We start from the raw sequence: 115,343 nt of genomic DNA, 5'->3' as shown, positions 1-115,343 counted from the left end.
AACATTGGACGACTCGGAGGTAGATAAAGACGCTATAAATGAAAAAATACTTGACACAAAGCAAAAAATTAACGATTTTGTGCGAGAAATAGACAGATGTATAGGCTTATTGAAGTAGGAAGTAGAGTAAATATAGAAGCCTGTTACGTTATTTAAGCTCAAAAAACATGGGAGAAATTTCCATAAAAATAAATATCGCAGACCGTGTTTATCCGTTAAGGGTAGATACAGCAGAGGAGGAAGTGATTAGATACGCTGCGAAATTAATTAATGAAAAAATAAAGGAATTGCAGGAAAATTATGCAGTTCGTGATAAACAAGACTTGTTGTCTATGTGTGTCTTGCAGTACGCTACAGGAATGATTAAAGCAGAGCGCAACGCACAACAACATGAGGACGGATTGGAAGAGAAGGTTCACGAATTGGATGCTATATTAACGGATTTCTTTAGAAAATAAAAATATATCGTTCTTTATTTTAGAGCTTTATAACGACGAATTTGCCGCAATTAAATTCGGGTTGTCACTATTTTAAACTTAACGCTTCAATATCACGAGCGAAAACAAGATGTAGACCATTTTGCGAAAGCCATCTAGGTCATGATCAATTGCTCAAATCATGTGTAATCGAAGTTTAATAATACATGGGACCTGTTACATTTAATTGCGGTTTTTTTTTGAACAAACTAGAATAACATATATATAAACAATGGATTTAATTACTATTATTTCGATCATAGTTTCGCTTATTATAGGTGTTGTTATCGGTCGTTTTTTGTTGCAGGCAGTCTTCAAAAAACAAGAACAGACGGCACAGGAGAAAGCGGAGCGTATTATTAAAGAGGCTGAACAACAAGCCGAGCACCACAAAAAACAACGTAATTTAGAGGCAAAAGAGAAGTTTCTGCAACTAAAAGCGGAACACGAAAAAGAAGTTAGCCAACGTAATAGTGCCGTAGCACAAAAAGAAAATACGATTCGGCAGAAAGAGCAGTCGCTAAATCAAAAATTAGAAAGTCTTAATCGGGAAAAGCAAGAATTAGACAACAAAAGCAAGAAGCTTGACCATTTGATTGAACTCAACGAGAAAAAATCGGAAGAAGTAGATCAATTGAAGAACCAACACATCAAACAGTTGGAAACAATTGCTGGTTTGTCTGCCCAAGAAGCTCGGGAACAGTTGGTCAACTCGCTGCGTGAAGAAGCGCGTTCGCAAGCTATCATGCAAATCAAGGATATCGTAGATGAAGCGAAATTGACAGCTTCCAAAGAAGCGAAAAAAGTAGTCATCCAGACGATTCAACGAACAGCAACGGAATCTGCTATTGAAAATACGGTATCTATTTTCAACATAGAAAATGACGAAATAAAAGGCCGTATTATTGGTCGTGAAGGACGAAATATTCGTGCTTTGGAAGCGGCGACGGGTGTGGAAATCATTGTGGACGATACGCCGGAAGCGATTATATTGTCCGGATTCGATCCAGTGCGCCGTGAGATCGCTCGTTTGTCGTTACACAGATTAGTTACTGATGGACGTATTCACCCTGCTCGAATCGAAGAGGTTGTGGCGAAGACACGTACACAGATTGAAGATGAAATTGTTGAAATTGGCGAACGTACGGCAATCGATTTAGGTATACATGGTCTTCATCCGGAGTTGATAAGGATGGTTGGTCGAATGCGTTATCGTTCTTCTTACGGACAGAATCTGTTGCAACACTCGCGTGAAGTGGCCAACTTTGCGGCGACGATGGCGGCAGAACTTGGCTTAAACGTAAAACATGCTAAACGGGCAGGTCTTCTACACGATATCGGAAAAGTGCCTGACGACAATCCGGAATTGCCACACGCTATTTTAGGTATGCAATTGGCAGAAAAATACAAGGAACACCCGGATGTTTGTAATGCTATTGGCGCACACCACGATGAAATAGAGATGACTTCCTTGATTTCGCCTGTTGTCCAGGCATGTGATGCGATTTCGGGTGCGCGTCCTGGTGCACGTCGCGAAGTGGTAGAAAGCTATATTAAGCGTTTGAAAGAACTGGAAGAGCTTGCTCTTTCTTATCCTGGAGTGGAAAAGACGTTCGCTATTCAAGCGGGCCGCGAATTGCGCGTCGTCGTCGAATCAGAGAAAGTTTCTGATGCCCAGGCAGAGATTCTGGCAGCGGATATATCCAACCGTATCCAAACAGAGATGACGTATCCGGGCCAAGTCAAAGTAACGGTTATTCGCGAAACCAGGTCGGTTGCCTATGCGAAATAGTTAATTGTTAAATAGATCAAAAGTATAGCTGCCTCGAAAAGGCAGCTTTTTTTGTCTTCCCCCCAAATTCCTTATTTTTGGATAAATACCAGCTTATGCAAATTCTTGTAGTAGAAGACGATAATCGAATCAGTAATTTTCTGGTGAAAGGATTGGAAGAGTGCGGTTATCTGGTCACTTTATGTAAAAATGCGGAAGATGTATTAAAACAATACATCAATATCGAGTGGGATTTAATTATTTTGGATATTATGTTGGCCGATATGGATGGCGTACAGCTTTTACAAGCCTTGCGTTATAAAAAAGTATATACGCCTATCCTGATGCTAAGTGCGTTGAACAGCGTGCAGGACAAAATATCCGCATTGGACTATGGGGCTGACGATTACTTAACCAAACCTTTTCATTTTGATGAACTGATCTCCCGCGTTCGGGCGCTTACACGTAGGCGGCAATATGAGCAATTAGAAACACCGAAAGCCGAGTTGCAATTTGGGCAATTACAAATTAACCGGGAGCAATATAAAGTGACATTAGCAGGGCAGCACGTAGAGTTATCTCCTCGAGAATATAAGTTACTTATTTATCTGGTCGAAAACATAGGGAAGACCGTAAGTAGGGTACAGATATTAAATGCGGTGTGGGGTATTACGTTTGATAATCATACAAACGTTGTGGATGTATATATATCCTATCTACGGAGCAAAATTGAAAGGGAGGATATGAAATATATCTTTACAGTAAAAGGTGTAGGTTATATGTTTAAAGGTTAGTGATATGAAGTTAAAGCACAGGCTGTCTCTATATGCTGTTGTAATATTTGGTGTCATTATGCTGATTTTCTCCGTCGTGATCTACTTTTCGTACTATGCGCAGATGGAACGAAAAGAACGTCAATCGTTAGAAAGCAAATCACTATTGGCCGCGATTTACTACCTGGAACAGGATGAATTGTCATTTTTGGAGCATGCTAATGTAAAAAGCCAATTGCATCGGACGATTTCGAGACAGAATATTGTCGTATTTGACAGTCTAGATCAGGTGTTTAACGGGGACATGTCGACGACCGAACAGATTTCTCCTGATTTTTTAGCCGAGGTACGTCGTGTCGAAAATGGTTTTTTCAAGACGGACTCTTTTTTCTACAATGGCATTTTTTATCGGGACAATCAAGGGGATTTTGTTGTCGTCACCCGCGAGCCGAAAGACGCATTTAATGCGCAGATGCTCTCCCTCTTTCACATCCTTATTGCTGTTTTCCTATCCGGTGTAGCGTTCATCTTTCTATTCTCCAGGTATTTAAGTCATATTGCCTACCAGCCTATTATCAAGATTATAGATCAGATCCGGGAAAGGGATAGTAAAAACTTTAATAAACCGCTATCGCTGACTAAAACGTATGCTGAAATCGAAGATTTGGTAAAAACCTACAATCATTTTGTAAAGCGCATTGCGGAGACATTCAATGTACAGAAGAACTTCATCGACTATGTCTCGCATGAGTTGCGTACGCCTATAACTGCCTTGCTAGGTACCCTTGAAGTGACGGAGAGCAAGCCGCGCTCAGTCGAAGAATATAAAAATACTATTGCCCAATTAGAGCAATATACATTGGATTTGCAGGATACGCTCGAACAAATGATGCTCCTCTCCGGCGCGAAGACCAACTTCGAGTTACTATCCACTCGTGTGGACGAGGTGATGTGGCAGGTGATAGAGAATATGATACTTTATCACGAAGCACGTATTGAGGTGGATATCCAGGTGAAAAACAATAGCCTGCTAACGGTGGATGGGAACGATAAATTGTTGGAGCTTGCTTTCGGAAATATATTGGAAAATGCCATTAAATATTCGGATAACCAAGTGGTTCGTGTTCTTTTTCAGGAACAAGACGGTAAACTGGTTATGGCAATCATCGATCAAGGAATCGGCATTCCAGAAAATGATATACAGTATATTCTACAGAATTTCTATCGCGCGGACAATGCGCGAAAATATCAGGGAAAAGGTATAGGCTTATCGATGGCAAATATTATTTTTACATTGCATCATATCGAAATGAATATTCTATCGAGCGAGAAGGGGACGACCGTCCAATTGTATTTCTAATCAAACTCTAATCTACCTTAAAGTTTACCTTAATATTGTCCGCCTAACTTTGCCGGAAATAGATTTGAGGTGAGATTTTACATCGTTATTTTATTCTTTTTCGTTGCATCGCTTAGCAGGGCGCAATCCTATAGCCTGGCACAACTGGAGGCAAGCTTCTTGAAGGAAAACTACTTATTGTTGGCAGCGAAATTTGATGTCAGCAAGGCAGAAGCAGAGATTGTGCAGGAAAAGGTGTGGGCAAATCCTAGTTTAGCAGTTAGTGAGGTAAATCTTTGGGCGAATGCGGGTAGTGAAACGTTATCTCCTCTTTTTGGAAGTTACGGTAAAACCCAGCAAGTGTCTGTAGAATTGGAGCAATTAGTTGAAACAGCCGGTAAACGAAAGAAACGGGTTGCCATCAAACGATTGGAACATCGTATGGCCGTCTACGAATTTGAAGAACTCGTCCGGGAATTAAGAAAGGAGCTTCGCCAACATTTCCATCATCTGGCAACCCTAAAACATAGCCAAACCCAACTCGTCGATATGGTGAAGTTATTTCAGCAATTGGAAAAACAATACCAACGGCAGGTTCAGCAGGAAAATGTGTCCAAAGCAGACTATAATCGTGTACATAACGAATTGTTGCGTATGCAAAAAGATCTGGCAGAGCTAGAAGCAGATGCCGAAGCGGGTTTATCCACCTTGCGCGTGCTGACGGGGATAAACGATTTGGAAATAGAGAAGCTATCGGTGGCGGAGTCATTTGTAAGCCGCACCCTGTTGGTGCCTAAAGATATAACCAATTTGATTGCTGAGCAAAATATCGGTATTAAAAAGCAGTCCACGGCAATCGAAATGGCGAAACAGCACCTGGAACTTGAAAAAGCACAACGAACACCAGACGTAACGCTACAACTGGGATATGACCGTGGTGGGAATATTATGCAAGATTTTATTGGTTTGGGAGTACAAGTGGATTTGCCTGTTTTTAACAGAAACAAAGGAAATATACAGAAAGCTAAACACCAGATAGATCAAGAGCATCTCACGTATACGGCGTTGCAACGGGAGTTGGAACAAACGGTATTGCGCTGTAGAAATCAACTTTTGAAATACGAAAACGTATTAAATCAGTGGACTGACGGAATGGAAGAAGGACAGGATGGTATGATAGATAATTACCGTAAACATTTGGAGAACCGTCAAGTCACATTAATGGAATTTATGGATTATGTGCAATCTCACCGGGAAGCAAGAGCAGCATTTCTGGACTTGTGGCAAGATTACAACAACACGTTCGAGGAGCTACAATATCTAATCGGTAAGGATTTTTAAGAAGTTATGAGGAAGATAATTTATGGGCATATCATCGGGATATGTTGTGCATTAATCTCGTGTACGCCTAAAGCAGATGAGAAGCGGTCGGAAGTAGAAAAACCAGCAACGTTTTGTATGAATGCAGGTTTACGTCAATCGACAGAGATTATTGCTGTAGAAGAGCGTCCGGTTACAGAGCAGTTGACGTTATCGGGAAAGATAGAGTACAACGAAAATGATATGGTAGCGTTTCGTAGCCTACTATCGGGCGTGGTAGACAGGGTCGGTTTTGAGTTGGGCGACCAAGTGCACAAAGGACAAGTTTTGGCAACGATAAAATCTACCCAGATTCAGGAACTTTATCAACAACAGCGATATCAACAAAATCAAATTAGCTTGTTGGAAAAACAAGTTAAAAGTAAAAAGGAACTTGCTGCAGACGGACTGTTAGCGGCACCGGATGTCCTTGCTGCTGAACATGAATTGGAAAGTGCTGTGATAGAGCTCGATAGAGTTGCCGAAAGTTTATCGCTTTATAGAGCGGCAGGAAAAGATGCCTTTCATATTCTCGCACCAAAGGATGGTTACATTATTCAAAAATCGATCAGTCCGGGTCAAAATGTGACCGAGGACAGCGCACCCCTGTTTTCGATTTCCAATTTGAAAGAGGTATGGGTAATGGTGAATATATATGCTAGCAATTTACGTCATGTCGCACTAGGCAATCCTGTGAAAGTTCGTACGGTAGCCTATCCAGATAAGTTTTATACCGGAAAAATAGATAAAATATACAATGCCTTTGATGATAACGAACATGTGCTCAAAGCGCGGGTTGTATTGGCAAATCCCCAATTGGATTTAATGCCGGGGTTGAGTGCGGATATTATTATTGACTTAAAAAATAAGAAAGGAAACGCATTTGCGATTCCAAACACCGCGAAAGTATTTAGCAATAACAAAGAATATGTCGTCGTATATCGGGACAGTTGTGATATGGAAATAAGACCTATATCGACTGTGGGGCTTAACGAGGAGTATACCTTTATAAAGGAAAAATTAAAGCCAAATGAGCGGGTCGTCGGCTCAAACGCTTTGCTAATATTTGAGCAGCTGAATAAATAAAAAATGAAGAAGCTAGTACAAAGCATCGTTACTTTTTCGTTGCAGCATACCACGTTGGTCCTATTTGCTGTAATGGTATTGTTGTTTGGTGGTATTTATGCGCTGCGTCATACAGCGGTAGAGGCTTTTCCGGATGTCACCAATACACGCGCCCGTGTCATTACGCAATGGGCGGGACGTAGCGCGGAGGAAATGGAGAAGTTGATTACCTTGCCCATTACCAAGGAACTGAATAGTATTCCCCGCAAATCCAATGTACGGTCTATTTCACTGTTCGGGCTGTCGGTCGTCACCGTTCAGTTTGAAGATGGGGTTGACGATTTCTATGCGCAACAATACGTATCCAGCAAATTAGCAGGTGTGGATTTACCGGAAGGAACAAGTACCGAAATAGAACCACCCTCTGGAGCAACGGGGGAAATCTTTCGATATGTGATCAAAGGCGACTTGCCCATTAAAGAAATAACCGCTTTACAGGACTGGGTTATCGAACGCGAGCTGCTCAGTGTTCCCGGTGTCGCGGATATTGTCAGTTTCGGGGGAGAGGAGAAAATTTATGAAATCAAGATTCATCCTGCGGAACTGAAAAATTATGATTTATCGCCTTTGGATGTGTATGACGCCGTATCAAAATCCAATATCAACGTGGGAGGCGATGTCATCGAGCAAGGCGATCAAGCGTATGTGGTGCGTGGCGTAGGCTTATTGGATAAACTGGAAGATATTGGTAATATCACCATTAAGCTCAACGGCTCGACACCGATATTGATAAAACATGTAGCCGATGTGGATATTTCCCATAAGCCGCGTTTAGGACAGGTCGGACTCGGGGATGAAGATGATTTGGTACAAGGGATTGTGGTCATGCTTCGTGGCGAAAATCCATCGGAAGTTATTACCCATCTGAAGACTAAGATAGAAGAACTAAATCAACGGACATTACCGGAAGGCGTGCGGATCGAATCGGTAATCGATCGTACGCATTTGGTCGATAATACCGTCCGTACCGTTTCCCATAACCTAATAGAAGGTATTTTACTGGTTTCTTTAATTGTTTTTATCTTTCTGTACAATTGGAAATCAACCTTTATCGTAGCTTCTGTCATTCCTTTGTCTTTCCTCTTTGCCATCATTATGTTAAAGATTCAAGGGTTACCGGCAAACTTGATTTCCATGGGATCCCTGGATTTTGGTTTGTTGTTAGAAGGGACGTTAGTTATCGTAGAGACAGTATTCGTTGCCCTGGCGGGTTTATCACATCGTGTCGGACCGGAGCGTTTTGCGAAAATGAGTAAGCTCGGTGTCATCAAAAAAAGCGCGGGAAGCGTTGCATCGTATATCTTTTTTGCGCTCGTTATTCTGATTGTCGCATTGCTTCCGATTTTTTCCTTCCAAAAAGTGGAGGGGAAAATGTTTACGCCATTGGCATTTACATTGGCATATGCTTTATTGGGATCGTTGATTCTGAGCTTGACTTATGTACCCGCCATGTGTAAACTTTTGTTTACTAAACATATTGAAGAACGCGAGAATATCGTGACCCGATTTTTCCAACGAACCATTTTTGACTTGTTTAAAACGAGTTTTCGCTATAAAAAGACGACCATCGGTATTTTTCTAGGTATTTTGATCGTTTGTTTACTCAAATTTTTGCATTACGGCTCGGAGTTTCTACCTAAACTGAACGAGGGTGCAATCTATATTCGTGCAACATTACCTAATAGCGTCAACCTCCGCGAATCCACCAGACTAGCGAATGAAATGAAAGCGATCATGGAAAAGGGATGCGAGGAGATTGATTTTGTATTGACCCAAACTGGACGGCCAAATGATGGAACGGATCCAACGGGTTTCTTTAATATTGAGTTTAATGTGCAATTGAAAGATGAGAAGCAATGGGAACGGAAGGTGAAAAAAGACGATATTATACAGGAATTGCGGGAGAAGCTCGCACATTATCCGGGTATAAATTTCGGTTTCAGCCAACCAATACAAGATAATGTGGAGGAATTTGTCGCGGGCGTGAAAAGTTCATTGGTGATTAAAATATTTGGTGATGATTTGTATGATCTGGAAGACTATGCGGATCAAGTTGCTTCTGCTATCGGAAAAGTACATGGTATCACGGATATTAATGTTTATAAAAATATCGGATTGCCGGAATTGCGCATTCAGCTCCATGACTCGGAAATGGCAAAATATGGACTGTTTACTGCCGATGTACAAGCGGTCGTGGCGATGACGATAGGTGGACAGGCAGCCACGAAATTTTATGAAGGAGATAGACAGTTTGATATTGTGCTGCGTTTCGACGAACATTATCGTGATACGCCGGAAAAGATCAAGAACATTTTAATTCCGAGCAGTAATGGCCGTGGTATTCCTTTACAGGAGATTGCTACGATCAGTTATGAAACGGGCGCTGCTTTTATCTACCGCGAAGGGAATAGTCGGTATATTGGTATTGGGTTCAGTATCGACGGACGCGATTTGGGCAGCACAATTGCGGAAGCGAAACATGTCGTAGAACAGGAGATTTCTTTGCCTAAAGAAAATTACATGGAATGGGCGGGCGAGTTTGAAAGTAAGGAGCGGGCAGCAAAACAGCTATCACTGGTTGTCCCGATCAGCCTCGCGCTGATACTGTTGTTGCTCTATTTCAACTTTGGGAACTTCAAAGACACGTTGGTGTCTTCTTTAACGTTAGCGTTTGCATTTATTGGTGGATTTGTTTCATTATGGGTCACGGGCACTATCTTTGGTATCTCGGCAGGAATCGGTTTCATTATCTTATTTGGTGTTGCTACGATTGATGGTATTGTGTTAATCGGCGTGATACGAGATAATCTCCGTCAACGGATGGAACTTTTGCCGGCTATTTATGCCGGTGTTAAAAGTCGGATACGCCCGGTGGTTATGATTGCGCTAATGGGCTCGATGGGATTGTTACCGGCTGCCATGTCCACGGGTATGGGATCAGAAATCCAAAAACCACTCGCTATTATGATTGTAGGCGGATTGCTGATCTGTCTGCTCTTGAGTTTTACAGTGCTGCCGGTGATTTTTTATTGGATGAATAGGAAATGACAGGGCGTAAAAGAAATTCTGTACCTTTGGAGGCATGAACAAAAAACAGAAAAAGACCGTTGGAACACCAAAGTTTGAAAGACCGGTAGACCGTATTTTCTACGAAATGGATCAAACATTTGCAACGGGCAATAAAATCGTATACGCCGTATTTATTGCTTTAGCGTTCTTTGGTGTAATGGGGTTGATCTGGATGATTCCATTCCCTAAGCTGGGTTTCTTGGTTCGTATGAATATGGATACCTTCTTGAACTGGGGATCTTTCTATATCGCCGTTATTATCTATTTGTATTTGCGGCTGGCTCCTACGTTATCGTATGCTATGCTTTTCACCATAGGGGTGATGAGTTTCTGCATTGTTCAGTTGGAATATGTAGAACGCGATGGTGGCCCTGCGGTGTGGCTAGTTTGTACAGTGCTTACCCTTATTGGCATTGTAGGGGCTTCTCTTCAAGCGAAAAAAGAACCCACAGAGATTCCACCGATAGCTATTTGGCGCTTGTTAACGATTGGCCCGATTTGGCTTTGGTCTAAAATTTTCGCTTTGTTCAAAATAAAATACTAACAACATATTTTTCCATTATTTTTTTTGTTTTATCAGCTACGAGTCAATATATGTTTATATAAAAACATAATCCGTAAATTTGGCGTATTATAGAATAGGTAACTTTATCTCAAATTTAAAAGAGCACAGTTATGTTAAAAGGATTTTTTAATGTTCCTACGCCAGTTAATGAGCCCGTTAATTCGTATGCTCCTGGTACAAAGGAAAAAACTTTGTTGGAAGCAGCTATAAAAGAAGCAAGAGGACAAGAGAAGGATATTCCGATGTATATTGGAGGAGAAGAAGTGCGCACTGGAAATAAAGCGAAGTTGACACCTCCCCACGACCATCAACATGTTTTGGGATACTATCATGAAGGTACAAAAAATCATGTGGAAGATGCTATCGACGCGGCACTGGCTGCAAAAGAGAAATGGGAAAACCTTCCGTGGGAGCAACGTGCTGCTATCTTTTTAAAAGCGGCGGAATTGGTTTCTACTAAATATCGTTACAAAATTAATGCAGCCACGATGTTAGGGCAATCTAAAAATGCTTACCAAGCTGAAATTGATTCTGCCTGTGAACTGGCCGATTTCTTGCGTTTCAATGTGGCATATATGACCGAAATCTATAGCCAACAACCTCCTGCGAATGCAAAAGGTGTTTGGAATAGGGTCGAGCAACGTCCGTTGGAAGGATTTGTTTTTGCATTGACACCATTCAACTTCACAGCGATTGCCGGTAACTTACCTTCTTGTGTAGCGATGATGGGAAATGTGGTAGTATGGAAACCTTCCAATACACAGATTTATTCGGCAAATGTAATTATGGAGGTCTTTATCGAAGCAGGCCTTCCTAAAGGTGTGATAAATTTAGTATATGTTTCTGGTCCGGATGCAGGTGATGTTATCTTTAAACATCCGGATTTTGCAGGTATTCATTTCACCGGTTCGACGGGTGTTTTCCAAAATATATGGAAAACAATAGGAGAAAATATTCATCGTTATAAAACATATCCACGTATTGTAGGGGAGACAGGCGGTAAGGATTTTATCTTAGCACATCCATCGGCCGATATTGCGGTACTAAACACAGCATTAGTTCGTGGTGCATTTGAATTTCAAGGACAAAAATGTTCCGCTGCTTCGCGTGCTTATATTCCACAGTCGTTGTGGAGTGATCTCCGCACACGTATGGAGAAAGATATACAGTCCTTTAAAATTGGTGGAACAGAAGATTTTAGTAATTTTATCAATGCCGTTATTGATGAAAAAGCATTTGATAAGATTACATCTTATATAGACCGTGCAAAAAGCTCCGCTGATGCGGAAGTCGTTATCGGTGGACAGTATGATAAATCGAAAGGTTATTTTATCCATCCTACTGTAATTTTGGCTAAAAAAGCAGATTACGAGACAATGAGTGAAGAGTTGTTTGGTCCGGTATTGACAATTTATGTTTATGAAGATGATAAATGGGAAGAAACGCTGGAATTGGTCGATAAGACCTCTATTTATGCGTTGACCGGTTCCATTATTTCACAATGTCGTTATGCGATTGACGAGGCTACTTACGCATTGCGGAATGCGGCTGGCAATTTCTATATTAACGATAAATGTACAGGAGCAGTAGTTGGACAACAACCATTTGGTGGAGCAAGAGGTTCCGGCACAAACGACAAAGCAGGTTCGATGATCAACTTATTACGTTGGGTTTCTCCACGTACCATTAAGGAAACATTCCATCCGGAAACAGATTACCGTTATCCTTTCTTAGGTTAATTATTATATCGGGTGTGTTTAAAACGGTGTCAGGTTCGTTTTTAGGCACACCCTGTTTTATCATGAAGAGTTCCGAGCATAGAAAACCAATTGAATTTACGGTGCCTGTACGGGGTGACGAAGCTTTCTATGTCATGGATAACACCGGTACTAATTTCTACGAGTATTACCATCGGCATCGGGAGTTTCAAATCACTTATATTGTTGAAGGTGGAGGGGCTTTTATGTTGGGAAACTTGATACGTCCCTGTCTGGAAAATCAAATATTTCTTATCAAACCCAACGATCCTCATTTGTTTTTTAAAGATGATCGCATTACAACACCGTCCAAAATACATGTTATTCATCTTTTTTTCTCTTTAGAAAAGCTACGTCCGTTTTTTGACATGACGGAAATGCAGGCAATCAAATCTCTTTTTTATAATTTGGACGCCAGCAAACTTTTACCGGAGCAGTTTGCCGAATCTTTAAAAGAATTATTTTTAACACTGGATAGGGAAAGTGGTTCATCTAAACTAATTAATGTAATCCAAATATTTAGGGCATTGGTGGCTCGTGAAGATCATTTTATATCCATGTATTCCGGTTTGAGTAAGGTGAATTTTCAAGACGCGGACGGTCTTCGCATTAATACAGTCATTAAATATGCCATTGAAAATTATAAAAGAAATATATCTATCGAAGAAGTTTCAGCGCTCATCTACCTAACGCCTACTGCTTTTTGTAAGTTTTTTAAAAAGCATACCCAAAAAACATTTGTTTCTTTTCTCAACGAAATACGTATTGAAAGTGCCTGTCAGCTATTTGTTAATAATAAAGTAGAGGGCATTGCTGAAACCGCGTATCAATGTGGATTTAATACGGCTGTTCATTTCAATAGAGTATTTCTGCATGTCATGAAAGTTTCTCCTAAAGAGTTTATCGCGACGCACACCCGAAAAGGATAGTCACGGAATATAGTTTGTTTTAATAAAATGCATACCCAATTTTAGAAAATTGGATATGTATTTTTGGGAATATGTGTTAAGGTTTTTCCGATGACCCTGTTCGTTTAAGAATCATGACCGCTTCATATTGATTTGTATCATAATGAGGTGGTTCGATTGTTAAATTGGTAGGATAGGGTTTTGATTTATCGAAAAAATAAATTTTCGTCATGCTGCCGTAATCATTGGTGGGAAACATATCTGCGCAGGCGTCATATTTTGCGTTTGCCATATCGCCCACAGTCACCGCATAAACACGCATAATACCGCCTTTATTCTGTTCGTTTCGAACGAATGCTACTTCCTCAAAATCACCCGGTAAATCGTTAATGGATGGTTGGTTATAAGCCTCCCAGATTCCATATCCCAAAAGAACGATTAAACCGACAGCAATTATCCAGAATTTTCTTTTTCCTTTCATCTGTATTGTTGGGTTCGTTATAAGTTTATGGTAATACCCAATAATGTATAAAACTCTTTCAAAATAGCTTGATGTCCTGGCCAAGCCGGTGAAGTAACTAGGTTGCCATCTACAATGGCTTGGTCTGCCGGGATATTTTTCCATGTTCCGCCTGCCAGCTCAATATCAGGACCGACTGCGACATAAGCGGTGAGGGTTCTGCCTTCCAACACCCGAGCAGTTGTCAATACTTGAATACCATGACAGATCGCTGCCACCGGTTTATTTTGCTCGAAGAAATGTTTAGTGATTTCAATGACGCGATTGTTTAACCGGATATATTCTGCGGAGCGTCCACCTGCGATATATAATCCATCGTAATCCTCCACGTGGATACTATCAAAATCTTTGTTGATAGCAAAATTGTGTCCGCGTAATTCTTTATAGGTTTGGTCACCAGTGAAGTCATGGATGGCGGTTGGAACGGTATCACCACTTTTACGGTCGGGCGCGACAGCATCAACTTTTATCCCAACGGATTCCATTGCCTGGAAAGGAACCATGGCTTCATAATCCTCTACATAATCACCTACTAATAATAATACTTTCTTTGCCATAATAATATATTTTATAAGTTACCTGTTTTAATCAAGCTTTTGCTTTAGTATTCTTTTTGTTTTTCGGACTTTGGCCTCCAGCTGACTTCTGTATGTTACATTAGTAACGCCTTTACCATCTTCGAAGTTTTCGGAGAACTGAGGTAGGCTAAATATTTCCAAAATATCGGCTCCATCTTTTGCTAAACGATTTGCAGCGATATCTAATACGCTTTGTCCACCGCGTTTTCCGTTACTGGTTGCCATAATAAAAAGTGGTTTACCATTATAGATTTTGCGTCCGGGAATCCTGGACACCCAGTCGGTAATATTCTTATATGCAGCGCTGTAATTTCCGTTATGTTCTGCAAAGGAAACGAGAATAAAGTCTGCTTCGTCTATCTTTTTAGCCAAATCATAAGCTGTTGAAGGTATCCCATCTGTTTTTTCGCAATCCTCGGAAAAAAGAGGTGCCTCGAAATCATGAAGATCTATTATTTCTATAACGTCATTGGGCTCCTTGTAGTATTTGCTAACACTGGTTACAAACTTTTTATTAATTGATGTCGAGCTGTTGCTTGCAGCGAATGCTAAAATGTTCATTAAAATGAGATGTTTTAGAGCATAAATTTAATGATTATTTTTTTAGTGTTAGACCATACAGATTTCATATAAAAAGTTATGTTTGTAGGTATAGTTTTAAATTTTGATGATCAGACAAAAACGAGTAACAAATAAACAATACTTATTATCCTATATAACGAGTATTTTGATGCTCATATGTGGCGGATCCCTGCATTTCAGTTATGCATATAATGATAAACGGACGGATAGCCTTCAACTAGTTGTCGATAGCGTACTGACCATTTTTAAGAATGATCAACCGTTACTTACTTACCATTTTAATACGGTTTATCCGCCGAAAGGACAGGATAGTAGCTATCAACGCAGCGGTTTTATCCATCCGATCTATACCTTAAAGGGGCATCAGCTCACGCGGATACAGCCGAGTGATCATTATCATCATTATGGTATTTGGAATCCTTGGACGCATACGTTATATAAGGGAGATACCGTTGATTTTTGGAATCTTTATAAAAAGACAGGAACGGTTCGTTTTGTTCGGTTGCTAGATCATAAAGTCAATGCTCGGGAAGCAACTTATACAGTACTACACGATCATGTGGTCTTTAAAGCGGATGGACGTGAAGAAGTAGCGCTTCATGAGTGGCAGACGGTTAACGTCCATTTGCCGGAGGGGCAGCATAATTATTATTGGATTGACATCAGTATCAAAATGCGCTGTGCTACGTCGAGTCCGTTACGATTGCTTACTTACCGATATGGTGGTCTGGGATGGCGAGCAGTAGCATCCTGGAATGCTAGTAACAGCGACGTGTTGACTTCGGAAGGGAAAACGTGGGAAAACACAGATGGTAGTAGAGCACGTTGGTGTATGGTACAGGGACAGCTATTACCAAATGGATATGGTGGTATGGCTATTTTATCCCATCCCGAGAATTTTAATCACCCCGAACCTTTACGTATCTGGGACCGTAATGCTAATGGTGGAAAAGAAAATGTATTCATCAATTTTTCTCCGACGAAAGATCGGGATTGGCTTTTGGAACCCGATTATACTTATACACTTAACTATAGGCTGTTTGTATTTGATGGCCAGCAAGATGCAGCACAGATCGAAAAGGAATGGTGGAATTTTGTGAATGAAAAAAGCACCCAACGATAAGTTGGGTGCTGACTATATTAATGGAGGTTAGTAGCGCTGAATTTTTATTATCGCAAGAATAACAACTCTCTCAATTTTGGAAGCGGCCATTTATTATCGTCGATAATTTTTTCCAATTTGTTTACGTGATAACGAATCTCGTCAAAATAAGGTTTGACCACCTCATCGTAAGCAATGGCAAGTTCACGTATATCTTCGATGGTATTGGCACGTTTACGAGCTTGACGCATCTCTTCCGCTTTTTCCAAAATCAGATTGGTATGTTTTGAGATACGCTCTACTAAATTGATCTGAGAACTATATGATTCTTTAGGCAAACCTAAGTCTTTCAAACCTTTTACGTTCTCAATAAGCTCATTTTGGTAAATAAAACATACCGGTGCAATCTGGCTGGTTACGACTTCACCGATTACACGCGCTTCGATTTGAAGTTTCTTAAAGAAGTTCTCCAACAAAATCTCATGGCGTGCTTCTGACTCACGTTTTGTATAAATACCTAATTTTTCAAATAACGTGAGGTTTTCCTCTTTAACATATACATCTAACGCTTTAGGCGTTGATTTGATATTCGAAAGCCCACGAGCTTCCGCTTCAATCGCCCATTCTTCACTATATCCGTTACCTTCAAAACGAATCGCTTTAGATTCTTTGATATATTTCCGGATGACGTTAAGCAGTGCTAAATCTTTTTTAGTGCCTTTTTTAATCTGTTTATCTACTTCTGTTTTAAACTCGATAAGTTGGTTAGCAACGATAGCGTTGAGTACAATCATCGGTAACGCGGAGTTTGCAGAAGAACCAACAGCACGGAATTCAAATTTATTTCCAGTAAAAGCAAAAGGCGAAGTACGGTTACGATCCGTGTTGTCCAGTTTCAAATCTGGGATTTTTGGAATGCCGTGCCATAAGTTGGCATCGTTTTTCACTTTTTTCGCTACACGGGCTGATTCTACTTCTTCCAGGATCTCATCTAGTTGAGAACCTAAGAAGATAGATATAATCGCTGGCGGAGCTTCATTTGCACCTAAACGATGGTCATTACTATGGCTGGCGATGGAAGCGCGAAGTAAATCAGCATGTTCATAGACGGCTTTAATTGTATTGACGAAAAAGGTCAAGAACATCAAGTTGTTTTTCGGCGTTTTGCCTGGCGAAAGTAAGTTAATACCTGTGTTGGTAATCAATGACCAGTTGTTATGTTTACCTGATCCGTTGATTCCGCTGTATGGTTTTTCGTGTAGTAATACTTTAAAGTGATGACGAACGGCGACTTGTTCCATCAGGTTCATCAACAGCTGATTGTGGTCGATAGCCAAGTTGATTTCCTCGTACATAGGAGCACATTCGAATTGAGAAGGAGCTACTTCATTGTGTCTGGTTTTCAATGGAATACCAAGCTTTAGTGCCTCGTTCTCTAAATCGACCATATAGGCTAATACACGCTCTGGAATGGCACCAAAATAATGGTCTTCCAGTTGCTGTCCTTTTGCGGACAGATGCCCAAAAAGGGTACGACCTGCAATTTGAAGATCCGGACGTGCATGGAATAACGAAAGATCGACTAGAAAATACTCCTGTTCGATACCCAATGAAGCATTAACTTTCGTTACGGATTTGTCAAAATACTGCACAACATCGGTAGCAGCTTTATCGACGGCTGCTACGGCTTTTAGCAAAGGTGCTTTATAATCTAAAGATTCGCCTGTATAAGAAACAAATACCGTGGGGATACATAACGTTTTGCCCGCTGCTGTTTCGAAGATAAAAGCAGGAGAAGAAGGATCCCAAGCGGTATAACCGCGAGCTTCAAATGTATTACGGATACCACCACTCGGAAACGAGGATGCATCCGGTTCTTGTTGTGCAAGGGCATCACCTGTAAATTTCTCGATAGCTTCCCCATTATCATCAGGTTCAAAGAAAGCGTCGTGTTTTTCAGCTGTACTTCCTGTCAATGGCTGAAACCAGTGGGTGTAATGTGAGGCACCATTACTGATAGCCCATGTTTTCATTGCTTGAGCAATCTGGTCGGCGAGTTCCCTTGAAAATTTTGTGCCCTCATCAATGACCTGAAGAAGTTCTTTATACGTACTTTTGGAAAGATGATCTCGCATCTTCGCAATAGTGAAGACATTCTTTCCGTAGATACTCGTTGGTCTTAATGATTCTACTTTTTCCATATCCTCCATTGGACGAGATATGGCTAATTCTGCTGCTTTAAATCTAGGGCTTGACATTTTTTTTATAATATTTTTATAGTTTCGGTTGATTTTTCGGTGTAAAATTACGTTTATTTTTGTAAATGAAAGTAAAAAATGAAAAAAAATAAAGATATTTTGTCTTTTGATGGTTGTAATAATGAATAATGCAACTTTTTTAGTGAAGTTTCATTATTATTTTTGTTTTTTTTAGGTTTTTATTCAAATCCCCAGTCTATTCCTTTGTGTTTTGCCGGAACTCCATGTTCAATCCACGGAGCAGTAGGTTTGCCTTTGAGGAAGTGGTCGAAGAATTGAGCTTGCCGGATTTGAATGTCTTTTCGGTTTTGCCTTTTCATAAGATTATGTTCGTCTCCATTATAGTTTAACAGCCACACTGGTTTCTGTAATCGTCGTAATGCCGTAAACATCTCGATGCCTTGATACCAGGGAACTGCGCCATCACTATCATTGTGCATAATCGCAACAGGTGTCGTTACCCGATCTAAAAAGAATAATGGTGAATTTTCGATATAGCGGTCACGGTCCTCCCACAACGTTTTTCCGATGCGTGATTGTGTTCGTTCGTATTGGAATTGTCTGGACATACCACTTTGCCAACGGATACCGCCATACGCAGATGTCATATTGACAACCGGTGCTCCACTCCACGCCGCCGCATACATATCCGTCCGCGTAATTAGATGCGCCACTTGATAACCGCCCCAGCTTTGTCCTTGAATAGCCATTTTAGTGGAGTCAACCCAAGGATGCTGCGCTAAATAACGCATGCCAGAATTTACATATTCCTCTGCGGATTTTCCCGGGTAGCCTATTTCATAGCGTATATCTGGCGCAAATACCAAATATTCGTTACTTACATAATAAGGAATATTCAATCGGGAAGGAGTGGGAGCTGGAGCTTGATATGTATATAGTCCATTGCTTAACTTCTCATAGAAATAAGCAATAATCGGGTATTTCTTGTTCGGATCAAAGTTCTCGGGTTTATATAAAATACCTTCCGCTGCAAAACCAGACGGCGTCGTCCATTGTACCAATTCTGCCGTTCCCCAATTATAGGTCGCTTGTTGCGGATTGATATCGGTAAGACGGGATTCATTCTTGAACTGTTTGCTTACATATAAATCGGGAGCATGGGTATAATTTTCTTTGGTATATATAACCGTTTCGCCATCCAATGCACGTTTAAAGTTCCGGAATGTATATCCATCAGAAAAGATTTCATTTGGTTTTCTGTTTTTAGAAGTGTTCACTGTATACACGCCGTTATATTTGGTGCTTTCGTTAAATCCAGTGATAAAAACATTTTGTCTGTCAGGGATAAGCGTTGTTTTGTATCGTGGATTATCGTTTTGATTTAAATCGACATAGCGGAAAATGGTTTGGGTTGCACGCCCCTCACCGTTAGTGAGTAGTTCTTTTCCTTTTCCTGCCAAATTAAATTTCCATATATCATACCGATCATAAATGTATACATCTTTGCCATCTGTAGACCAACCGGCTATACCATAAGCGCCTGGTAAGGTAGGGGAATCATTTTCTTCGTCAACGAAACTCACGGGCAAACCATCGTTTAACAAAACCACTCGTCCCGAGGAAATATGGTAGCTATGCCAATTACCGGTTTCGCGATCAAAATAGAGTACAAAATCTCCTTTTGGCGATAAATAGGCATAACCATTTAGGTTTTCTTTCACCGTCCGTTTTTCGCCGGATAGGGTGGATACGGTATATATATCGGTGAGGGCAAAACCTTCCCATTGCGAAGCTATGCGCTTGCCAAAATCAGATGCAGCTAATATCCATTCGTTATTAGCGTCGTCCGTGGTACGGGTGTGGTTGAACGTGTCGTCAATAAGTGGCACCAGGCGATTGCCATTTTTTGGGTAAATTACGGTTAAGAAATTTTTGCTTTTATCCCGTTTCAGATTGGCGAGCTGTTGTGGCTGTATATAATCGTCTTTCCAATGCCAGATGTCCACCTGTGCATGTTCAAAATCGACTAATGTGGTATCTTTTGCTTTTGGGATCGGTGCCAGTCCAAAAAATAGCTTTTCCCCGTTTGCACTGAATTTAAGTTCCCCATCACCACTTACATACCATTGGGAAGGCATGCCAACACTTTGTTGGCTAGCAATAATGTGAGCGGTGTCGAGTTGAGGCGTATAGTAGTAAAGCTTGAAGTCTCTAAGAAGTGATTTCTCTGGCGTTTTATCAGCGAGAAAGGCGAGTTGTGTACCATTATCATCGAAAAGTAGTTCTTTATAAACACCTTGACCATTGCTTATTTTTTTTAATTTTTTATTGGGTATATCAAAAATATAGAGACCAGCGTCGGTTGAAAGGGAATCCTTCTCTATATTCTTCTTCGAAAATAGTAAGTAGTCTTCGTTTGGACTCCATGCAAATTCATCTACTTTATGGAAATTCAATGTATCTCCCGTAACAAGGTTTCTTAGGTGAAGGATAGAAACGGAATCAGCGCCAAGAAAGGCCACGTATTCATTTTTGTTCTGAGCTAGTTTGTAGGTGCTGATCGCGGGAATTTTCCACTGTTCTTGTTGTTGTATATTGAGTATAATTAAGGAGTCCTTCGGCATATCCGCATTTTTCTTCTTTTTGATTTTTGCTTGTCTGGTTTCTTCGAAAGTGGGTTTGATCTTAGCAATAAGAAAAGATTCATCCTGCGTAAGCTTTGCGTCTGCGACACGTGGTAAAGAAAAAAGGAGTTCATTATCCCTACTTTTGAGCTCGAACAGCGCGTCCCCTTCTTGTGGGGTAATCTGGTATTGGATGAATTGTCCGGTTTTGCTAACTTCAGCATTGTTAATACTTTTCCAATTATCATAAACGCTGTGATCTAATGGGCGTTTCTGTGCAAATCCGGTAGATACGAGTAATAAGATACTTAACGTAGAGGTTATACTAATTTTCATCTGATTGAATTATTCAAGCCCATGCAGGTGTCATCGGGGTGAATTAACTAATTTGTGCTGAAAGTAAGAATTAAAACGTAAAAAGTCAATTAATTATCCATGTTTACAAAACACGGCGCGAATCAAAATAATCTGGATATTCCATATGGCCTTTAGAAAACAATTATCTTCATATGAATTAGGCATGGAAATTGGTGGAAAACATCCGTATCATTATATAAAAACAAATATGAAATCAAATAGTATAATTGCAGCAGTCATAGGGGGCCTGGCTATCGTGATTTTCGCTGCGGTATTGGCGAATGCCTATAAATATAAGTACAAAATCAGCAATACAATAAACGTTACGGGAAATGCCAAAAAGGATTTCGAATCGGATATTGTAAAATGGTCGGCATACTTCAACCGTAAATCGATGGATTTAAGTGCAGCGTCAGAACAGTTAAAAAAGGACAGGGATTTGGTGCGTCAATTTCTGGAACAACAAGGTATTAATCCAAAAGAGATTGTATTTAATGCGGTCAACATCAACCGGGAGTTTTCTTACCATTCAGATGGACAAGGCAACAGCTATAATACATTCACGGGTTATAATCTGTCGCAGAATGTGAGCATCGAATCAAAAGATTTAGATAAAGTAGATAATGCTTCGCGTGAAATATCCACGTTGATTTCACAAGGCATCGAGTTGAGTTCAAACTCGCCTAACTATTACTATTCGAAATTGGAAGACTTGAAATTGGAATTGATCTCCCAAGCATCCGAAAACGCAAAACAACGTGCTGCGAACATTGCTACAGAGGCAGGCTCGGCGTTAGGAGATTTAATCAAAGCAGATTTAGGTATTTTCCAGATCACGGGGCAAAATGACAATGAGGAATATTCGTATGGGGGTGCTTTTAATACAACTGCCCGGAATAAAACGGCGAATATTACCGTAAAAGCAAGTTACACGGCGAAATAATATCGTTATATCGTTGCTTCAAAGACTGAGTCGACCTGCCAGTTGGCTTTATCTTTTGAAGCTTTTACGGCCAGTTGGTCGCAACGTTCATTCAACGGATGTCCGGCGTGGCCTTTTACCCAAACCAACTTGATTTGATGTTGTTTATATAAATTCATCAGCCTCATCCAGAGATCCTTGTTCTTTTTACCTAGAAATCCTTTCTGCATCCAACCATATACCCACTTTTTCTCGATAGCATCGATAACATATTTGGAGTCGGAATATATAGTGACTTTTTGATTGGTATTTTTGAGCGCTTCCAGGCCTACGATCACCGCTAAAAGCTCCATACGATTATTGGTCGTTTTTCTAAAACCACCAGAAAATTCCTTTTCGATAAGCTTGCCTTGAAATACGGGGTTGCTACCTTGATAAACTGTTCTTAAAATCGTGCCGTAACCACCTGGACCTGGATTGCCGCTTGATGCGCCATCTGTATAAAGTTCAATCATTGGGTACTAAAATAAATAATTCTTACATAAAAAGCCCGCTTTATGATCGCGGGCTTATGAAACTAATTTATACGATTCAAATCCTTTGGGTGCTTAACTTTCTGCTTTAAAAGTGCAATGTCAATAACTTCAGACATTTTGGTTACATAATGGAATTTCAAATCTTTGACATAGTCTTCCTTGATTTCCAAAACATCTTTTTCATTCGCCTTGCACAAAATGATTTCCCTGATATTGGCGCGTTTGGCAGCTAATATTTTTTCCTGTATACCACCAACTGGGAGTACACGCCCACGTAACGTGATTTCACCGGTCATTGCCAGTTTTTCTTTTACTTTTCGTTGTGTGAAAAGGGAGGTTAGAGCGGTTAACATTGTTACACCGGCAGAAGGGCCATCTTTTGGTGTAGCACCTGCCGGAACGTGGATATTAACATCCCATTTGTCAAACACATTATAATCTATACCAAACTCTTCCGCATGGGATCTTAGGTATGCCATTGCAATCGCAGCAGATTCTTTCATCACATCTCCCAGGTTACCAGTTAAGCTTAGCTTTCCTTTTCCAGGGCTTAAACTCGATTCGATGAATAGAATATCGCCCCCAACTGCGGTCCAGGCAAGTCCTGTAACAACACCGGCTGTCTCATTGTCTTCATACAAATCTTTGTCAAATAGGGGAGCGCCAAGAATCTCCTCTGCCATTTGCGGGGTTATTTTCGGATTATATTCCTTCTCCATAACAATACGTGTGGCTACGCCCCGTACGATAGAGCCAATTTTCTTTTCTAAACCACGCACACCCGATTCCCGCGTATATTCCTCAATGATTTTCTCAATCACTTTGTTAGTTAGCGAAATATCTTTTTTTGCAAGTCCGTGTTGCTGAAGTTGCTTCGGAAGAAGATGTTTTTTGGCAATTTCTATCTTTTCTTCGATTGTATAACCATTTACTTCAATGATTTCCATACGATCCAACAGAGCGGGCTGGATACCATTCAATGAGTTTGCGGTAGCGATAAACATGACTTTAGAAAGGTCGTATTCCATCTCTACATAATGATCATAAAAGTTCGTGTTTTGCTCTGGATCTAATACTTCCAGCAAGGCAGACGATGGATCTCCTTTGAAATCCGCACCTAGCTTATCTATCTCATCGAGAACGAAGACAGGGTTGGATGTTCCTGCCTTATTAAGAGATTGGATAATGCGCCCGGGCATAGCACCAATATAGGTTTTTCGGTGTCCGCGGATTTCTGCTTCATCGCGGATACCACCTAGTGCCATACGTGTATATTTACGTCCCAATGCCTTTGCTATAGATTTTCCCAGGGATGTCTTTCCGACACCTGGAGGCCCTACCAAACAAAGGATAGGCGCTTTCATGTCATTTTTAAGCTTTAATACCGCTAGATATTCGATAATGCGTTGCTTAACTTTTTCTAATCCATAGTGGTCTTTATCAAGGACTTTTATTGCTCTATTTAAATCAAAGTTATCTTTCGTATACTCTCCCCAAGGCAAATCGAGTAATAACTCTAAATAGTTAATCTGGACGGAGTAATCGGCAGCAGCCGGGTTAATACGTCCGAGCTTCTCCAACTCTTTATTGAAATGCTTTTGCACTTCTGCTGGCCATTTCTTCGCTTTAGCTCGGTTTTCCAGCTCTTGCATTTCCAAGTCAGGCGTGTTACCTCCAAGTTCCTCTTGGATAGTCTTGAGTTGCTGGTTCAGGAAATAGTCCCGTTGCTGTTTGTCCAAATCTACCCGGACTTTGTTCTGGATTTGATTTTTTAGCTCCAACATTTGGATTTCGGTCGTGAGATGCTCCAATAGGATTTTAGCGCGTTTCACAAAGTCTTTTGTCTCTAACAGTTCTTGTTTCTGTTCAATCTCCAGAGACATATTCGAGGAAATAAAATTCACCAGAAATGTCGGACTCTCAATATTTTTAATTGCTAGACCAGCTTCACTGGGAAGATTAGGCGAGAGCTGGATAATTTGCAGTGCCATCTCCTTAATAGACGAGATCAAGGCTTTAAATTCTCTGCTCGATACTTTGGGTTTATCTTCTGCTACACGTTCCACTCTTGCTTTTAAATAGGGATCAGCAGAGACCATCTCCGTTATCTTAAATCGCTGCTTGCCCTGGATGATTACTGTAGTATTTCCATCGGGCATTTGCAAAATTTTAATGATATTAGCCGCAGTACCGATTTTATGGAGTTGATCTAGCGTAGGTTCTTCGATACTCATGTCTTTTTGAGACACGACACCAATCGTGCGATCCCCTTTATAAGCTTCCTTTACTAATTTAATGGATTTGTCCCGCCCCACTGTAATGGGGATGACTACGCCAGGGAAAAGCACTGTGTTCCTTAAGGGGAGTATAGGTAATATTTCAGGTATATCCGCTTTCGTCATCTCTTCTTCATCCTGCGAGCTTAACAACGGAAAAAACTCCGTGTCTTCGTTTATGACAGAAAATACGTGTTTGATATCAAATGTGTCGTTTTTATTCATATATGCGTGTGTTCTTCCGACAATCTGTCAGAATTTTAACTGATTTCTGAGATAGTAATTATGGAATCAGTATGTGCAAGAGAAATGCCAACTTTAAAATTTGGTATCATTTATGTTAAGTAAACAGGGAAACCTGTTAAAAAGGCAGATGACAAAAACATTATGTTATAAATAAAATGTGGAAATGTTTATAACTTCGCATTGTGTTGTTAAACTATTTAGCAGACATTTATTCCAATGAAATAGTGCGTAATAAAAATTAGCATAGAATAAAACAAATTATATGAAACGGAGATTTTTGAGTAACCCATGGAGAGCAGTGAAATTAGGCTTAGCTTCGGCTACACTTGCTTTATTTACATTAACAGTTCAGGGACAGGAGCAAGCTCAGCATAGCAATCCAAATGTTCGTTTAGGTCAGAAAGCGTTATTGGAAGGCGATTTTAAATCAGCAGCTTCCCACTTACAAAAAGCACTTCCTACTGAAGCAAACGATCCAGACGTACAATATTTATTGGGATATTCTCAATTCCATAATGGAGATTATAATAAGGCTATCGAAACATTTAAAAAAGTCATCTCCTTAGACCCTAAACATACTTCAGCCTATTATTATAAAGGTAAGGCAAGTAGCAATTTGGCGGTTGCGAATGGAAGTAAATTAGACAATGCCGCAAAAGAGCAATTATTAAAAACTGCTATCGAGGATTATAGCAAAGCGGTAGCAATTACACCAAATGATGCGAAACTGTATCAAAATAGAGCGATAGCCTATCGTGACCTTGGTATTTTGACCGGGACATCGGGAGCAGCTAATTATAATAAAGCGAAAGCGACAGATGCTTATAACAAGGCTGTAACTGATTATGAAAAAGTACTTAGCTATGATGCTTCCCGTAAAGACATCCAAACGGAGGTGAAAAAAGCGAAAGTTTATCGGGATAATTTAAAATAGCGATATCAGAATGATGAAGAGGGGCAATTCAATTGAATTGCCCTTTTTTGTAGATTAATCGTTATTATTAAGACTGGGATTCCGACGGATCTCTTCATTTGGAATTGCAAAAATGTAATAACGGCTGTTGGCCGTGAATGGTTTTCCATCCGGGAAGTTAACAACACGGTGTCCCTGCCCGTTCACTTTTTTGACTTCACCATCTGGTGTGGTGATTTCAACTTGAATAGGCGTACCATCACTATTTAAAAATGCTTTTCGTACAACCGGTGCCTGGGTGCGGATAATGTCCGAAAGCGCGAAACCTTCTCCCCAAAGTTCTTTTCGGCGTTCGATAAGTATTTCTTCGAGCAATTCACCGGAAGCAGCTGAATAAAGAGGAGCATTTCTTGCGGTTCTCAACGTGTTGAGCGCTTCTGTTGCTTTTGCTGTTTGTCCGGCACGAGCATAACCTTCAGCGGCAATTAACCACATTTCAGCAGACCTCATGTATACAATATCACCAATTAGATTAGATTTGAATTTAAATTTTTTATACCTCAAAAAACCTTCTCTTCCCGGTTCGCCGTCCCATTCAAATAGCTGATAACGGATATCTCGCTGATCAAATAGATCTTTAAAATAAGGGTCGGCCATGAAACTGAAATAATAAGATCCAGATGAGGAAACATCGAGGTAATGAAATGTATAACTTGCTGTATTCTGTTCACTTGTCTGCACGTGTCCCCAGATCCATTCTACATTTCCCACATCATTAAACCCTTGTTCGTAGTCGCCGGCCGCCATAAGGTCATATCCTTCTTTTGCGTTTTCTGCTGCTTCAGCCGCTTCTGTCCATAACCCCATGTTCAGATAAGCTCTAGCTAATAATCCTTGTACAACATGTTTGTCGATTTTGTACTTGTCTTCGCGTTCGTAATCCTTCAAGAGAGTGGATGCGTCATGAAGATCATTCAAAATAAGGGTGTAGATATCTTCTAAGCTTGCTTTTGGCTGTCCCTTTGTTTCCCGGGTGGTTGGTTCCGTATAGATAGGTACCGTTAGCGCATTTTTGTCTTTTTGGTAACTGAACTGATAGAAGGAAGCTAAATTGAAGTAACAAAATGCTCTCAAAGCTTTCGCTTGTCCTTTTAAAAGTTCCTTGTCCGTATCACTGCCTTCTGCAGCATCGACTTTGTGAATAACATTGTTTGCATTATCAATCACCTTGTATAACAACGTCCAAAGCGAAGTTACACGATAGGCAGATGAATTGATCATTTCATTAAAGGTATAAGGATCACGGTAGCCATATTTAGTGGTTACGGCGACGTCGTTTCCCATTGCGTCACTGGTTCGCATGAACGCCGTGTAACCCGGATTGGCATAGGTAAAGTAGGTGTCGTTTAAGTATCGCCATGTACCTTCTATAACGGTTTCAATGTTCTCCGTTGACTTATAGATTTCAGTGTCCACTACAGCGTCAGTGGGTGCTGTATCGAGTATGTCGCTGCAGGAAGATAAAGACAGCGTTGTCCAAATTGCGATATATACGTGTGTTAATTTCATTTTTTATTTTTTTAATTCTTATATCAAGATTTATAAACCCAGTTGTAACCCGCCGGAAATAGTACGGATAGCGGGATATCTATAATAAGTTGCTCCATTTACCGTTTGCTCGGGATCCATTCCTTTATGTCCGTAAAAAGTAAATAAGTTTTCTGCAAGCGCAAAGACCCGCAAGCTACTTATCCCTATGCGTGATAGTATGGATTGGGGCACCGTATAACCAATACTTACGTTCTTCAAACGAGCATACGTTCCACTGTAGAGAAAGCGGGAGGAAGTGGCCGTCCAACTCAAATTATCTGTGGTCAAGCGAGGTACATCAGTTTCTGTATTTTCGGGTGTCCAGCGGTTTAAGATCTCCTTACTCCAGGCGCGGCCAGGCGTATTGCCATTATGCATAATCATCAGATAATCATTATCTAAAATCTGTCCACCGATACTAAAGCTTAGCAATGCAGAAAAATCTATGTTTTTATAAGAAAAACTGTTGTTTACTCCGCCCACGAGTTTTGGTAATGAACTGCCTTGTATAAAGCGTCCCGCATCGCCATGGACGGAGGTTGTTTCGTCGCTTCTGTTGCCGTCCTCATCGGCTAGATACCACAGCGGATTTCCATTTTCTGGATTTACTCCTGCCCATTGCGGTATATAAAAGTCATAAATGGAACCACCTATGCGTAAAAGTTTATTTCCAGCATCTAGCGGCTCGTTGTTTTCCGTAGGAAGTTCCGTTATCTGATTGCGATAATGTGAAAAGTTCACATCTAGATTCCACCGAAAATCTGCAGTTCTAACGGGTATCGTGCGTAAATCTATATCGAAACCAGTATTTTTCATGGAGCCGATATTTGCGTCATATCCGGTATAGCCTGATGACAGCGGTAGCGGCATGGTAAACAAAAGATCCTTACTCTGTCTATTAAAGTATTCTGCAGACAACGAAATCCGATTTTGAAGTATAGCAACATCCAAACCGATGTTAAAATTGAGATTTGTCTCCCATTTTAAATCCGGTGTAGGGAGACGGTTTGTTACGGTACCTCCTTTACCTAAATTATTCGCTATCGTGTACAAACCCTGATGAGCATAGTACGTTCCGAGATTATCATTGCCTTGTCCGCCATAGCTGGCACGTAACGTTAACTGGTTAATAAGTGTCTGGTCTTGAAAAAAGCTTTCTTCCGCAATTTTCCATGATCCACCGATAGACCAAAATGTACCCCATCGACTTTCTGGAGCAAATCGCGATGAACCATCGGTTCTCAAAGAAGCGGAAAGATGATAACGGTTCAGGTAATTATATTCTGCCCGACCTAAGAAACTCAATAATCTATAATCGGAGGCTGACCCCGTAAATGAATTCAATTGTGATGCGGCGACAGGCTCATAGAATCCAGGCAATACGAAACGTTCACGATCTCCACTAATGTTGGCGGAATGGAAATCATAATATTCGTGTCCAGCTAGCACATTGAGATGGTGATCTTCAAATTGCTTGTCGAAAGTCAAGATATTATTCCAGGTCTGCCCTACGGTACGTACGTTGGATTTATATACAGTCCCTCCGCGATCGACTGAATTACCGTAGAGTGGATTGGTGTAATCGTGGGTATTGGCGTTGATGTAATCCACGCTATAGGTAGATCGAAATTTTAATGCCGGGTGCAATACGGCCTCTAAATATGCCCGAGTGGAAACGTTTTCTCGGAGAATATCGTTTTTATCCAGCGGGAGGGATGCAGCCAAATTGTTTCGAGGAGTAGCTCCGCTAGGGCGGTAGTCACCAAAATCCCAAATTTTATTATCATACGCATCCGTCTCGTAACTGCCATCTGGGTTTCGTTTATAATAAGGGTAAAAAGAGGGCACAAGCCTGGAGAAATTAATAATGTTGGCTGTGTTGCTATCTTCCGATTGGGGGTATTTCTGCAGTGAACTACTTCCGGCAAAGTTAACTCCGGCATTCAGCCAAGGACGTAGTTTCGCATCGATATTTGAACGAATGTTATAGCGCCGATAGCCGGATTCAATAGCGATTCCGTTTTCGTTCAAATAACCACCCGAGATAAAGTAGGTATGGTTTTCGCCACCACCGCTCAAATTGAGATCAGCTTGTGTGCGGCTGCCTATACGTTGTAATACGTCCGCCCAGTTGTCGTTCCATAAAGGTTTAGCTCCCGGCGCCAATTGTCCATCGAGCCCAATTGGCTGTGGATAATCCGGTCCATAAGGATTAATATTTAAATCGGTGAGTAATGTACTACTTGCATTTCGGGCAGCCTGTTCCGGGGTGAGGTTGCTGGAAAGATTCTTATTGCGAAGGGCTTCCCAGTAAAGCATAAAATACTCGTCCGTTGTTACCTGTTCGTAATCTTTTACTGCTCGACTTGTGGCGCCTTGGGTAAAATTGACGTTAATAGCTGCTTTTTCACTTGCGTGTCCACTTTTCGTCGTAATGATGATGACACCATTTGCACCTCGTGAACCATAGAGTGCACTTGAAGCTGCGTCCTTTAATACGCTGACGGATTGGATATCATTCGGATTAATAGCGTTGATATCCCCCATATACGGGCTGCCGTCGACAACATAGAGCGGATCGGCTGATGCATTGATCGACCCGATTCCGCGGATACGGATGGTAGCCCCTGTGCCGGGTTGCCCCGACGAAGCCACGGACTGTAATCCGGGAACTTGTCCTTCAAAAGCTTTTGAAATGTCAGAAACTTGCCGATTTTCAAGCTGTTTGTTGTTAATCGTGCTGACGGATCCTGTGATATTTCCTCTGCGCGAAGTTCCATAAGCTACAACTACGACCTCATCTAAGTCCTTACTTGACGCTTCCATCGATACGTCAATTGTGGAAGAAGTGAGCGGGAGACGTTGCGTGTCATAACCCAGATATGAAAATATCAGTTCAACGGCAGTGTCGTCAACTTCTATACTATAACGTCCATCCACTTGGGTGGATGTGCTATTCAATTGATCGGAAACCTGGACACTTACTCCGGCTAATGGTTGCCCAGTAAAAGTATCTTTAACTGTTCCTTGTATGGTACGGGTCTGGGCGGTAAGGGACAGCCAAGGAACCAAAAACAATACAAGTGTCAGATGGGCATAAAAACATGTTGTAATTCTAGACATAAGTACGGCATTTAAAATTAATATTGTTTGCTTTTTGAGTACATATTTGCTGGTATCGCAGAAGACCAGTTTGTGTTACTCTCTTTAATTGAGGTGCAAATATAAATAATATATATAGATTTAGTAGTCTTTATTTAGTTTGTTATGCAATTATTTTTAATACGTTGTAGGATAGTGGTAAATCAGTTGTTGCGAGAGGGGAGAGGGTGAAATTTATGTTTTATTTCTTTTTTACGTAGCGTTTGATGTTACCCTCCTTAATATATTCCAATTCTCCTTCTTTACAGTAACCTGTGAGGTAAACCGAGAATTTGTTGCTCTCGCTTTTGTCTGATTCTAACTTTTCGATAACTTCTGCGACGCGTTTCGGTGTATAAAAGAAATCGCTGTTATTGACTAGTTCGTCGAGTTTTTTAGTAATATCGATTCGACGCTTCGTTGATGGAGGTAATGTGTAGAGCGGTGTTAGATCTATATCATTTGCAAAAACATCCTTGGGTTGTATTTTTAGGGCACGACAAATAAGTAAGAAATTGTTTAATGTAGAGCCCTTTCCTTTTTCTAAGGCAGAGACAGTATTGACAGTAAGTCCTGTCATATTAGCGATGTCATTCTGTGAGAAAGACAATGCTTCGCGTCGGGCACGAAGTTCGGCGCCGATGCTAATAAGTATATCCCGGTTAATACGTAGCACATCGCAAATAGAATCATTGTTTGCGCAAATATTATATAAATAAAATTTAATAAACATTTGCTTTTAATAAAATATGTTGTATATTTGAAATGTACCGTATATCTTAGTCCATGCAAACCGAATATGTGCATTTATGTAACTAGATAGTTGGCTAAGGTTGAACTGAATGTTAATCTTATAAAAAGATTTGCTTAATATTTTTGAAACGTCAGAAAGGGGGAGTTTACTCTCTTACTATCGAATTGTTCTTTATATATTGATAAAAAGTAGAATGGAAGAATCATTTGGTGATAGGTGGTAGCAGTCTATGTGTCCGTTTGTAGTGTGTCTACAACACAAACTTTATGATACACAGCCCGGTATGAGCGGAGAAAACACATAGACTTCCCTACCACTGTTAAAGCCGATAAAGATCCCCAACTTACGCAGCCTCGTTAAAATCCGCTAAGTATACACGTCATACGGGGCTGCCGTAAGTTGTTCAAAAAAAAATAGGGAGCCGAAGCTCCCTATTTTTTTTGAACACAATTTTCCTATTTTTTCTTTCCTTTTTTGGGAGCATCTACTGCTTCCTTAAGGGCTTTACCTGCTGTAAATTTAGGAAGTTTTTTCGCAGCTATTTTGATAGTAGCACCAGTTTGTGGGTTTCTACCGTTGCGAGCAGCACGATCAGATATACCAAAAGTCCCGAAACCAATTAAGGTAACGTTTTCGCCTTTTGCTAACGATGAGGATACAGCTCCTGTAAAACTGTTAACGGCTTTCTCTGCTTGTGACTGCGTAATTCCAGCCTCGCTGGCAATATGCTTAATCAAGTCTGTTTTGTTCATTATTATTCAAGTTTAAGATTTATAGTGTATGTACTAATTCTATGCCACAAATGTAAATTTTAGATAACAATATTCATTTTTTATCTCTCAACTATCTATATCCTACCCTTCTATAGTTGCATATTAGGCTTATCGTTGCTCTCGGTTCGAATATAAATATAATATCGTTTAAACCAAAATTAATCCTAAAGAATAATAATTTTTTTTCCTTTTCCTTAAAGAATAAGCCTTTGAAGCCCAGATCGATTATTACATTGTTTTGTTACCTTCGTAATGAACCATCCAAGCAATACCAAATTGGTCTATAAAGGAAGAGAACAGCTCGGCGAAGAATGTTTCACCTATATCCATTTCCATTGTTTGGGCATTTACACTGAGTTTGTCGTGTAGTTCTCGAGCCTGTTCGGGTGAATCGGTATCTAGCATAATATAGTTGGCTGTGCCAAATACAGCTTTTTGACCAAAACTCTCGATACAGTCTGAACCCATGATCATCGCATGTTCGTTAATTTGTAATGCCGTGTGCATGATTTTGTTCTTGTCTGTCTCCGGAACACTAAAATTAGGATCGGCGGGCATATCTCCAAATCGATGGATTCCTAATAGTGGTCCGCCGAAAACAGTTTGGTAAAACTGAAAAGCTTCTTCGCAGTTTCCATTAAAGTTAAGGTAAGCGTGTAGTCTTGTCATGATTTTAGATGTTTTGTTTACATCAAAGATAAGCGCTTGGGGGAGGGAACGTCTTGCCATAAGGCAAGAAAAGAATGGGGAGAAAAATACCAGAAAGGCAGACAGTAGCCTGCCTTAGGGAATAATATTTTTTAAAAGGTAAGAGGGGTACCGGTATTTAATCCGTTGTTTTTTGCTAATACACCACAAAGGTGGAATAAGAGACGTGCACCCACATTCCCATCCCATTCATCGGTCTCGCCGGGTGATACTTCGACTAGGTCAATTCCAATAATGTGTTTGTCGGAATTAGCCAGAACGTTTAGCATATAGGTCACTTGTTCGTATGATAGCCCTCCTGGAACGGGTGTTCCGGTGTTCGGACAGTACCAACGATATAGGGCGTCAATATCGAAGCTTACGGCGACATTGTTTGGAAGTAAATTAATAATTTCATCTACTTGTTGGCGCCATGTTTTTCCCTCAAATTGTTTTGCTTTGAGATCTGAATCTGTGAAAACATGTACTTTTCCAGATGATTTTACAACGGAAACTTCTTGTTCACAAAAATCACGTATCCCTACTTGGACCAATTTGCTGACTTGAGGCAACTGAATGGCGTTATACATAATAGAGGCATGTGAATAGGTAAAACCTTCGTACGCGATGCGCAAGTCCATGTGTGCGTCGAAATGAAGGATACCGAAATCGTCATATCTTTCTGACAAAGCACGGTAATAACCTAACGGAGTAGAATGGTCGCCGCCAAGTAGGATCACCTTTTTTCCCATTTCCAGCCAATTTGATACACGTTGATGTAAAGCATTATTCAAAGTCTCACAAGCTTCATTGATAATGGCTAAATCTGCTTGTAGTTCGGGGCTTTGTTGAATATTCTTTCCTGCTTCCAGGGCTTCTATAATCGGTTGGGCTAACTCTTTGTAACGTTCGCTATTGGATATCCAATGCTCAGGAGCTTCGTCCATGTAAATGCCGAGTTTCCATAGATCGGGAAACTCCTGATGAAGTAAGTCTACTTGAAAGGACGCTTCCATAATAGCTTCTGGACCTAGTGACGCTCCTGCACCATAACTCACGGTTACTTCCCAAGGAACTGGGACGACGATAATTTCGCTTTCATCCGCAGTAAAAGGTAAACCATAGATACTGGCGTCAGCCAATCCCGGTTGTGATGGATCAAAACTTGCTATTTTGTGTTCTTTTGTAGACATAGAGTAACGATTTGATTTTTTTGTAAAGATAATAGAAAGAATAAAATAGATACATTAACTTAATACAATATTAATATTGGATTTGTTAATATTGTGCATTATTAAAGTTATAATTAACACCATCAAAAAAATTATCTGTGAGATACGGAGCTATAGACATCGGATCTAACGCTGTTAGATTATTGATTGCAGAGGTTAACCCTGAAACTAAACCTGTTGAATTTAAAAAAGAGGCACTTATCCGTGTACCATTGCGTTTAGGGGATGACGCATTTATAGATCATCATATATCAAAACCAAAATTTGATAATATGGTGAAAACCATGCAAGCTTTTCGCAATTTAATGGACGTTTATCGTGTTTCCGACTATATGGCTTGTGCTACTTCCGCTATGAGGGATGCGGACAATGGAGCGGATATTGTAAAAGCATGTAGAAAGGTAGGGGTCGATATCCAAATCATAGATGGGGGTAAGGAAGCTAAAATTATTTATAATAGCCACCTCCAAGATAAGATGGACGCTGATAAAGTTTATCTCTATATTGATGTGGGAGGAGGAAGTACGGAGATTTCTCTTTTTGCAGATGGGAAGCTTGTGGCTTCCAAATCTTTTAATTTAGGGACTATACGAATATTGGACAATCAAGACAGTCCCGATACTTGGGATGATATGAAACAATGGGTAAGAGATCATACTAAAAAATACAAACATATATATGGTATCGGAACGGGGGGAAATATCAATAAGCTTTCACGGATAGCCAATGATAAAGCCGACAAACCGATGTCTTATGCAAAGCTTAGGGCTATTTATCAGCATTTGAATGCTTATTCCCTTAAAGACCGTATTCATGTACTAGGATTGAAGCAGGATAGGGCTGACGTTATTATTCCGGCTGCAGAGATTTTCCTCACCATTATGAAAGTAGGTCGTTTGAAGAATATCGTCGCTCCCAGGGTTGGTCTAGTAGATGGAATTATTCAGACTTTGATAGACAATAACTTACAGAAATAATCGCAAAATTGCCGAAAATCTTTCTCAAATGTCTTAAAAAGCATTACTTTTGCTAACGCAATGCCCAGGTGGCGAAATTGGTAGACGCACCATCTTGAGGGGGTGGCGCTCGCAAGGGCGTGGCAGTTCGAATCTGCTCCTGGGCACACTCAAATAATTAACTGTTAAAGAGGTCATTTGACCTCTTTTGTTTTTTACTCCAATTTATACTTTAATAATCTGCTGGATAGTTACGTTTTCCATTTTTCTTGTCTTATGAAAAGTCTTTTCATTAAAAATCTTTAGAACTTGCCATTTCGGATATGTGCTATCCTTGAGTTTCTAACAATTTAAAATTATTGTAAGATGAAAGTAACAGCAAAAGCGTCAATTGGAATACAGAAACCCATAGAGGAGATTTTTGAAGGTATCGTGAACCCGGAAATTATGGTAAACTATTTTATTTCCAAAGGTTCGGGACGTATGGAGTCGGGAAAAGAAATCTATTGGGAGTTTCCGGAGTTTGATGGAAGCTACCCTGTTTCGGTAAGGGAAATCAGAAAAGATGAATATATTTCCTTTGTCTGGGATCCAGATTCTTTCGTGGAAATCAAATTGGAATCGCTAACCAACGGTGATACGGTCGTGCGCGTTTTTGAAGAAGGACATCAGCCTGATGATGAAGGTATTAAATGGGCAATCGGCCAAAGCGAGGGATGGGCTAATTTTCTGGCTTGTATGAAGGCTTGGTTAGAATACGGCATCCATTTAAGAAAAGGTGCATTTGATTTTATGAAGAGTTGAAACGGTTTATATTTTAATATCATGAAGAACAATATTTATCCCTGTATCTGGTTCGACAAGGACGGAAAAGATGCTGCACAATTTTATATCGATATATTCGGCGATGGAAAAATTACGACAGACACGCAAATGGTCGTCACATTTGAACTGAGTGGACAAAAGTTTCTTGCGCTGAATGGCGGACCGGAAGCCAAGCCCAATCCGGCTGTTTCGTTTATGGCTGTTTTGGAAGATAGAGACGAACTGGAAAGCATCTGGAACAAGCTATCTGATGGCGGAACCTTGTTGATGCCGCTAGATAAATATGAATGGAGCGAAAAATACGGCTGGATTCAGGACAAATTTGGCGTTTCGTGGCAACTTTATTTTGGGAAAGTAAACGACGATGTACACGGACAAAAATTTATTCCGACTTACATGTTCACCCAACAATACAATGGTAAGGCAGAAGAAGCATTGAATTTTTATGTGAAGCTGTTTAAAAACAGTAAAATAGACGGTGTAATGAAACACCAGGAAGGGGAGATGCAAGGCTTGGTGATGCACGCGCAGTTTGTGCTGGATGATTATGTCGTGGCGGCGATGGATGGCGGAAACGGGCATGATTTTCAATTCTCTTGGGGAAATTCCATGTTCATTGAATGTGAAACACAAGAAGAAATTGATCGGTTCTGGAATGCTTTTGCGGATGGCGGGGAAGAAAGCCAATGTGGGTGGATCCGAGATAAATTCGGGGTTTGGTGGCAGGTAATTCCCAAACAATTAATCGTTTGGATGACTGATCCCCAACTCGCGCCCAAAGTGAGTGCTGCTTTTTACAAAATGAAAAAAATCGACATTGAAACGTTGAGAAAAGCTATAGAATAACAGAAGAGGATAATTGCCAAGCTGCTGTATGTTAGTAGACGTTTATAGCATTGTCAATAGTTTTGGTACGAAAATACACCCCGCAATGACAGCTGACATAAGAGCGCTTATCAATACGGCTGCCGCTGCGAGATCTTTGATGATTTTGATTTTGTGATGGTATGCTGGAGATATATAATCACAGATATGCTCTACGGCGGTATTGATTATTTCTGTTGTGAAGACGATGCCAATACATAAAATTACAGCGAGCCATTCACTTTTATCGATATCGAAATACCATCCACACATTATTGCAACAATGGCTGCAATAATGTGTATCCTGGCATTAGGTTCTTGGCGAATAAGATGAAGCAATCCTTCAATAGCATATTTAAAGCTTCCTATCCTCCTAGCAAAAGTGAACTTTTTGTTATTACTTGACATTCTTCATTTTTTAATGTCAGCTTTTGGACGATCTACGCAGGCACTTTGCGTGGTTTCTCCCTTTCCCAAACACGATGGCCTTTCATCACGTTGATAAAGTCATTCGTTAAATTATCCTCACCTTCAAAAATAACACCCTTATCCTTTTTTATAAATGATTTAGCGGCGAGCTCTTCAGCATCTTTTGCAAATGCTATTGCTTTACAATGCCGGTAAGCTTCGTTTATAAATTGCAGGTAATCGGGATTTTCAGCTAGTTTACTTACAGATTCGCCATCTGGCGTATAAAAAGCGTCATAACAGACCGAAGCATCGGTGAGGTACGAGTGTTGTATTTCCTCTTCGCCGCCTTCTTTGAACTTTATTTTTCCTACATGGGACGAAATGAGAACGGCTTGAGCTCCTTCTGCTTCCAGTGCCATACGCATTTTGTCGACCGAAGCCCTACTTACGCCATCATCGACTAAAAAAGCCACTTTACGCGTTTTGATGTTACCTTTTCTGTCTTTCACCTTCATGCTCAACGCTTCGGATTTTTCCACTTCCGGCTTTTTAGGCTTAATGGGATAATTGGGATGGTTCTGCCGCGCAAACTTCAAGGTTAACGGATCTAGTTCCTTTGGTGGAACTAAGCCTAAATTGTCTCCGACCTTTTTAGCTAACGTGCTGTCAATCTGGTTTAAAATTGCCAGTTCACGTCTGCGAATGTTCTCGTCATTTACTTTAGACAGCTCGAAACTCAATGCGCTGATAATGTGTTCTTGCTCTTCTTCGCTTTGCGAATGGAAGAATAATCTTGCTTGTGTGAAGTGGTCCGCAAAAGAATCCGATCGGGCTCTGACTTTAGCGGCATCTATCGGTTGCTTGTGCGATTGATAACCTGTTTCTCCTTTTAACATGGCATGGTACGGGCATCCTTCAGCTTTACTGTTGGGGAAATAACTTACTTCACCTTTTAAAACATCCATTCTGGCAAATCCATCTTTTTGATTGTTATGTTTACCGTTTATCGGTCGATTTATTGGCAGTTCATGAAAGTTGGGTCCGCCCAGCCGGTAATTTTGTGTATCCATATAAGAGAATACCCGTCCCTGTAACAACGGATCATCAGAAAAATCTATACCCGGAACTACCCGACCGGGATCGAAAGCTACCTGTTCTGTTTCCGCAAAAAAGTTTTCAGGATTACGGTTTAGGGTCATCGTGCCGATAATCTGAACAGGAACTAACTCCTCCGGAACTATTTTGGTAGGATCGAGAAGATCAAAGGAAAACTTCATTTCATCCTCCTCTGGAATAAGTTGTACACCTAAATCCCATTGTGGGAAATCTCCGTTTTCAATGGCTTCCCATAAATCTCGACGATGAAAATCGGAGTCAAATCCCGATATCTTCTGCGCCTCGTTCCAGGCGACAGAATGTACACCCAGTTTTGGTTTCCAATGGAATTTCACAAAAGTGGCTTTTCCCTCTGCATTAATAAACTTAAACGTATGCACACCGAAACCTTCTATCATACGGAGGCTTCTGGGGATTGCCCTGTCAGACATAACCCACATGGTCATGTGAGCTGCTTCGGGCATTAAGGAGATAAAATCCCAAAAAGTATCATGTGCGGAGGCTGCCTGTGGCATTTCATTGTTGGGTTCGGGTTTTACCGCATGCACTACATCCGGAAAATTCATAGCGTCTTGAATGAAAAAAACGGGAATATTATTTCCTACTAAATCATAGTTGCCCTCTTCCGTATAAAATTTAACAGAAAAACCTCTTACATCTCTAGCCAAGTCTGTAGAGCCTTTAAACCCAGCTACCGTTGAAAATCGCGTGAAAAGGGGCGTGATGGTTCCTTTTTTCAGAAATGCGGCCGTGGTATAGGCTGACAAGTCGGCGGTAGCTTCGAAAATACCATGTGCGCCGGAACCTCTGGCGTGTACAACGCGCTCGGGAATACGCTCCCGATCGAAATGCATCAGCTTATCGAAATAAATATGATCCTGTTGAAGAGAGGGGCCACGATCGCCTGCTTTCAATGTATTGTTGTTGTCGTAAATAGGGACGCCATCATTGGTCGTCATTACTTTTTGATCATTGTTAACGAGGTGCTGATCAATATGATCAGCCTTAGAACTGTTTTTGTCTTTCATGATAATTCTAGTTTAATGTTAGCACGGATATTGAAATAAACTAAAGGAATTACCCAAATGGGATATACCTAATGCTTGTTAGTTAAACAACTGAGGAAGATGTTTGTTTTGCTGTTCAAGCGAAAATTAAGTAGACAGTATCCTACAGATTATTCGCTTTGGCTGTAATTTCGGCAACATCTAGTACCTGAATCTCTTGTTCTTTTTCTTTCGCTTTAACACCGTCCCGTAGCATGGTCATACAGAACGGACAAGCGGCAGCAACTATGGTTGCCTTCGATTCGATCACATCTTCCACACGTTCTATGTTGACATCTTTTTTTCCCGGTTCCGGTTCTTTGAACATCTGCGCACCACCTGCGCCACAGCACAAGCCGTTGCTCTTACAGCGTTTTAGTTCGACCAGATCTGCGTCAAGCACTTCCAGTACCCGCCTGGGTGCTTCATAGACCTCATTAGCACGGCCTAAATAACAGGGATCATGATAAGTAATACGTTTTCCTTTAAATTCATTTCCATCGGCAGGTTTGAGTTTACCTTCTGCTATCAACGATTGGATAAGTTGGGTATGATGGATGACTTCGAAATTCCCGCCTAAATTGGGATATTCGTTTTTGAGTGTATTGAAGCAGTGGGGGCAGGCCGTGACAATCTTCGTTATTTCATACCCATGTAATACCTCGATATTCATCATTGCCTGCATCTGAAAGAGAAACTCGTTTCCCGCTCTTTTTGCCGGATCGCCTGTGCAATTTTCTTCTGTACCTAAGATGGCGTATTTTATGCCTACATGCTGTAAAATTTTGCAGATAGATTTGGTGATACGCTGGGCGCGTTCATCGAAACTGCCCGCACATCCGACCCAAAATAAAAGATCCGGACGTTCACCTTTTGCTGTCATTTCTGCTACTGTAGGGATATGAAACGTTGTTTCCATAAGCTCTTTGTTATTGATTTGTCCAGTTAGCACGATCCGCTTGTGCGTATTTCCAAGTTGCTCCGTTATTTTCTAAATTGCCGAACATAGCGTTGATACTTGCAGGCGCTTGTGATTCCTCCATTACTGCATATTGGCGTAATCCGATGATAATCTCCAACGGGTCGATATTGACCGGACAAGCTTCTACACAGGCGTTGCACGTTGTGCATGCCCATATTTCTTCTCTCGTGATATAGGTATCGATCAACGATTTGTTATCGTCTTGAAAATCCCCGTTTTTCACCATATTTTGTCCTACTTCTGCCAATCGATCCCGGGTGTCCATCATGATTTTGCGAGGTGACAAAAGCTTGCCTGTGATGTTGGCCGGGCAGGCCGCCGTACAACGGCCACATTCGGTACAGGTGTAGGCATCCAGAAGATTTTTCCAGGTGAGATCCTGCACGTCCTTAACGCCAAACCGGCTAACTTCTCCTGTAGGTGGGGGAAGCGATGGATCCAGCATTACTTTCACTTCTTCGGTTACGGCAGGCATATTGTTGAATTTACCCTTTGGCTCTAATTTCGAAAAATAGGTGTTAGGGAAAGCTAGAATAATATGTAAATGCTTCGATATCGGGAGATAGTTTAAGAAGGCTAACACGCCGATAATATGAAACCACCAAGCGAACCTTTCTATTCCTATCAAAGTAGAGGTAGATTCAGGCAATAAGGGAAGTAGAAACTGGCTGACTGGAAATGCACCTGCATGGTGATAGGCTGGATGATTAAGCTGCTGAAGTTTAAAGTCGGCGGCATTCATGAAAAGAAATGCCGTCATGAGTAATATTTCCGCAATTAGGATAAGATTGGCGTCTGTTTTTGGCCAGTTTTTGAGCTCTCGGCCGCCAAAACGATAAATATGAAGTGCATTTCGTCGAATAAGAAAGATAATACAACTGAATAGTACCGCGAAAGCCAACCACTCAAAAGCATATATAAGACCGTTATAAACAGATCCTAGCGAAGAGAACACGCGATGTGTACCGAATAATCCATCAATAACGATTTCAAGCATCTCGATATTGATAATGCAGAAACCTACATATACACATAAATGCAATAAGGCCGCGAGTGGCTTCTTGAACATCTTTTTTTGTCCGAAAGCAACCAAAAGCATTAATTTCAAGCGTTCACCCGGTCTGTCGCTTCGATTTACAGCTTTGCCAAGCTTTATATTTTTGTAGATATGGCGAGCGTTTCTAGCGAAAACCACTATGGCGAGTGCGAACAAACAAAAGAAGATGATTTGACCCATCATAACTATTTTAGTTGGTTTCTACACAAATATAGCGATACGGTTTATACTATGCTAGCATAACACATATTTGGAAAGATTAAAAATAACGGGCTTACAGTTTGCTCTCTTTTTTCACCTTGCGTTTGGTATTTACAGCTCTTGCGGCCTGTGTGATAGCATATTGACCTTCTAGGTACTTCACAATCTCGCTGGCGATATCTTTCCCGGTCGCTGTTTCAATTCCTTCTAGTCCCGGTGACGAGTTGACCTCCAGGATGAGCGGCCCACGTGCGGAGGGAAGCATGTCTACTCCTGCTACGGTGAGTCCCATTGCTTTAGCTGCAGATACCGCTGTCTGTTTTTCCGCACGTGTTAGCTTGACAATTTCAGCGCTCCCGCCGCGGTGGAGATTCGACCGAAACTCTCCCTCTTTAGCCGTTCGTTTCATAGCACCGACCACTTTGCCATCCACAACAAATGCCCGGATATCAGTTCCTTTCGCTTCCTTAATATACTCCTGTATCAGAATGTTGTTGCCTAGGCCGTAGAAGGCTTCGATAACCGAAGAAGCGGCTTTCTTTGTTTCAGCCAATACGACACCTATGCCCTGTGTTCCTTCCAATAACTTAATAACTAATGGCGCGCCACCGACCATACTGATCAGATCGTCTACATCGGAAACTGAACGTGCGAAACCGGTAATCGGAAGACCGAGACCAGCTCCCGACAAAATCTGCATGCAACGCAGTTTATCCCGAGAACGGGTAATGGCTTGACTTGGGTTGGCAGATACGACACCCATTACTTCAAACTGACGCACGATGGCAGAGCCATAGAACGTCAGTGACGAACCGATTCGTGGGATAATGGCGTCAATATGGGATAAATCTTGTCCTTTATAATGAATAGTAGGTTTTCCCTGTTGAATGCCCACGTAGCATTTGCTGTGGTCGATGACTACGCAATGGTGTCCGCGGGATTGAACGGCTTCGACTAAACGTTTGGTCGAATAGAGGTTTTTATTTGTTGATAATACAGCAATATTCACGGGAAGTATTTTTTATAGTTAAAACAGATGAGTCTTATATAAGTTTCGGCGTATCGTTATATATTCTTTGCCAGATGATCGTGAGATACATCGACTAAGAATTTACCGCTAATGAAGTTTCTGCCCAACAGCATAGGATAGGACATAGAGGAACGATCTCTGACGGATAATTTGATATCGAATAGCTTGTTGAACAATTTTATCTTCGTTATAAAAATATGTCTTGTTTCAGATTGTCCGAAGGAGCTTTTTACTACGCGCTCCCGGTGGATAAGAAAAGTAAAGTCCGGGTGTCCTTGGATAGTACATCGGATATAGCGATGTCCATCTTTTTCGAAAATTTCAAATTGGTTGCAATGTAGTACAGAGGTTTCTGCACCCGTATCCACTTTTGCACAAATATTATAGAGTCCCAGCTCGGGGAGATCTACTGTTTCTATGCGGCCAATGATACGTTTCTCTTGCATTTTATCCTCGCTCCTTATTCATAGATAAACTCCCCGTGTGGCGAGCGAATAGTAACTTTCTTTGAGGTGGCCTCTTCTACACGCCCGATGATTTGCGCTGCAATACCGAACGATTCGGATATGTTGATGATATCCTCGGCAATTTCTTGCGGAACATACAGTTCCATGCGATGTCCCATATTAAATACTTTGTACATCTCTTCCCAAGCCGTGTTGGACTGTTTTTGAATGAGGTCAAACAGCGGTGGAATAGGAAATAAATTATCCTTGATGACATGCACATCTTCAACAAAATGTAATACTTTGGTTTGTGCCCCTCCGGAACAGTGAACCATCCCATCAATTTGCTGACGATATTTGTCGAGAATCGTCTTGATAACAGGAGCATACGTGCGTGTAGGGGAAAGGACAAGCTTGCCAGCAGTTACTTCTTTATCTTCGTTTACTTTTATCGGATCGATTAAATTGCAGCTACCGGAAAATACCAATTCATAAGGCACGGCAGGGTCATAGCTTTCCGGATACTTTTCAGCTACATATTTATGAAAAACATCATGGCGGGCCGATGTCAAACCATTGGAGCCCATGCCGCCGTTATATTCTTTTTCATAGCTTGCTTGTCCGTACGATGCTAATCCTACGATGACATTTCCTGCCTGGATACGGTGATTAGAAATGACATCCTCCCGTTTCATACGGCACGTTACGGTGCTGTCCACAATAATGGTACGTACTAAATCACCGACGTCAGCAGTTTCCCCTCCGGTGGAGTAGATGCCAATACCCAATTGCCGCAATTCCGCAAGAATATCCTCCGTGCCGTTGATAATTTCGGCGATGACTTCACCCGGAATAAGGTTTTTATTACGTCCGATGGTAGACGAGAGCAAGATATTGTCAACTGCACCTACACAAAGAAGATCATCTAGGTTCATGATAATCGCATCTTGGGCAATACCACGCCAAACAGAGCTGTCTCCCGTCTCTTTCCAGTAGACATAAGCCAGCGACGATTTTGTGCCCGCACCATCAGCGTGCATAATGTTGCACCAAGCTTCATCGCCCCCCAGTATATCGGGAATGATTTTACAGAAAGCTTTCGGGAATAGACCCTTGTCAATGTTCTTGATTGCATTGTGTACATCCTCTTTACCTGCGGACACACCCCTTTGGTTATATTTTAAGTCTGACATCGTATGTGCAAAAATAACAAACCCAATGATATTCCTATAATGGAAAGATAAAAAGTAATATATTCTCCCAAGCGCCTAACAGCCGTTCTTGATTAAAACTGGCGTTCGCGGGGCTAGTGCTCGGAAGTGTGATATACTTAATGCCGGTGGTTCGTTTAAAATACTTGTCAAATAGCTTTTGTGCTTTTTGTCCGTTAAAGCAAACAGCCTTGATATCAGGGTTATCTTGAAGCAACTGGTCTATCTTGTTAGGACTTTCCTCCAAGATGTCGGTGTCCATGCTACCTTTTCGAATAGCTGCTTCGCAAACATCCCATAAAGCAATATGATGTTGATGTAATAAGTTGACTCGGCTAGCATAGTCTATAGGAATAGGCGCGGATAGGAGTAAAGCCAAGGTCTTCCAAAAGCGATTTTGGGGATGTGCATAATATTGGTTTTCCTGTAACGATTTGTCTCCGGGCAGGGAACCTAAAATCAGAAGCTTGCTTTTTTCGGGAATAATGGGGGCGAATGATTTCTTGAACATGGTTCGAATTTAGAGAAATTCTTCGATTTTTAGTAGCTTTGTCTAGAACGTTATGAAGCAGAAGAAAAAAATAATCGTTGCTATTACCGGTGCTAGTGGATCAATATACGCAAAAGTATTGTTGGATAAATTAAGCAAGCTTAGTGATCAAGTGGCAGAAGTGGGCGTGGTGATGTCTGACAACGCAAAAGATGTGTGGAAATTTGAACTGGGGAATGATGATTATCAACATTATCCTTTTACTTTTTATAACAAGAATGATTTTATGGCGCCGTTTGCTTCGGGCTCTGCACGTTTTGAAACGATGATCGTTTGTCCATGCTCTATGGGTACATTGGGGCGTATTGCGCAAGGTATATCTTCTGATTTAACTACCCGTGCCGCAGATGTAGTATTAAAAGAACGTAGAAAGTTAGTGCTGGTTACGCGGGAGACACCGCTGAGTGCTATTCATATACAAAACATGAATCTGGTGACGCAAGCAGGAGGGATTATCTGTCCAGCAAGCCCGTCGTTTTACAGCCTTCCCAAAACATTCGAAGAACTAGCTACTACGGTGATAGACAGGGTACTTTCCCTCTGTGATATTGATGTGGATAGCTACGCTTGGGGCGACCAGCAATAAAAACCCACATTTTCAATATTGGTGTTTCGATATATTTTGTACATTTGTTCTTCAATGAAACAACGTATAAAATTGGATAATTGTATTCCATATTTCATTGGTTTATCTCAGGCAAAGCAGCATTGGTTTGTTCCTATATACGTTTTATTTACCTACCATTTTAATACATACTTTTTCTCATTACTTTGTTTAAATATTATTCATGGATAATATATTGATTTCTTCCGCTCAGCTTATATTGCCCGGTCATCCGCAGAATGGTAATATTGTTGATATACTTATTGAAAAAGGACGTATCAGCCGCGTAGCGCAGCATATAAAACCGACAAATAAAAAGTTACATGTTGTAGATGGAAAAGGAGGGGTGGTTTCAGCAGGTTTTTTTGATTTGCATGCTAATTTTGGCGAACCGGGTCTGGAAACGAAAGAAGATATCACAACCGGTACAGCAGCAGCGGCAGCTGGAGGATACACTGGAGTGGCAGTTTATCCTAACACGAATCCACCTATTCACGGCCGCTCGGAAGTAGCATTAGTGGTTAATTCAGCTAAAGGAAATATAGTAGATGTATACCCCGTGGGGACCATAAGCAAAAGACGCGAAGGAAAAGAGCTCGCGGAATTATACGATATGCAAATGGCGGGAGCGATTGCTTTCAGTGATGGAAATCATGCCGTTCAACAAGCGGGGCTAATGGGGCGGGCGTTGTTATATGCGAAGGGATTTGAGGGTTTAGTTATCTCTTTTGCAGAAGACGAATCTATAGGCGGCGGGCATCAGATGAACGAAGGGAGGATGAGCACCTACCTAGGCATGAAAGGGAAGCCAAACCTAGCAGAGTCACTTATGGTATCACGCGATTTGTTCCTGGCAGAATATAACGACGCTCGTATACATTTTACGAGCATTTCTACCGCAGAATCAGTAGATTTGATAAAAAAGGCAAAAGCGAAAGGATTGAATGTGACCTGTGATGTCGCTGCCCATAACCTGGTGTACACTGATGAAGAAGTGGTAGGTTTTGACAGTAATTTTAAGGTGAATCCGCCTTTACGGACTAAGCAGGATATAAAAGCGCTTTTAAAAGGGTTGAAAGAAGGTACGATAGATGCGGTCGTTTCGCAACATACACCACACGAAGTGGAGTATAAAAATGTAGAGTTTCATATTGCAAAAGAAGGTATTTTGGGTTTACAGACAACGTTACCTTTTTTAATTGAAGCGGGATTTACCGCTGATGATATTGTTCGATATCTAGCTGTACAACCCAGACAGGTGGTAGGGAAAGATATCCCGACATTTGAAGTAGGGAGCGAAGCCAATCTGGTGCTGTTTAATATGAACGAAAAATGGATGCTGAATACCAACACAAATAAGTCAAAATCGGAAAATAGTCCTGTGTTTGGTCAAGAATTAAGAGGTAAAGTAAAAGTAGTAATTAACCATGGTCAATTGGTTGAAATTAAATAAGATATGGATGCAAAAGTAAAAAAAGCGTTTAATGCTGGGATTCGCACGTACGCACAGATCGAAGGAATTGATGCAGAAACTTTTGAGATTGCATTGCAACAAGCTTTTGATAAAGAAGCACCTTTTATAGAAAAGGTACAAGCGTTGGATGAGGCTTTTGATGATCATCAACGATTTGAAGAGCTTCGGGAGATCTACTTCGATTTATTGATGGTCAATTTCTTTGCAGAGGATGTGAAGAAATTGGAAGAAGATTATTTGGATTCGCCGGAATGGGAAGCCATTGAAGAAGAAACAATCGATAGGGGTACCGAATTATTGAATATGTTTCTCTATCTGCAAGAGTGTGAGGATGACGATATTGATCCTTCTCTGGACGACTATTTGAAAGAATTCCTGCTGGTCGAAGAAGATGAGTTTCAGGATGAATATGCTATTTACGAGAAAGTAATCGCTAATCAGATTTTGGTAGATAGTACTTTTGTCGAAATAAATAAAGTAGCTTCATCACTATCCGCTCAAGATGAATTGAAAGAACTGTTTTATCCGTTAATGTCTTTCTTTAATGAACCATATCCGGAGGAGGAGCAGATAACGGAGTATTTAGATGCTTCCGACAATAAACCGTTGGACGGGGCTATTTACCAGATTATTGTAAACTTTAATAAATAAATTATGAATCACGATTTTAATTCAACTTTTCCTGCGGAAGAAGTAAAAAAAGAAGGTATTAAATATGGGGTTTATCTAGGCGTCATTTCTTTGGTGATAAGCATTGTGTCTATGTATGTGTTAGTAAACAGCTCGGATTTTAAGATAAGTTCTATTGTGACGGGAAGCGTTTCTTTTGTGCTCATGATTGCATTGGCGGCATATTTTGCTGTATTATTGAGAAAAGTAGCAGGCGGTTTTTGGAATTTTAGCCAAGCGTTGAAAGGCATATTTGTCATGTTGGCGATTTCGGTCATTATCTCTACTGTAGGAGGTGCTCTGTTCAATTTAGCCAATCCCGAGCCACAGCAAATCGTTTTCGACAAAACAATCAATTTGACGATTGAGACGATGGAAAGCATCGGGGCAGATGATGATCTTATTGATAAACAGGTGGCTGATTTAGAAAAACAAAGAGATGAGTTACGGGAGTTTTCTATTGGACAGAATCTTAAAGGTCTAGGTATAGCGTTAATTATGTATTTCGTCTTCGCTTTGATTCTCGCTGCTATCCTAAAACGTGAAAGACCTGGTTTTTTACCTATACAGAACGACTTGAATCAGACGGATAATGGAGGGCAATATAAGTCAGAGCAAGACTAATATGGATATATCGGTTGTTGTTCCTTTATATAACGAAGAAGAATCTTTACCCGAATTAACAGAGTGGATTCGTCGGGTAATGAATGAACACGGCTTTTCCTATGAAATTATTTTGGTGGATGATGGCAGTAATGACGCTTCCTGGAAAGTAATCGAAAGGCTTAAACTACAACATGAACAAATTGTGGGTATCAAATTTCGACGGAATTATGGCAAATCAGCAGCCTTAAATGTAGGCTTCGATGCAGCTCAGGGTGATGTGGTGATCACCATGGATGCTGATCTGCAGGATAGCCCTGATGAAATCCCCGAGTTGTATGACCGGATAAAGAACCGTGGTGCCGATTTGGTGTCGGGTTGGAAACAAAAGCGTTACGACCCGTTGACCAAAACGATTCCCACAAAGCTGTTTAATTCGGTAACGCGTAGTATGTCAGGAATCCACAATCTACATGATTTCAATTGCGGGTTAAAGGCCTATCGCAAAGATGTGGTAAAAAGTGTGGAGGTATATGGGGAAATGCATCGCTATATACCGGTCTTGGCGAAATGGGCGGGATTTAGGAATATACAAGAACAGATTGTTAAGCACTATCCTCGTAAATACGGAACGACAAAATTTGGTCCGGGTCGCTTTGTTAAAGGTTTTCTGGATTTACTTTCCATTTTTTTTGTCGGGAAGTTTGGTAAACGCCCGATGCATTTTTTTGGAACCATCGGTGTGTTGAGTTTCATGATCGGTTTCTTTATTACCTGTTACTTAATATTTGAGAAACTGAGAAGCATAGCGGAAGGCACCGTATACCGAAATATAACGGATCAACCTTTATTTTATCTCTCTCTTGTAGCGATCCTTATCGGAACGCAATTGTTTCTGACTGGTTTTATTGCCGAACTTGTTTCCCGTAATTCCTCCGAACGAAACCAATATCATATCGAAAAAGAAATTTAGCGTATGTTTTTCTCGATTGTGATTCCTTTGTACAACCGACCACAGGAGATTCGCGAGCTTTTGGAATCATTAACCCAACAACAATATTCACCTTTTGAGGTCATTGTGGTGGAAGACGGCTCGTCTAAACCTGCCAAATATGTTGTGGAAAGTTACCGCGACAGGCTCGATGTTCATTATTATGAGAAGAACAACGAAGGGCAGGGGTTTGCACGCAATTTTGGCTTTGCTCAGGCAAAAGGAGATTATTTTATTGTTTTTGACTCGGATATTATCGTGCCGGAGGATTATTTACAGCAGGTAGCTACCGGTATACGACGTGATGGTTGGGATGCTTTTGGCGGGCCAGATGCTGCGCATCCATCCTTTACAGATATTCAAAAAGCTATATCCTATTCGATGACCAGCCCGTTTACTACGGGAGGGATCCGGGGAAATAAACAACACGTAGGGGAGTTTCATCCACGGAGTTTTAACATGGGAATATCCAAAAAAGTTTATGAACAAACACAGGGATTTAAATTGGCCCGTCGTTCAGAAGATATTGAATTTAGCATCCGGATGATTCAACAGGGTTTTCGTGTCGGATTAATTCCCGAAGCATTTGTATATCACAAACGTAGATCTACATTTGAACAATTTTTTAAGCAAACCTATAGTTTTGGAAAAGGGCGTATCGATATTTATAAACTTTTCCCCCAAGAGCTGAAGCTGGTGCACGCCCTGCCTGCCTTTTTTGTGGTGGGTTTATCCGGATTGATATTATTAAATCTGATCAATTGGGGAAGTCTGGGGAAAATACCGGTATTACCGCTACTTTGCAGTATCGGCAATATAGTGCTTCTGATTTATACCTTCTTGTTGTTCTTACACGCTTGGTTTAGCACAAAAAGTATTCGTGTTGCCGGATTGGGGATCGTGGCTGCCTATACACAATTGATAGCCTATGGGTTAGGTTTTATAACAAACTATATGGAACGGGTCGTGTGGAAAAAATAGGACGCATTACTACCAGATAATAGGATAAAGTTTTATAATTTAGAATCGTGCTAGCATTCACTCAACATAATTTAGGAAAACTAGAAGACCTTTTTGCCGCGTTGGGTTATCGGGTCCGGTATGAAAAAGGTTCTTTTCGTACAGGTGCATGTGTACTTCAAAATACACGGGTTATCGTCGTTAACAGGTTTTCAAACTTGGAAGTTAGGATTCAGTCGTTAATACTATTACTGCGTGATATGGAGGTAGACACATCGCTATTGGATGAGAAGAAGAGAGATTTTTATAAAGTGATCAAGAAAGAAGAGGCGACACTTTGAGGGTAACTTTTTTAGGTACAGGAACTTCACAGGGGGTACCCGTTATAGCATGCCAGTGTGCGGTATGCCAGTCTACCGATACACGTGATAAGCGCCTGCGTACGTCCATCATGATCCAACTGGATGACAATACAAATATTGTTGTTGATACAGGGCCGGATTTTCGGTATCAGATGCTGCGGGAAGATGTGCGTCGTCTGGACGCGGTGTTGGTTACGCATGCCCATAAAGATCATACTGCGGGGATGGATGATGTTCGTGCTTTTAACTATCAACAGCAGCAATCTATTCCTATATATGGAACAGCCCTCACGCATGAATCGCTAAAGCGTGAGTTCTATTATGCTTTTGGCGAACAGAAATATCCGGGCGTGCCTCGCTTGGAACTTAGGCCGATTGTGGCGGGGGAAACCTTTCGCGTAGGTACGCAGAGTTTCATACCCATCGAAGTGATGCATTATAAGATGCCTGTAATGGGCTTTCGTATAGGGAATTTTGTATATATCACAGATGCCAAGACCGTTTCGGAGGAATCAAGGTCATTGTTGAAAGGTGTAGATATACTGGTTGTAAATGCTTTGCAGGAAGAACCGCATATATCCCACTTTACTAAAGATGAAGCAATCGCATTTGCCGAAGAAATAAAAGCCAAAACAACTTATTTAACGCATATCAGCCACCGGTTTGGGAAGCATGCTGAGATCGAGAAGACTCTTCCAGACGGCATCCAAGTAGCTTATGATAGACTTGTTATTGATGTTCAATAAAGAAAACGGAATCCCATTTTAAAACTTTTCTGACTATTCCCTGTTCTATTATAGAAAATAGTGTTAATTTAATTTCAATAAGTCATGGGAAATATTCTTTATTTAATCGCAGTTATTTTGGTTATTATTTGGGCTGTTAGCTTTTTTGGCGGATACGCTTCAGGAGGTATTATCCATATCCTCTTGGTGATTGCTATTATTGCTATTCTTTTACGGGTTATACGAGGGGCAGCCTAATAGTTTAATGATTTTAAATAAAACTGGGCTATAGAAATGTCTTCCGGAAAGGTGATCTTGATATTTCGATGATCACCGTGGATAAGATGTATATTATAGCCCAGTTTTTCTACTACAGAGGCGTCATCTGTAAAAGAAGGTAATTCGTCTTGTTGAAATGCCTGATATAGAATGTGACCCTGAAACGTTTGAGGCGTTTGTACAATCCAAACCTCCTTTCTATCTAATGCTTTATTTTCTACTTCATTTCCCTGCCGGATAGAATTTGTACTCGGTACCGCTAAAACAGTAGCCGCATGTTGAAGAGTTTGTTCAAAACAGGCCTCTATTGTTGCCGATGTGATAACTGGACGGGCGGCATCATGAACGGCGATAAGCGTATTGTCCAAAAACTGATGCTGTCGTTCTGCGATGTGACGTATACCATTCAGGACGCTTTGAAAGCGTGTCTCTCCACCGGTAATGACAGTATGAGGAATCTGGAAGTCATGTTTGTCGCACAACTCATCCCAAAAGGAGAACATATCCGCGTGCAATACCAATATCAATCGGATTTCACTCTCGGTATTGGCAAATCTCTCCAGCGTATGCATGACCACAGGTTTTCCATCAAGTAATAGAAACTGCTTCGGCAAATCACTTTTCATTCGGCTTCCCGATCCCCCGGCAACAATAATGGCGTATCTATTTTGCATGTTGTAAGTTAGAAATAAACAATCAATTATACCGTAATTGACTTCCCTTTTCTGCATCATTCACTACGGTAATAGCCCGCGGAATACGCTCTTTTAGCTCCTCCACATGGGAAATAATACCGACGATACGGTTATCTCTATTCAGATATTGCAATGTTTCAAACACGGTATTCATACTTTCGGGATCTTGGGTACCAAAACCTTCATCAATGAAGAAGAAATTCTTGTCTGCCTTGTTCATTGACTGGATGCTTTCTGCCAATGCAAGGGCAAGACAGAGCGAAGCCTGGAACGCTTGTCCTCCTGAAAGTGTTTTTACAGAGCGTTTAAAACCGTTGTGCAAGAAATCCACTACCTCAAATTCATTATTTTCATTAATAGTGAGACTTAGGTTGTTTTTTGTCAAGCGATGAAAACGTTGATTGGCAATCTCGCACAAACGCTGCAAATGTATGCTGGATACATAGTTGACGAAGCCAGATCCACGGAAAAGGTTTTCTAAAGTGGTCAAATTACTTTTTCGGAGTGTCAGCTTCTCGTATTCTTCCAATAATTTTTCTTTTTTCGCAAATTCTACACGTAAACGGGCATGTTCTTTTTCTAAAGCTCCTGTTACGCGAATCTGTAATTCCAGCTCCTCACGCTTTAAGGTGTGGAGCGTTGTCTTCTCTTGATAGATCGATTCCTCGTAAGCATCAAGCGCAACACGTTTTTCCAAATCGGCAATGTTGCGTAAAAGAACTTGTAGGTTTAAATTGAATTCCTGTATAGTTTTACGGTTGCGATCTACATCCATATTCTTTTGAAGAATATGTTGTACCTGGATAATATCACTGTAGCCATGTTCCTTCAGTAATGTGGAGATTTCTGCTTGCTTACTGTTGAGTTGTTGATAGAGCTGTTGGAACTGTTCTTTTGATGCAGCTCGCTCACCATTAATATGCGCGAACTCCGTTCTTAAAGATTGGATAGATTCAGAGAGTCGTTTATGACTTTCCTCCAGAAATATAATCTTATTTTCTGTTTTTCGTGTCTTGTTTGTGAGCTCTATTTCATTAAAATGTTCAAAGTCAATTATTTTCAACCTCTTGATCCGTAGTGTGTTTTGTCGGTTTAACTGATCTAATACAATAATACTTTGCTCAAATTCTGCAAGGGAGTTTTTATATTTTTCTATTTTCGATTGGCAAGTTTGCCACAGTGCGCGGAGATTTTTTAAGTTGGCTTCGCCCGATTTGATGTGGGTTTCCGCAAGATAATTTTTATCTTTATAAGTGAGAAAGGCTGTCTTGTCCTTGGGGGAAAACTCTTCCCATCGGAATTGTTCACGATGGATTTTAAGTTTCTCTTCCATATTTTGGACGTTAGTTTCTGATTGGGTCAATTGTGTTTTTTTATCCCGCCACCGTATGGATGCAGCTGTTAAAGCTTGATGGCTTGCTTTGAGTTGCTGTAGGTGCTGCTTTATCTCTACTTGCTTGTCCATTATTTCCTGTATCTTGACAGCCATATTGTGGTTTGCCATAGGGGACGGATGATCTAATGCGCCACATAAGGGGCAGGGTTGCCCGTCGACAAGATTATCGGCAAACTCTGATAGTTTTGCCTGCACTTTTAAATGCGTTTCCTCCTGTTGTAAAGAAGTAAGCTCGGTGTTTAATTCTATTTCCTGCTGGAGTAAGGTTGATTCCCAACCGTCAATTGATGTTGACCGTTCTTCAAAAATTTTTGCTGTTTGTATTAATTCGTTCTGGAGTTGTTGGTTCTGTGCTTTTAGTTCCATGACAGAGGCGCTGATATTGTCATCAGTTTGATACCAGGATTCTAGCGCTAGCAACACCGATGTATCCACCCGTGTATTTTTAAGTTCATCTAATCGTTTTTCTTCGCTTTCTATAGATGCCAAAAGTTTTTTTTCTTCGTCTTGAGCTTGTAAGAGATAGGGTTTTCCATCTTGTACGCGTTTGTTGAGCGTCTCTTGCTGTTTCTTGTTTTGAAGTATAGTGGAAATCACCTTTAGGTCTTCACTTTCCGCTTTAAATAAATCCAACTGTTGATAATCAACCGCTATTTTCTCCCATTCAGTCTCCTCTTTTTCCAAACGGTTTAAAACTTCGCTCTTACGCACAGTAAGTTGCTCGATCTTATGTGTGAGTTGCTCTTTTTCCTTGTTTAAGCTATGCGTAGTATTTAGGATTTCCCTAAAAGCTAATTGGGTGATCTCATATGTGCGCAACTCTTTTTCCAACTGGGTGATTCGGGGCTGTTCCAGAAGATATTCTTGTACATCTTCTTTTTTCTGCATCAATTCGTCCCGCGTTTTTTTACTCTCCGTAAGTCGGCTGACCTCTTTTTCTAACGATGCGGTTTCCTCTTTTACCGTAGCGAGATGTTTCTGTGCTGTTTCGAGCTCCTGTTGCTTACTGTCTAATATTTCCATACTGACCGTATCAAAACCAGAGAGTGCTCCGTTTAACTGTTCCAGTTTGCTGTTATTTTGCCGTTGCAGTATCGACACTTTAGGCCCCAGATCAAAACGATCAAGGTTGAAGATGTCTTTCATCATCTCGGATCTGTCCTTACCTCGTAATTCCAGAAATTCTTTGAATTGTCCTTGTGGAATAATGATCGTCCTTCGGAAATTCGGATAGGTGAGCTGTGTTACGATTGTTCCATCGTTCGAATCTAACGGTATCCACGCGCCATCTTTCCACTCATAGGCATAGCGCTCCAACGATGTCGTATCCTCAAATTTTTTTCGTCGTTTCCATTGTGCAGTGAATCGAAATTTTCGTCCTTCGTAATTTAGAAACTCAAATACGATATTAGCACCGTCCGAGCGAAGATTGAGCATATTGTAAGCTCTTTTCTCTTGCTTGTTTAATCTTTCGGTCTCTCCATATAAAGCAAAGCTAATAGCTTCAAGTATACTCGACTTACCCGATCCCACTTTTCCAAAAATACCAAATAGGCCGGCTTCTGTTAAATGGGTAAAATCAATCTCTTGTTTATCTCGATACGAATATAATCCTTCTATACTTAAATAAAGTGGTAACATGCTTAATCCTCCGTTTCCGTTTCACAATGAATGACCTCGTTCAACAAATCCATTAATTCCGGATTAGGCTGTTGCCCTAGTCGATGTTGAAAATAATCCTTAAAAAGCGCATCAATATTCTGATCGAGATTGATGGGCTGGGTATGCGCAGGATTAGATGTTGTTTGTTGTACGATGGGGATGATATGAATGATGCCGTTGTGTGCTTCATGTATTCGTTTCATATCCGCGGAACTGAGGAACGTATCACTCATCAGTGTCAGCTCGACGAGCGTATCGGGATTTTCGTTTAACCATAATACGGCAGCATCAATATCCTTAAATCGCTTACGGTGTAGTTTCTTTCCAGAAGAAAGTGGAACAAATTGGTATTGCGCTGGTTGCTCCGGAACAACTTCTACGATGACAACGCCCTTTGCCTGTCCTGCCTCTGAAAAAGAGTAGGCGAGCGGGCTACTTGGATAAACTACTGGACGTTTTTCATCGCCGATATTCTGAAACCGATGAAGATGCCCTAATGCGGTGTACTGAATTTGCAGTGGGATAGCATCGGAATAGACGAGATCCGCGTGCCCGACCTTAATGGGTTTTTCTCCCTCAGGTTCTTCCAATATTTCTCCACCGCGTTGTAACATATACAAGTGAGTGGTTAACAAGTTTACGCCTTGATTGTCACAATGTATATTTCCGATGGTGAGCCAGTGTTTTCTTAAAAGCTCGTTGAGTTGTTGTGCTTTATCTTCCAACCCTAAGAATTGTTTTAACCGAAGTTCATTGGCAAATGGAGTATGGATAATGCGCAATGGGTAGTTATATTGGGGTAGTGATATTTCCAGAAACCCTGGGGTTGTCGTATTAATAGAGAAACCATTCTTGGTATGAAAGGGTTGGATAATTGCCTGTGGGTAACCAATAAAGATGATTCCACATTCACGGGCGAGTACATCGGGTGCATCGATTCGGTCTGCACTATCGTGGTTTCCGGCTATAGCGATGACGGGACGCAATCCTTCACGGCTAAGCTGTCGCAATGTTTTATAAAGTAGTTCTACGGCTTCAACAGGTGGATTGAAGGCGTCGAAAAGATCGCCCGCTATAATAACAGCGTCTACTCCTTCTCCATCTGCTATTTCACATATTTCAGTTAATACCGCGCGCTGCTCTTCCAATCTCGAGAAATAATCCAACCGTTTGCCTAAGTGCCAGTCGCTAGTATGTAATATCTTCATTAACGCATTTTTTTATTCTGTCCTATGTTATTAGAAATTAAAATTAAAGTTAACGAAAATTATGCCATGTCCTTATTTCTTGTCAGAATGTCCCAAATCTTTGTCCGGATTAACCATATTCCGGACTAACTGCTTTAGTTCTTTGATTTCTGGAAATCGACCTTCTTTTTTCCTGTCAAAAATAACTTCTCCATCAATTGCTATAGAAAAACGTCCACTGATTTCGCTCGGTACCAAAGTGATACCATAAAGGTCGTCTACGAACGTTGTTAACAATTCTTGCGCCATGTAAGCAGACCGGAGCATCCATCCACATTTTGGGCAATATAAAATGGTGATAGTAGGTTTCATATTTTACAGATTATTTTGTTCAAAAATAAAAATATATTTTTTCCTTGTATATATACAAAGTAGTTTTTAAATTAGTAGTTCATAATTCAGGCCGCTAGAGCATGGCGGTAAGTTATAATTGGTTTTACAAAGGTTTCTAGCCGCCCGGCTGGAAACCTTTATTATTTTATTGGTCATTTTTGCACTCCTTCTTGATACATTCAGCGAATTTCATTCACCCCCATATGAGGATACACTGACAAAATTATTTATAGCACAAATCGGTTATTTCCCTCTCGGCAGGGCTGCGTTTGAGATTGTTGAAGTTCTCGGGCTCGCTCATGTTTCTGTTTCCCAAAACAATGTTCCTATGCAGCCAACAGATGAAGTTGTTCTCTGCCAGGATGTATCTACCATAGGAAAACGTAAAGCTATTCTTACAGAAAGTGAAGCCGTTTTCCTCGGGGATGTTCCTGTTTAAACCAAACATATTCCTCTTTTGATAAAAGATGAAGCTATTACACCAAATGATAAGGCTATTTTGAAAAAACATGAAGTTAACCCGTTCGTAGATGAAGTTATTTTTTTTAGAAGATGGAGCCATTCTGCCAAAAGATGAAGTCGTTTTTCGAAAAGATGAAGCTGTTTTTAGAGCTTAGTTTTTTCAATACGAATGCAAGAAACAGCCTTAATAATATTGTTATCCTTGTTTTCTTTATATAAAGTAGCCGAATTAGCATGTAAAAAGGTTCAAAAACGCGCCAGAAAGTTTTTTGGGATATCCCTAAAATAGACGCGTTTTTGAACCATCATGTGGCAATAAATGCTATAATAAAAGCGTATTACACTAACTAGAACAATAGACAAGTCAATTATTTTTCTTAATTTTACAGCTACTTTTTGTTAGTGCTTGTCATAAAAAAATTAGGAGAAAATTTTGGATTATTTAGCAGGATTAAACCCTTCGCAACGGGCAGCTGTGGAGCAGACGGAAGGACCAGTGATGATTGTTGCCGGTGCGGGTTCGGGAAAGACGCGCGTCATTACCTATCGTGTAGCACATTTGATTCGGAAGGGTGTAGACCCTTTTAATATCTTAGTGCTTACCTTTACCAATAAAGCTGCAAAAGAGATGCGGGAGCGTATCATGAGCGTTGTGGGGCAAGAGGCAAAGAATATATGGATGGGAACTTTTCACTCCGTATTTGCCCGCATTCTTCGTGTAGAAGCAGAACTCATCGGCTATCCCCGGAATTTTACGATATATGATACAGACGATACAAAAAGCTTGATCCGTGCCATTCTAAAAGAAATGAACCTCGACGATAAGCTATACAATGCCAATCATGTATACGGGCGTATTTCTTCTGCTAAAAATAATCTGATATCTCCCCAGGAATACAATAAGAACGAGGCTATTATAGCTGAAGACATTGCAAATGGACGTCCACAGATGGGGCAGATATACATGACCTATGCGCAGCGTTGTTATCGGGCAGGGGCCATGGATTTTGACGATCTTCTGTTTAAAACAAATGTGTTGTTAAATAAGTATCCGGAAGTGCTGCACAAATACCAACATCAATTTAAATACCTGATGGTGGATGAGTATCAAGATACAAATTTTTCTCAATATCTTATTGTGAAAAGATTGGCTGCGGTCAATGAAAATATTTGTGTAGTAGGGGACGACGCACAGAGTATCTATGCATTTCGCGGCGCGAATATCCAAAATATCTTAAATTTTCAAAAGGATTATCCAGACGTTCAAATCTTTAAACTGGAGCAGAACTACCGTTCTACAAAAATGATTGTCAATGCGGCAAACAGCGTTATTGAGAAGAACCAAAATCAGTTGGAAAAGAATGTTTTTTCAGAAAATGAGGACGGGGAAAAAATAAAGGTTGCCCGTGCGTTTTCTGATAATGAAGAGGGTAAAATCGTAGCGGAAGCGATTACGCAAGAACGTGCATTAAAAAATTTGCGATATAAAGATTTCGCCATTTTATACCGAACAAACGCGCAATCCCGCGCGATGGAAGAGGCATTGCGAAAAATCAATGTTCCTTATAAACTATATGGTGGTACATCGTTCTATCAACGTAAGGAAATCAAAGATCTGATTGCATATTTTCGTTTGACGTTCAACCCCAATGATGAAGAAGCATTAAAGCGCGTCATCAACTATCCGCGTAGAGGGATAGGAGATACCACGTTAGAGAAGATTTTGGTGGCTGCCGACCAGCAACAATATCGATTGTGGGAGGTCGTGGTTAATGCACAGATGTTTCTAGACGGACGAAGTGCCAATGCAGTAGGTAATTTTGGACTAATGATTCAAAGTTTCCAGGCTGTGGCAAAAACCAACTCGGCGTTTGATACAGCGATGCATATTGCACAACATTCCGGTATATTGAAAGATCTCTATGAAGATAAATCGGTTGAAGGGCTTAGTCGTTATGAAAATATCCAAGAATTGTTGAACGGTATAAAGGAATTTTCAGAACGTGAAGACATTGAAGAGAAGGGGCTCGATGTGTTCATGCAGGATATTGCTTTGTTGACCAATGATGATAACGACAAAGATCCAAATGCAGATACGGTATCCTTGATGACGATACATGCGTCAAAAGGATTGGAATTTCCAGTGGTATTCATTGTTGGACTGGAAGAAAACCTCTTCCCTTCGCAACTTTCTCTCAATTCCCGTTCGGAGCTAGAGGAAGAAAGACGGCTTTTCTATGTAGCGGTGACGCGTGCGGAGAAAAAACTGCATTTGTCCTATGCCACATCGCGTTATCGCTGGGGAACACTCAACAATTGTGAGCCTAGCCGTTTTTTGGATGAGCTGAATCCGGCTTGTTTGGAGCTTGATTTTAAACCCCGGAGTACCATTATGGAAACAGGGGGCAGTTTTCAGTCGGAGCGTATGGCCTGGAAGCAGAAAGATACGGAATCATTTTCAAAACCAAAGCCAAAAATAATCAAAACGACTTCGATATTGCCGAAGGCACATGTTCCTACACCGGGCTTTGCGCCGTCAGATACGTCTGTGTTACAAGTGGGGATGGAAGTAGAACACGAACGGTTCGGATTTGGAAAAGTAGTGAACCTAGAAGGTAACCGGCCGGATATAAAAGCAACTATTTTCTTTAAAGAGTTGGGACAGAAACAATTGTTGCTTAAATTTGCAAAACTTAGAATAGTACAATAATAGATAAAATAATAAACTGCGCTTATATAACGTTTTCTAAGCGTAAAACTACACTTTATGAATTTCGACTATAACAGTACCCGGTCAAAATTGATTTTGGCAGAATATGGAAGAAATGTGCAGAATATGGTAGACTATATATGCACACTTCCGACAAAAGAGGAAAGAAACCGATATGCGCAGGTCGTTATCGACATGATGGGCGTATTGAACCCGCATCTGCGGGATGTTTCAGATTTTAAGCATAAGCTATGGGATCATCTGCATATCATCTCTGATTTTAAGATCGATGTGGATTCTCCATATCCCGTTCCGGCACGTGATGCTATTCACAAAAAACCTGAGCTGCTGGATTATCCGCAACACACCATTCGTTATAAACATTATGGTCATACCGTTGAACGCATGATTGAAAAGGCGCTCGCTATGCCTGCTCCGGAAAATAGGGAACGTATGGCTTTGTCTATCGCTAATTTCATGAAGATGGCGTATATGACATGGAATAAGGATACGGTGCAAGACGAGCACATCATCCAAAATCTAACGGAGCTTTCTAACGGGCAACTGGCATTGCCAGCCGATACAGTATTGACTAAGCTTGATTTTAAAACTCCGCCTCCGGGCAACCGGACAAAAAGTGGCACGACCACTAGTACCAACAATAACCAAAAAAGTAATAATCAAAAAAGCAGCGGTAAAAAGAATATGGTGAAGAAAAAAAATGGTTCTAAAAAAGTTTCGTATAGAAGATAAGCTATTTTGACTGTTTTAATAGGTGGGCAATTGTGTGGCGAAAATCGTTATCCGGTTGCTCTCTGTTTTTTTAATATTAATATACGATAATAAAAGATGAGCGCATTTGAAATAATCGGAGGAAAGAAATTAAAAGGAGAGATTATTCCCCAGGGAGCAAAAAACGAAGCATTACAGATTCTATCTGCTGTGTTGCTCACCGAGGAAAAAGTAGTCATAAGCAATATTCCCGATATCAAAGATGTGAATAAATTGATTGACCTGTTAGCTGCATTGGGAGTTTCTGTTATCCGGATCAATAAAGATACTTATTCGTTTGAAGCAAAAAACATCAACATAGATTATTTTCAATCGGAAGAGTTTAAGCATAAAGGTGGAGGTCTGCGCGGTTCTATTATGATTGTTGGACCTTTGTTAGCTCGTTTTGGAAAGGCAGCGATTCCCAAACCGGGAGGAGATAAGATAGGCCGCCGCCGATTGGATACGCATTTTCTGGGATTTGAGAAATTGGGCGCGAAATTCGTCTATGACGCCGAAAAGAATTTTTTTAATGTAGATGCGTCGGAATTGAAAGGTGCATACATCTTAATGGATGAGGCGTCGGTAACGGGTACGGCAAACATTGTGATGGCAGCGGTATTGGCTAAAGGAGTCACAACGATCTACAACGCCGCTTGTGAACCTTATTTGCAGCAGTTGTGTAAGATGTTGAATCGTATGGGCGCTAAAATCTCAGGTATTGGATCAAACTTGCTGACGATAGAAGGTGTCGATCGATTACGAGGGACGAGCCACCGTATGTTGCCAGATATGATTGAAATCGGATCTTTTATCGGTATGGCAGCGATGACCGGTTCAGAGATCACGATTAAGGATGTTTGTTTTTCGGAATTAGGCATTATCCCGACCGTATTTGCAAAACTGGGGATACTGTTTGAGCTGCGTGGTGACGACATTTTTATTCCCGCGCAAGACTCCTATGAAATTGAAACCTTTATCGATGGCTCTATATTGACGGTTGCAGATGCACCATGGCCAGGCTTCACCCCGGATCTATTGAGTATTGTCTTAGTGACCGCTATCCAAGCAAAAGGAAATGTATTGATTCATCAAAAGATGTTCGAAAGCCGTTTATTCTTTGTGGATAAGTTGATTGATATGGGAGCGCAGATTATTCTTTGTGACCCGCATCGTGCGACAGTCATTGGGTTGAATAAACAGGTGAAATTAAGAGGTATTGAAATGACCTCACCGGATATTCGAGCAGGAGTTTCTCTCTTGATTGCGGCTTTATCGGCACAAGGGAGGTCTATTATATATAATATAGACCAAATTGAACGTGGATATCAAGATATTGAGGAAAGATTACGAGCGTTAGGAGCCGATATTCGTAGAATAGAAGAATTATAAGTATAAAGAAAAGACTATAATTTAATAAAAGAAGGGCAAATATCAAATTTGCTCTTTTTTTGTTTAATATGTTTTGTTTTTTTGTTAGCTGTTGCGTTATTTTTTTGTTCTGTATTGTTTATATCTTTTTTTTATGTAATTTTTATTTATATGTCATTGTTTTTTATGTTTTTTGAATAAAAAAATTGATTTTTTGAATATTTTACATATTATTGTGTCGTAAAAATTATGAACATATGTCTATTTATCAGAAAAAATCGTTTTTACCATTCTTGTTAATGGTTATTTTGGTGGTTATTGCATTTTTTAACCCAGCTTTGCCTGCGGGTTCGGCCGAACATGAGTATAATTCCGCAGATGTAGCTTGGATGTTAACATCAACAGCGCTTGTTTTGATCATGACCCCGGGTTTGGCCTACTTTTACGGTGGAATGGTTAAGAAAAGAAACGTTATCTCGACTATGCTACAAAGTTTTATTTGTATGGCTGTCGTAGCCGTCATGTGGTTTGCGTTTGGATTCAGTTTGGTATTCGGCGAATCCATTGGAGGGATTATCGGGAATCCGACAACATTCTTTATGTTTAATGGTGTGTTGGATCGCGAACCTTGGGAAGGCGCTCCTACGATTCCATTTGTGCTGTTTGCTATGTTTCAACTTAAATTTGCGATTATAACGCCAGCGCTTATTACGGGAGCTTTTGCCGAACGTATTCGTTTTACGTCTTATATTCTTTTTATCTGTTTATTCTTTATTTTTATATATGCACCATTGGCACACGCCACATGGCATCCCGACGGTGTTTTACTTCAATTGGGTGTTTTGGATTTTGCCGGTGGAACAGTAGTACACATGTCTGCCGGATTAACGGCATTAGCTTCCGCAATCTATTTGAAACAAGGTAAAACGGCGAAAGAACATACACCGGCAAGAATAACTTATGTACTTTTAGGGACGGGGTTGCTATGGTTTGGTTGGTTTGGTTTCAATGCCGGGTCAGCTTTCGCGGCGGATGCATTGGCAGCAACAGCCATGGCTACTACAACGGCTGCATCTGGTGCGGCAGCAATTATGTACATCTTATTTGATGCCGCACGAGGCATCAAACCATCTGCTTTGGGAACTTGTATCGGTGTGGTTGTCGGCTTAGTGGCTATCACACCTGCCGCGGGATTTGTAAGTATTCCACATTCTATCGTTATTGGTGCGGTTGCAGCAATTATAAGTCGCTTATTGATTGACTGGCGTACCAAATCGAATATCGATGATACATTGGACGTATTTCCTAGCCACGGTGTGGGCGGAATGGTTGGTATGATATTAACCGGCGTATTTGCACATTCTGCAATCAACGGGGCGGTGGAAACGAATGGTTTGTATTACGGAGAAACAGGGCTTTTTACCGCGCACCTTATCGGCCTTGTTGGAGCCTCTGTATTTATTCTCGTGATCGCATTCATTCTTCTAAAAGCAACAGATATGATAACACCATTACGTGTCAGTGATCAAGAAGAAGAAGAGGGATTGGATCTATCACAACACGGCGAGAGGCTTTCATATGAAGGAAATAATTGACGGAAATTAAATTAACTCGAACACTAAACTAAACAACAAGGAAGGCCGATTTTTATCGGTCTTTTGTTTTTGTTCCATCTCGTCCACTGCGACCGTAAGTTTATGAAAAGATAGAAAGTTATATAAATTCCAAATTTAGCGGTTATTGAAAAATTGAAAATATATTATAATTATCTTATTTTTAGAAAAAAGTTGGCCAGTAAAAAGGGGCGCTAAAAATGATAAAACAACTTGATAAGGACGTGCTTGCCTTGTTTATAACAGGGGAAGAAGATGCATTTGAAAGGATATATTATACCTATGTTGAACGTGTATTCAATGTTTCTTTCTTTCTTGTCAAAGATACAGGTTGGAGTGATGATATAGTTCAAGAGGTATTCATAAAGTTATGGGAAAATCGGGCTAAAATCCAATCGGATCAAGATTTGTGGACATACATATATGTATTGACAAAAAGACTATCACTTAATAAGCTACGTAGTATCAAGCGTTCCTATAACTGTTTTGAACGTCTATGGGATGGGCTCTCTGAAACCAGCGATTCTACGTATGATATCATCGCCGCGAAAGAATTGAAAATGAAAATTCAGAATTTTTTAAATAGCTTGCCACCTCAACAGAAAAAGGTATTCTCGTTAAGCCGGATAGACGGATTCAGCTATCAAGAAATTGCTGACCAATTGGATATTTCTATCAATACCGTAAAAAACCACATTGTGCAAGCCACCAAAAGTTTGAAAAAGAGTGGGCTTGGTCAAGAAGCACTTTTTCTTCTCTTCTTTTTATACTTTTAGGTTGAAAAAAATAAAAAAATCAAAAAACGACTAGTCTTTTTTTTTATTTGCGGTGTTCTACGTTTAGACAACACGGTCATAGCATTATAGTGCCATTTTATAAACTAGTAGAACCGGATGAATAACAGTAGATTACAATACTTATTGACGCAATACGCCAAAAATAATATTGAAAAAGCGGAATTAAGAGAGCTTTTGGAACTCATCGATAAAAAGAATGTAGAGGATGTTGATAACGAGTTGGATAGATTGATAGCAAAATATCTAGATATCGATTATAAGCCTGAAAAATTCAATCCAGACAATACATTACGTAAAATAAGATCTACATTGACTGATCGAACAACCGAAAACAACCGGGATTTAATTTCTTTAAAACATAGACGTTATCGAATATGGTGGGCAGCGGCGATCCTAGTCGGGGCGCTATTGTTATTTACGGTACTATTCAACCGTTATCAATCAGACGATCTGCAAGGCCGTACAGTAGTTATGGAAAACGACATTTTTCTTCCAGATCAAGCACAAGTCAGACTAAGCTTAGCTAATGGCACTGTATATAACCTGATGGAAACGGATAAATCTGTTTTAGCCAATGAAGGGATTGAGATTGTTGGAGATGAAGAAGGAGGGATATTGTTTGTGGTAAGGCAAACAAATAATGAAGGAGATTTAAAGACGTTTACAAATCCAAAAGGTAATACCGCGAAACTACGTTTGACTGACGGCACAACTGTATTGCTAAATTCGGGTTCAAGTATTACATATCCATCCGCTTTTGGCTTATCGGAACGTAACGTACAAATTACGGGCGAACTCTATTTTGAGGTTGCCCGAGATGAAAACAAGCCATTTGTGGTATCCGCCGGAAACACAGCTGTCAAAGTTCTCGGTACCGCATTTAATGTAACCGCAAATCCGGCCGCAAATGGGGTATATACTACTTTGGTTGAAGGTTCGGTGGAAGTGACAAGTAAACAAGGTAAGACCGTGCTCGTTCCAGGAACGCAGGCAGTCGTAAACCATCAAGGAAATATTAGTATAGGAGACGCACGGATGAGAGATGTGTTGGCCTGGAAAGAAGGTTATTTCAGCTTTAACGACTATAATATTGATCAGGTCATGGAACAACTCGAGAGATGGTATGATATTGAAGAATTACACATAGAGACACGTACTGATGATCTTTTTGTAGCCTCTATAATAAGAACACGAAGACTTTCCGAGCTATTGGAGCATTTGGAAAGAATATCTAGCTATAAATTTAAAATTGAAGGAAGGAGGGTAACGGTAATGAATTAAGCTGGCGAACAAGAATTAAATATATATATATAAACATAAATCGGAAGTGGTACCAGCACTCCCGATTATAAAAGTGTTTAGGAAAATAAATCTGACTAAAAGCAAAAAAAGATAATAATCAAATTATTGTCCACAAACTCTACTACCAAATGTATAAATTCTATTTGAAAAATCGCAAGGAATTGCGGCAAACCCTATTTAAATATATAATTAGGATGAAGGTTATACTTTTCATTGTATTGATTTCCTTAATGCATGCACAGGCGGAAACTTTCGCTCAAAAGGTGAACTTGAGCGTAAAGAACGCAACGCTTCGGGATGTTTTAGATGAAATTCAGAAGCAGACTGGATACGACTTCTTGTATAATGGTGCATTGATAAATAAAAGACAAGGAATCACTTTGCAGGTACGTAACCGCGACTTTAAAGAGATTTTGACGGAAGTGCTCAATCCACATAACTTAGTATTTGAGATTGACAGAAATCTCGTACTTGTTCGTCAAAGAAAACCGAAACCAAAATCCGATATAGAAACTGGTATACCAACGAATGATCAACAACGGATACTATCCGGCACAATTCGGGGAACCAATGGACAGTTGTTGAGTGGTGTGACGATAAGAATAAAAGGCATGTCCAGTGGAACTGTTTCTGATGGTCATGGCCGGTTTTCTCTTTCTGTAGAAAGCGGTCAAATATTGGTGTTTGCCTTGTTGGGATATACCACAAGAGAACTATCCGTGCCCGCTTCGGGTAGCGTGGAGATAGCGCTTGCGGAATCGTTGAGCGGCTTGGACGAGGTTGTTGTTGTTGGATACGGTACCCAAAAGAAGGTGAATCTGACAGGATCTGTATCTACTGTAAAAGGTGAGGAAATAGCCAAAAGACCAGTTGCTCAATCTTCAGCGGCACTGCAGGGTTTGGTGCCGGGTTTGACAGTAAGGCAACAATCAGGCCAGCCCGGTCGTGACGATGGAAACTTGTTAATTAGAGGAGTTGGAACACTTGGGAGTGGTATGGGACCTCTTGTACTTGTTGACGGTGTACAAACAAATATTAATAATGTAGATCCCAATGAAATCGAAAGTGTTTCGGTATTAAAAGATGCCGCGTCTGCTGCGATATACGGGGCAAGAGCAGCAGGAGGAGTTATATTGGTGACGACCAAGAGAGCGGATAAACAAGGTTTTAATATAGATTATGGTGCGTATGCGGGATGGCAAACACCTACAAATATGACTGATCTTGTTAATGGATTGGATCATATGACCTTGATTAATGAGGCTTACACCAATACAGGGCGTGATCCGTTGTTTTCTCAAGGAATGCTTGATGAATATATAGCTGGAAGATCTACTAATCCAGACCGCTACCCCGATACGGACTGGAAAAAATTAACTATGAAAAATAGTGGTTTTATGCAAAGCCACCACGTAGGTTTAAGTTCTTCAACAGAGCGAGTCAAGGTATTCGGATCGCTTAATTATATTGACCAAGACGGAATAATTGACAATACCAATTTTAAGCGTTATAGTTTTCGCTTAAATACGGATATTAAATTGAGTGAGAAGTGGAGTACCGCTATGGACTTGTTTTTAACACGAAGAGAACTTACAGAGCCTTCGTCCGGAACATCCAATATATTTCACTGGATGAGAAGAATACCTGCTAATCAAGCCGGTATTCTGTCGACTGGCCAATACGGAGAAGGGTGGAATGGTGATAATCCTATTGCTAAAGCAAGGGATGGCGGACTTAATTTCGAAATGCCCATACGCTCTATAGGTAATTTGGATGTAAAGTATGAACCGTCCGAGTGGTTAAAACTGAATTTTGTCTACTCTCCAAAATTTGAAATAAGCCATAACAAATCATTTTCTGATATTATCCAGACATATAATTGGGATGGTAGTAAAAGTTATGCGAAACCTACCCGAAATTCTTTAACAGAAAGCTATAGCCAACTTTGGTATAATAATGTTCGTTTACTAGCCACTTTTGACAAAGAAATCGTAAATAATCATCGGTTAACGGTGCTAGGTGGGTTTCAGCAGGAAGATCAGTATGATAATGATTTATCCGCCTATAGAGAAGTGTTTTTATTACCGCAATATCAAGAGATTAACGCAGGAAATAGAGAAAATGAGCGAACAGGTGGAACAGCTTCCCATTGGGCTTTAAGATCGTTTTTCGGACGACTGAATTACAATTACAAGGAAAAATATCTGTTTGAAGCAAATGGAAGGTACGATGGTTCATCCCGTTTTGCAACGGGTAATAAATACGCCTTTTTTCCTTCTTTTTCTGCAGGCTGGCGGATTTCACAAGAGCCATTTGCGCAGAATTTTTCGAATGTGATAACAGATATGAAAATACGAGGGTCTTGGGGTAAATTAGGAAATCAAGATATTGGTCGTTATCCATTTGCAGCATTTGTATCTATAGGTAACAACAACTACTCTTTTAATGAAAAAATAAATATGGGAGCAGCATTGAATACAATGGCAAATCCGGCTATTCGGTGGGAGACCACCGCGGTGACGGATATTGGACTGGATTTAATATTATGGTCTCATCTGCATATTACGGCGGATTATTACTACAGAAAAACAACAGATTTGTTGTTGCAACTTGATATTCCAAAATCAATCGGTTTGGGAGCACCTTACCAAAATGCCGGTATCATGGAAAATAAAGGATGGGATCTTTCCTTGAGTTATCGTAATTCTTTTAATGAATTTAATTATGGTATTACGCTAAATATTTCGGATGTAAAGAATAAGGTATTGGATATGAAGGGGGTGCAACGGACGGGATTACAAGTAAACCATGAAGGGTATCCCATGAATTCGTTATATGGATATGAAGCAATCGGATTTTTTGGAAATACGGAGGATGTGGAAAATCACGCTGCCCAGTTTGGAAGTGTAGCACCGGGAGATATTAAATATAAAGATCAAAATAACGATGGTGTGATTGATCAACGTGACGAAATCATTATGGGAAGTCATCTACCTCGCTACAGCTATAGTGCAAATGTAGATTTAACATACAAAGGATTCGATTTTTCCTTATTCATGCAAGGTGTTGGGAAAGCGGATGGTTATTTGTATGGACAAGGAATTATGCCTTTTTATGAAGGGGGAACGGTGCAGGAACAACATAAAGATCGATGGACACCCGATAACCCCAATGCTTCTTTCCCGCGTTTAGCTTTTAATGAGATAAATAATATTCAAAATTCAACGTTCTGGATGAGAAGTGCGGCTTATCTGCGTGTTAAAAATATACAAATAGGTTATACCTTGCCGATTTTGGCTGGTATGAAAAATTGGAGAATATACGCCAGCGGACAAAATCTTTTCACTTTTTCCAAGTTTTGGGAAGGGTATGATCCGGAAGGACCAGTAGGAAACGGGAGTTGGTATCCACAGATGAAAGTGTATACTGTTGGATTGAATGTCAGGTTTTAATAGAAAGGACATAGTAATGAAAAGTAAACTATATATAATGTTGATTTTCTGTATGATAGGTATATCATGCAATAAGGAATATCTTGAGCGCTTTCCGCTGGATAGCCCATTCAATGAAAATTTTTTAGCAAATGAAACGGAATTGGAAATAGCGGTAACTGGTGTGTATAATTCATTGTGGTATTCTTTTTCAGGAACACCCTTTTCTTTGACGCTCGACTATGCTTCCGATATAGCATGGGAAAGGAATACCAACGATCTACAGGTTCTTGGATTAGGATTAATAAATCCTAATAATAGTTTTACAAGTGGTTTTTGGTCGCACTTTTATATGGGCATAGCAAGATGTAATAATATTCTTGATCAGGAAGAACGTCTTAAAGAAGTTGTGCCGGAAGAAAGTTACAACCGACTTATTTCGGAGGCACGTTTTTTTCGAGCCTATTATTATTTTTATTTAAACGAGTTGTTTGGCGGTGTGCCCCTTATCAAACACATGGTATCTTTGTCTGACTCACAAACACGGCGTGCTACGAAGGATGAAATCACCGATTTTATTATATCGGAGTTAGATGCTGCAAAACCTTTTCTTTTAAAAGACACTAATTCATCAAATAGAGGAAGGGTAAATGTAGGGACAGCGCTAGCTTTAAAATCAAGGGTTGCACTTTTTAATGAAAGATGGGAGGAAGCGGTGAATGCTGCGCAAGAATTGATGGAATTAGGAAACTATCAATTGCATGATAAATTCGATGAATTGTTTTCTTATGCGGGACAAAATTCAAAAGAAATAATTTTTTCTGTTCAATATCTGGAAGGTTTACAGGTTCACGGACTTGCAAATCAGTTTTACTCTCGGTTAGCAAAAGGTTTTTCTGGAAAAATACCTGTTCAATCTATGGTTGATTCTTATGAATGCATAGATGGACTTCCTATTGACAAATCCCCGCTGTTCAATCCTGAAAAGCCATTCGAGAATCGTGATCCGAGATTAAACTACAGCATTGTTTTGCCACAGACCCGATTCATAAACTATATGTTTGAAACACATCCGGATAGTTTGATGACTTGGAACTATAACACGGTGCCAGCCACCAGAGTGTCAAATATCGATGCAACTAATGCTTATGCTACTTTTTCGGGTTATCTGTGGCGTAAGTATACGGATGTTGCCGATAGGGAAGAACCTGGACGTTCAAATATTAACATTATTCTTTTTCGATATGCCGAAGTATTGTTGAACTATGCGGAGGCTAAAGTAGAACTTAACGAGATCGATCAATCCGTGTATAACGCTATAAATGCCGTTCGTCAGCGCTCTTCGGTAGAGATGCCTCCCATAACAGGTGGAAAAAGCCAAGAGGATTTGAGATATATCATTAGAAAAGAAAGAAAGTATGAATTTGCAGCGGAAGGATTACGATTCTTTGATATCCGTCGCTGGAAAATAGCACATGAAGTTATGCCCGGAAAATTATTGGGTAGAGTGCGGAACGACTTTCTAGAAACAGCTCCTACGATAGATAAAAATGGAACTCCCCACTATGAGGCTGTTCCGAATGGAAATAAGATGAGAGTAATAGAAACCAGAGTTTATAATAAAGATCGGGATTATCTGTGGCCCATACCGAGGTTGGAAATGGAAGTAAACCATGAGCTTATCCAAAACCCAAATTATTGATATGAGTTTCATAGCCAACTTTATTTAGCACATTAATTTGATAATTAAATAATTTTTAAAAGCCATAATGATGATGAAAGTAAAGATATTTCTTTTAACAATTTTATTAGGGTGCTTAGTTAGCACCATGAAAGCATCTTCTTTAAAAAACGAAGAACACTATGATATATGTATTTATGGAGCAACTTCATCAGGAGTGATTGCGGCATATACAGCTAAGCAGATGGGAAGATCGGTTCTATTGATTGCTACAGATGAGCATATAGGAGGACTATCCTCGGGGGGGCTTGGTCAGACCGACATTGGAAATAAACAGGCCATAGGCGGGCTATCGCGAGATTTTTACAGACGATTAGGTAAGATTTATGAAGAAGAAGAAACATGGAAATTTGAACCAAGCGCCGCAGCTAAGGTATTTGATGACTATATAAAAGAAGCTGAGATACCTATTATTTTCAATAAGAGGATTGAAAGTGTAACTAAAGAAAATACACAAATAAAATCAGTGACATTGGTAAATACTTATGGGTCAACCCGAAAAAAGAGATATGTTACTGCTAAAATGTTTCTGGACTGTACTTACGAAGGCGATCTGTTGGCGTTAGCTGGTGTTTCTTATACCGTCGGAAGAGAAGACAACAGTGTATATGGTGAAACATATAGCGGTTTTCAACTTCCTGAGTATCGTAAACAATCGGGTTATCATCAATTTCCTGATGGCGTAAGCCCCTATGTAAATCCAGAAGACCCATCAAGCGGGCTACTATGGGGTATCAGCGAAAAGGCCGCCTCACCTATCGGAACTGGAGACGATGGCGTTCAAGCTTATAATTTTCGTATATGTCTTACCGATAGCGTTGAGAATATGATACCTATTACCAAACCTAAGGGATACGATCCCAAAAAATATGAGCTGTTAATTCGTCTGTTCGAAGCGCAGCCAAACGATCGGAAAATTAGTAGTTATTTTATATGGAGTAGGATGCCTAACCGTAAAACCGATGTAAACAATCGGGGAGCATTTTCAACGGACATGATCGGCGCAAATTATGCATGGCCAGAAGCAAGTTTTGAAGAGCGTAAAAAGATTTTTGAAGAGCACCTTATTTATACCAAGGGATTACTCTACTTCTATGTCAGTGATAAGCGGGTGCCGGATTCGCTACGTAACTTTGTATCACAATGGGGGTATCCAAAGGATGAATATATAAGCAATAAACATTTTACGCCCCAACTCTATATCCGAGAAGGACGACGGATGATAGGAGAGTATGTAATGACAGAACATAACTGTGTTGGAACCGAAGTTGTTGACGATCCCGTGGGTATGGCAGCGTATGGAATGGATAGTCATAATATCCAGCGTATTGTTGTAGACAATATGGTGAAAAATGAGGGAAACGTGGAGATACATGGGTTTAAACCTTATCCGGTTTCGTTCCGTTCTATTACACCTAAGCGTAACGAATGCACCAATTTATTGGTTCCAGTATCATTATCTTCCTCTCATATTGCATTTGGTTCTATACGCATGGAGCCCGTATTTATGTTGTTAGGGGAGAGCGCAGCTATTGCGGCTGTACAATCTATTGAAGAAAATAAAGCTGTTCAAGATATAGATTACCGCAATTTGAAAAACAAGTTGTTGGAGAGAAATCAGGTACTTTCCGTTCAACAATAATGCTCCGAGATATTTAGGATAGCTTGCCGACGAATATTTTATATACGTTGGTAAGCTATCTATCCTATATCAATATGAACCAAACCTTTCTCCCTTGTCGCTAACGCAAAATATAATTAGATGCTCTTGCCTTTTTACCACCAATATCTGCTTTAAAAAATTTATCTTTGCCAATTAGAATATTGGATAAGGACCTGTATGAAGCATATACGTAATTTTTGTATTATCGCCCATATTGACCACGGGAAGAGCACATTGGCAGATCGCCTGTTGGAGTTTACGAACACCATTACGCAACGGGAGGCTCAAGCGCAACTGTTGGACAATATGGATTTAGAACGTGAACGTGGGATAACGATTAAATCGCACGCCATTCAAATGGAATATACCAAGGATGGCGAGCAATATATTTTGAACTTGATTGATACTCCCGGGCATGTCGATTTCTCCTATGAGGTCTCGCGCTCGATTGCAGCGTGTGAAGGGGCGCTGTTAATTGTGGATGCTTCTCAGGGCATTCAAGCGCAGACGATATCCAATCTATATCTAGCTTTGGAACACGATTTGGAGATTATCCCGGTGCTCAATAAAATGGATTTGCCAGGAGCTATGCCAGAAGAAGTTAAGGATCAGATTATCGATTTGATTGGTGGTAAGCGAGAAGAGATTATACCTGCTTCAGGAAAAACGGGAATGGGGGTGTCAGATATTCTCGAAGCTATTGTCGAGCGTGTCCCACCTCCGGTTGGAGATCCGAACGCACCTTTGCAAGCCTTAATTTTTGATTCTGTCTTTAATTCTTTTAGAGGAATTATGGCTTATTTTAAGGTAGAAAATGGCGAAATCCGAAAAGGCGACCGTGTGAAATTCGTGGCGACTGGAAAAGAATATTTTGCAGACGAAATAGGCACACTTAAACTTAGCCAGGTGGCCAAAGATGTGATAAAAACAGGCGATGTGGGTTATATTATCTCAGGTATTAAAGAAGCGCGTGAAGTGAAGGTAGGAGATACCATTACCCATCGCGATCGTCCGTGTACTGAAGCGATCAGAGGCTTTGAAGAGGTGAAACCAATGGTTTTTGCGGGAATTTACCCAGTGGATACCGAAGATTATGAAGAGCTCCGCGAATCTATGCACCGTTTGCAGCTCAATGATGCTTCGCTGGTTTTTGAACCAGAATCTTCTGCCGCATTGGGATTTGGTTTCCGGTGTGGCTTTTTAGGAATGCTCCACATGGAGATCATTCAAGAGCGTTTGGAACGTGAGTTTAACATGACAGTGATTACCACCGTGCCAAACGTGTCCTATCGTGCATTTCTTACGAAAGATAAAAAAGAGGTTGTTGTGCATAATCCATCGGATTTGCCCGATCCAAGTAAATTGGATTTTATCGAAGAGCCTTATATCAAAGCGAATGTTATCACCAAGGCAGACTTTGTAGGGCCAGTGATGTCATTGTGTATCCAAAAAAGAGGAACGATTATCAATCAATCCTATCTAACGTCGGACCGTGTAGAACTGACTTTTGAAATGCCTATGGGCGAAATCGTTTTTGATTTTTATGATAAATTGAAGACGATTTCTAAAGGATACGCATCATTTGACTATCACCAGATTGGATATCGGCAGTCGGATTTGGTAAAGCTTGATATTCGGTTAAACGATGAGCCTGTAGACGCCTTGTCTTCCCTCATTCATCGGAGCAATGCCTATGATTTTGGAAAGAAAATTTGTGAGAAATTAAAAGAGCTCCTGCCGCGCCAACAATTTGAAATTCGTATACAAGCTTCTATCGGAGCAAAAATTATTGCGCGCGAAACTATTTCGGCCCTGCGTAAAGATGTTACAGCAAAATGTTATGGAGGAGATATTTCTCGTAAACGTAAGTTGCTGGAAAAACAGAAGAAAGGGAAAAAGAGAATGCGTCAAGTCGGAAATGTAGAAATCCCGCAGTCAGCATTCATGGCAGTACTTAAGTTGGATTAAAGAGTAAAGATAAGTTATGAATCCCCGAAGGGCTCAACGAAGTTAACCGAGCTTGCGAGCTCATCGAAGATAATCACGCGTTACGGATCACAAAAAATGAATATATTAGACGGAAAGCTGGTATCAGCAAAAATTAAAGAAGATATAAAAAAAGAAGCTGCAGTATTTACGGCACAATCGGGACGTAAACCGCATTTGGTAGCTATTTTGGTTGGAAATGACGGAGGAAGCGAAACGTATGTAGCTAGTAAGATGCGTAATTGCGAACTCGTAGGTTTTGAATCGACGAATATCCGTTATGATGTGGATGTTACGGAGGACGAGCTAATTGATAAAATAAAGGAGATTAATCAGGATCCGAATATTGATGGACTGATTGTGCAGTTGCCTTTGCCACGGCATATTGATCCGGAAAAGATTACGGAAACGATCGATTATCGCAAAGATGTCGATGGTTTTCACCCAATTAATTTAGGGCGAATGCAACGTAATCTACCGTGTTTCATACCGGCTACACCTTATGGCATTATGCTGATGCTCGAGTATTATGGTATTGATACCGCTGGTAAGAAAGCGGTAGTGGTTGGCCGCAGTAATATCGTAGGATCACCAATGAGTATATTATTGGCCCGTAACAATAATCCAGGAAACTGTACGGTGACTTTAACCCACAGCCGCACAGCAAATTTAAAAGAAGAGGTACTTGCGGGAGATATTATCGTCGCAGCTATTGGCCGTAAGCACTTTGTTACAGCGGATATGGTAAAAGAAGGTGCTGTGGTAATCGATGTGGGCATTAACCGAGAGGAATCTGCGGAGACGAAATCGGGTTTTAAACTTTATGGAGATGTTGATTTTGATGAGGTGTCTAAGAAATCATCTTGGATAACACCTGTTCCCGGTGGTGTAGGATTGATGACTATTGTAGGTCTATTAAAAAATACATTAGAGGCTGCAAAAGGTACAGTCTATCCTAAATAATACTTTTTGGTATAGTAATTGTTTACATAAACAATTAACTATCAAAACTATAATTAAAGGAAAAAGACATGAAAAAATTAATGTTAATAGCAGCAGTCGCAGGTACTATCATTGCTACGTCGTGTAACAACAATCCTAAAAACAATGATACTGATAGTGAGATGACGGCCGGTGAGAAACTGGATCAATCATTGGAAACATTAGAAGAGCATAAAGATCACGCGCATGCTACTTTAAAGGAAGAACTGGCCAAAGCTGAGGAAAGGTTAGATAAAGCAAAAGCTGATTTGGATGATGCGATCGAAAGAGGAGATAAAAAAGCCGAGGAGAGCGCCCGTAAAACCTATGATGAGGCTAACACTGTATGGGAAAAAACAAAAAAAACCGCTCGTGACGCAGGTGTTAAGGTAGAAGAAGGCACAAACAAAGCTGTAGATGCAACCAAAGATGCGGCCAAATCTACAGGAAACGCGTTAGATAGAGCCTATGATAAAACAGTTGATGCCACAAAAAATGCCGCGGATGCTACCGGAAAGGCAATTGATAACGCGGTAGAAAAAACCGGAGAAAAAGCAAATAAAGTTGCTAAAGACGCGGAAAAAAAAGTTGAAGAGATGAAAAATCGCAATAAGTAATCAGTAACTTAAAATATCTTTAGGCCTCCTGAATATTCGGGAGGTTTTTTTTATAGTTATTCGATATAATATGGACATTGCTGCAAAAAAGGAATTATTAAACCATTGTCTTCAACAGATTGAAGGACGATTGGAGGAAATCACTCTTGCAATCCAGCAGGCACAAGAGGCAATAGAAAGCGAAACCAAAAGTAGCGCGGGCGATAAATATGAAACATCACGTGAGATGATACAACAGGATTTAAACCGTTATCACGCACAATTATCACAGACAAAAAAGGATTGGGTTCTACTTCAAAAAACAGATGTCAGAACAAAACAAAAGGCAGAAATAGGTGCTATAGTCGTGACGGAGCAGGTAACCTATTTTATTGCTGTCAGTTTGGGACAACAACAAGTCAATGGGACAAATTTCATCGTAATTTCACCCTCTTCGCCGATCGGGAAACTGCTGTTCGGGTTAGAAGTAAGCGATCGAATCGTCTTTAATGGGACTAAACAGCTTATAACAGCTATTTATTAACCGTAATAATCGACAACGATTCCAAACAATCATCCCTAATTTATTGTTCCATTATCAAGCAACTATTTTGATCCATGGCACTATTCGATAAATATAAAGCACTTTTAGACGAAGCAGGAAATCTAATTACTGAGGATTTGCAGTTTATGGAACAAAACGGTGTTTTGATTATTCGAGGTGTGACTCCCAATGCCGAAGCAAAAAATAAGCTGTGGGATATTTATAGCCAAATCGATCCTAATTTTATTTCGGGAGAAGTTTTATTGGACGTTGATGTTTTGTCTACCGTAAAGGGTTGTAAAGCAAGGCTATTTATGGAAGATCCGATCTTAAATGTTCACAAAGGCCCTGGAGTAGAATTGCCTACTATCGGGAATGTGAAGAAAGGCGAAATAGTTACGGTCATCAGTCGCGCAAACGTCTATTGGTGGCTCGTTCGCATACATAATATCGAAGGATACTGCTATGCGGAAAATATAGAACAGGTATAATCTGAAAAATAATACCTTAAGCAAAATTAGCCGAACATATCTTCCAGCCGGAATGTCTCTTTTAAACGAATACCCTTTTCGGTATGTTGTAATGTGCAGCACGCGTTGATGGGATCATGTTCCAGAAACAATATATATTCGTTATCCACGATTTCTTGCCAGTAATGTTGACGCTCCTCCATCGTGGTCAGCGGCCGAACATCATATCCCATTACATATGGAAGGGGGATATGCCCGACAGAGGGTAGTAAATCTGCCATGTAGAGAATTGTTTTTCCCTGATAACGAATTTGTGGAAGCATCATGGATTCTGTATGCCCGTACGCATAGCGGATGTCAATGTGAGAAGAAAACGGTTCCCCCTCCTTTATAAAGTGCAACTGTCCGCTTTCTTGTATAGGGAGAATATTATCTCGGAGAAATGAGGCTTTTTCTCGAGGATTTGGGTGTATTGCCCATTCCCAATGTTTCTCATTGCTCCAGAAACGTGCATTTTTGAAAGCGGGAAAAAAACGTTCACCGTCTCGTTTTATTGCACCGCCGCAATGATCGAAATGAAGATGTGTAAGAATGACATCGGTGATATCATCGCGGTGGAAACCATATTTTGCTAGTGAACCATCGAGTGTAGCATCGCCATGAAGAAAATAGTGACTAAAAAACTTTTCGTCCTGCTTATCACCTATGGCGGTGTCTACTAAGATTAATTGTTTACTGTCTTCAATGAGGAGCAATCTATTCGTCCAAGTACATAGGTTGCGCTCATCAGCAGGATTGGTACGTTGCCACAATGATTTTGGGACCACACCAAACATAGCGCCCCCGTCCAGCTTAAAGAATCCAGTATCAATAGTATATAGTCTCATGCATGCTTAAATTTATACCTCTATTATAAAGATAGTAAATTTAAACGTGGGGGCTACTTATAAAATATTTACTTTTTAAATAATCCGCCTAGTGCATCTCCTAATTTTCCTTTTTTAACCGCACTTATAGCGTCGTCAAATCCAACTTTACCGTCACCGTTCTGATCTAAGACAGAGCCCGTACCGCCACCGGCGAGAGAACTTATAATGTCACTGATATTAAAATCTCCACTTTGTACTTTGCTGGAAATCATGCTGATGATTTGTGGAATAATAGAATTGGCAAAGCCGCCTGCGGTATTGTTGTCTAACCCAACATTTGTACCCAATTTGGAGGTGAGTGAAGAAATTATAGTTTTTACTATGGGATTAGACGTCAAGGCATTTTTATCTGTATTACCAAGCATATCAGACAAATCACTTAAATTTCCGCCCGAGACGGCTGATTTTAAACCGTCAATCAAAGACGAACCTGTTTCCTTAGCTACATTGCCAGTCAGATTATTAGCGATGTCGCTATTAGTGTCAACCTCTTGAGTTGTTGTCTGTTGGATTATTTGCTGAAGTTTATCGATCATTTTTTTATTTTTTGTTTACTATAAAAATAATAAATCCGATCTGTTTCCCCTGTATTTTACCTCTTTATATTTTATAGAATGTAGTTTTCCGATGACGTAATATTATATAACACTTACCAATTCCGCTATAAGAGTAAACTTCCTCGTGAAGAAAAGCGGGCTCTTAGGCAGCTTTATATTATTTTTAGTATTATTGACAAATTTAGAGAATTTGTTAAAACAAATAAAAAGATGAAATCCACCATTCAGGAAATAGAAGAGCGTTTTGATAAGGACGTTGAGCGTTTTTCTCAGCTGGAAACCGGGCAGCAGACGACATTGGATGCTTCGTTTAATATGGAACTTATAACGGAAGCTATTTCGCGTCGTTATCCTAAACTCGGTACTGTATTAGACATCGGTTGTGGCGCGGGGAATTATATGGTAAAGTTATCGCAAAAGATAACGAATATCGATGTCACTTTGTTAGATTTAAGTCAACCGATGTTAGATAAAGCATGGGAAAGGGTAGGTGAAGTAACGACAGGTAAAGTGGATATACGCAAAGGCGATTTTAGAACAGTTAATTTTGGTACAGAAAAGTATGATGTGATTATCGCAACAGCAGTACTGCACCATCTTCGAGATGATCATGATTGGGAAACCGCATTTAAAAAGTTATTTGATTTATTAAACGAAGGCGGGAGTATCTGGATATTTGATTTAGTGCATCAGGTCGACCCTGCTTTACAGCAATATATCTATCATGATTTGTACGGAAAGTATTTAACAGGGTTGAAAGACGATGAATATAAAGATCATGTATTCGCTTATATCGAGAAAGAAGACTCACCCCGAAGCTTAATGTACCAACTACAGTTACTAGAAAAAGTTGGATTTAAACAAGTGGATATTTTACATAAGCACTTATGCTTTGCATCTTTTGTAGGGTTTAAAGCAGGTTAATAAAGGATTCAAGCTAAAGTAAGCATAAAAGATTTCCGAAATGTTTAGCAAATCGGAAATCCTTTATTGGTATTACTTTATAAATTCTACTTTCTCGATGACCATTTCTTGTTCCTTCGCATCTGAAGGAACTTGGCCGCGGAACAGCCATAAATTGAGTCGCAAACGTTCCGTGCCTTTATGTAATGGAATATCGTTTCCTTTGTAAGTCCATTCATGAATTCGGTTATCTTCATCAACGGATAAGCCATGTCCCTGACGACTGAAAAAATCGATTCTCTCCCGTTGCCAATTAAAGGAATGGGTCGAACGTTCCGTTAATAAGTTTAAATCATAACGTTCTTTGTTGCCGGAACGATCTGACGGTTGTACGGCAAATTGGGAATCTTGGTTTTCCGGATCTGACCACCTAGAAAACTCAATATCTATTTCTTCTTCATCATTGAGATAAGTAAACAAGCCTCCCACGACATGTTGGTCTAATTTGCTTACATCACTAGCTAGATAAAAAACATACTGGCCATAACCCAAGGATTGTTTTAGAACTATTCCCGAACAATACCAGATACCCCCTCGCTGCACAATCTTGAGGTGTAATCTTCCACCTTCATCAACCCACACATTATCTTCCGAATCAGAAAAGTAGTTCGGTCCGGGACCGACTCTTTCATCGTTCGATGTACGAACAATCCAGTCATACCCTGAGAACTTGATTATCCGCTCTGTTGGTCTCACTTGTTCATCGGGTTCATTCGCGTCTGACGAGCAAGACCATAACAACATCGTGACACTAAAGAATATTTTAAAACTATTTAGAAGGAATTGCATATTAAAAACTATTGAATATTTATTTTAACTTCTATATCTTCTATCTCCGCACCAGTCCTATCTCTAGCGGATAGTATCATGGTGTCTTCTCCGGTGCTTTCGCCGTCATGAATGTAAAGCAGGCTTAAGGATTGGAGATCCGTCTGCACAAATTCTCCATTTTGCCCAATGATGTCTGCCCCTCTGATGAGCCAACCTTTTTGCGGAGCAGTTTTCACGGTATAGATGATATCGGCTGCATCAGCACCGGATAGCTCCAGCAGATCTGTATGGATGACTGTCGAACCACCGCTTGATACAGCGACCGGTTCATTTGTTTTTACGACCAAGACATTTTGATTTGTTGCTAATGTAGCGATAATCATCGGAGGATCCAGCGTAGCGTGCTCTTTTGAGGCCAGATCGTCGGTTTTATTACCTGCCGGAGCGGCTCCACTTTCTAACATAAACGACACCCGGCCACTTGGAGACTCATTCTTATAAAAATTCGTGATATCAAAATTGAAAGCATTTACTTTTGATGTGGTTACATACGAAATACGGTCTCCGATTTTGCCTGGCGCATTCTTAAAAGTAATGGTCGATTCCGACCAATTGTTGTTCGCTGCTTTAAAAAGATTTAGCATATAGCCATCTCCCGTGGTGAAACTAACCGCTAATCGGAGTTTCACATCCACAACGATACCCGGTTTTTCAAAATCATCAAGATCAAACATGAGATACGCAAACCTATCATAAGCAGAGTTAAGTGCTGGGCTGGAGTATTTCGGTCTAAGAAGCGGATTCGTACCATAATTGGTGTTTTCATATATTTCACCTGCGCTATTACCAGCGACAAACGAATCAGCTAAAGGGTATATCGTATCTCTCACGAGCGTAGGATCCTCACTATTATCGATAGCCGGAGCAGAAAAATAGACGATAAAATCGACGGCATGTATCACGCCGTTTGTTGGTTCCAGATTAGACGTGCGGATTTCCCATTGTCTCGTAGTCCCTTGGTTGATCAATCCCACGTAGTTGTTATTGCGAGAAAGAAACATGGTTTGTCCGTTTTCTGTTTCGTACGGGAGCGGTTGGTCACGACCAATGGTCGGATCGGTAAAAATAACACGATCTTTTACGATATGGTACCGCAACATGTTTCGTAAAATAGGTAGCGGTATATCTTCTATAGTACTATAACTACTGCTTTCCAGATACGTACTGAAAGCTTTATTATTTGGAATAATAAAAGTCCTTTCTTCCTCCTGATAGAGATTTTGAAGCCCCGTGCGTATAATTGCCCTTTCCAATTGATCAAAATCATCGTTTGCCTGGATGAAGCTCCATGCTGTCACGCCTAATATGCCGTCTACTCCGGAAGGTTCGTATTTAAAATTCTCCTGAATTTCGCAACTTGTCATCAATAACGTAATTGTAATACAAGCCGTTAAAAATCGGTTTAAAATTATTTTCGTTTGCATAATAAATTATCTTTATTATAAATGTTTTTCATCGAACTATCTATAAAATTCGTTTTGTACCAAGTTCGGATTACGATTGATAGCATCCTCATGTATTGGCCATAAGATATTGCGCGAATCTTTTAATCCAGTGATCGGTTCCATCACTTCAATAGCTTTATCTGTCCGGACGAGATCAAACCAGCGGTGTCCTTCGAAACATAATTCTATCGACCTCTCATGCATGATTGCCGAGACCACATCACCGTACTCTTCTATGGCCGTTACTTCAGTCAGCGCTACCAATCCTGCCCGATTACGGATATTATTTAATAAAGGAAGCGCAAGGCTATTGTCGTTTAAACGGGCATGTGCCTCTGCTTTGAGCAACATGATATCGGCCAACCGCACCAAAATAATATTGTTTTGAGACGGATCCGGGCTTTCGTCATTAAAACCTTCGCCAAAAAACTTCCAGATCTTTCGTGGCTGTACCTGCGTATTGTCCCAAATCTTTGATCTACGCAGATCTCCTTCTTCAAAAGAATTCATAAACCGCTGACTTGGAAAATAACTGGCATCGTTACCCAGCGCATAAAGCACCCGCATAGAATTCTTTTGAACCTCATTGTAACCAACTTCAAATACACTTTCGCTACTCAATCCGGCAGAAAACATATTGTTCCAGTCACTAATAGAAACTAAAGAATACAATGGATTATCCGTCACACGTTCCGCCGTTGTAATCGCTTGTTGATATTGTTTGCGCCACATGTATACTTGTGTTAGTATACCATCCGCGCCACCTCTGGTGATCAAAACCCGATCTCGTTCACCTCCGTAATTGGGTGAACAGAATTCAGAAGCATAGGAGAGATCCTCAACAATTTGGTTAAGGATAGTTTCTTTATCCGTTTTGGATAAAAATAAATCCTGTTGTATACTTTCATAAGGCTCTAGGGTGAAAGGGACATCGCCCCATACCCTGACCAAATAGAAATATGCTATGGCGCGCAACGCTCTTGCTTGGCCTATCAATTGATTCCGCAAAGGACTCGTTTCGTCTTCGAAAACCTCGGGAATATATTTTACAGCATAATTAGCCCGACTAATCACGGTGTACAAGTTATTCCAGTTAGACGATGTAATGATTGGTGTCAATGTATTCTGATGGAGTGCGAAAGGATCTCCGGCGTGGTTGGTTTCGACAGCATCTGCTCTTCCTTCTCCCCAATAGGCAAAATTGAGTTGAAATGAAGATTGCATAGCCTCATATATTCCGTAGACGCCTGCCTGTGCATCACTCGTACTTTTGTAAAAACCTTGTGCGGAAAAACTACTGATTGGCTCTTTGTCCAGAAACGAACAGGAGCCCATTAATAGAACGGACAAAAAGGCAATCCATTTTGTAATATATTTTTTCATATCCTACGATGTTAAAGACCTATATTAATACCAAAAATAAATGTACGGCTCTGTGGATACGATCCTTCATCCACGCCTACCCGCAGTCCTGCATAAGAGTTTACATCGGGGTCAAATCCCGTATACTTTGTCCAGGTAATCAGGTTTGTTCCGGTGACAAATGCATCTAAGCTCCGTATACCGATTTTGTTAATCAAAGTTGGGGAGAAACGGTAACGAAGATTGACATTTTTTAACTTGATATAAGAACCATCCTCCACCCATCGGCTCTGCACACGGCTTTCGCTTTGCATAGGATCATCTCGTACAGGTCTCGGATAATCGGTAATGTCTCCTTGCTGACGCCATCTTCTCAATGCATCGGTAGAAAGATTATTGTATCGCACGATAGTATTTCGCTGGTGATTGATCTCACTGTATATATCATTACCATAGGAGAACTGGAACAGCACATTCAAAGAGAAATTCTTATAACTAAAATCGTTGGAAATACCGCCAAAAAATTTTGGTTCCGCTTTACCAATAATCTGTCGGTCGTCCTGATTAATAATATCATCTCCGTTCAGATCGTGCCAAATCGGATCTCCGCCTTTGAAAACGGGGCCCAATGCACCGTTTGTAACCGCATTTACATTATCCTCATCACGGGCATATACACCGTCAAATCTCCACCCGTAGAAAATGCCGATAGGTTGCCCTTCCTGCAAAATATGGTACGCGCCATTTTGAATATAACCATTGGTCAACAAGTTCTCCGGAAGAGATACAATCCGATTGCGGTTTGCGCTGATGTTGAAGTTGGTCGACCATCCGAAATTGCCTACTAGATTTTTGGTTGATAACAAGAACTCAACACCCTTATTTTGGATGTTTCCGATGTTCTGGGTGATCGTGCTAAATCCCGTCGTAGTCGGAATAGGCACTTCATAAAGCAAATCACGGGTATTTTTTACATAATAGTCTGCATTTAACGTCATTCTATTAGCCAGAAACGATAAGTCTATACCCGCATTATACTGCACCGTGGTTTCCCAGGTTAAACTCGCGTTTGGCATAACCGACGGAGCTGCTCCTGAATAATCCAGATAATTGATCCCGACCAAAAATTCGCCTTGGGAAGTGTAATTTCCAATAGCGTGATTTCCGGTACTTCCCATGCTGAAGCGGAGCTTCCCGTCATTCATCACATTTCTTAATCCTTCCAAAAATCGCTCGTCTGTGAAACGCCAACCCACGGAAGCGGAGGGAAAGAAACCAAACCGATTGTCACGGCCAAATCGCGACGAACCATCGGCTCTTAAGTTGACTTCAGCCAGATATTTTCCCTGATAATCGTAGGACGTTCTACCAAAATACGATAGCATGGCACTTTCGGCTTCCACATTAATTCCTTGATTGGAGATAACACTCGCTGCGTTCAGTGTTCGGATGTCATCACTCGGAAAAAACATACCATCCAGCCCCGTACGTTCAAATCGCCAGTCTTGCAAACTGAATCCAAGTAAAGCACCAAAATTATGGTCGTTGGCGAATGTCTTGTTGTAGCGTAAGATATTTTCGTTTGCCCAAGTAATATTGTTCGTACTTCTGACGGCTCCAGTATTGTAACCTTCTCTATAATCCAATATCGACGGCATGAATTCATTCTCCTTCATCGTAGTGAAATCGAAATGTAGGTTACTGCGAAAACTCAGCCCATCCATAATTTCATACTCGAGGTATTCGCTTCCGATAATTCGGTGACTTTTATTATTATGTGTAGCATGCATGGCAATACCTACGGGGTTTCGTCGTCCCAATTGATAGCCATTCAATGATCCGTCGGGAAAATACATGGACATGACCGGAGGTCTGACTAACAGCTCACGAATAACGCTCAGGTTTCCTGTTCCACCTGCATTAATCCGATTGTTTGTTGCATTGGTGTAAGCAATGCTTTGCCCGATTTTCAACTTATTGGATACATCGAAATCGACGTTCAATCGGGAAGTGATGCGTTTGTAATTATTGCTGATAATAATACCGTCTTGATCCAGATAAGAATTGCTCCATGAATATTGTACTTTGTCGCTTCCTCCGCGAACGGCCAAATCCACTTTATACTGTCCAGCGCTTCGTAACAATTCTCGTTGCCAGTCGATATCACCGTTGTTGGAGGGGTTCAATGAATCTAATACCGTCCAGAAAGGTTCTTCGGGAGTCTCCATATTATTATACGAATCGATTACCGCTGCCCGGTATTGACTAGCATTCAAAACCCCTAGATGGCGTGTGATCGAACTTACTCCCGTCATGAAATTAGCCGTTATTTGCGCTTTTCCTTCTGCACCGCGCTTGGTGGTAATCAATACCACACCGTTTGCGGCGCGTGAACCATAAATAGCTGTTGATGCAGCATCTTTAAGTATTTCGATCGAAGCAATATCGTCCGGGTTGATGTCTGCTAAGGGGTTTAATCCAAAATTTTCCGTGCCGTTGAGCGACGATAGAGAATTAGACTCTATCGGGACACCATCGACCACAAAAAGTGGATTATTACCGGAATTTAGCGAAGAATTTCCTCTAACGCGGATAGTCATTTCACCTCCCGGGGCACCCGAATTAGAGGTGATCTGTACACCCGGCGCACGTCCCTGCAAAATAGAAATCGGATCTTGAAGTGTTGTTTTTTCAATCTCATCACTTCCTACCGAAGCAACCGATCCGGTCAAATTTCGTTTTTTCTGCTGCCCATAAGCCACCACAACCAAATCCTCCATTTCTACTGTTTGATCTTGAAGTACAACGGACAGTTCTTTTTGATCTCCTATCGTTACCGTTACCGACGCTTTACCAACATATGAAAATATGAGCCTATCTTGTGGTGTTGCGAGAATGGAAAAAGTACCGTCTTGCCCTGTCAAGACGCCGTTGCCCGCGCCTGCATTAACGCGTACGGTAGCGCCAGCAATAGGTGAGCCGTTTGTATCCCGAACTCTGCCTCTGATAGGCGTCTGTTGTTGCCGGTTCATAGGAGCTGCTTTCGAACCGGATATGGTCTCTTTGTTCAGTACGATGTTTTTTCCTGTTTGTTTGTATTTAATTTCGAAAGGAGACAAGACGTCTTCGAGTACTTTATAAAGATGCGCGTTTTTGTAGTTTACGTTTATCCTGGCTGATTCGGGAATAATGCGTTGATCAAACAGAATATTATAGCCGCTTTGTTTTTGTAACTCGCGAAGTACATAATCTAACTTAACATTCTTCTTGTGTAGAGTGACTTCTTGTCCAATAGCAGATGCATTGACCTGCAATGTTGCCGCAAGTAGAAAGGGGAGGGCTAAGGATAATTTCATTACTACAGGATTTTTGTTCGTAAGGCATATTTCCCATAGCAATATGCCCAACCAATTTTTTTTATACATTTGTATTCGGTTGATTTATAATTTAACACGTTAGTTTTCAATCGTTAGTCAAATTGACTAAGCTATGGGAGGTGCTGGTAACACCTCCTATTTCTTAAATAAACTTTTTATTTCATTACGGTTATCCTCCTTCCGTTCAGTTTGAGTTTTACAGATCCTGTCCATTCTATGGTTTGAAGCAATGTGTCAATGTTTTCGAATTTAGACACCTTACCCGAAAACTTTATATCACTTACTTCAGTTTTGTATTCTACATCGACATCGTACCATCTGGCGATATCTTCCATCACGTTTTTTAATGGTGCATTGTCAAAGGCAAAATCTCCGCTTTTCCACGATGTCACATAATAGGGATCTATTTGTTCAACACTTATTTTTTCTGATTTGTAATCGTAAACCGATTGATCATTGGGTTGGAGAATATAAAATTGATCGTCGGATTTACCTTCAAATGCTATCTTTACGCGTCCCTCGATTAGTGTGGTTGTTATTTTATCTCGGAACGTGTTTATATTGAATTCAGTGCCCATTACTTCTAAAACCTGTCCTTTTGATTTTACTAAAAAGGGGACACGTTTGTTATTGATCGTTGATTTCGATACATCAAAATAGGCCTCGCCTTCTAATTCTACCTCTCTGGCGGATGCCCCATGGAATGAAACAGGGTATTTAAGTGTGGAATTTGCATTTAACCAAACCTTAGTGCCGTCAGCCAGTTGGATAGTATATTCTCCGCCTCTTGGAGTAATAAGCGTATGTACGCCGGCTGTTTGACTGTTCATATCGGAAGATCCGAGATAGGAGATACCTTTATTCTTGTCGTTGACGGTATAAAAACCGTTCTTTTTTATATTTGCTGGACTAGATTGATCTCCCAGCTCTTGATAAGTTCCGTCTTCAAATACAATTCTAGCCTTATTACTGCCGGGGAGCACTACTGCATGTGTTTCAGCCATATTGGAAAGGCTGTTGTTCTTTTCAGAACTCGGGTAGAAGAAGATAAAATATACGCTAAAAAAAATAAGGAGCACCGCAGCTGCTGTGATTATTTTTTGGACTCTCGCTCGTGCTTGTTTTTTAGCTATGTCGGTCGATTTGCTTCGAATAACAGCGGCGACCTCAGGCTTAGAACGTATACGATCGTACAATTTTTTGCTGTCGTCAGTGGAAACTTTTAAAGTCTTTTCTTCATGCAATTGATCCCATAGAAGTAAAATCTCTTTTTCAATGTGTGGATGCTGCATCAATTCATGCAGTTCAACATTTTCATCAGCAGAACATTTGCCCTGTTGGCGTTTCTTAATAAGATATATTAAACGTTGTTTGTCCAATTTTGTGTGCTTTATTGTATTATATCGCACAAGATTGGAAATAGGACTAGGTGTTTTTTAAAAAATCAGAAAAAAGCATATTAATCTCTGTAACTTTATCCGAACGGTTTTTGTTGCGACAGCTAAATGGTTTTTTACTGTGTTCTTGGAAATGGCGAGCTGGTCTGCAATTTCCTGACAAGAAAGGTCTTCGATTTTGTTGAGTACAAAAACTCGTTTTTGTTGCTGGGGAAGTTCTTCTATAATCTTATGTAGGCTATCATGTAGTTCTTTTATCAAGACAGCCTCTTGCGTGTCGTGTGGATTTCTATTGGAAAGAGCGCCGATATACCCCAAAGCCTCTTCGCGGATTACCTTTCTACGAAAATGAGAGACAGCAATCCTTTTAGAAACGGCATAAAGAAAGGGCAGTATACTTTCTGCCCCGTGTATTTTATCCCTATAAATAAAAAGTTGGGTAAAGGTATCTTGCGTAATTTCTTCGGCTTCCTCCTTATGATGGCAAAACCCATAGACATATTGTAGAATAACTTGATGGTGTAGCTCAAATATTATTCTAAAAGCGTTCGAGTACCCCGCTCTAAAGTCCGCAAAAATCGTTTCAGACACCTCTTTCATTATTTATTTTGTCAGGCCATTGGTAGAATTATTATGAAACAAAAATATTCGTTCTAACGAATCCTTATTTCAAAGATAGGAAATAAAGATAGTCATTCCCAAAAATTAAATTATGTCGGTTAATCGACATTAACCAAATTGTTAACACGGCGTGAATCAATCTATTTTATTTCTGGATAGACGCTGTTGCAGTAGGCGAATCTTGCTGTTCCTATAGTCGTTCTCCTGTTTCAATTCTGCTTCGAAAAAAGAATTTTTATTTAACCGTATAAAGCGCTCATCCAAATCTGCCATATCCAAAGCTTCCAACGCTGCTAATGTTTCCGATATATCGTCTTCTTTAAAATCAACTGAATTTACCCTCATTTCTATAGCGGTAAAAGTCAAATATTGCAACCGAATATCTGCCATCAGCCGATAATGCTCAAATTCGTCCTGATTCAGGCTTGGTTGTAAGCGGCGTAGTGTGGAGGCGACCATCTGAGCGCTGTCTAAGAAGGAAGGCATCGACAAATTTGTATCACTAATCTGTCCTTGTACAATTTCATAGGGAATAGCTTTCAACGCCGTCCAAAAATCTTTAGCCTTTTGCTGACCAAAACCATACCGTTTTTGAGCGTATTGAAGAACAAATGATTCTATATCTAACGGTTTTGTATTGTTCACCCCTTCAAAGAAAGCAGCAATCAATAAGTTGAAACCTGTGATCGGATAAACGCGCCGGATAGCTTGCAGATCAGACGCATCTCTGGTAGATTCCCATATAGTCGAATAGAGGCCTGATGTAGACCACGAGGTCATAATAAGACCTTTATAACCAAAATTCCTGGCCTGTGGAATGAAATCCCTGATATTTCTAAAATGTTTCTCCCATTGCGTCAAGAAATAATTGTCTGGATGACTCCTTATTGATGGAGCTCCCCATACTTCAAAACCACTATTTAACAAATTATGGTGATCACCAAACATATTGATGTCCCAACCGTAGTTCCAATCCACAAATACGGTCTCTTTAGGTAAACCTTGTAGTGCATCCGGATATTTCAATGCAATATCAGCCCAGAGCACCGGCCGTTTTCCTAATCCGACGACAATATCACAAAGTAGCTTTATAAAATCGCCATAAAGCCTACCTTTGCCTACTTCTGCTGCCTTTTTTTTTTGATTCTGGTGAATGCCCAAGTAGATAGGTTTCGTCTCCTCCGATGTGGATATATGCTGATGTGTGCGTGGAAATAAGATCCTGGTACAATTCAGTAAATAGTTCTCGGTTCAATTCTTCTTTCAACGGATTGACCTGGGAATAATCTTTTTGATCTTCTCGAAGATCCTTGTAACGATGATGTCTAAGGATATATTCTACATGACCAAAACTCTGTTGAAGGGGAATGACGTCAATCTTGAGTTGATTACAATAGGCGATGAAATCAATGACTTCTTCACGGGAATAGGCAAATCTATTGGCAATCAAAGGATGTTTCTCGAACGGATAGGTGCCTTCCCATTCCATTACCAACGTGTTGATGCCATTTTCACTTAGTTTTTTTGCGAAAGCTTTTAATGCGGGCATGGTCATCACTTGTATTCTAAGGTCCAAATGGAAGCCTTTTATTTTAAAGTCGGAGGGTTCTGTTCTCGTTTGTTGAGCTTGTAGAGAAAAAGAAGAACACATGAAAACCCAAAAAATAGCGATAAATAAAACGGAATTTTTAAAATGCATTTTGTGATTATTTCTTAAGTCAGCAAATACTATATCATATAGTATATCGCACGACGTTGGAAATAGGACTAGGAGGGCATAAAAAAAGCAGTCCGTTTGGACTGCCTTTTAATTTAATGCGAACTTAAGTTCTTCGCTTTTTCCTCATCAAAATTAGCTTCTAATTCAGCAAGCTTTTTCTTTCCATAAGCCATTCTGGTAATGACATAAAACAGGACGGGGATAATAAATATACCGAGCAATGTGGCAACGCTCATACCGCCAAATACCGTCCAGCCGATCGTTTGGCGAGAGAAGGCACCAGCGCCAGTTGATAACATCAATGGGATAATACCTAAGATAAAGGCAAAGGATGTCATGATGATAGGTCTTAATCTCAGCTTCACGGCATCTAATGTTGCTTCCATTAATGGCATGCCAATATCCACCCGTTCTTTTGCGAATTCTACAATAAGGATGGCATTTTTCGATGCTAGACCAATAATAGTAACTAAACCAATCTGCGCATAAATATTGTTATCTAAAGCAGGTATAAACAACAAGGTCAATATCGCACCGAATACACCGATAGGTACAGATAACAAAATGGAGAATGGGACAGACCAACTTTCATATAGGGAAGCCAATAGCAAGAACACAAATACAATACATAAGGCGAAAATCATAATCGTCATATTACCGGATTGTTTTTCTTGCAAGGATATACCCGAAAAATCATACCCATACCCGTCGGGCAAAGTTTGAGCAGCAACCTCTTCCAAAGCACGCAGCGCATCCCCCGAGCTATATCCCGGAGCGGCGGAACCGCTCACCTCTATGCTTCGGAAGATGTTGTAGTGGTTGATAATAGACGGATTTTGTACCAGCTCCCAGTTAATCAGTGTGCTCAATGGAACAGATTCACCTCGGACGTTATTGACAAATAACTTATTGAGATCCTCAATGTTCATCCGGAAATCTTGATCTGCCTGCGTGACCACACGGAAATTACGTCCGTAGCGCGTAAAATCGTTTACATACGCTGAACCTAAATAAGCAGAAATGGTACTGTAGACCGACGATACAGGAACAGCCATTCTTTTTGCTTGTTCTCTATTAACCGTAATCTTAAAGTTCGGTGAATTGGAGTTGAATAGGGTATATGCCATGCCTATTTCCGGACGTTGGTTTACCGCGCCTAAAAATTGTCTGACCACTCCTTCAAATTGCTTGATATCCACAGTTTGATGGTCTTGTATCATCATAGAGAAACCTCCGGATGCTCCAAGTCCTGGGATAGCAGGAGGGGTTACAGCTAAAACGCTCGCTTTGTCATAGCCACCATATTTAGCCATAATACCTCCGGTAACCTCGGCAGCAGTTCGTTTACGCTCAGACCAAGGTTTCAGCGAAACGAATAAAGTTGCTCCATTTGATTTAAAAGATCTATTTAAGATGTTAATTCCGGCGATAAGCGTAACATGTTTGATTTCGGGAAAATCTTTACGTAGATCTGCTTCAATCTCGTCAAGCACCGCTGCTGTACGCCCCGCAGAAGCTCCTTCAGGTAAGGTTACGCCCGCAAAGAACATTCCGTTATCTTCCGTAGGAATAAATCCTGTTGGCTTTATGCTAAACATGTATCCGGTGCCTACATATAAACATAGTAGAATAATAAGCGCTAATGGTGCTTTTCGTATAACAGCTTTTACGCCTTTAGAGTACTTGTGCGTTACACGATCGAACCACAGATTATATTTGTAGAAAAATTTATTCAAGCCTTTAGCATCCTTGTTTACTGCGGTGGGTCTCATCATAATAGAGCACAAAGCGGGTGTAAGGGAAAGTGCTATAAAAGCAGATAGCAATACGGACACAGCGATGGTAATAGCAAACTGCTGATAGAGTTGGCCGACCATTCCGGGAATAAAACCAACCGGAACGAATACGGCAGCCAAGATAAAACCGATGGCAATTACCGGAGCAGTGATATCTTTCATCGCGTGTCGGGTAGCTTCTTTGGCATCCATCTTATAATGGTCGATATAGTGCTGCACAGCCTCTACGACCACGATGGCATCATCTACCACAATACCGATCGCCAATACGAACGCCAACAACGTAAGGTTGTTGATGGAAAATCCAAACAGGGTAAAAAAGATAAATGTTCCCACAATAGATACCGGAATCGCGAGTACAGGAATCAATGTTGCTCTCCAGGATTGTAGGAAGAAGAACACGACTACAGTAACCAATAACAACGCTTCTACCAACGTATGGATAACGGACGAAATGGATGCGTTAACTACGGAAACAGTTTCATAACCTACTACATAATCTACGTCTTCAGGAAAGGATTGTTTTAAATTTTCTAATGCGGCATAAATACCGTCCGCCGTTTCTACGGCATTTCCTCCCGGTGTCTGCGCAACCATCATCCCGGTGGAAACCATACCGTTCACCCGTGTAGTTGTAGCATATGCGAATGAGCCTAGTTCCACTCTTGCCACATCTTTCAACTGCACAATGGAACCGTCAACAGGATTTGTTTTGACGATGATTTCTTCGAAATCCTCCTCAGAAGATAAATCAGAGTCCGTGATAACCGGATATTCGAATACTTGTGAGTTGTGTTGCGGTGGCGCACCTACGGAACCACCCGGCATACGTAAGTTTTGTTCCGCTATCGCGCTTGAAACATCGGCAGGGGTTAAATTTAATGCCGCCAATTTATTGGCGTCGAGCCATATCCGCATAGAGAAGGGTTGACCAAAGGCAGTTACATCACCCACACCCTTAACCCGCATGATCGCGTCCCGAACATATAAGTTGGCGTAGTTCGCTAAAAACTTATCATCCCGTGTTCCGTTGGGCGATACTAACGAGACAAGCATTAAGATGTCCGTATTTGCTTTACGTGTAGTTACCCCTAACCGGCGTACAGCCTCCGGTAATGCCGGCTCGGCAATACCGACACGATTTTGTACATCAAGGGTAGCGATATCGATATCTGTACCTACTTCAAAGGTGACGGTTATACTCGACTGCCCGTTTGATGTACTATTAGAAGACATGTAAATCATGCCCGGCGTACCGTTAATCTGGCTTTCTATCGGCGTTGTTACCGTCTGTTCAACGGTTTGCGCATCCGCACCGGTATAGTTTGCCGTCACCGTAACAGTAGGAGGGGCAATGGATGGATATTGACTGATAGGCAACGTCATAATGGAAATCGTACCTATAATCATAATCAATATAGAGATGACGATTGCCGTGACGGGCCTTCTTATAAAAACTTCTGATATCATTTTTTATTTCTTATTGAGATTCGTAACTCTTCGTTCGTAACGCGTGATTTATTGTTTTACTACTGTTAACCGATCACTTGTTACGGTTTACTTGTCTCCGGTTCTTTTTCGACAACTTTTGCTCCGCTTCGTACATTCAGGATGCCATCGACAACAATTTTATCTCCGGCTTCTACACCTGAATTTACTACCACTTTATCTTCTAGTTTTAAACCAAGCTCTACAGGACGTATCTCCGCTTGGCTGCTATCATTTACCACATATACATTATACACGCCTAACTGATCCTGTACAGCTTTAAACGGAATAACCAATTGTTCCGTAGCCGAAGTACTCTTCACATTCATGGTGACGTTCATGCCTGCACGCAAATCGTTTTGTGGATTGCTGAATGATGCACGTACTTTCAACCTTCCGGTAGTAGGATCAACAGCTCTATCCATGGTCGCGATTTTTCCAGCATGGGTGTACGTGCTTCTGTCAGGTAAAGAAACACTGATTTCAGTAGATGATTTGCCAGACTGATAAGCTGCAAATTCGGAAATCTCCCTTTCGCTGATTTGAAATTCAACAGCTATCGGATCGATCGCACTGATTGTATTTAAAAGCGTTGTGCCTGGCGAGACCAACGCACCTGTACGTACCTGCGAAATGCCTACAGCACCACTAAACGGAGCGCGTATAATAGATCGTTCCAGATTTGTTTGTGCGGTTGTCAATGCCGCCTGTGCTGCTTGTACCTGTGCTTTTTGGTTGCTTACATCCGTTAAAGCATAGTCCAATGTCTGTTTGGCAATCGCATCTTGCTCTGCAAGTGTTTGGTATCGTGTTAAATCTTTTTCGACACGTTGCAGGTTTGCTCTCGCAATCTCTAAATTGGCTTTTGCTTGATCTACAGCCGCTTGATAACGGATGCGGTCAATTTCATACAAGGGTTGTCCCTGTTTTACCGTTGCACCGTCCGCTACATATATTTTAGTCACATAGCCGGATACCTCTGCCAGTAGATTAGCTTCTTGAAGGGGGACAACACTAGCGGGGTATTGTTTTGTGCCGGAAACAATCTGTTTCTCAACAGTTGCTGTCGTTACGGGAACAGCTCTTTCCCCAGGAGCTGCCCCTTGTTGTTGCTTTGCTCCATCCTTGGAGCCGCAAGATTGCCAGAACAATGCAGAACCTATAATTAGTGCAGAAAATAAATAGTTCTTATTCATGTTTTCGTGTATTTCTTGGTTGAATGATAAGGTGTGTTTTTATAGTGTTGTTTCTACCGTACCCAATGCTTTTTGAATGTCTAACTTGCTGGAAAGAACAGTATATAAAGCATTCAGGTAGTTTAATTGTGTTGTTCGAAGATCGCTTTCGGCTGTCATCAACTCTAGATAGGTTTTCACACCCGCATCATATTGTAACTTGATCGTGTTATAGACTTCTTCGGACAATTCCATGTTTTCTTTCGCATTTCTCCATTCGTTCATATTGGAACGATAGCTTGCCATTGCCGCGGAATATTCTGCGCTGATCATATTTTCCAGATTCTTCAAATCCCATTCAATTCTTTCTTCTTCTAATTCTGATCTGCGGATTTCTTGTATACGTTTTGTTCCGGTGAAAATAGGGAAACTTAGTGACAGCCCTATAGCAGAGCTTGGGTAGTTGTGTGCATACAACTGGCTAAACTCGTTGTTTAGGTAATTGAAATTGTAATTTGCGTAAGCACCCAATCGCGGCATAAAGCTCCATTTTTGGTATTGGGTATTCAACTTCTGGATTTCCCGCAAAGTTTCCAGCTGGCGGAATTCCACACGGTTGGCAATATGAAGCAGTTCAGTGGTATCCAATAGGATATTGGATTCCAACGACTGATTGACAAAGGATAGTGAAATTTCTTCCGCTGTCGGAATATTTAAAAGAGATTTTAGATAATCATACTTATATTTACGAGCCTCGTTAGCTGATTTTAATTGTGCATTGGCGTTGTTCAACGATATCTGTGCCCTTTTATAGTCTATCTTATCGACTAATCCAGTTTCGTAACGTGCATTAGCTTCTGTATACTGGCGTTTTAGACGGACAATATTCTCATTAATGATCTTAATGGTTTCTTCTGAAGTAAGGATGTCATAATACGCTTTACTTACGTCCACCACCGTATTGACTTTTGTGTTCTCCAAATTTAAGTTATTCTGTTGACGTATATATTTCGCCGCACGGGATGCTTGAAATAATTCTGGGCTAAGAATTGCCTGATCAGCTTGAAAACCAACGGTACTATTATTTTTTACCCCTAACTGTCTGGCTTGGCCTTCGAACACCATAGTTTGTAATTTGATATTGTGTATCAGAGAAGCCGAAGCATTAATTTGTGGAAGCCATCCTGACAATGCAGATGCAATTTCCCGCTCTCCAATCTCCTGGTCAATTTGAGCCTGTTTTAAGTCTATCTTATTGCGCAGCGCATAGTCAATTAGCTCGTCCAGTGTTGCTTCGCTGTTGAGTTTCTCAGATTCCGCATTATTAACAGATTGTGCTTGTGCGTATCCTGCGACACAGCACGCAAGAAATAACGATAAAGCAACTTTTTTAAACTTCATATTATTGATTTTTAACACCATTCCAAATTATTTCAATTAAATCCTCACGGCCTTTAGCATGCATTTTACAAAATCCGTATGTAACCATTTTGACATGGGATGTAGCCGATCCTATGTAGATAGATATTAAGGTATAGAAACTTACGTTTCGGATAATGCCAGACTTTATCCCTTCTTCAAAAAATAAATGCATTTTATCAACACCATAATAAGTACTCTTCTTTTGTTTTATGAGCTCATAATAGGGCGAAGAATAAAATTGTTCTATAAACCAAAAAGTCTCTTTATGCGCCAGATAATAATCAACCAAACGGTTCCAGATGTAAAAGAACTTCTCCTTATAGGACAGGTCTTCGTTAAAGTTGAAAATATGCTCATTTGTTTTTTCCCGACAGTACTTGAAAAGTTCTAAAATCAACTCGTCTTTGGAATTGAAATAGTGATAAATCGTGCCTGTCGCCACATTAGCATGAGCAGCAATCTGGCTCATCGGAGTGCCATGAAAACCATGCTCATTAATGAGCTTGAGCGTGCTTTCAAAAATAGCCTCTTTTTTATTTAGCAATTGAACGTTCATTCGGTTGCAAATGTAGTAAAAAAATGCACCCACCAATGTCAAATATTTGTTATATAACAACAAAGGTTAGTGTCAATATGACACTAATGTTAATTTTTTGTTAAATATTGGGTTTTAGGGCTGTTTTATTTGCAGAATCAGCATATCCGCCTTATATTTGTTCTATCATAATTTAGGTTTATAATTGGTTAGTTTAGTAAGGTTTCCATTCTCCCCGTTTGGAAACCTTCTTTTTTTATAGACAATTTTCTAGACTGCTTTTTACATCTTCCTGCGTGTAGGTTTTCGTGCTATTTCCAAATGTGGTGGTGATATAGGTCAATATATAGGCAATATCTATATTAGTCAACTGCGGATTTCCAGGCATATCGCCCTCAAAGGTTTTTCCACCAATCTCAACAGGGCCTGTCATGCCGTTTTTAACGATACAAGCTAGTTTTTCCTTGTTCTGCTGTAGGTACGCTGTATCGGTCAATGGAGGATAGAGCATTCCCAATCCCTCGCCTTTCGACCCGTGGCAACTTTGGCAATGTGTGACGTAAAGCTTTTGGCCGTTTACAGCATACTGTGCCGTTTCGATACTCACATTCGGCTGGCAGGAAAAAATAAGCATACCGAGAAATATGCTTATTCCTGTCAATGAAAATATCGTGTTTTGCATTCTTTAAACTATTGTTCTTTCAATAGGATTTGCAAGTCGTCAAAAAGTTGGGCGACCTGTTCATCATTTGTCCCGTCGTAAGCACCGCGGATACGTTTTTGCGGATCAATTAATACCAAATAGCTTTGGTGATCATATCCACCAGGGGCGTCTTCATCCTCTTTTGTATAAACTAAATACTGATCAGCGATTCCATAGATATCTTTTTTTTCGCCTGTAACGAATTGCCATTGTTTGTTTGTAACACCTAATTTTTGTGCATAAGATTTAAGCACGCTCGGCGAATCGTACTTAAAGTCTATACTGTGGGATAAAAATGCAACCCGTTCATCATCCTTATATTTTTCATATACTTTTAATAAGTTGCGTTGCATGGTCGGGCAGATACTCGGACAATGTGTAAAAAAGAAATTGGCGACATAAACTTTATTGTCAAAATCTTTATCTGTGATTTCGACGCTATCTTGATTGAGAAAAATAAACGCTGGAATCTGGTGATAAATGGTGTCAACCACCGTTTTGCCGTCTACAATTCGCTCTTCCGTCTCCCGCTCGCCAATGATGGGCAATTTCTTTTCGCTTGTTCCCGAGCATGCGAAGAAAGTGGCAGAAAGTGTGAGTGCACCTATGCACGTTTTAAGATTAAGCTTCATGGTTACTTTTTAAAGGAGGCCAATAAGCTCTCTGCTTCATACTTCACCTGTTCAAACTCCGTTTTCAAATCCGAAATACGTTCCACTTCAGCTTTTTGGTAATTTACATCAGTACTATCTGCAGCGTATTCTTTCATCCAAACCATCATTTTATCTGTAGCGGATTCCAGGTTTGTTTTCAATGTCTGGAATTTTTCTCTGGTTTCCACCGTATCGATATTGGCATCTACGGTCTTTAATACAGACAAGTTTTGTAATAAAGAGTCGATCAAAATTTCATGTTTGTTGAAGGCGGAAACCTGGGGCATGATTTCGTCATGTATTTCGATAGCCTCTTTTGCTAGCTTCTCTGCTTCTGCGTTTTGTCCGTTGGTATTCTGGCAAGCACTCGCAAGGAATACACCGAATGCTAACGTGCCTAAAGTGAACTTTTTCATTATGCTCGTTTTTTATGTTGATGTTCTAGTTACAAATATAGGACTCCGCCAATATTTAAGCGGATTATGATTGTTTAATTCTTGTAATAAATGGAAAAGATTGTAAATTGCGCGCCTCAACGCTAAACTATTATGGAAAATAACCCTAAACCTGGTAAAGTATGGCTGCTGGTCTTGGTAGCTTCACTCGGTTATTTTGTGGATATTTATGATTTAATTATTTTTTCTATCGTGCGGGTACAATCGTTTCAGGACATTGGTATTCCGGAAGAGCAAATGCGATCCAATGGAGAGTTTGTATTGAACATGCAAATGGCGGGCTTGCTGCTGGGCGGAATTATCTGGGGTGTTATTGCCGATAAATTCGGGCGGCTAAAGGTGCTTTTCGGATCTATAGTACTCTATTCCTTAGCTAACATATATAACGGCTTTGTTCAAGATGTAAATACCTATGCGTGGATTCGCTTCGTGGCAGGTATAGGGCTTGCTGGAGAATTGGGTGCAGGGATTACATTAGTGAGCGAAAGTATGGACAGAGGAAAACGCGGATATGGAACGATGATCGTGGCCGGATTAGGCGTATTAGGTGCGATTTTGGCCTATTATGTCTCCGAATGGTTTGACTGGAGAACGGCTTATTTTGTCGGGGGAGGTATGGGGCTTTGTCTTTTGTTGCTGCGTGTCGGAACATTTGAATCTGGCTTATTTAAAAAACAAGATAACCAGAATGCGGTAAAAGGAAATTTATTAATGTTGTTCAACAAGAAGGAGCGCTTCCTTCGATACCTATATTGCCTTTGTATTGGGCTGCCTATCTGGTTTGTCGTAGGAGTTCTGGTCACGCAGGCGCCCGAAATCGGACGAGCTTTACAAAGTGAAGTACCGTTGAGTGCAGGTAAGGGCGTGATGTTCACTTACCTCGGGATTTCATTGGGCGATGTCTTGGCAGGCTTATTGGCACAGTGGTTCAAATCGAGAAAAAAAGTGGTCTTTATCTGTCAAATGTTAATTATTTTATTCGCCGTGTGGTACTTATCCAGTACGGGGATATCAGAAAATAAGTTTTTGTTACTGGCTTTCTTATTAGGGCTTGGCGTAGGATATTGGGCCACATTTGTCACTATTTCTGCCGAACAGTTTGGTACGAATCTACGTGCTACTGTGGCTACCACAGCACCTAATTTTGTAAGGGGGGCGTTGATTCCCTCGACACTCTTATATGGTTGGCTAGTATCAAAAATGGGGATACTTTACGCGGCGATGGCTGTTACGATAGTATTGTCTGTAATTGCAATTTTCGCTTTGACCAGGTTGGAAGAGAGTTTCGATAAGGATTTAAATTATATGGAAGAGTAGTGCGCAAAAATTATCGTTTAGGACATTTCTTGCAACGTTTGCCCCGTTTGTATTTTTTACAGCATTTTTTAAAGACACAACATCCCAAATCTGGGTTGCTGTTTATTCCCTTTTTTATTTCGTCAAAAAAGGGATTCCCATCTTCTATATAAAATAACGAGTTCATTATCTTCTCCATCTCAGGTACAAAGATAATTGTTTAGATTGAATTTAAATAATCTTAAGTTCAACCGAAATTTCACGCGCAGCTTCATCGATGATTTTGGGGTCGTCGGTATTATTGATAATAACCAAATCGCATATTGATTTAAACGGAACTAAATATTGTTCATAGGCTGGCACGACATGGTTTATCCATTTGTACATAACATCGTCGTGATCATATCCTCTTTCGATAAGATCTCGTCGCAACCTTCTTTCCAATGCAACAGATTCTTCTGCATCGAGAAAAATTCGATAATCCAATAGCTCATTCACCTCCTCATAATGAAAGATAAACAACCCCTCTACAATCAGAATGGGAGCCGGTTTAATTTCGAGTATTTTAGGGGTAATGTCGGGATTATTAAAGGTGTATTCCTGCCGATAAACGGTATGTCCACCGAAAAGCTGTTTTATATCGTGAAAGAAAGATTCTCGATTAATAGCGGTAGGCAGGTCAAAATTATATAAACGGTTTTCTTCCTTTGTTTTGGTATTTGCCGGAATATAATAGTCGTCTTGGGAAATAAGGGTAACTTGATCGGGTTGAAAATGATCAAGAAAGCGTTTCAGAAAGAATGTTTTACCTGATCCGCTGCTGCCCGCGATACCGATAACATATGGTTTGTCCATCTATACCTTATTGAATTTAATTACTGCAAAGGTACGCCATACGCTATTTCAATCAAAAATCTTCTATCAAGCGCACCAATATAGGCAGCGGCTGATTTTGACAACACCACAATGGCATCTTTTGTTTCCGCCGTGTCGGTGAATTTTCCGACTACTTTTGCGTATGTAACATTCCGTGTCATCGGATTGGTGATTTTTAAGATGGTGCCGATAGGAGCGGTTTTATGAAGAGCGAGGTTACTTTTACCGTCCGTTTCTAGATCATTGATCCAAACACCGATGCCTTTTTCTTGTTTTTCACGGATGCCGTAGCGATTTGCAGCAATAATCTGCTCTGGTGTTAACTCGGTTACGGATGATGTATCGATAGCGATAGGTTGTTGTGGAACTTCCGGAATGGGCTCCCGGTAATCCGCATTGGGAATTTTTAAGGTGGTACCCTCTCGAAGTGAGTCTGACCGAAGTTCATTCATTTTTTTGATGGCCTCTACGGTCGTGCCAAATCTTCTGGAAATCGCATACAAAGTTTCGCTCTTCCCCACTTTATATTCAGTTAACACCTTAGGTTGTTCCTGCTGTTGGCCTTGCTTGGCGGGAGTGGGTGGAGAAACTACTGTTGACGGAGCTTCTTGTCGGCCGGTCGGAACTTTTACCGTATCGCCGGGTCTAAGACTCTTTTTATTGTTCACTTCCATTATACGATTTACCGGAATATTATATCGACGGCTCAACGCATAATATGTTTCTTTTCGCTCTATACGGTGGATAATATTTATTTCGCCATTTACGACTTCCACACCTATTGAATCTGGCGCAGTAGATACTGTAAAGGTCTCATTAATGTTATAATCAACAGATTTGGCTATCAGAAAAAGAGGGGAGCATAATATCCCCATGACACCTAATTTTATAGTGGTCGAAAAAGCTTTTGTTTTTCCCATATATTTACAATTATACTAAATACGAAACAATTTTCCGTTTATTATATGACATTAAAAATATTTGATTTTCTATTTGAAAGTAGGGCTGTGGAATCATTTTGGGCATATCCGATAATAAACATTGTGTCCATAATAAATTTGATGTATCAGCGATAGCAAGGTTTAGGCGATAATGGTCATTCTCCTTGATGTGATACGACCAAAGTATACGATTTGCTGCACGGCTGATCCAAGGTAGGTCTTGTATAGCCGAATGTGGTAGATAGGGGGGTAAGGGGCCGCTATAAGGAACAGGCATTTTGATGGCACTGCAATAATCTTGTATTCTTTCTGTGTCAGAAGTTTTTTTTAGTGTTTCTATATCGATATATTCCTCAAAACCACTTTGAAAATTACGATGCCTCACCTTGATAACGCCACGATAAGTATCTATCCAGGTGTATTCTTGCCATAGGTGTCGGAGGCTGCCTTGTATATCTAAAAATAAAATACCCTCTTTCACGGGTTGTGTGTCGCCCACACGTTTCAGGACGATGGTATGGTATTGGATAGCCTCCAATGTCCATTCTTTCTCATCTATTTGTTTATTTATCAGCACCTCTTTCCCTTCAAAATCAAAGACATAAAGTACGGCGCACGTCGACTCGGTATCACGGAGTTCTACCGCAATTTGTCGGGAAGCAGCATCTGCAACAATTTTCCATATTTGATAAGGAAAGTTTTTTTCAAATGCTTTAAATGTCGTATATTTAGTCATTACTATCGCAAGAATATTAATTCATGATGAACAAAATTACGAAATCCTTTTTTGCTTTTCTTTTAACTTTTTGTGTTATGCTTTCTGTAGCATCGGCACAAAAGATTTATAAAGTGGATATCAAAGAAGATATTGGCCCAAACGCATGGCGAACCGTCAATTTGGCGCATCAGAAAGCAATAGAGCTCCAAGCTGAGACGTTTTTAATAGAATTAAATACGTTTGGTGGAGCGGTAAATTTTGCGGATTCTATACGTACTAAGCTTTTAGGCTCCACTATGCATACGGTGGTGTATATAAACAACAATGCGGCTTCTGCGGGAGCGTTGATTTCGTTGGCTTCGGATGAGATTTTTATGCAAAATGGCGGGAGCATGGGGGCGGCAAGTGTTGTCAACCAAAGCGGGGAGATTATGCCGGAAAAATATCAATCTTATATGCGAGGGTTAATGCGTGCTACCGCCGAAGCGAAAGGACGCGACCCCAAAATAGCAGAAGCGTTTGTAGATCCGGAGGTTTCTATTCCACAGTTGAAGCCTGACGGTAAGCTATTGACACTGACGGCTTCCGAAGGCGTAAAATCAGGTATTGTTCGAGCTGTAGTTGGTGATGTAGGGGAAGTCTACAAACAAGTTGGAAAAGGTGATCTTGAGGTCGTGCAGCACCATATCACCGTAGTGGATCGTATTGTTGCTTTTTTAATTAATCCGATGGTCAGTGGTTTCTTAATATTAGGGCTTATTGGCGGTATTTATTTTGAGTTACAAACGCCTGGGATCGGTTTTGCGCTCGTGGTCGCTATTATATGCGGTGTATTGTTTTTTGCACCGCTGTATTTGCAGGGACTGGCTGATCATTGGGAAATAGCGATATTTATCGTGGGAGTCGCGCTGCTGCTACTAGAGATATTTGTCATACCTGGATTTGGTATTGCGGGTATATTGGGTATAATATGTGTACTATGTGGTCTTGCTTTCTCTATGGTAGACAATAACTTTTTTGATTTTAAATTAGCCAAACCAGGATTATTGATGGAGTCATTTTTAATTGTAACGGGAGCAATGGTGCTCTCTATTATCTTAATGGTTATTTTCGGGAAAAATATCCTAAGGTCGTCTGCCTTTAAGCGATTGGTGCTCCAAGATGAGCAGAAAGCAGGTGTGGGATATACCTCGTCTCCACAGAAAACGAACCTGCTTTATAAAAATGGTGTTGCTCGTACGGTTTTAAGACCAGCCGGTAAAATTGAGATTGATGGCGTGTGGTATGATGCTGTCGCGCTAGACGGTTTTATCGATGTAGGAGAAGAGATATATGTTGAAAAACATGAGAACTATAGTCTTTTCGTGCGGAAGCTAAAAGATAAACCGGTAAAAAGCGAAGTGTAAGGCAATTTAAGCCTTACACTACCATTTCCATGCTAAAATACGGATGGCCTTCTGTCCTTGTGCCATATTGATGATCTCCACTTGGGATGCCTTGTTGTATTCTAACGTGGCGACAAGGGGCTTTAAGTTCTCTTTATTAGAAACCAAGCTTGTAATCCAACCTAATTGTTTTTTGAACCGCATACTCTCATTAATCATATCGCGTACAAACTTTCTTTCACCACCCTTGCACCAGAGCTCGTTGGGATGTCCAGCAAAGTTTTGTACCGGCAGCGCTTCTTTACCTTTGTGCAGATTATGGAATTTTTTGGTGGTCTTTTGCCAGTTTTCTTCCCGCGAAGCAAAAAAGGGAGGGTTGCAAACTACTAAGTCGAAATAATCGTCTTTGCTCAAAATACCTTCGAAAATGTGTTCACGGTTTTCCTGCAGTTGAAATACTATCTTTCGCGACAATCCCTCATTGGTTTTGACTAAAGAGCGGGCATGATTGAGTGCCGCAACGTCGATATCAGTTCCCAGGAATTTCCAGCCGTATGTCCGTTCGCCCAGAATAGGATAAATGATGGAGGAGCCTGTTCCAATATCTAAAACATTTATCTGGGGCCCTGTTGGGATAACACCGCCATTGTTAGCCGCAAGCAGGTCGGCAACATAGTGTATGTAATCTGCTCGTCCTGGAATAGGGGGGCAGAGGCTATTTTTCAGAATAGACCAATTTTGTATGTTATAGTGAGCTTTTAAGAGTGCTTTATTAAGCTCAACGACTGCTTTGGGGTTAGCAAAATCGACAGATACCGTACCAAATTCAGTTTCGATCATATAATCTTTCAGTTCCGGATTTGCTTCTGCTAGCTGAGGAAAATCATAACCGGATTGATGTATATTTCTGGGATGCAATACGTTCTTCTTCTTTTTAGAATCCATATACTTGTAATTTAATGCAAAGATATTTAAATTATTGGGGGTATTTGTGAAAAGGGTATCTTTATATGCAAATTAAAGCATAGATATTAAGCACATGGCAGACTTCGACATGAAGCAATTTTTAAACGACAAAGTAGCGTCGTTTAATCAACCCGCATTTATTGAAAATGACCCGATATGTATTCCTCATTTGTTTACCAAGAAACAAGACATAGAGATTATGGGTTTCTTCGCCGCTATTTTAGCTTGGGGGCAGCGCAAAACCATTATTAATAAATGCAGAGAATTGATCGAACGATTTGACGGACAACCTTCGAAATTTATTATAGGACATAAAGAGGAAGACTTGAAAAACCTTTTAGGGTTTAAGCACCGTACTTTTAATGATACCGATTTGTTATATTTTGTTTCTTTTTTGCAATTCCATTACCGCCATTTCCCTTCATTAGAAGATGCTTTTCTAATTGGTAATCAATTGAATAAAGCTTTTTCGATGGAGCGAAGCCTGAATGAATTTAAAGCTTATTTTTTCTCGTTACCCGATCATCCCATTCGTACCAAAAAACATATCAGTTCTCCTATGCAAAAATCCAGCTGCAAACGTTTAAATATGTTCCTGCGCTGGATGGTTCGCCAAGACGATAAAGGTGTAGATTTTGGTATATGGAATCGAATAAAATCTCGTGATCTTATCTGTCCCTGTGATGTTCATGTAGAACGCGTTGCCCGTAAGTTCGGGTTGATTACGTCCGATAAGGTGAATTGGAAAACTGCTGTAGAATTGACAGAAAATTTAAAACGCTTCGATCCTGAAGATCCCGTTAAATATGATTTTGCACTGTTTGGTATTGGGGTAACTCGAGAATCATGATTCGTAACTAGTTACGAACACAAATTAGCAAATCCACCAATCTATTGGAATACCCAAACTCATTATCATACCACCCTACGACTTTTACTAATCCGCCAACAATGGAGGTGAGCTGTGCATCAAAAATACAGGAATATGGATTATTGATAATGTCTACGGAGACAATGGGATCTTCTGTATAATAAAGAATGTCTTTTAAGGAGTCCGCCGCTGCTTCTCTAAATTTAGTATTGATTTCTTCTACTGTTGTCTGTCTCTTTAGCGTACAAGTAAAATCGGTTAATGAACCGTTGAGCACGGGAACGCGTATACCAGCACCGCCAAGTTTCCCCTCCAGGTGCGGGAACACATTGGTAATCGCTTTTGCAGCACCTGTTGTTGTTGGTATAATCGATGAGGATGCTGCGCGTGCCCTACGTAAGTCTCGATGGGGAGCATCGTGTAGATTTTGATCTCCTGTCATCGAATGGACAGTAGTAATGTAGCCATCATTAATGCCCCAATTCTCATCCAAAATCTTAACCAAAGGAGCAACATTGTTGGTGGTACAGGAGGCGTTTGAAAATAGGGGAGTCTGCCAATCAAATGTCAGATCGTTGACACCCAAAACGACAGTCGGAACTTCTTTGTCGGGTGAAGGAGCTGATATGATGGTTTGTGTTGCGCCGGCTTTCAAATGTAAGGACGCCTTTTCTCTACTGGTAAAAACACCCGTTGACTCGATAACCACATCGACGCTCATCGCACTCCAAGGAAGCTGTAAAGGATCTTTTTCTTTTAATATCTTGATAGATTGATCCTCGACAAAAAGATGCTCTGCATCATGATGAACTCTAAATGGAAATGGTCCATGGACGGAGTCATATTTTAGCAAATGGGCTAACGTAGCAGTGTCCGTCAGATCGTTAATAGCAACAATTCTGATTTCCTTTTGAAGTCCTCTGCGATAAATATTACGTAAGGTATTGCGTCCAATCCTCCCGAAGCCATTTATTGCGACATTCATTACTTTATAAACTCAGCTAAGACAAAATCAATATCCTTTTCTCCGTCCCAGTTATTTTTCAGCGTGCCGTCCGCTCCATATATGTAATTTGCTGGAAACTGTGCGGGCACATGGAATTTTTGAATAAATTCTTGGTTTCTATCATACAGCACTTCTACATTCGGTTTATCGACAAGCTCTTTACCGAAAGTTTCCAGAAACGAAGCCATAAGTGAGGGGTCGTTCATAGAAATAAAATATAGGTTGACGTTTTTTAGCTTTTCATAATTCTTAGCTAAAAGTCCAGTCTCTTGTTGACAATGACCACAACTTGGATCAAAAAGTATGAATATTGAATTTCGGTTCGCAGGTATATCCTCGTTCGTAAACCCTATACCCGATTTGACTTTATAGAATTTAAAGTCCGGCAACTGCTTAGCAGGTTCTTTTGCCATAGGTACAGTTGGCTGTGAGGTTGCTGCCGCTTGTTGTTGATCCACTTGGTGTTCTGCTGGATGCTGCGCATTTCCTGCATCGTTGTTATTGGACTGGCATGCACTGAGTAAGGTGAATGTGCTAATAGCGATACTAGTGATTAAAAATTTCATTCTACGACTATATTTACGTACCAAAGCTAGGAAAAATTGTGTCAATCAACTAGTCAAAATGATTAAATGATGATAAAATGATGCGGTACAAAAAAGGCTTCTGACAATCAGAAGCCTTACAGTTGTTAATTACATATAGTTGTACGTACTAAGGAGTAACAACTTTTACTTTTTCTGGTTTTTCTTCTACAACACTTTTACCTTTTCTAAGGTCATATACAGACGGTGCTGCTAGGAAGATAGAAGAATAAGTACCTACCACAATACCAATTAATATAGCGAAAGAAAATCCTCTGATTACCTCTCCTCCGAATACAAACAATACCGCCAACACAAAGATGATGGTTAAGGAGGTAATGATGGTACGGCTCAAGGTAGAATTGATCGCACTATTAACGGTATCACCGAAATATTCTTTATGCGCCAACGGTTTATTTAAGTATTCTCGTAAACGGTCAAATACAACCACGGTATCGTTTACAGAATAGGCAATAACCGTTAAGATCGCCGCTACAAAGTGCTGATCGATGTCTAATGAGAATGGAACAATACCATCCAGGATAGAGAATAGACCCAACAAGATAATCGCATCATGAATAGTTGATATCGCTGCACCGATAGAATATTGCCATTTATGGAAACGTACTAAAATATAACCCGCAATAATCAATACGGAGAATATACCAGACCATATCGCTCTATCTTTTATATCAGTTGCGATACTCGGCCCTACTTTTTGCGAAGATAGGATTTCGTAACCATTACCGTCGATTTTAGATAACCCTTCGTTCAACTTAGCCAAAACTTCTGCATCTGCCTCATCACTAGTTTCCTCTACGTGATATGTTGTCGTAACACGTACTTGGTTTTCGCTACCAAAGGTCTTTACCTCCGTTGTCAAACCAAATACTTCGTCGAGATTTTGACGTACATCTTCTAAATTAACAGCTTGTTCATAAGCTACGGTGTAGGTACGTCCTCCACTAAAATCAACACCTAAAGTGAAGCCTTTAGTGAATATAGCTACCAAAGCAATAATAGAAGCTATAATGGAAATACCGTAAAATACTTTCCGTTTTTTAATGAATTGGAAATTCGCGTTTTTTAGTGTATTTGCAGACCAAGGAAACGATACAGATATTTTCCAGTCTTTTGATAGCATATATTCGAAAATCAAACGCGAAATAAAGATAGACGTAAATAACGAGGTAATGATACCGATCATCAATGTTGTGGCAAATCCTAAGATTGGTCCGCTACCAAAGAAAAACAATACAAGACCTACTAGGAATGTTGTTATCTGTGAGTCCAAGATCGAGGGCATGGCATTTTTGTAACCGTCCGCAATTGCCTGTCGGATGGATTTACCCAAGCCCAGTTCTTCCCGTATGCGCTCGTATATCAAAACGTTGGCGTCTACCGCAGTTCCCATGGTCAATACGATACCTGCAATACCAGGTAAAGTGAGCACAGCGTTTAAGGACGCTAAAATCCCCATCAAGAAGAATACGTTAAACAATACCGCGATATTAGCCGCAATACCAGCACGGTTGTAATAGGCAACCATAAATATCATAACGACGATAAGGGCGATAACAGAAGAATTCACACCAGCATCAATAGCAGCTTGTCCTAATGATGGGCCTACAATCGCTTCCTCAACGATTTTTGCCGTAGCCGGAAGACGACCTGCCTTTAATACGTTCGCTAAATCTTTTGTATCCTCAATCGTAAAGTTACCGGATATCGAAGAATTTCCGTTTGGAATTTCCTCGTTTACACCGGGAGCAGAGTATACCACACCATCTAGTACGATCGCAACGGCAGCGTTGTTATTCTGCGCTGCTTGCGCTGTAATCCTGCGCCATTGACGGGCCCCTTCGGTATTCATAGACATGGAAACAACCGGTTGGTTCTTTTCATTAAAATCGTCCCGTGCATCGGTAATGACATCACCCGTTAAGACTGGGCCATTCTCCGGACCCGATGTTTTGATCGCATATAAGGAAAGGAAGTTAGGTGTTCTTTGTTCGGGTTTAACCGACCACAAGAACTTCAAATTTCCAGGGATGTTAGCCTTTACTTCCGGACGGTTAAGGTACTCGTTAACGCGAGCCGTATCTTTCAGATTAGCAATACCAACCATCGCACCCGGAGTTAGGTTTGGCTGACCGTTTTGCTCCATATACGTGGCGGGGTTCAAAACTGCAAACAACGGATTGCTTGCTGCTAGTTCCGCAGATATTCCAGCAGTATCGGTACTATCTTTAGGAGCAGCCCCTAAATTAGCTAATAGATTGTCATCATTGGCTTTAGTAGTACTGTCGGTTGCGGTCGAATCATTCGAAACCGTAGCCGGAGTTGAGGCCGATGGTGTCGCTGATTTAAGCGAGTTAGCCAAAATATTGTTCAGGTTTTCCAGTAATGGATATACCTGATAGTTGTCATGTGTCTCGTAGAATTCCAACTTGGCAGATCCCTGTAGAAGATTGCGGACACGCTCTTCGTCATTAACACCAGGAAGCTCAATTAAAATCCGGTTCGTCCCTTGTTGAATCTGGATGTTTGGAGAAGCTACACCAAATTTATCAATCCGCGTACGTAATACTTTGAAAGAGTTTTCAATAGCATTATCTGCTTCTTTATTTAAGAAGCTCCGCACTTCATTATCCGAGCTCGTTCCTTTAATGAGGGAAGCATTATCTGTTGTTGCGAAGAAAGTAGCTAAAGGTGTTCCTGCTCCCGAAGCTTTATATTCTTCGACGAAGAGCTCTACCACACCTCTGTTGACGGATTTACTCTTTTGAAGAGCGGATTCAAGCGCTTTATTGAAGTTTTCATCTTTCGGGTTATTTGCCAAATTTCTGATGAGTTCGTCCAATGATATTTCCATTGTAACGTTCATCCCCCCTTTAAGGTCTAGGCCCAACGCTAATTCATGGGCCTTAGCCTCTCTGTAAGTGAACTTAGCCAGCCCTAAATTGTAAACTTCCTCACCAGCTATGGAATCCAGATATGCCTTTTCTTTGGCCATATCGCCTTTCGCATATTCCGCAGCGTCTCGTTCTACTTTTCGTGTAACAAATGTGAATGATAGGGAATAGAGGCATGCTATTGACACCACTACTACCAAAAATTTAATCAGCCCTTTACTCTGCATTGTCTGTCTTCGTGTATTTGTTTGTAGTTTATATAATCTTACTTGCGATTTAGCTTAATAATACTTAACCAAGATTCGCAAAGGTATAAAAATTTTGTAGAAAGAAAACAAATTCGCATACTTATGCAAACAAAAATTACATTTGAACTGTTTCTAATAGTTTGCTGTTAAAAATTGCTGCCGGTGAAATAACGGTATCGTTTAACGGGATATGATTTCTGTATTGTTCTGTGAGTTTGTTCCTCACTATTTCACTGCTCAAATCAAAGTCTTTCAATTGTTCCAATTGGCCAATTCGAAGTCCTGTTGTCCGGTTATAAAGTTTCCATATTAATTCAGAACAATACATCTTATCGTCTGTCCATTCAAATGCCATATCATAATCTTTTCCTTCCCATGCTTGCGCCATCTTTTGCATCTCTTGGATTACCGAATTTGTTAATGTTTTTTCAGCGTCTTTTAAACGTTTTATCACATAGTGTTCATCTTTTCCGCGTTTTATCCATTCGGGGAATGGCGGTGCCAATGAGCAGCAAACCTAAGATAAAAATCTGTGTTACATTCTTCTTCATGAAGTTAGTAATGTATCCCTTTAATATGATGAAGGCAATATACGTTTTTTAAACAGCAATGAATCATTTGTTACTGCTGGAAAAAAAGAAGCACCTATTTTGGTATCTTTTTTGTTACATATAGGGTGGGCAAATTTCGTATTTACCCGAAAAGTTCAATACAATTATATACTATGACGGCACTATTATGATAACAAGAACACTCTTTATTTTAGCTACATTGGCTGGACTGTTTTCGTTGTTGTTGGGAGGATGTTCCAAAGATGATGATGACGATGGCGGTTCAGAACTAAGTAATCTCCCTGGATATATATACCATGAATATACGAGTGAGGTTATGGAAATCGACATGCGTACGGGCGAAGAATCGGCTTTCTTTTCTTATAATGCATATAGCACGGTGGGTTGGGGATTGAGTCGTGACGGAAAGCTTCGCATCGTGTCAACGAGAGAACCAGGTATGTATGACCGTAATCGTTTTACAATTGTGAATGCCGCTGATCAGACTATTGTAAAAGAGTTTGATTATGTGCCCCGTTATGGAAACAACACAAATAACCTGGGTAAGATATCTTTTGATAACTCTTTGATTATGGTTACGCCCGATCGTGATAACGGAATCGTTATCCTCGATATGGATGGAAATGTCAAATATGAGATGCTCGGCATCGGCGAGGAATCTTTTACCCTAGACGATGATGCCGTATGGCTGCCAAACAATAGCATTCTAGTACGCTTTAAGAATCGGCTATTATTGCGTTCTGACCCACCGTATACAAACTTAAACTTGGTGAAAGAAATGAACTACGAGAATTGGGGAAATATACGCGTTAGCAATAACGGCCAGAAGATAACCTTTTATATCAATAAACATATCCATATGATGGATATCAATGGCGAGAATCTAGTGCAGGTGACGGATGGCAACGCAGATGAGGCGTTTGCTGAATTTTCACCGGATGATAAATATTTGCTGATTGGTGCGGACTATGTAGGTTTACCGGCCTCAGGCAATAGCCATTGGTTTCTGAAGATTATTCCTGCCGACGGCAAAAAATACAATTTAGATTCTAGTCCAGAAGTTATACGGGTTATACCCAAGGGGAGCTCCAGCATAATACGTGCGAATGGCGTTACAGCATGGCGGTAGTTAAGAACTGTAGGTTAAGGCAATGTGCTTGTTAGAATAACGAAAGTTGATTACCCGGCGTATTTGGAGAGTGCTTTTTGGTCTTCCCAAATACTGTTCTTCCACCATATTTCCATGAATCTCTACGCTCTTGCTCGATAACTTGCTGTACATCAAATTTCGGTGTGAAATTAGCTTCCGCTTGCAGCACGATTTCATGCAATTTGTTGATCGTCTTTAATTTGTCCGCATTTCCAAGTTTAGATTTTTCAATACCCTTCCGCAATACCTGTATGCTATCGTCATAGATATCGATTGGTACGGGGAAAGGATGTCCGTCTTTGCCCCCGTGTGCGAACGAGAAACGGGCAGGATCCTTAAACCTTGAGGGGGCGCCATGTATCACTTCACTTACCAGTGCGAGGGACTGCATAGTGCGTGGACCCACACCTTGTAGCATTAAAAGATCTTCGAAAGTGTCGGGCTGTAATTCACGGGTCACATAGAGTAGTGCACCCAATCTTTTAAGGTCTACGTCAGAAGAACGGACATCATGGTGCCCCGGCAAGATCAAGCGCGCAAAATCCTGCGTAACCTTTGCCGAATCCTCACGTGAAATATTGAGGATGCCCTGTCGGTTATTAGTGGCTTCTGTCGCCGTAAGGTTTAATATGTGTCCCCGCGGTATTCCATTGATCCCCGTATGCGGTTCTTCAATAAATGATTTGAGGTTTTCCGAGTGCCAGTGGTATCTTCTTGCAGTGCCATCTTGGTCATGCATACCCTGTTGCACGACAGCCCAGCTCCCGTTGTCGGCTACAATAAAATTGTGCAGGTATAATTGGTAACCATCCTGTATCGCTGTGTTATCTACTTTGGCAGACAGCTTGCTGGCTCTGACGAGCTGGTCACCCGCTAGCCCAGTTCGATCTGCAATCCGCAACAGCTCCGTCGGTGTATCGCGAGATAGCTTGCCCTTTCCCCCACATATATAGATCCCTAGCGATGAAGCTGACGGATTTATAGAGCGTTTTAAAGCCCCCATGACCGATGTCGTAATTCCAGAGGAATGCCAATCCATGCCCATCACAGCTCCAAAGCTTTGAAACCAAAATGGGTCGGCTAGTTTCCGCAATACTTCCTCTTTATCATAATCGATCAAGATGGCTTCTATTATCGAAAATCCCAAAGCAGACATGCGTTCATACAACCATGGTGGAACTTTGCCATAATGTAAGGGAAGATCTGCTGTTCCTGATCGTTTCATTTACTAAATTGTTTAGTACAAATTTAAGTAAAATGCTTTGCATTCACGAACCGAATGTTAAATGAGTTTAAGATGGGCATGCACGTTATCAAGTCATAATTTGTATATTAGTGTCCTTAAAAGTCATTAAAATTTAAACCTGATCCCATTATCTAATAGATAAAATGCGTCACCATGGATAGGCAGCAGCTTAATAATCAAAATGAGTTAGAACTTGTACGAAGGTTGAAAGAAGGAGATCATGACGCCTTTGAAATGCTTTATCATGTTTATAAAGATCGGCTGATCGGAAATTTATTACGTATTTTAAAATCAAGAGCGTTGGTAGAGGAGCAAGTTCAAGAAGTATTTTTGAAAGTGTGGAAAGGTCGTGATAAAATTGATATCGAAAAACCCTTTAAAGCTTATTTGTTTACCATCGCAGCCAACATGGCTAAAAATGTTATACGTAGTGCCTATTATGATAAACAAATGCGTGCGACATTGTTGCCCGTTGATCAACGGATATATATGCACGTTGAAGAAAAAATAACCGCAGATGAAAATAAACAAGTGCTCCATGATCTGCTTGAAAAACTACCTCCACAAAGGAGGACGGTATTCACGCTTTGCAAGTTAGAAGGCAAATCTTATAAAGAAGTAAGCGAACTCCTCAATATTTCAGAAAATACCGTAAACGACCATATTAGAAAAGCCAATCTCACATTAAGAGCGTTCCGCACTAACCAAAAAATGATCGGCTTGCTATTCGCACTTTGTTTGTGTGCTGATTTATAGTACATCTTTTTTTTGTTGATAATCAGGTTTTTATATATTTTTTTCAAATAGAGCCACTGTTTTTTTTCGGTTGTGTGTATTAGCCTAAAAAAACAGTGGGAAATAAGGAGCACATCATAAATCTATTTAAGAAATATCTGAACGACCAATATACTGAAAAGGAACTGGACGAAATCCTAGCTTATTTTTCGCTTGAAGAGCATGATAGCAAACTCGTCCATCTCATTGAACAGGAACTTGAACACGTTTCGGAAATAGATAGTGAACTGATAAATTCTATTGGGGAACAGGTAGCGCACAATCTCTTCCGTCAGACTAAACCTAAATCTACTAAAGTCCTTACATATCGACATTGGTTGCCTTATGCCGCAGCGATGTTGATCATTTTTATGACAAGCCTTTGGCTCTATCGTTATACAGGAGAAAGTAAACCTGAAATAAAGGAACCGATTATAGTTGAAAAAGTTATACCTCCGGGAGGCAACCGTGCTACTATCACGTTAGACAATGGACAGGTCTTGATATTGAGTGAGGACCAAGAAGGAATTGTAAATTCAGGCAAGACGTTAGCCTATATAGATGGTTCGACTATCCAAGGGGTGCACGATGCCCGAAGCATTACACTGACTACGCCTAGGGCAGGACAATATAGGGTCACGCTGAGCGACGATACTAAAGTCTGGCTAAACGCTTCTTCAAAGTTGATCTATCCCACAAGTTTTGCCGAGGATGAGCGGATTGTAGATATAAGCGGTGAGGCTTATTTTGAAGTTGCACACGACGCGGAGCGACCTTTTTTCGTCCGCACAGAACGGCAAACCATCCAAGTTCTGGGTACACGCTTTAACGTTCAGGCTTACGTCGATGAAGCGATGCAGCATACAACGTTGGTAGAAGGAGCGGTGATGATCAAAAGCGTTAAGGGCAGCGACATTGTTCGGTTGAAACCTGGACAACAGGTTATTGCGAACGAAGATGACGAACTCTCAATCCTACAAGTAGAACCGCAGGAATACGTTGCCTGGAAGGATGGTAATATCATACTCAATAATTATGA

99 protein-coding genes and 1 tRNA gene (2 of these 100 running past the window's edge) are annotated in these 115,343 nt (G+C 40.6%); 49 read left to right on the top strand and 51 right to left on the bottom strand.

Annotation, left to right across the window (positions count from 1 at the left end; all coding sequences use genetic code 11):
- The 11 genes from H8B21_RS09345 to H8B21_RS09295 all read left to right on the top strand — a co-directional run.
- A protein-coding gene (locus tag H8B21_RS09345; protein ID WP_190313496.1) for a hypothetical protein crosses the window boundary here: on the top strand, nt 1-118 show its 3' end. 191 nt of this gene lie to the left of the window's left edge; the window shows 118 of its 309 coding nt (coding positions 192-309); its start codon lies beyond the left edge, outside the window; its stop codon occupies nt 116-118.
- A gap of 49 nt (nt 119-167) precedes the next feature.
- Nucleotides 168-458, top strand: coding sequence for a cell division protein ZapA (locus tag H8B21_RS09340; protein ID WP_165294243.1), 291 nt, complete (start codon nt 168-170; stop codon nt 456-458).
- A gap of 250 nt (nt 459-708) precedes the next feature.
- Nucleotides 709-2,268 (top strand): ribonuclease Y, encoded by a 1,560-nt coding sequence (gene rny, locus H8B21_RS09335; RefSeq protein ID WP_165294242.1) that lies wholly within the window; start codon nt 709-711, stop codon nt 2,266-2,268.
- Nucleotides 2,269-2,363: 95 nt separating this feature from the next.
- Entirely contained in the window at nt 2,364-3,041 is a 678-nt protein-coding gene (locus H8B21_RS09330; protein ID WP_165294241.1) for a response regulator transcription factor, read from the top strand.
- A gap of 4 nt (nt 3,042-3,045) precedes the next feature.
- A complete protein-coding gene (locus tag H8B21_RS09325) occupies nt 3,046-4,380 on the top strand; it encodes a sensor histidine kinase (RefSeq protein WP_223814940.1) in 1,335 nt (444 codons plus the stop codon).
- A gap of 69 nt (nt 4,381-4,449) precedes the next feature.
- Entirely contained in the window at nt 4,450-5,700 is a 1,251-nt protein-coding gene (locus H8B21_RS09320) for a TolC family protein (RefSeq protein WP_190313495.1), read from the top strand.
- Nucleotides 5,701-5,706: 6 nt separating this feature from the next.
- Nucleotides 5,707-6,804 (top strand): efflux RND transporter periplasmic adaptor subunit, encoded by a 1,098-nt coding sequence (locus H8B21_RS09315; protein WP_190313494.1) that lies wholly within the window; start codon nt 5,707-5,709, stop codon nt 6,802-6,804.
- Between the two features lie 3 nt (nt 6,805-6,807).
- Nucleotides 6,808-9,891: an efflux RND transporter permease subunit gene (locus H8B21_RS09310; RefSeq protein ID WP_190313493.1), complete on the top strand. Its 3,084-nt coding sequence runs from the start codon at nt 6,808-6,810 to the stop codon at nt 9,889-9,891.
- A 34-nt stretch (nt 9,892-9,925) separates the two neighbouring features.
- The gene (locus tag H8B21_RS09305) at nt 9,926-10,456 is read left to right on the top strand and encodes a DUF962 domain-containing protein (RefSeq protein ID WP_165294237.1); all 531 of its coding nucleotides are present in this window, start codon (nt 9,926-9,928) and stop codon (nt 10,454-10,456) included.
- A 131-nt stretch (nt 10,457-10,587) separates the two neighbouring features.
- Entirely contained in the window at nt 10,588-12,216 is a 1,629-nt protein-coding gene (gene pruA / locus H8B21_RS09300; RefSeq protein WP_190313492.1) for an L-glutamate gamma-semialdehyde dehydrogenase, read from the top strand.
- Between the two features lie 62 nt (nt 12,217-12,278).
- Nucleotides 12,279-13,163, top strand: a complete 885-nt coding sequence (locus tag H8B21_RS09295) for a helix-turn-helix domain-containing protein (RefSeq protein WP_190313491.1) — start codon at nt 12,279-12,281, stop codon at nt 13,161-13,163.
- A gap of 76 nt (nt 13,164-13,239) precedes the next feature.
- Here the strand turns inward: H8B21_RS09295 and H8B21_RS09290 are convergent, their stop codons facing one another.
- From H8B21_RS09290 to H8B21_RS09280, 3 genes are read right to left on the bottom strand one after another with little or no spacing between them, the layout of a single operon-like run.
- Nucleotides 13,240-13,623, bottom strand: coding sequence for a hypothetical protein (locus H8B21_RS09290; RefSeq protein WP_165294234.1), 384 nt, complete (start codon nt 13,621-13,623; stop codon nt 13,240-13,242).
- Between the two features lie 17 nt (nt 13,624-13,640).
- On the bottom strand, nt 13,641-14,219 hold the full coding sequence (locus H8B21_RS09285) for a DJ-1/PfpI family protein (protein ID WP_190313490.1): 579 nt from the start codon (nt 14,217-14,219) through the stop codon (nt 13,641-13,643).
- A gap of 27 nt (nt 14,220-14,246) precedes the next feature.
- On the bottom strand, nt 14,247-14,801 hold the full coding sequence (locus H8B21_RS09280; RefSeq protein ID WP_190313489.1) for an NADPH-dependent FMN reductase: 555 nt from the start codon (nt 14,799-14,801) through the stop codon (nt 14,247-14,249).
- Between the two features lie 106 nt (nt 14,802-14,907).
- Here H8B21_RS09280 and H8B21_RS09275 point away from each other — a divergent pair, with 106 nt between their 5' ends.
- Nucleotides 14,908-15,945, top strand: a complete 1,038-nt coding sequence (locus H8B21_RS09275; protein ID WP_223814991.1) for a DUF6807 domain-containing protein — start codon at nt 14,908-14,910, stop codon at nt 15,943-15,945.
- Nucleotides 15,946-15,992: 47 nt separating this feature from the next.
- Here the strand turns inward: H8B21_RS09275 and H8B21_RS09270 are convergent, their stop codons facing one another.
- Nucleotides 15,993-18,182, bottom strand: a complete 2,190-nt coding sequence (locus H8B21_RS09270) for a glutamine synthetase III family protein (protein WP_165294230.1) — start codon at nt 18,180-18,182, stop codon at nt 15,993-15,995.
- A gap of 179 nt (nt 18,183-18,361) precedes the next feature.
- Nucleotides 18,362-21,103 carry a S9 family peptidase gene (locus tag H8B21_RS09265; protein WP_190313487.1) on the bottom strand — a complete coding sequence of 914 codons (2,742 nt, stop codon included), beginning with the start codon at nt 21,101-21,103 and terminating at the stop codon, nt 18,362-18,364.
- A gap of 229 nt (nt 21,104-21,332) precedes the next feature.
- On the opposite strand from H8B21_RS09265, the gene H8B21_RS09260 reads away from it, so the two are divergent.
- Nucleotides 21,333-22,067 carry an SIMPL domain-containing protein gene (locus tag H8B21_RS09260; protein WP_165294228.1) on the top strand — a complete coding sequence of 245 codons (735 nt, stop codon included), beginning with the start codon at nt 21,333-21,335 and terminating at the stop codon, nt 22,065-22,067.
- A 5-nt stretch (nt 22,068-22,072) separates the two neighbouring features.
- Here H8B21_RS09260 and rnhA read toward each other — a convergent pair whose 3' ends face one another.
- Together rnhA and lon are read right to left on the bottom strand one after the other, a co-directional pair.
- Nucleotides 22,073-22,561: a ribonuclease HI gene (gene rnhA / locus H8B21_RS09255; protein WP_190313486.1), complete on the bottom strand. Its 489-nt coding sequence runs from the start codon at nt 22,559-22,561 to the stop codon at nt 22,073-22,075.
- A 62-nt stretch (nt 22,562-22,623) separates the two neighbouring features.
- On the bottom strand, nt 22,624-25,083 hold the full coding sequence (gene lon / locus H8B21_RS09250; RefSeq protein WP_190313485.1) for an endopeptidase La: 2,460 nt from the start codon (nt 25,081-25,083) through the stop codon (nt 22,624-22,626).
- A gap of 283 nt (nt 25,084-25,366) precedes the next feature.
- On the opposite strand from lon, the gene H8B21_RS09245 reads away from it, so the two are divergent.
- Entirely contained in the window at nt 25,367-26,038 is a 672-nt protein-coding gene (locus tag H8B21_RS09245; protein WP_165294225.1) for a tetratricopeptide repeat protein, read from the top strand.
- Nucleotides 26,039-26,092: 54 nt separating this feature from the next.
- Here H8B21_RS09245 and H8B21_RS09240 read toward each other — a convergent pair whose 3' ends face one another.
- The 6 genes from H8B21_RS09240 to H8B21_RS09215 all read right to left on the bottom strand — a co-directional run bounded on the left by H8B21_RS09240 (nt 26,093) and on the right by H8B21_RS09215 (nt 34,155).
- Nucleotides 26,093-27,586 carry a RagB/SusD family nutrient uptake outer membrane protein gene (locus H8B21_RS09240; protein ID WP_190313484.1) on the bottom strand — a complete coding sequence of 498 codons (1,494 nt, stop codon included), beginning with the start codon at nt 27,584-27,586 and terminating at the stop codon, nt 26,093-26,095.
- A 30-nt stretch (nt 27,587-27,616) separates the two neighbouring features.
- Nucleotides 27,617-30,730: a SusC/RagA family TonB-linked outer membrane protein gene (locus H8B21_RS09235; RefSeq protein WP_190313483.1), complete on the bottom strand. Its 3,114-nt coding sequence runs from the start codon at nt 30,728-30,730 to the stop codon at nt 27,617-27,619.
- Between the two features lie 220 nt (nt 30,731-30,950).
- On the bottom strand, nt 30,951-31,424 hold the full coding sequence (locus tag H8B21_RS09230) for a helix-turn-helix domain-containing protein (protein WP_190313482.1): 474 nt from the start codon (nt 31,422-31,424) through the stop codon (nt 30,951-30,953).
- 533 nt (nt 31,425-31,957) lie between these two features.
- Nucleotides 31,958-32,254: an HU family DNA-binding protein gene (locus H8B21_RS09225; protein ID WP_130140537.1), complete on the bottom strand. Its 297-nt coding sequence runs from the start codon at nt 32,252-32,254 to the stop codon at nt 31,958-31,960.
- A gap of 249 nt (nt 32,255-32,503) precedes the next feature.
- Entirely contained in the window at nt 32,504-32,944 is a 441-nt protein-coding gene (locus H8B21_RS09220) for a VOC family protein (RefSeq protein WP_190313481.1), read from the bottom strand.
- Between the two features lie 131 nt (nt 32,945-33,075).
- Nucleotides 33,076-34,155, bottom strand: coding sequence for an agmatinase family protein (locus tag H8B21_RS09215; protein ID WP_190313480.1), 1,080 nt, complete (start codon nt 34,153-34,155; stop codon nt 33,076-33,078).
- 137 nt (nt 34,156-34,292) lie between these two features.
- On the opposite strand from H8B21_RS09215, the gene H8B21_RS09210 reads away from it, so the two are divergent.
- From H8B21_RS09210 to H8B21_RS09195, 4 genes are all read left to right on the top strand, one after another.
- Nucleotides 34,293-35,171, top strand: a complete 879-nt coding sequence (locus tag H8B21_RS09210) for a Ppx/GppA phosphatase family protein (RefSeq protein ID WP_190313479.1) — start codon at nt 34,293-34,295, stop codon at nt 35,169-35,171.
- A 62-nt stretch (nt 35,172-35,233) separates the two neighbouring features.
- Nucleotides 35,234-35,317, top strand: a tRNA-Leu gene (locus tag H8B21_RS09205).
- Nucleotides 35,318-35,516: 199 nt separating this feature from the next.
- Nucleotides 35,517-35,954, top strand: a complete 438-nt coding sequence (locus H8B21_RS09200; protein WP_190313478.1) for an SRPBCC domain-containing protein — start codon at nt 35,517-35,519, stop codon at nt 35,952-35,954.
- A 21-nt stretch (nt 35,955-35,975) separates the two neighbouring features.
- Nucleotides 35,976-36,821 carry a VOC family protein gene (locus H8B21_RS09195; protein ID WP_190313477.1) on the top strand — a complete coding sequence of 282 codons (846 nt, stop codon included), beginning with the start codon at nt 35,976-35,978 and terminating at the stop codon, nt 36,819-36,821.
- A gap of 42 nt (nt 36,822-36,863) precedes the next feature.
- Here H8B21_RS09195 and H8B21_RS09190 read toward each other — a convergent pair whose 3' ends face one another.
- The 8 genes from H8B21_RS09190 to H8B21_RS09155 form a co-directional block, all read right to left on the bottom strand.
- The gene (locus tag H8B21_RS09190) at nt 36,864-37,247 is read right to left on the bottom strand and encodes a diacylglycerol kinase (RefSeq protein ID WP_190313476.1); all 384 of its coding nucleotides are present in this window, start codon (nt 37,245-37,247) and stop codon (nt 36,864-36,866) included.
- Between the two features lie 32 nt (nt 37,248-37,279).
- Nucleotides 37,280-39,394, bottom strand: a complete 2,115-nt coding sequence (locus H8B21_RS09185) for a catalase (protein WP_190313475.1) — start codon at nt 39,392-39,394, stop codon at nt 37,280-37,282.
- A 142-nt stretch (nt 39,395-39,536) separates the two neighbouring features.
- Nucleotides 39,537-40,331, bottom strand: coding sequence for a (Fe-S)-binding protein (locus tag H8B21_RS09180; RefSeq protein ID WP_190313474.1), 795 nt, complete (start codon nt 40,329-40,331; stop codon nt 39,537-39,539).
- 10 nt (nt 40,332-40,341) lie between these two features.
- Nucleotides 40,342-41,634, bottom strand: coding sequence for a (Fe-S)-binding protein (locus tag H8B21_RS09175; protein WP_190313473.1), 1,293 nt, complete (start codon nt 41,632-41,634; stop codon nt 40,342-40,344).
- 91 nt (nt 41,635-41,725) lie between these two features.
- Nucleotides 41,726-42,661 carry a 30S ribosomal protein S6--L-glutamate ligase gene (gene rimK / locus H8B21_RS09170; RefSeq protein ID WP_190313472.1) on the bottom strand — a complete coding sequence of 312 codons (936 nt, stop codon included), beginning with the start codon at nt 42,659-42,661 and terminating at the stop codon, nt 41,726-41,728.
- A gap of 56 nt (nt 42,662-42,717) precedes the next feature.
- The gene (locus H8B21_RS09165; protein WP_190313471.1) at nt 42,718-43,128 is read right to left on the bottom strand and encodes an ATP-dependent zinc protease family protein; all 411 of its coding nucleotides are present in this window, start codon (nt 43,126-43,128) and stop codon (nt 42,718-42,720) included.
- Nucleotides 43,129-43,142: 14 nt separating this feature from the next.
- Nucleotides 43,143-44,321: an AIR synthase related protein gene (locus tag H8B21_RS09160; RefSeq protein ID WP_190313470.1), complete on the bottom strand. Its 1,179-nt coding sequence runs from the start codon at nt 44,319-44,321 to the stop codon at nt 43,143-43,145.
- Between the two features lie 34 nt (nt 44,322-44,355).
- Nucleotides 44,356-44,850 carry a DNA-deoxyinosine glycosylase gene (locus tag H8B21_RS09155; RefSeq protein ID WP_190313469.1) on the bottom strand — a complete coding sequence of 165 codons (495 nt, stop codon included), beginning with the start codon at nt 44,848-44,850 and terminating at the stop codon, nt 44,356-44,358.
- A gap of 52 nt (nt 44,851-44,902) precedes the next feature.
- Here H8B21_RS09155 and H8B21_RS09150 point away from each other — a divergent pair, with 52 nt between their 5' ends.
- The 9 genes from H8B21_RS09150 to H8B21_RS09110 all read left to right on the top strand — a co-directional run bounded on the left by H8B21_RS09150 (nt 44,903) and on the right by H8B21_RS09110 (nt 51,535).
- Entirely contained in the window at nt 44,903-45,475 is a 573-nt protein-coding gene (locus H8B21_RS09150) for a UbiX family flavin prenyltransferase (RefSeq protein WP_190313468.1), read from the top strand.
- Between the two features lie 202 nt (nt 45,476-45,677).
- On the top strand, nt 45,678-46,946 hold the full coding sequence (locus H8B21_RS09145; protein ID WP_190313467.1) for a dihydroorotase: 1,269 nt from the start codon (nt 45,678-45,680) through the stop codon (nt 46,944-46,946).
- 3 nt (nt 46,947-46,949) lie between these two features.
- Nucleotides 46,950-47,618: a hypothetical protein gene (locus tag H8B21_RS09140; RefSeq protein ID WP_190313466.1), complete on the top strand. Its 669-nt coding sequence runs from the start codon at nt 46,950-46,952 to the stop codon at nt 47,616-47,618.
- A gap of 3 nt (nt 47,619-47,621) precedes the next feature.
- Nucleotides 47,622-48,260 (top strand): DUF4199 domain-containing protein, encoded by a 639-nt coding sequence (locus tag H8B21_RS09135; protein WP_190313465.1) that lies wholly within the window; start codon nt 47,622-47,624, stop codon nt 48,258-48,260.
- A 1-nt stretch (nt 48,261) separates the two neighbouring features.
- Nucleotides 48,262-49,212, top strand: a complete 951-nt coding sequence (locus H8B21_RS09130) for a glycosyltransferase family 2 protein (protein ID WP_190313464.1) — start codon at nt 48,262-48,264, stop codon at nt 49,210-49,212.
- Nucleotides 49,213-49,215: 3 nt separating this feature from the next.
- Complete coding sequence (locus tag H8B21_RS09125; protein WP_190313463.1) at nt 49,216-50,211, top strand: glycosyltransferase; 996 nt, start codon at nt 49,216-49,218, stop codon at nt 50,209-50,211.
- Between the two features lie 47 nt (nt 50,212-50,258).
- A complete protein-coding gene (locus H8B21_RS09120; RefSeq protein ID WP_190313462.1) occupies nt 50,259-50,531 on the top strand; it encodes a hypothetical protein in 273 nt (90 codons plus the stop codon).
- Complete coding sequence (locus tag H8B21_RS09115; protein ID WP_190313461.1) at nt 50,528-51,298, top strand: MBL fold metallo-hydrolase; 771 nt, start codon at nt 50,528-50,530, stop codon at nt 51,296-51,298. The genes H8B21_RS09120 and H8B21_RS09115 overlap by 4 nt, the downstream gene beginning before the upstream one ends.
- An 84-nt stretch (nt 51,299-51,382) precedes the next feature.
- Nucleotides 51,383-51,535 (top strand): lmo0937 family membrane protein, encoded by a 153-nt coding sequence (locus tag H8B21_RS09110; RefSeq protein ID WP_130140517.1) that lies wholly within the window; start codon nt 51,383-51,385, stop codon nt 51,533-51,535.
- Here the strand turns inward: H8B21_RS09110 and H8B21_RS09105 are convergent.
- From H8B21_RS09105 to H8B21_RS09090, 4 genes are all read right to left on the bottom strand, one after another.
- Nucleotides 51,532-52,230, bottom strand: coding sequence for a 2-C-methyl-D-erythritol 4-phosphate cytidylyltransferase (locus tag H8B21_RS09105; RefSeq protein WP_190313460.1), 699 nt, complete (start codon nt 52,228-52,230; stop codon nt 51,532-51,534). The genes H8B21_RS09110 and H8B21_RS09105 overlap by 4 nt on opposite strands.
- A 22-nt stretch (nt 52,231-52,252) precedes the next feature.
- Nucleotides 52,253-55,288: an AAA family ATPase gene (locus tag H8B21_RS09100; protein WP_190313459.1), complete on the bottom strand. Its 3,036-nt coding sequence runs from the start codon at nt 55,286-55,288 to the stop codon at nt 52,253-52,255.
- 2 nt (nt 55,289-55,290) lie between these two features.
- Complete coding sequence (locus H8B21_RS09095; protein ID WP_190313458.1) at nt 55,291-56,517, bottom strand: metallophosphoesterase family protein; 1,227 nt, start codon at nt 56,515-56,517, stop codon at nt 55,291-55,293.
- 72 nt (nt 56,518-56,589) lie between these two features.
- Nucleotides 56,590-56,868, bottom strand: a complete 279-nt coding sequence (locus H8B21_RS09090) for a SelT/SelW/SelH family protein (protein ID WP_190313457.1) — start codon at nt 56,866-56,868, stop codon at nt 56,590-56,592.
- 118 nt (nt 56,869-56,986) lie between these two features.
- Here H8B21_RS09090 and H8B21_RS09085 point away from each other — a divergent pair, with 118 nt between their 5' ends.
- From H8B21_RS09085 to H8B21_RS09015, 15 genes are all read left to right on the top strand, one after another.
- A complete protein-coding gene (locus H8B21_RS09085; RefSeq protein ID WP_190313456.1) occupies nt 56,987-57,328 on the top strand; it encodes a hypothetical protein in 342 nt (113 codons plus the stop codon).
- 456 nt (nt 57,329-57,784) lie between these two features.
- Nucleotides 57,785-60,061, top strand: a complete 2,277-nt coding sequence (locus H8B21_RS09080) for an ATP-dependent helicase (RefSeq protein ID WP_190313455.1) — start codon at nt 57,785-57,787, stop codon at nt 60,059-60,061.
- Nucleotides 60,062-60,118: 57 nt separating this feature from the next.
- A complete protein-coding gene (locus H8B21_RS09075) occupies nt 60,119-60,814 on the top strand; it encodes a DUF4290 domain-containing protein (RefSeq protein WP_190313454.1) in 696 nt (231 codons plus the stop codon).
- A 96-nt stretch (nt 60,815-60,910) separates the two neighbouring features.
- Nucleotides 60,911-62,224: a UDP-N-acetylglucosamine 1-carboxyvinyltransferase gene (murA, locus tag H8B21_RS09070; RefSeq protein WP_190313453.1), complete on the top strand. Its 1,314-nt coding sequence runs from the start codon at nt 60,911-60,913 to the stop codon at nt 62,222-62,224.
- Nucleotides 62,225-62,460: 236 nt separating this feature from the next.
- Nucleotides 62,461-63,798, top strand: coding sequence for an ammonium transporter (locus tag H8B21_RS09065; protein WP_190313452.1), 1,338 nt, complete (start codon nt 62,461-62,463; stop codon nt 63,796-63,798).
- Between the two features lie 218 nt (nt 63,799-64,016).
- Nucleotides 64,017-64,592: an RNA polymerase sigma factor gene (locus H8B21_RS09060; RefSeq protein WP_190313451.1), complete on the top strand. Its 576-nt coding sequence runs from the start codon at nt 64,017-64,019 to the stop codon at nt 64,590-64,592.
- Nucleotides 64,593-64,709: 117 nt separating this feature from the next.
- Entirely contained in the window at nt 64,710-65,894 is a 1,185-nt protein-coding gene (locus tag H8B21_RS09055; protein WP_190313450.1) for a FecR family protein, read from the top strand.
- A 215-nt stretch (nt 65,895-66,109) separates the two neighbouring features.
- Nucleotides 66,110-69,367: a TonB-dependent receptor gene (locus tag H8B21_RS09050; RefSeq protein ID WP_190313449.1), complete on the top strand. Its 3,258-nt coding sequence runs from the start codon at nt 66,110-66,112 to the stop codon at nt 69,365-69,367.
- Between the two features lie 52 nt (nt 69,368-69,419).
- On the top strand, nt 69,420-71,048 hold the full coding sequence (locus tag H8B21_RS09045; protein WP_190313448.1) for a RagB/SusD family nutrient uptake outer membrane protein: 1,629 nt from the start codon (nt 69,420-69,422) through the stop codon (nt 71,046-71,048).
- A gap of 127 nt (nt 71,049-71,175) precedes the next feature.
- Complete coding sequence (locus tag H8B21_RS09040) at nt 71,176-72,729, top strand: FAD-dependent oxidoreductase (protein ID WP_223814938.1); 1,554 nt, start codon at nt 71,176-71,178, stop codon at nt 72,727-72,729.
- A 198-nt stretch (nt 72,730-72,927) separates the two neighbouring features.
- The gene (gene lepA / locus H8B21_RS09035; RefSeq protein ID WP_190313447.1) at nt 72,928-74,718 is read left to right on the top strand and encodes a translation elongation factor 4; all 1,791 of its coding nucleotides are present in this window, start codon (nt 72,928-72,930) and stop codon (nt 74,716-74,718) included.
- A 96-nt stretch (nt 74,719-74,814) separates the two neighbouring features.
- Nucleotides 74,815-75,699, top strand: a complete 885-nt coding sequence (locus H8B21_RS09030; RefSeq protein ID WP_190313446.1) for a bifunctional 5,10-methylenetetrahydrofolate dehydrogenase/5,10-methenyltetrahydrofolate cyclohydrolase — start codon at nt 74,815-74,817, stop codon at nt 75,697-75,699.
- A 68-nt stretch (nt 75,700-75,767) separates the two neighbouring features.
- Complete coding sequence (locus tag H8B21_RS09025) at nt 75,768-76,334, top strand: hypothetical protein (RefSeq protein WP_190313445.1); 567 nt, start codon at nt 75,768-75,770, stop codon at nt 76,332-76,334.
- A gap of 70 nt (nt 76,335-76,404) precedes the next feature.
- A complete protein-coding gene (locus tag H8B21_RS09020) occupies nt 76,405-76,857 on the top strand; it encodes a hypothetical protein (protein WP_190313444.1) in 453 nt (150 codons plus the stop codon).
- A 74-nt stretch (nt 76,858-76,931) separates the two neighbouring features.
- Complete coding sequence (locus H8B21_RS09015; protein ID WP_190313443.1) at nt 76,932-77,348, top strand: SH3 domain-containing protein; 417 nt, start codon at nt 76,932-76,934, stop codon at nt 77,346-77,348.
- A gap of 26 nt (nt 77,349-77,374) precedes the next feature.
- Here the strand turns inward: H8B21_RS09015 and H8B21_RS09010 are convergent, their stop codons facing one another.
- Both H8B21_RS09010 and H8B21_RS09005 read right to left on the bottom strand, forming a co-directional pair.
- On the bottom strand, nt 77,375-78,214 hold the full coding sequence (locus tag H8B21_RS09010) for an MBL fold metallo-hydrolase (protein WP_190313442.1): 840 nt from the start codon (nt 78,212-78,214) through the stop codon (nt 77,375-77,377).
- A gap of 68 nt (nt 78,215-78,282) precedes the next feature.
- Nucleotides 78,283-78,792, bottom strand: a complete 510-nt coding sequence (locus H8B21_RS09005; protein WP_190313441.1) for a hypothetical protein — start codon at nt 78,790-78,792, stop codon at nt 78,283-78,285.
- 231 nt (nt 78,793-79,023) lie between these two features.
- On the opposite strand from H8B21_RS09005, the gene H8B21_RS09000 reads away from it, so the two are divergent.
- Nucleotides 79,024-79,737, top strand: a complete 714-nt coding sequence (locus H8B21_RS09000) for a class I SAM-dependent methyltransferase (RefSeq protein WP_190313440.1) — start codon at nt 79,024-79,026, stop codon at nt 79,735-79,737.
- Between the two features lie 72 nt (nt 79,738-79,809).
- Here H8B21_RS09000 and H8B21_RS08995 read toward each other — a convergent pair whose 3' ends face one another.
- The 15 genes from H8B21_RS08995 to H8B21_RS08930 form a co-directional block, all read right to left on the bottom strand.
- A complete protein-coding gene (locus H8B21_RS08995; RefSeq protein ID WP_190313439.1) occupies nt 79,810-80,565 on the bottom strand; it encodes a glycoside hydrolase family 16 protein in 756 nt (251 codons plus the stop codon).
- An 8-nt stretch (nt 80,566-80,573) separates the two neighbouring features.
- On the bottom strand, nt 80,574-82,031 hold the full coding sequence (locus H8B21_RS08990; protein WP_190313438.1) for a CBM96 family carbohydrate-binding protein: 1,458 nt from the start codon (nt 82,029-82,031) through the stop codon (nt 80,574-80,576).
- A 36-nt stretch (nt 82,032-82,067) separates the two neighbouring features.
- Nucleotides 82,068-83,435, bottom strand: coding sequence for a RagB/SusD family nutrient uptake outer membrane protein (locus tag H8B21_RS08985; protein WP_190313437.1), 1,368 nt, complete (start codon nt 83,433-83,435; stop codon nt 82,068-82,070).
- Nucleotides 83,436-83,446: 11 nt separating this feature from the next.
- Nucleotides 83,447-86,770 (bottom strand): SusC/RagA family TonB-linked outer membrane protein, encoded by a 3,324-nt coding sequence (locus tag H8B21_RS08980; protein ID WP_223814937.1) that lies wholly within the window; start codon nt 86,768-86,770, stop codon nt 83,447-83,449.
- Between the two features lie 176 nt (nt 86,771-86,946).
- Nucleotides 86,947-88,170 (bottom strand): FecR family protein, encoded by a 1,224-nt coding sequence (locus H8B21_RS08975; RefSeq protein WP_190313436.1) that lies wholly within the window; start codon nt 88,168-88,170, stop codon nt 86,947-86,949.
- A 57-nt stretch (nt 88,171-88,227) separates the two neighbouring features.
- Entirely contained in the window at nt 88,228-88,788 is a 561-nt protein-coding gene (locus tag H8B21_RS08970) for an RNA polymerase sigma factor (RefSeq protein WP_190313435.1), read from the bottom strand.
- A gap of 156 nt (nt 88,789-88,944) precedes the next feature.
- Nucleotides 88,945-89,970 carry a hypothetical protein gene (locus H8B21_RS08965; RefSeq protein WP_223814936.1) on the bottom strand — a complete coding sequence of 342 codons (1,026 nt, stop codon included), beginning with the start codon at nt 89,968-89,970 and terminating at the stop codon, nt 88,945-88,947.
- A complete protein-coding gene (locus H8B21_RS20595) occupies nt 89,918-90,385 on the bottom strand; it encodes a family 20 glycosylhydrolase (RefSeq protein ID WP_223814935.1) in 468 nt (155 codons plus the stop codon). Before H8B21_RS20595 ends, H8B21_RS08965 begins: the two co-directional genes overlap by 53 nt.
- Nucleotides 90,386-90,621: 236 nt before the next feature.
- Nucleotides 90,622-93,795, bottom strand: coding sequence for an efflux RND transporter permease subunit (locus H8B21_RS08960; protein WP_190313434.1), 3,174 nt, complete (start codon nt 93,793-93,795; stop codon nt 90,622-90,624).
- An 80-nt stretch (nt 93,796-93,875) separates the two neighbouring features.
- Nucleotides 93,876-95,009, bottom strand: coding sequence for an efflux RND transporter periplasmic adaptor subunit (locus tag H8B21_RS08955; protein WP_190313433.1), 1,134 nt, complete (start codon nt 95,007-95,009; stop codon nt 93,876-93,878).
- A gap of 39 nt (nt 95,010-95,048) precedes the next feature.
- Nucleotides 95,049-96,389 carry a TolC family protein gene (locus H8B21_RS08950; RefSeq protein ID WP_190313432.1) on the bottom strand — a complete coding sequence of 447 codons (1,341 nt, stop codon included), beginning with the start codon at nt 96,387-96,389 and terminating at the stop codon, nt 95,049-95,051.
- Nucleotide 96,390: 1 nt separating this feature from the next.
- Nucleotides 96,391-96,966: a TetR/AcrR family transcriptional regulator gene (locus H8B21_RS08945; protein WP_190313431.1), complete on the bottom strand. Its 576-nt coding sequence runs from the start codon at nt 96,964-96,966 to the stop codon at nt 96,391-96,393.
- A gap of 235 nt (nt 96,967-97,201) precedes the next feature.
- Nucleotides 97,202-97,627 carry a c-type cytochrome gene (locus H8B21_RS08940; protein ID WP_190313430.1) on the bottom strand — a complete coding sequence of 142 codons (426 nt, stop codon included), beginning with the start codon at nt 97,625-97,627 and terminating at the stop codon, nt 97,202-97,204.
- Nucleotides 97,628-97,635: 8 nt separating this feature from the next.
- The gene (locus H8B21_RS08935; RefSeq protein WP_190313429.1) at nt 97,636-98,280 is read right to left on the bottom strand and encodes an SCO family protein; all 645 of its coding nucleotides are present in this window, start codon (nt 98,278-98,280) and stop codon (nt 97,636-97,638) included.
- 2 nt (nt 98,281-98,282) lie between these two features.
- Nucleotides 98,283-98,717, bottom strand: a complete 435-nt coding sequence (locus tag H8B21_RS08930; protein ID WP_190313428.1) for a transposase — start codon at nt 98,715-98,717, stop codon at nt 98,283-98,285.
- 132 nt (nt 98,718-98,849) lie between these two features.
- Here H8B21_RS08930 and H8B21_RS08925 point away from each other — a divergent pair, with 132 nt between their 5' ends.
- Complete coding sequence (locus H8B21_RS08925) at nt 98,850-100,073, top strand: MFS transporter (protein ID WP_190313427.1); 1,224 nt, start codon at nt 98,850-98,852, stop codon at nt 100,071-100,073.
- 210 nt (nt 100,074-100,283) lie between these two features.
- Here H8B21_RS08925 and H8B21_RS08920 read toward each other — a convergent pair whose 3' ends face one another.
- From H8B21_RS08920 to H8B21_RS08910, 3 genes are read right to left on the bottom strand one after another with little or no spacing between them, the layout of a single operon-like run.
- On the bottom strand, nt 100,284-100,907 hold the full coding sequence (locus H8B21_RS08920; protein WP_190313426.1) for a uridine kinase family protein: 624 nt from the start codon (nt 100,905-100,907) through the stop codon (nt 100,284-100,286).
- A gap of 20 nt (nt 100,908-100,927) precedes the next feature.
- Complete coding sequence (locus H8B21_RS08915) at nt 100,928-101,848, bottom strand: DPBB and LysM peptidoglycan-binding domain-containing protein (protein WP_223814934.1); 921 nt, start codon at nt 101,846-101,848, stop codon at nt 100,928-100,930.
- Nucleotides 101,849-101,858: 10 nt separating this feature from the next.
- Complete coding sequence (locus H8B21_RS08910; RefSeq protein ID WP_190313425.1) at nt 101,859-102,605, bottom strand: hypothetical protein; 747 nt, start codon at nt 102,603-102,605, stop codon at nt 101,859-101,861.
- A 23-nt stretch (nt 102,606-102,628) separates the two neighbouring features.
- On the opposite strand from H8B21_RS08910, the gene H8B21_RS08905 reads away from it, so the two are divergent.
- Complete coding sequence (locus tag H8B21_RS08905; protein WP_223814933.1) at nt 102,629-103,993, top strand: NfeD family protein; 1,365 nt, start codon at nt 102,629-102,631, stop codon at nt 103,991-103,993.
- 18 nt (nt 103,994-104,011) lie between these two features.
- Here the strand turns inward: H8B21_RS08905 and rlmF are convergent, their stop codons facing one another.
- On the bottom strand, nt 104,012-104,917 hold the full coding sequence (rlmF, locus tag H8B21_RS08900; protein ID WP_190313424.1) for a 23S rRNA (adenine(1618)-N(6))-methyltransferase RlmF: 906 nt from the start codon (nt 104,915-104,917) through the stop codon (nt 104,012-104,014).
- A gap of 94 nt (nt 104,918-105,011) precedes the next feature.
- Between rlmF and H8B21_RS08895 the strand changes: the two genes are divergently transcribed.
- Nucleotides 105,012-105,788 carry a TIGR02757 family protein gene (locus H8B21_RS08895; RefSeq protein WP_190313423.1) on the top strand — a complete coding sequence of 259 codons (777 nt, stop codon included), beginning with the start codon at nt 105,012-105,014 and terminating at the stop codon, nt 105,786-105,788.
- A gap of 7 nt (nt 105,789-105,795) precedes the next feature.
- On the opposite strand, the gene gap is transcribed toward H8B21_RS08895, so the two are convergent.
- From gap to H8B21_RS08875, 4 genes are all read right to left on the bottom strand, one after another.
- A complete protein-coding gene (gene gap, locus H8B21_RS08890) occupies nt 105,796-106,794 on the bottom strand; it encodes a type I glyceraldehyde-3-phosphate dehydrogenase (RefSeq protein WP_190313422.1) in 999 nt (332 codons plus the stop codon).
- Nucleotides 106,794-107,381, bottom strand: coding sequence for a peroxiredoxin family protein (locus tag H8B21_RS08885; protein ID WP_190313421.1), 588 nt, complete (start codon nt 107,379-107,381; stop codon nt 106,794-106,796). The genes gap and H8B21_RS08885 overlap by 1 nt, the downstream gene beginning before the upstream one ends.
- A gap of 148 nt (nt 107,382-107,529) precedes the next feature.
- Nucleotides 107,530-110,541, bottom strand: coding sequence for a protein translocase subunit SecDF (gene secDF / locus H8B21_RS08880; protein WP_190313420.1), 3,012 nt, complete (start codon nt 110,539-110,541; stop codon nt 107,530-107,532).
- Nucleotides 110,542-110,677: 136 nt separating this feature from the next.
- The gene (locus H8B21_RS08875; RefSeq protein WP_190313419.1) at nt 110,678-111,067 is read right to left on the bottom strand and encodes a YiiX/YebB-like N1pC/P60 family cysteine hydrolase; all 390 of its coding nucleotides are present in this window, start codon (nt 111,065-111,067) and stop codon (nt 110,678-110,680) included.
- A 233-nt stretch (nt 111,068-111,300) separates the two neighbouring features.
- Here H8B21_RS08875 and H8B21_RS08870 point away from each other — a divergent pair, with 233 nt between their 5' ends.
- Nucleotides 111,301-112,263, top strand: coding sequence for a TolB-like translocation protein (locus H8B21_RS08870; RefSeq protein ID WP_190313418.1), 963 nt, complete (start codon nt 111,301-111,303; stop codon nt 112,261-112,263).
- Between the two features lie 31 nt (nt 112,264-112,294).
- Here H8B21_RS08870 and H8B21_RS08865 read toward each other — a convergent pair whose 3' ends face one another.
- A complete protein-coding gene (locus H8B21_RS08865; RefSeq protein ID WP_190313417.1) occupies nt 112,295-113,509 on the bottom strand; it encodes a DUF763 domain-containing protein in 1,215 nt (404 codons plus the stop codon).
- Between the two features lie 174 nt (nt 113,510-113,683).
- Between H8B21_RS08865 and H8B21_RS08860 the strand changes: the two genes are divergently transcribed.
- Nucleotides 113,684-114,286, top strand: a complete 603-nt coding sequence (locus tag H8B21_RS08860; protein WP_190313416.1) for an RNA polymerase sigma factor — start codon at nt 113,684-113,686, stop codon at nt 114,284-114,286.
- A gap of 95 nt (nt 114,287-114,381) precedes the next feature.
- Nucleotides 114,382-115,343, top strand: the 5' portion of a protein-coding gene (locus tag H8B21_RS08855) for a FecR family protein (RefSeq protein WP_190313415.1). It continues 202 nt past the right edge of the window; 962 of the gene's 1,164 nt are visible here — the first part of the coding sequence; the start codon lies at nt 114,382-114,384; its stop codon lies beyond the right edge, outside the window.

This window comes from Sphingobacterium chuzhouense, assembly GCF_014692525.1.
GTDB lineage: Bacteria > Bacteroidota > Bacteroidia > Sphingobacteriales > Sphingobacteriaceae > Sphingobacterium > Sphingobacterium chuzhouense.
Note: the sequence above shows the minus strand (reverse complement) of the source record. Positions and strands in the feature narration are given on the sequence as shown.

What these genes read in the sequence shown, in the direction of transcription:
- H8B21_RS09340 (WP_165294243.1), top strand. Translation starts at nt 168, where the DNA reads ATGGGAGAAATTTCCATAAAAATAAATATCGCAGACCGTGTTTATCCG.
- rny (WP_165294242.1), top strand. Translation starts at nt 709, where the DNA reads ATGGATTTAATTACTATTATTTCGATCATAGTTTCGCTTATTATAGGT.
- H8B21_RS09330 (WP_165294241.1), top strand. Translation starts at nt 2,364, where the DNA reads ATGCAAATTCTTGTAGTAGAAGACGATAATCGAATCAGTAATTTTCTG.
- H8B21_RS09325 (WP_223814940.1), top strand. Translation starts at nt 3,046, where the DNA reads ATGAAGTTAAAGCACAGGCTGTCTCTATATGCTGTTGTAATATTTGGT.
- H8B21_RS09315 (WP_190313494.1), top strand. Translation starts at nt 5,707, where the DNA reads ATGAGGAAGATAATTTATGGGCATATCATCGGGATATGTTGTGCATTA.
- H8B21_RS09310 (WP_190313493.1), top strand. Translation starts at nt 6,808, where the DNA reads ATGAAGAAGCTAGTACAAAGCATCGTTACTTTTTCGTTGCAGCATACC.
- H8B21_RS09305 (WP_165294237.1), top strand. Translation starts at nt 9,926, where the DNA reads ATGAACAAAAAACAGAAAAAGACCGTTGGAACACCAAAGTTTGAAAGA.
- pruA (WP_190313492.1), top strand. Translation starts at nt 10,588, where the DNA reads ATGTTAAAAGGATTTTTTAATGTTCCTACGCCAGTTAATGAGCCCGTT.
- H8B21_RS09295 (WP_190313491.1), top strand. Translation starts at nt 12,279, where the DNA reads ATGAAGAGTTCCGAGCATAGAAAACCAATTGAATTTACGGTGCCTGTA.
- H8B21_RS09290 (WP_165294234.1), bottom strand. Translation starts at nt 13,623, where the DNA reads ATGAAAGGAAAAAGAAAATTCTGGATAATTGCTGTCGGTTTAATCGTT.
- H8B21_RS09285 (WP_190313490.1), bottom strand. Translation starts at nt 14,219, where the DNA reads ATGGCAAAGAAAGTATTATTATTAGTAGGTGATTATGTAGAGGATTAT.
- H8B21_RS09280 (WP_190313489.1), bottom strand. Translation starts at nt 14,801, where the DNA reads ATGAACATTTTAGCATTCGCTGCAAGCAACAGCTCGACATCAATTAAT.
- H8B21_RS09275 (WP_223814991.1), top strand. Translation starts at nt 14,908, where the DNA reads ATGATCAGACAAAAACGAGTAACAAATAAACAATACTTATTATCCTAT.
- H8B21_RS09270 (WP_165294230.1), bottom strand. Translation starts at nt 18,182, where the DNA reads ATGTCAAGCCCTAGATTTAAAGCAGCAGAATTAGCCATATCTCGTCCA.
- H8B21_RS09265 (WP_190313487.1), bottom strand. Translation starts at nt 21,103, where the DNA reads ATGAAAATTAGTATAACCTCTACGTTAAGTATCTTATTACTCGTATCT.
- H8B21_RS09260 (WP_165294228.1), top strand. Translation starts at nt 21,333, where the DNA reads ATGAAATCAAATAGTATAATTGCAGCAGTCATAGGGGGCCTGGCTATC.
- rnhA (WP_190313486.1), bottom strand. Translation starts at nt 22,561, where the DNA reads ATGATTGAACTTTATACAGATGGCGCATCAAGCGGCAATCCAGGTCCA.
- lon (WP_190313485.1), bottom strand. Translation starts at nt 25,083, where the DNA reads ATGAATAAAAACGACACATTTGATATCAAACACGTATTTTCTGTCATA.
- H8B21_RS09245 (WP_165294225.1), top strand. Translation starts at nt 25,367, where the DNA reads ATGAAACGGAGATTTTTGAGTAACCCATGGAGAGCAGTGAAATTAGGC.
- H8B21_RS09240 (WP_190313484.1), bottom strand. Translation starts at nt 27,586, where the DNA reads ATGAAATTAACACACGTATATATCGCAATTTGGACAACGCTGTCTTTA.
- H8B21_RS09235 (WP_190313483.1), bottom strand. Translation starts at nt 30,730, where the DNA reads ATGTCTAGAATTACAACATGTTTTTATGCCCATCTGACACTTGTATTG.
- H8B21_RS09225 (WP_130140537.1), bottom strand. Translation starts at nt 32,254, where the DNA reads ATGAACAAAACAGACTTGATTAAGCATATTGCCAGCGAGGCTGGAATT.
- H8B21_RS09220 (WP_190313481.1), bottom strand. Translation starts at nt 32,944, where the DNA reads ATGACAAGACTACACGCTTACCTTAACTTTAATGGAAACTGCGAAGAA.
- H8B21_RS09215 (WP_190313480.1), bottom strand. Translation starts at nt 34,155, where the DNA reads ATGTCTACAAAAGAACACAAAATAGCAAGTTTTGATCCATCACAACCG.
- H8B21_RS09200 (WP_190313478.1), top strand. Translation starts at nt 35,517, where the DNA reads ATGAAAGTAACAGCAAAAGCGTCAATTGGAATACAGAAACCCATAGAG.
- H8B21_RS09195 (WP_190313477.1), top strand. Translation starts at nt 35,976, where the DNA reads ATGAAGAACAATATTTATCCCTGTATCTGGTTCGACAAGGACGGAAAA.
- H8B21_RS09190 (WP_190313476.1), bottom strand. Translation starts at nt 37,247, where the DNA reads ATGTCAAGTAATAACAAAAAGTTCACTTTTGCTAGGAGGATAGGAAGC.
- H8B21_RS09185 (WP_190313475.1), bottom strand. Translation starts at nt 39,394, where the DNA reads ATGAAAGACAAAAACAGTTCTAAGGCTGATCATATTGATCAGCACCTC.
- H8B21_RS09180 (WP_190313474.1), bottom strand. Translation starts at nt 40,331, where the DNA reads ATGGAAACAACGTTTCATATCCCTACAGTAGCAGAAATGACAGCAAAA.
- H8B21_RS09175 (WP_190313473.1), bottom strand. Translation starts at nt 41,634, where the DNA reads ATGATGGGTCAAATCATCTTCTTTTGTTTGTTCGCACTCGCCATAGTG.
- H8B21_RS09165 (WP_190313471.1), bottom strand. Translation starts at nt 43,128, where the DNA reads ATGCAAGAGAAACGTATCATTGGCCGCATAGAAACAGTAGATCTCCCC.
- H8B21_RS09160 (WP_190313470.1), bottom strand. Translation starts at nt 44,321, where the DNA reads ATGTCAGACTTAAAATATAACCAAAGGGGTGTGTCCGCAGGTAAAGAG.
- H8B21_RS09155 (WP_190313469.1), bottom strand. Translation starts at nt 44,850, where the DNA reads ATGTTCAAGAAATCATTCGCCCCCATTATTCCCGAAAAAAGCAAGCTT.
- H8B21_RS09150 (WP_190313468.1), top strand. Translation starts at nt 44,903, where the DNA reads ATGAAGCAGAAGAAAAAAATAATCGTTGCTATTACCGGTGCTAGTGGA.
- H8B21_RS09145 (WP_190313467.1), top strand. Translation starts at nt 45,678, where the DNA reads ATGGATAATATATTGATTTCTTCCGCTCAGCTTATATTGCCCGGTCAT.
- H8B21_RS09140 (WP_190313466.1), top strand. Translation starts at nt 46,950, where the DNA reads ATGGATGCAAAAGTAAAAAAAGCGTTTAATGCTGGGATTCGCACGTAC.
- H8B21_RS09135 (WP_190313465.1), top strand. Translation starts at nt 47,622, where the DNA reads ATGAATCACGATTTTAATTCAACTTTTCCTGCGGAAGAAGTAAAAAAA.
- H8B21_RS09130 (WP_190313464.1), top strand. Translation starts at nt 48,262, where the DNA reads ATGGATATATCGGTTGTTGTTCCTTTATATAACGAAGAAGAATCTTTA.
- H8B21_RS09125 (WP_190313463.1), top strand. Translation starts at nt 49,216, where the DNA reads ATGTTTTTCTCGATTGTGATTCCTTTGTACAACCGACCACAGGAGATT.
- H8B21_RS09110 (WP_130140517.1), top strand. Translation starts at nt 51,383, where the DNA reads ATGGGAAATATTCTTTATTTAATCGCAGTTATTTTGGTTATTATTTGG.
- H8B21_RS09105 (WP_190313460.1), bottom strand. Translation starts at nt 52,230, where the DNA reads ATGCAAAATAGATACGCCATTATTGTTGCCGGGGGATCGGGAAGCCGA.
- H8B21_RS09100 (WP_190313459.1), bottom strand. Translation starts at nt 55,288, where the DNA reads ATGTTACCACTTTATTTAAGTATAGAAGGATTATATTCGTATCGAGAT.
- H8B21_RS09095 (WP_190313458.1), bottom strand. Translation starts at nt 56,517, where the DNA reads ATGAAGATATTACATACTAGCGACTGGCACTTAGGCAAACGGTTGGAT.
- H8B21_RS09090 (WP_190313457.1), bottom strand. Translation starts at nt 56,868, where the DNA reads ATGAAACCTACTATCACCATTTTATATTGCCCAAAATGTGGATGGATG.
- H8B21_RS09075 (WP_190313454.1), top strand. Translation starts at nt 60,119, where the DNA reads ATGAATTTCGACTATAACAGTACCCGGTCAAAATTGATTTTGGCAGAA.
- murA (WP_190313453.1), top strand. Translation starts at nt 60,911, where the DNA reads ATGAGCGCATTTGAAATAATCGGAGGAAAGAAATTAAAAGGAGAGATT.
- H8B21_RS09065 (WP_190313452.1), top strand. Translation starts at nt 62,461, where the DNA reads ATGTCTATTTATCAGAAAAAATCGTTTTTACCATTCTTGTTAATGGTT.
- H8B21_RS09060 (WP_190313451.1), top strand. Translation starts at nt 64,017, where the DNA reads ATGATAAAACAACTTGATAAGGACGTGCTTGCCTTGTTTATAACAGGG.
- H8B21_RS09055 (WP_190313450.1), top strand. Translation starts at nt 64,710, where the DNA reads ATGAATAACAGTAGATTACAATACTTATTGACGCAATACGCCAAAAAT.
- H8B21_RS09050 (WP_190313449.1), top strand. Translation starts at nt 66,110, where the DNA reads ATGAAGGTTATACTTTTCATTGTATTGATTTCCTTAATGCATGCACAG.
- H8B21_RS09045 (WP_190313448.1), top strand. Translation starts at nt 69,420, where the DNA reads ATGATAGGTATATCATGCAATAAGGAATATCTTGAGCGCTTTCCGCTG.
- H8B21_RS09040 (WP_223814938.1), top strand. Translation starts at nt 71,176, where the DNA reads ATGAAAGCATCTTCTTTAAAAAACGAAGAACACTATGATATATGTATT.
- lepA (WP_190313447.1), top strand. Translation starts at nt 72,928, where the DNA reads ATGAAGCATATACGTAATTTTTGTATTATCGCCCATATTGACCACGGG.
- H8B21_RS09030 (WP_190313446.1), top strand. Translation starts at nt 74,815, where the DNA reads ATGAATATATTAGACGGAAAGCTGGTATCAGCAAAAATTAAAGAAGAT.
- H8B21_RS09025 (WP_190313445.1), top strand. Translation starts at nt 75,768, where the DNA reads ATGAAAAAATTAATGTTAATAGCAGCAGTCGCAGGTACTATCATTGCT.
- H8B21_RS09020 (WP_190313444.1), top strand. Translation starts at nt 76,405, where the DNA reads ATGGACATTGCTGCAAAAAAGGAATTATTAAACCATTGTCTTCAACAG.
- H8B21_RS09015 (WP_190313443.1), top strand. Translation starts at nt 76,932, where the DNA reads ATGGCACTATTCGATAAATATAAAGCACTTTTAGACGAAGCAGGAAAT.
- H8B21_RS09010 (WP_190313442.1), bottom strand. Translation starts at nt 78,214, where the DNA reads ATGAGACTATATACTATTGATACTGGATTCTTTAAGCTGGACGGGGGC.
- H8B21_RS09005 (WP_190313441.1), bottom strand. Translation starts at nt 78,792, where the DNA reads ATGATCGATAAACTTCAGCAAATAATCCAACAGACAACAACTCAAGAG.
- H8B21_RS09000 (WP_190313440.1), top strand. Translation starts at nt 79,024, where the DNA reads ATGAAATCCACCATTCAGGAAATAGAAGAGCGTTTTGATAAGGACGTT.
- H8B21_RS08995 (WP_190313439.1), bottom strand. Translation starts at nt 80,565, where the DNA reads ATGCAATTCCTTCTAAATAGTTTTAAAATATTCTTTAGTGTCACGATG.
- H8B21_RS08990 (WP_190313438.1), bottom strand. Translation starts at nt 82,031, where the DNA reads ATGCAAACGAAAATAATTTTAAACCGATTTTTAACGGCTTGTATTACA.
- H8B21_RS08985 (WP_190313437.1), bottom strand. Translation starts at nt 83,435, where the DNA reads ATGAAAAAATATATTACAAAATGGATTGCCTTTTTGTCCGTTCTATTA.
- H8B21_RS08980 (WP_223814937.1), bottom strand. Translation starts at nt 86,770, where the DNA reads ATGAAATTATCCTTAGCCCTCCCCTTTCTACTTGCGGCAACATTGCAG.
- H8B21_RS08970 (WP_190313435.1), bottom strand. Translation starts at nt 88,788, where the DNA reads ATGAAAGAGGTGTCTGAAACGATTTTTGCGGACTTTAGAGCGGGGTAC.
- H8B21_RS08960 (WP_190313434.1), bottom strand. Translation starts at nt 93,795, where the DNA reads ATGATATCAGAAGTTTTTATAAGAAGGCCCGTCACGGCAATCGTCATC.
- H8B21_RS08955 (WP_190313433.1), bottom strand. Translation starts at nt 95,009, where the DNA reads ATGAATAAGAACTATTTATTTTCTGCACTAATTATAGGTTCTGCATTG.
- H8B21_RS08950 (WP_190313432.1), bottom strand. Translation starts at nt 96,389, where the DNA reads ATGAAGTTTAAAAAAGTTGCTTTATCGTTATTTCTTGCGTGCTGTGTC.
- H8B21_RS08945 (WP_190313431.1), bottom strand. Translation starts at nt 96,966, where the DNA reads ATGAACGTTCAATTGCTAAATAAAAAAGAGGCTATTTTTGAAAGCACG.
- H8B21_RS08940 (WP_190313430.1), bottom strand. Translation starts at nt 97,627, where the DNA reads ATGCAAAACACGATATTTTCATTGACAGGAATAAGCATATTTCTCGGT.
- H8B21_RS08935 (WP_190313429.1), bottom strand. Translation starts at nt 98,280, where the DNA reads ATGAAGCTTAATCTTAAAACGTGCATAGGTGCACTCACACTTTCTGCC.
- H8B21_RS08930 (WP_190313428.1), bottom strand. Translation starts at nt 98,717, where the DNA reads ATGAAAAAGTTCACTTTAGGCACGTTAGCATTCGGTGTATTCCTTGCG.
- H8B21_RS08925 (WP_190313427.1), top strand. Translation starts at nt 98,850, where the DNA reads ATGGAAAATAACCCTAAACCTGGTAAAGTATGGCTGCTGGTCTTGGTA.
- H8B21_RS08920 (WP_190313426.1), bottom strand. Translation starts at nt 100,907, where the DNA reads ATGGACAAACCATATGTTATCGGTATCGCGGGCAGCAGCGGATCAGGT.
- H8B21_RS08915 (WP_223814934.1), bottom strand. Translation starts at nt 101,848, where the DNA reads ATGGGAAAAACAAAAGCTTTTTCGACCACTATAAAATTAGGTGTCATG.
- H8B21_RS08910 (WP_190313425.1), bottom strand. Translation starts at nt 102,605, where the DNA reads ATGACTAAATATACGACATTTAAAGCATTTGAAAAAAACTTTCCTTAT.
- H8B21_RS08905 (WP_223814933.1), top strand. Translation starts at nt 102,629, where the DNA reads ATGATGAACAAAATTACGAAATCCTTTTTTGCTTTTCTTTTAACTTTT.
- rlmF (WP_190313424.1), bottom strand. Translation starts at nt 104,917, where the DNA reads ATGGATTCTAAAAAGAAGAAGAACGTATTGCATCCCAGAAATATACAT.
- H8B21_RS08895 (WP_190313423.1), top strand. Translation starts at nt 105,012, where the DNA reads ATGGCAGACTTCGACATGAAGCAATTTTTAAACGACAAAGTAGCGTCG.
- gap (WP_190313422.1), bottom strand. Translation starts at nt 106,794, where the DNA reads ATGAATGTCGCAATAAATGGCTTCGGGAGGATTGGACGCAATACCTTA.
- H8B21_RS08885 (WP_190313421.1), bottom strand. Translation starts at nt 107,381, where the DNA reads ATGAAATTTTTAATCACTAGTATCGCTATTAGCACATTCACCTTACTC.
- secDF (WP_190313420.1), bottom strand. Translation starts at nt 110,541, where the DNA reads ATGCAGAGTAAAGGGCTGATTAAATTTTTGGTAGTAGTGGTGTCAATA.
- H8B21_RS08870 (WP_190313418.1), top strand. Translation starts at nt 111,301, where the DNA reads ATGATAACAAGAACACTCTTTATTTTAGCTACATTGGCTGGACTGTTT.
- H8B21_RS08865 (WP_190313417.1), bottom strand. Translation starts at nt 113,509, where the DNA reads ATGAAACGATCAGGAACAGCAGATCTTCCCTTACATTATGGCAAAGTT.
- H8B21_RS08860 (WP_190313416.1), top strand. Translation starts at nt 113,684, where the DNA reads ATGGATAGGCAGCAGCTTAATAATCAAAATGAGTTAGAACTTGTACGA.